The 115343-nt window shown below is 57.1% G+C and carries 100 protein-coding genes, 1 other RNA gene and 1 other annotated feature (2 of these 102 running past the window's edge); of the genes, 10 read left to right on the top strand and 91 right to left on the bottom strand.

The window, feature by feature from the left end; all coding sequences use genetic code 11:
- From MJA45_RS10810 to MJA45_RS10790, 5 genes are all read right to left on the bottom strand, one after another.
- A protein-coding gene (locus tag MJA45_RS10810; protein WP_315607263.1) for a cysteine desulfurase family protein crosses the window boundary here: on the bottom strand, positions 1-336 show its start. 807 nt of this gene lie to the left of the window's left edge; the window shows 336 of its 1143 coding nt (coding positions 1-336); the start codon lies at positions 334-336; its stop codon lies off the left edge, out of view.
- 78 nt (positions 337-414) lie between these two features.
- Positions 415-1095, bottom strand: a complete 681-nt coding sequence (locus MJA45_RS10805; protein WP_315607262.1) for a lytic transglycosylase domain-containing protein — start codon at positions 1093-1095, stop codon at positions 415-417.
- Between the two features lie 177 nt (positions 1096-1272).
- The gene (locus MJA45_RS10800; protein WP_315607261.1) at positions 1273-1683 is read right to left on the bottom strand and encodes a hypothetical protein; all 411 of its coding nucleotides are present in this window, start codon (positions 1681-1683) and stop codon (positions 1273-1275) included.
- Positions 1684-1707: 24 nt separating this feature from the next.
- The gene (locus MJA45_RS10795; protein WP_315607260.1) at positions 1708-1923 is read right to left on the bottom strand and encodes a DUF1540 domain-containing protein; all 216 of its coding nucleotides are present in this window, start codon (positions 1921-1923) and stop codon (positions 1708-1710) included.
- Between the two features lie 134 nt (positions 1924-2057).
- The gene (locus tag MJA45_RS10790) at positions 2058-2558 is read right to left on the bottom strand and encodes a YpuI family protein (protein WP_315607259.1); all 501 of its coding nucleotides are present in this window, start codon (positions 2556-2558) and stop codon (positions 2058-2060) included.
- Between the two features lie 194 nt (positions 2559-2752).
- Between MJA45_RS10790 and MJA45_RS10785 the strand changes: the two genes are divergently transcribed.
- Positions 2753-4636, top strand: a complete 1884-nt coding sequence (locus tag MJA45_RS10785; RefSeq protein ID WP_315607258.1) for a S8 family peptidase — start codon at positions 2753-2755, stop codon at positions 4634-4636.
- A gap of 99 nt (positions 4637-4735) precedes the next feature.
- Here the strand turns inward: MJA45_RS10785 and rnpB are convergent.
- The 25 genes from rnpB to MJA45_RS10660 form a co-directional block, all read right to left on the bottom strand.
- An RNA gene (gene rnpB, locus MJA45_RS10780) (RNase P RNA component class A) lies at positions 4736-5156 on the bottom strand.
- A 78-nt stretch (positions 5157-5234) separates the two neighbouring features.
- Positions 5235-6350 (bottom strand): Nif3-like dinuclear metal center hexameric protein, encoded by a 1116-nt coding sequence (locus MJA45_RS10775; RefSeq protein ID WP_315607257.1) that lies wholly within the window; start codon positions 6348-6350, stop codon positions 5235-5237.
- Entirely contained in the window at positions 6326-7084 is a 759-nt protein-coding gene (locus MJA45_RS10770) for a tRNA (adenine(22)-N(1))-methyltransferase (protein WP_315607256.1), read from the bottom strand. Before MJA45_RS10770 ends, MJA45_RS10775 begins: the two co-directional genes overlap by 25 nt.
- Before the next feature lie 2 nt (positions 7085-7086).
- Positions 7087-7911, bottom strand: a complete 825-nt coding sequence (locus tag MJA45_RS10765) for a hypothetical protein (RefSeq protein WP_315607255.1) — start codon at positions 7909-7911, stop codon at positions 7087-7089.
- 85 nt (positions 7912-7996) lie between these two features.
- Positions 7997-9133: an RNA polymerase sigma factor RpoD gene (gene rpoD / locus MJA45_RS10760; RefSeq protein ID WP_315607254.1), complete on the bottom strand. Its 1137-nt coding sequence runs from the start codon at positions 9131-9133 to the stop codon at positions 7997-7999.
- A gap of 38 nt (positions 9134-9171) precedes the next feature.
- Positions 9172-11007, bottom strand: coding sequence for a DNA primase (dnaG, locus tag MJA45_RS10755; protein ID WP_315607253.1), 1836 nt, complete (start codon positions 11005-11007; stop codon positions 9172-9174).
- Between the two features lie 40 nt (positions 11008-11047).
- A complete protein-coding gene (locus MJA45_RS10750; RefSeq protein WP_315607252.1) occupies positions 11048-11509 on the bottom strand; it encodes a YaiI/YqxD family protein in 462 nt (153 codons plus the stop codon).
- A gap of 81 nt (positions 11510-11590) precedes the next feature.
- The gene (locus MJA45_RS10745) at positions 11591-12403 is read right to left on the bottom strand and encodes a pyruvate, water dikinase regulatory protein (RefSeq protein ID WP_315607251.1); all 813 of its coding nucleotides are present in this window, start codon (positions 12401-12403) and stop codon (positions 11591-11593) included.
- A 38-nt stretch (positions 12404-12441) separates the two neighbouring features.
- Complete coding sequence (gene glyS / locus MJA45_RS10740) at positions 12442-14517, bottom strand: glycine--tRNA ligase subunit beta (protein ID WP_315607250.1); 2076 nt, start codon at positions 14515-14517, stop codon at positions 12442-12444.
- Positions 14510-15400, bottom strand: a complete 891-nt coding sequence (gene glyQ / locus MJA45_RS10735) for a glycine--tRNA ligase subunit alpha (protein ID WP_315607249.1) — start codon at positions 15398-15400, stop codon at positions 14510-14512. The genes glyS and glyQ overlap by 8 nt, the downstream gene beginning before the upstream one ends.
- A gap of 331 nt (positions 15401-15731) precedes the next feature.
- Complete coding sequence (gene recO / locus MJA45_RS10730; protein ID WP_315607248.1) at positions 15732-16478, bottom strand: DNA repair protein RecO; 747 nt, start codon at positions 16476-16478, stop codon at positions 15732-15734.
- Between the two features lie 35 nt (positions 16479-16513).
- Positions 16514-16654 carry a YqzL family protein gene (locus tag MJA45_RS10725; RefSeq protein WP_315607247.1) on the bottom strand — a complete coding sequence of 47 codons (141 nt, stop codon included), beginning with the start codon at positions 16652-16654 and terminating at the stop codon, positions 16514-16516.
- An 85-nt stretch (positions 16655-16739) separates the two neighbouring features.
- Entirely contained in the window at positions 16740-17636 is an 897-nt protein-coding gene (gene era / locus MJA45_RS10720; RefSeq protein WP_315607246.1) for a GTPase Era, read from the bottom strand.
- A 57-nt stretch (positions 17637-17693) separates the two neighbouring features.
- Complete coding sequence (gene cdd, locus MJA45_RS10715; RefSeq protein WP_315607245.1) at positions 17694-18095, bottom strand: cytidine deaminase; 402 nt, start codon at positions 18093-18095, stop codon at positions 17694-17696.
- Positions 18096-18131: 36 nt separating this feature from the next.
- Positions 18132-18827 (bottom strand): diacylglycerol kinase, encoded by a 696-nt coding sequence (locus MJA45_RS10710; protein ID WP_407083122.1) that lies wholly within the window; start codon positions 18825-18827, stop codon positions 18132-18134.
- On the bottom strand, positions 18824-19360 hold the full coding sequence (gene ybeY / locus MJA45_RS10705; RefSeq protein ID WP_315607243.1) for an rRNA maturation RNase YbeY: 537 nt from the start codon (positions 19358-19360) through the stop codon (positions 18824-18826). Before ybeY ends, MJA45_RS10710 begins: the two co-directional genes overlap by 4 nt.
- A gap of 3 nt (positions 19361-19363) precedes the next feature.
- A complete protein-coding gene (locus tag MJA45_RS10700; protein ID WP_315607242.1) occupies positions 19364-21598 on the bottom strand; it encodes an HD family phosphohydrolase in 2235 nt (744 codons plus the stop codon).
- A 17-nt stretch (positions 21599-21615) separates the two neighbouring features.
- A complete protein-coding gene (locus tag MJA45_RS10695) occupies positions 21616-22587 on the bottom strand; it encodes a PhoH family protein (RefSeq protein WP_315607241.1) in 972 nt (323 codons plus the stop codon).
- A gap of 96 nt (positions 22588-22683) precedes the next feature.
- Positions 22684-23844 carry a sporulation protein YqfD gene (yqfD, locus tag MJA45_RS10690; protein WP_315607240.1) on the bottom strand — a complete coding sequence of 387 codons (1161 nt, stop codon included), beginning with the start codon at positions 23842-23844 and terminating at the stop codon, positions 22684-22686.
- A 35-nt stretch (positions 23845-23879) separates the two neighbouring features.
- Positions 23880-24161: a sporulation protein YqfC gene (yqfC, locus tag MJA45_RS10685; RefSeq protein WP_315607239.1), complete on the bottom strand. Its 282-nt coding sequence runs from the start codon at positions 24159-24161 to the stop codon at positions 23880-23882.
- A 197-nt stretch (positions 24162-24358) separates the two neighbouring features.
- On the bottom strand, positions 24359-25429 hold the full coding sequence (locus MJA45_RS10680) for a Gfo/Idh/MocA family protein (RefSeq protein WP_315607238.1): 1071 nt from the start codon (positions 25427-25429) through the stop codon (positions 24359-24361).
- 70 nt (positions 25430-25499) lie between these two features.
- Positions 25500-25745, bottom strand: coding sequence for a hypothetical protein (locus tag MJA45_RS10675; RefSeq protein WP_315607237.1), 246 nt, complete (start codon positions 25743-25745; stop codon positions 25500-25502).
- 185 nt (positions 25746-25930) lie between these two features.
- Positions 25931-26374 (bottom strand): GatB/YqeY domain-containing protein, encoded by a 444-nt coding sequence (locus MJA45_RS10670; protein WP_315607236.1) that lies wholly within the window; start codon positions 26372-26374, stop codon positions 25931-25933.
- Between the two features lie 13 nt (positions 26375-26387).
- The gene (gene rpsU / locus MJA45_RS10665) at positions 26388-26561 is read right to left on the bottom strand and encodes a 30S ribosomal protein S21 (protein WP_315607235.1); all 174 of its coding nucleotides are present in this window, start codon (positions 26559-26561) and stop codon (positions 26388-26390) included.
- Positions 26562-26749: 188 nt separating this feature from the next.
- The gene (locus MJA45_RS10660; protein WP_315607234.1) at positions 26750-27088 is read right to left on the bottom strand and encodes a histidine triad nucleotide-binding protein; all 339 of its coding nucleotides are present in this window, start codon (positions 27086-27088) and stop codon (positions 26750-26752) included.
- A 222-nt stretch (positions 27089-27310) separates the two neighbouring features.
- On the opposite strand from MJA45_RS10660, the gene MJA45_RS10655 reads away from it, so the two are divergent.
- Together MJA45_RS10655 and MJA45_RS10650 are read left to right on the top strand one after the other, a co-directional pair.
- Positions 27311-29206 (top strand): FAD-dependent oxidoreductase, encoded by a 1896-nt coding sequence (locus MJA45_RS10655; RefSeq protein WP_315607233.1) that lies wholly within the window; start codon positions 27311-27313, stop codon positions 29204-29206.
- A gap of 203 nt (positions 29207-29409) precedes the next feature.
- Positions 29410-31227, top strand: coding sequence for a putative bifunctional diguanylate cyclase/phosphodiesterase (locus MJA45_RS10650; RefSeq protein WP_315607232.1), 1818 nt, complete (start codon positions 29410-29412; stop codon positions 31225-31227).
- A 118-nt stretch (positions 31228-31345) separates the two neighbouring features.
- On the opposite strand, the gene MJA45_RS10645 is transcribed toward MJA45_RS10650, so the two are convergent.
- From MJA45_RS10645 to MJA45_RS10625, 5 genes are all read right to left on the bottom strand, one after another.
- Positions 31346-34798 carry an AAA family ATPase gene (locus MJA45_RS10645; protein ID WP_315607231.1) on the bottom strand — a complete coding sequence of 1151 codons (3453 nt, stop codon included), beginning with the start codon at positions 34796-34798 and terminating at the stop codon, positions 31346-31348.
- A complete protein-coding gene (locus MJA45_RS10640) occupies positions 34795-35985 on the bottom strand; it encodes an exonuclease SbcCD subunit D (RefSeq protein WP_315607230.1) in 1191 nt (396 codons plus the stop codon). The genes MJA45_RS10645 and MJA45_RS10640 overlap by 4 nt, the downstream gene beginning before the upstream one ends.
- Positions 35986-36166: 181 nt before the next feature.
- Positions 36167-40129: a helicase-exonuclease AddAB subunit AddA gene (gene addA, locus MJA45_RS10635; RefSeq protein WP_315607229.1), complete on the bottom strand. Its 3963-nt coding sequence runs from the start codon at positions 40127-40129 to the stop codon at positions 36167-36169.
- Positions 40126-43773, bottom strand: coding sequence for a helicase-exonuclease AddAB subunit AddB (gene addB / locus MJA45_RS10630; RefSeq protein WP_315607228.1), 3648 nt, complete (start codon positions 43771-43773; stop codon positions 40126-40128). The genes addA and addB overlap by 4 nt, the downstream gene beginning before the upstream one ends.
- A gap of 218 nt (positions 43774-43991) precedes the next feature.
- Positions 43992-45374, bottom strand: a complete 1383-nt coding sequence (locus MJA45_RS10625; protein WP_315607991.1) for a class I SAM-dependent rRNA methyltransferase — start codon at positions 45372-45374, stop codon at positions 43992-43994.
- Positions 45375-45609: 235 nt separating this feature from the next.
- On the opposite strand from MJA45_RS10625, the gene MJA45_RS10620 reads away from it, so the two are divergent.
- Positions 45610-46557: a Na/Pi cotransporter family protein gene (locus MJA45_RS10620; protein ID WP_315607227.1), complete on the top strand. Its 948-nt coding sequence runs from the start codon at positions 45610-45612 to the stop codon at positions 46555-46557.
- Here the strand turns inward: MJA45_RS10620 and deoC are convergent, their stop codons facing one another.
- From deoC to gpr, 25 genes are all read right to left on the bottom strand, one after another.
- A complete protein-coding gene (gene deoC / locus MJA45_RS10615) occupies positions 46558-47232 on the bottom strand; it encodes a deoxyribose-phosphate aldolase (RefSeq protein ID WP_315607226.1) in 675 nt (224 codons plus the stop codon).
- 1 nt (position 47233) lies between these two features.
- Positions 47234-47674 carry an NUDIX hydrolase gene (locus MJA45_RS10610; RefSeq protein WP_315607225.1) on the bottom strand — a complete coding sequence of 147 codons (441 nt, stop codon included), beginning with the start codon at positions 47672-47674 and terminating at the stop codon, positions 47234-47236.
- A 132-nt stretch (positions 47675-47806) separates the two neighbouring features.
- Positions 47807-49147 (bottom strand): tRNA (N(6)-L-threonylcarbamoyladenosine(37)-C(2))-methylthiotransferase MtaB, encoded by a 1341-nt coding sequence (gene mtaB, locus MJA45_RS10605; protein WP_315607224.1) that lies wholly within the window; start codon positions 49145-49147, stop codon positions 47807-47809.
- Between the two features lie 5 nt (positions 49148-49152).
- Complete coding sequence (locus MJA45_RS10600) at positions 49153-49917, bottom strand: 16S rRNA (uracil(1498)-N(3))-methyltransferase (protein ID WP_315607990.1); 765 nt, start codon at positions 49915-49917, stop codon at positions 49153-49155.
- Positions 49918-50163: 246 nt separating this feature from the next.
- Positions 50164-54336 (bottom strand): lamin tail domain-containing protein, encoded by a 4173-nt coding sequence (locus MJA45_RS10595; RefSeq protein WP_315607223.1) that lies wholly within the window; start codon positions 54334-54336, stop codon positions 50164-50166.
- A 382-nt stretch (positions 54337-54718) separates the two neighbouring features.
- The gene (locus tag MJA45_RS10590; RefSeq protein ID WP_315607222.1) at positions 54719-55420 is read right to left on the bottom strand and encodes a site-2 protease family protein; all 702 of its coding nucleotides are present in this window, start codon (positions 55418-55420) and stop codon (positions 54719-54721) included.
- A complete protein-coding gene (gene prmA, locus MJA45_RS10585) occupies positions 55413-56399 on the bottom strand; it encodes a 50S ribosomal protein L11 methyltransferase (RefSeq protein ID WP_315607221.1) in 987 nt (328 codons plus the stop codon). The genes MJA45_RS10590 and prmA overlap by 8 nt, the downstream gene beginning before the upstream one ends.
- Positions 56400-56689: 290 nt before the next feature.
- A complete protein-coding gene (locus MJA45_RS10580; protein WP_315607220.1) occupies positions 56690-57061 on the bottom strand; it encodes a hypothetical protein in 372 nt (123 codons plus the stop codon).
- Between the two features lies 1 nt (position 57062).
- Positions 57063-57209, bottom strand: coding sequence for a YfhD family protein (locus tag MJA45_RS10575; protein WP_315607219.1), 147 nt, complete (start codon positions 57207-57209; stop codon positions 57063-57065).
- A gap of 140 nt (positions 57210-57349) precedes the next feature.
- On the bottom strand, positions 57350-58468 hold the full coding sequence (gene dnaJ / locus MJA45_RS10570) for a molecular chaperone DnaJ (RefSeq protein WP_315607218.1): 1119 nt from the start codon (positions 58466-58468) through the stop codon (positions 57350-57352).
- 115 nt (positions 58469-58583) lie between these two features.
- Positions 58584-60425: a molecular chaperone DnaK gene (gene dnaK, locus MJA45_RS10565; protein WP_315607217.1), complete on the bottom strand. Its 1842-nt coding sequence runs from the start codon at positions 60423-60425 to the stop codon at positions 58584-58586.
- A 74-nt stretch (positions 60426-60499) separates the two neighbouring features.
- Positions 60500-61099, bottom strand: a complete 600-nt coding sequence (grpE, locus tag MJA45_RS10560; protein ID WP_407083121.1) for a nucleotide exchange factor GrpE — start codon at positions 61097-61099, stop codon at positions 60500-60502.
- Between the two features lie 68 nt (positions 61100-61167).
- Positions 61168-62709 (bottom strand): TCP-1/cpn60 chaperonin family protein, encoded by a 1542-nt coding sequence (locus MJA45_RS10555; protein ID WP_315607216.1) that lies wholly within the window; start codon positions 62707-62709, stop codon positions 61168-61170.
- Positions 62710-62745: 36 nt separating this feature from the next.
- On the bottom strand, positions 62746-63771 hold the full coding sequence (hrcA, locus tag MJA45_RS10550; protein ID WP_315607215.1) for a heat-inducible transcriptional repressor HrcA: 1026 nt from the start codon (positions 63769-63771) through the stop codon (positions 62746-62748).
- A gap of 143 nt (positions 63772-63914) precedes the next feature.
- Positions 63915-64376, bottom strand: a complete 462-nt coding sequence (locus MJA45_RS10545) for an N-acetyltransferase (RefSeq protein WP_315607988.1) — start codon at positions 64374-64376, stop codon at positions 63915-63917.
- A gap of 122 nt (positions 64377-64498) precedes the next feature.
- Positions 64499-65656, bottom strand: a complete 1158-nt coding sequence (gene hemW / locus MJA45_RS10540) for a radical SAM family heme chaperone HemW (protein WP_315607214.1) — start codon at positions 65654-65656, stop codon at positions 64499-64501.
- An 81-nt stretch (positions 65657-65737) separates the two neighbouring features.
- Positions 65738-67552, bottom strand: a complete 1815-nt coding sequence (gene lepA, locus MJA45_RS10535; RefSeq protein WP_315607213.1) for a translation elongation factor 4 — start codon at positions 67550-67552, stop codon at positions 65738-65740.
- A gap of 76 nt (positions 67553-67628) precedes the next feature.
- On the bottom strand, positions 67629-68033 hold the full coding sequence (locus MJA45_RS10530; protein ID WP_315607212.1) for a hypothetical protein: 405 nt from the start codon (positions 68031-68033) through the stop codon (positions 67629-67631).
- 13 nt (positions 68034-68046) lie between these two features.
- Complete coding sequence (spoIIP, locus tag MJA45_RS10525; protein WP_315607211.1) at positions 68047-69279, bottom strand: stage II sporulation protein P; 1233 nt, start codon at positions 69277-69279, stop codon at positions 68047-68049.
- A gap of 166 nt (positions 69280-69445) precedes the next feature.
- Positions 69446-70195 (bottom strand): HAD family hydrolase, encoded by a 750-nt coding sequence (locus MJA45_RS10520; protein ID WP_315607210.1) that lies wholly within the window; start codon positions 70193-70195, stop codon positions 69446-69448.
- 144 nt (positions 70196-70339) lie between these two features.
- A complete protein-coding gene (locus MJA45_RS10515; protein WP_315607209.1) occupies positions 70340-71329 on the bottom strand; it encodes a YhcN/YlaJ family sporulation lipoprotein in 990 nt (329 codons plus the stop codon).
- A gap of 56 nt (positions 71330-71385) precedes the next feature.
- Positions 71386-72456 (bottom strand): asparaginase, encoded by a 1071-nt coding sequence (locus MJA45_RS10510; RefSeq protein WP_315607208.1) that lies wholly within the window; start codon positions 72454-72456, stop codon positions 71386-71388.
- Positions 72457-72553: 97 nt separating this feature from the next.
- Complete coding sequence (cphA, locus tag MJA45_RS10505; protein WP_315607207.1) at positions 72554-75181, bottom strand: cyanophycin synthetase; 2628 nt, start codon at positions 75179-75181, stop codon at positions 72554-72556.
- Positions 75178-75996 carry a cyanophycinase gene (locus MJA45_RS10500; RefSeq protein WP_315607206.1) on the bottom strand — a complete coding sequence of 273 codons (819 nt, stop codon included), beginning with the start codon at positions 75994-75996 and terminating at the stop codon, positions 75178-75180. Before MJA45_RS10500 ends, cphA begins: the two co-directional genes overlap by 4 nt.
- A 173-nt stretch (positions 75997-76169) precedes the next feature.
- A complete protein-coding gene (gene gpr / locus MJA45_RS10495; protein WP_315607205.1) occupies positions 76170-77180 on the bottom strand; it encodes a GPR endopeptidase in 1011 nt (336 codons plus the stop codon).
- 158 nt (positions 77181-77338) lie between these two features.
- Here gpr and rpsT point away from each other — a divergent pair, with 158 nt between their 5' ends.
- The gene (rpsT, locus tag MJA45_RS10490; RefSeq protein WP_315607204.1) at positions 77339-77611 is read left to right on the top strand and encodes a 30S ribosomal protein S20; all 273 of its coding nucleotides are present in this window, start codon (positions 77339-77341) and stop codon (positions 77609-77611) included.
- Positions 77612-77784: 173 nt separating this feature from the next.
- Here the strand turns inward: rpsT and holA are convergent, their stop codons facing one another.
- The 7 genes from holA to MJA45_RS10455 form a co-directional block, all read right to left on the bottom strand.
- Complete coding sequence (holA, locus tag MJA45_RS10485; protein WP_315607203.1) at positions 77785-78771, bottom strand: DNA polymerase III subunit delta; 987 nt, start codon at positions 78769-78771, stop codon at positions 77785-77787.
- A gap of 309 nt (positions 78772-79080) precedes the next feature.
- Positions 79081-80241 (bottom strand): anti-sigma factor family protein, encoded by a 1161-nt coding sequence (locus tag MJA45_RS10480; RefSeq protein ID WP_315607202.1) that lies wholly within the window; start codon positions 80239-80241, stop codon positions 79081-79083.
- Positions 80238-80786: an RNA polymerase sigma factor gene (locus tag MJA45_RS10475; RefSeq protein WP_315607201.1), complete on the bottom strand. Its 549-nt coding sequence runs from the start codon at positions 80784-80786 to the stop codon at positions 80238-80240. Before MJA45_RS10475 ends, MJA45_RS10480 begins: the two co-directional genes overlap by 4 nt.
- Before the next feature lie 201 nt (positions 80787-80987).
- Positions 80988-83537: a DNA internalization-related competence protein ComEC/Rec2 gene (locus MJA45_RS10470; RefSeq protein ID WP_315607200.1), complete on the bottom strand. Its 2550-nt coding sequence runs from the start codon at positions 83535-83537 to the stop codon at positions 80988-80990.
- Positions 83538-83653: 116 nt separating this feature from the next.
- Entirely contained in the window at positions 83654-84166 is a 513-nt protein-coding gene (locus tag MJA45_RS10465; RefSeq protein ID WP_315607199.1) for a deoxycytidylate deaminase, read from the bottom strand.
- A gap of 1 nt (position 84167) precedes the next feature.
- Complete coding sequence (locus tag MJA45_RS10460; protein ID WP_315607198.1) at positions 84168-85460, bottom strand: homocysteine synthase; 1293 nt, start codon at positions 85458-85460, stop codon at positions 84168-84170.
- Positions 85461-85572: 112 nt separating this feature from the next.
- Positions 85573-86244 carry a ComEA family DNA-binding protein gene (locus tag MJA45_RS10455; protein WP_315607197.1) on the bottom strand — a complete coding sequence of 224 codons (672 nt, stop codon included), beginning with the start codon at positions 86242-86244 and terminating at the stop codon, positions 85573-85575.
- 287 nt (positions 86245-86531) lie between these two features.
- Between MJA45_RS10455 and comER the strand changes: the two genes are divergently transcribed.
- Complete coding sequence (gene comER, locus MJA45_RS10450) at positions 86532-87362, top strand: late competence protein ComER (RefSeq protein WP_315607196.1); 831 nt, start codon at positions 86532-86534, stop codon at positions 87360-87362.
- Between the two features lie 84 nt (positions 87363-87446).
- Here the strand turns inward: comER and leuS are convergent, their stop codons facing one another.
- From leuS to MJA45_RS10365, 17 genes are all read right to left on the bottom strand, one after another.
- The gene (gene leuS / locus MJA45_RS10445) at positions 87447-89897 is read right to left on the bottom strand and encodes a leucine--tRNA ligase (RefSeq protein WP_315607195.1); all 2451 of its coding nucleotides are present in this window, start codon (positions 89895-89897) and stop codon (positions 87447-87449) included.
- A 61-nt stretch (positions 89898-89958) separates the two neighbouring features.
- Positions 89959-90218: a binding site (T-box leader), on the bottom strand.
- A gap of 48 nt (positions 90219-90266) precedes the next feature.
- The gene (locus MJA45_RS10440) at positions 90267-91028 is read right to left on the bottom strand and encodes a class I SAM-dependent DNA methyltransferase (RefSeq protein WP_315607194.1); all 762 of its coding nucleotides are present in this window, start codon (positions 91026-91028) and stop codon (positions 90267-90269) included.
- A gap of 13 nt (positions 91029-91041) precedes the next feature.
- Positions 91042-91965 carry a CvfB family protein gene (locus tag MJA45_RS10435; protein WP_315607193.1) on the bottom strand — a complete coding sequence of 308 codons (924 nt, stop codon included), beginning with the start codon at positions 91963-91965 and terminating at the stop codon, positions 91042-91044.
- Positions 91962-92303: a ribosome silencing factor gene (gene rsfS, locus MJA45_RS10430; RefSeq protein ID WP_315607192.1), complete on the bottom strand. Its 342-nt coding sequence runs from the start codon at positions 92301-92303 to the stop codon at positions 91962-91964. The genes MJA45_RS10435 and rsfS overlap by 4 nt, the downstream gene beginning before the upstream one ends.
- The gene (gene yqeK, locus MJA45_RS10425; RefSeq protein ID WP_315607191.1) at positions 92300-92884 is read right to left on the bottom strand and encodes a bis(5'-nucleosyl)-tetraphosphatase (symmetrical) YqeK; all 585 of its coding nucleotides are present in this window, start codon (positions 92882-92884) and stop codon (positions 92300-92302) included. The genes rsfS and yqeK overlap by 4 nt, the downstream gene beginning before the upstream one ends.
- Positions 92874-93461 (bottom strand): nicotinate-nucleotide adenylyltransferase, encoded by a 588-nt coding sequence (locus MJA45_RS10420; protein ID WP_315607190.1) that lies wholly within the window; start codon positions 93459-93461, stop codon positions 92874-92876. The genes yqeK and MJA45_RS10420 overlap by 11 nt, the downstream gene beginning before the upstream one ends.
- A 13-nt stretch (positions 93462-93474) precedes the next feature.
- Positions 93475-93765 carry a ribosome assembly RNA-binding protein YhbY gene (gene yhbY, locus MJA45_RS10415; protein ID WP_315607189.1) on the bottom strand — a complete coding sequence of 97 codons (291 nt, stop codon included), beginning with the start codon at positions 93763-93765 and terminating at the stop codon, positions 93475-93477.
- A gap of 41 nt (positions 93766-93806) precedes the next feature.
- Positions 93807-94655: a shikimate dehydrogenase gene (locus tag MJA45_RS10410; protein WP_315607188.1), complete on the bottom strand. Its 849-nt coding sequence runs from the start codon at positions 94653-94655 to the stop codon at positions 93807-93809.
- Between the two features lie 41 nt (positions 94656-94696).
- Positions 94697-95815 (bottom strand): ribosome biogenesis GTPase YqeH, encoded by a 1119-nt coding sequence (gene yqeH, locus MJA45_RS10405; protein WP_315607187.1) that lies wholly within the window; start codon positions 95813-95815, stop codon positions 94697-94699.
- 90 nt (positions 95816-95905) lie between these two features.
- Positions 95906-96403: a YqeG family HAD IIIA-type phosphatase gene (locus tag MJA45_RS10400; RefSeq protein ID WP_315607186.1), complete on the bottom strand. Its 498-nt coding sequence runs from the start codon at positions 96401-96403 to the stop codon at positions 95906-95908.
- Positions 96404-96564: 161 nt separating this feature from the next.
- On the bottom strand, positions 96565-98796 hold the full coding sequence (locus MJA45_RS10395) for a DUF4129 domain-containing transglutaminase family protein (RefSeq protein WP_315607185.1): 2232 nt from the start codon (positions 98794-98796) through the stop codon (positions 96565-96567).
- The gene (locus MJA45_RS10390) at positions 98796-100034 is read right to left on the bottom strand and encodes a DUF58 domain-containing protein (protein WP_315607184.1); all 1239 of its coding nucleotides are present in this window, start codon (positions 100032-100034) and stop codon (positions 98796-98798) included. The genes MJA45_RS10395 and MJA45_RS10390 overlap by 1 nt, the downstream gene beginning before the upstream one ends.
- 4 nt (positions 100035-100038) lie before the next feature.
- Complete coding sequence (locus MJA45_RS10385) at positions 100039-100998, bottom strand: AAA family ATPase (RefSeq protein ID WP_315607183.1); 960 nt, start codon at positions 100996-100998, stop codon at positions 100039-100041.
- A gap of 304 nt (positions 100999-101302) precedes the next feature.
- Positions 101303-101653, bottom strand: a complete 351-nt coding sequence (gene spoVAE / locus MJA45_RS10380) for a stage V sporulation protein AE (protein ID WP_315607987.1) — start codon at positions 101651-101653, stop codon at positions 101303-101305.
- A 15-nt stretch (positions 101654-101668) separates the two neighbouring features.
- The gene (gene spoVAD, locus MJA45_RS10375; RefSeq protein WP_315607182.1) at positions 101669-102685 is read right to left on the bottom strand and encodes a stage V sporulation protein AD; all 1017 of its coding nucleotides are present in this window, start codon (positions 102683-102685) and stop codon (positions 101669-101671) included.
- Between the two features lies 1 nt (position 102686).
- Complete coding sequence (gene spoVAC, locus MJA45_RS10370) at positions 102687-103160, bottom strand: stage V sporulation protein AC (RefSeq protein ID WP_315607181.1); 474 nt, start codon at positions 103158-103160, stop codon at positions 102687-102689.
- A 23-nt stretch (positions 103161-103183) separates the two neighbouring features.
- Positions 103184-104044: a DUF421 domain-containing protein gene (locus MJA45_RS10365; RefSeq protein ID WP_315607180.1), complete on the bottom strand. Its 861-nt coding sequence runs from the start codon at positions 104042-104044 to the stop codon at positions 103184-103186.
- A 135-nt stretch (positions 104045-104179) separates the two neighbouring features.
- Between MJA45_RS10365 and MJA45_RS10360 the strand changes: the two genes are divergently transcribed.
- The gene (locus tag MJA45_RS10360) at positions 104180-104386 is read left to right on the top strand and encodes a DUF1657 domain-containing protein (RefSeq protein ID WP_315607179.1); all 207 of its coding nucleotides are present in this window, start codon (positions 104180-104182) and stop codon (positions 104384-104386) included.
- Between the two features lie 332 nt (positions 104387-104718).
- Here the strand turns inward: MJA45_RS10360 and MJA45_RS10355 are convergent, their stop codons facing one another.
- Positions 104719-104892, bottom strand: a complete 174-nt coding sequence (locus tag MJA45_RS10355; protein ID WP_315607178.1) for a hypothetical protein — start codon at positions 104890-104892, stop codon at positions 104719-104721.
- Positions 104893-105068: 176 nt separating this feature from the next.
- Between MJA45_RS10355 and MJA45_RS10350 the strand changes: the two genes are divergently transcribed.
- A complete protein-coding gene (locus tag MJA45_RS10350; RefSeq protein ID WP_315607177.1) occupies positions 105069-105878 on the top strand; it encodes a glycerophosphodiester phosphodiesterase in 810 nt (269 codons plus the stop codon).
- Between the two features lie 64 nt (positions 105879-105942).
- Here the strand turns inward: MJA45_RS10350 and MJA45_RS10345 are convergent, their stop codons facing one another.
- From MJA45_RS10345 to MJA45_RS10330, 4 genes are all read right to left on the bottom strand, one after another.
- Entirely contained in the window at positions 105943-106662 is a 720-nt protein-coding gene (locus tag MJA45_RS10345) for a FadR/GntR family transcriptional regulator (protein ID WP_315607176.1), read from the bottom strand.
- Between the two features lie 68 nt (positions 106663-106730).
- Positions 106731-107453, bottom strand: coding sequence for a LutC/YkgG family protein (locus MJA45_RS10340; protein ID WP_315607175.1), 723 nt, complete (start codon positions 107451-107453; stop codon positions 106731-106733).
- Positions 107446-108972, bottom strand: a complete 1527-nt coding sequence (locus MJA45_RS10335) for a LutB/LldF family L-lactate oxidation iron-sulfur protein (RefSeq protein ID WP_315607174.1) — start codon at positions 108970-108972, stop codon at positions 107446-107448. Before MJA45_RS10335 ends, MJA45_RS10340 begins: the two co-directional genes overlap by 8 nt.
- Positions 108953-109699, bottom strand: coding sequence for a (Fe-S)-binding protein (locus tag MJA45_RS10330; RefSeq protein ID WP_315607173.1), 747 nt, complete (start codon positions 109697-109699; stop codon positions 108953-108955). The genes MJA45_RS10335 and MJA45_RS10330 overlap by 20 nt, the downstream gene beginning before the upstream one ends.
- A 313-nt stretch (positions 109700-110012) precedes the next feature.
- On the opposite strand from MJA45_RS10330, the gene MJA45_RS10325 reads away from it, so the two are divergent.
- Positions 110013-110795 (top strand): SDR family NAD(P)-dependent oxidoreductase, encoded by a 783-nt coding sequence (locus MJA45_RS10325; protein ID WP_315607172.1) that lies wholly within the window; start codon positions 110013-110015, stop codon positions 110793-110795.
- Between the two features lie 229 nt (positions 110796-111024).
- Positions 111025-114057, top strand: a complete 3033-nt coding sequence (locus tag MJA45_RS10320) for a glycoside hydrolase family 2 TIM barrel-domain containing protein (RefSeq protein ID WP_315607171.1) — start codon at positions 111025-111027, stop codon at positions 114055-114057.
- A 141-nt stretch (positions 114058-114198) separates the two neighbouring features.
- Here MJA45_RS10320 and MJA45_RS10315 read toward each other — a convergent pair whose 3' ends face one another.
- Positions 114199-115131, bottom strand: coding sequence for a DMT family transporter (locus MJA45_RS10315; RefSeq protein WP_315607170.1), 933 nt, complete (start codon positions 115129-115131; stop codon positions 114199-114201).
- A gap of 66 nt (positions 115132-115197) precedes the next feature.
- Positions 115198-115343, bottom strand: partial view of a DJ-1/PfpI family protein gene (locus tag MJA45_RS10310; protein WP_315607169.1) — the end only. It continues 511 nt past the right edge of the window; the window shows 146 of its 657 coding nt (coding positions 512-657); the start codon falls outside the window, past its right edge; its stop codon occupies positions 115198-115200.

Below are 115343 nucleotides of genomic sequence, written 5' to 3'. Positions count from 1 at the left end.
GCCGAGGCTTTCCAGCTGCTTGAAGCTTTCATAAACGGAAGCATGCTCGATCCCGCTTGTAATCAGATGCTTGCCTCTTTCCCGGTATTGCAGCGCAGCGCCTTTGACAGCCAGGTTGTTGCTCTCCGTTCCGCCGGAAGTAAACACAATCTCGCCCGGCCGGCAATGAAGGGCCTCGGCGATAACTTCACGGGCTTTGGTTACGAGCCTTTCCGCCTCCAATCCCAAATGATGAAGAGAGGAAGGATTGCCGTAATGCTTTCTCATTACGTCGGCTATTGTATTCGCCACCTCTTCATGAAGAGGTGTGGTGGCGCAGTAATCCAAATACAGCATAAGTATACTCCCTTGTACGAGAATCGGGCACATAAAAAGAAAAAAAGACCATCGAGTGATCTTTCCTCTCCCTGCTTATTATACTTGATACTTGCCCTTTAAATCCAATACCCGATTGACATAATGCTGCGTTTCCCTAGGCAGGCTTCCGAAATTGGCCCTCAGCTCCGCATCATTCGTAATGCCCAGACGGTCGATCCTTCCGGGTCCGGCATTGTAAGCGGCTAAGGCGGTTCCTTCATTTCCGTTATATTTCTTAAGAAGAGAAGCGAGAAAACGCGTCCCCCCGTCAATATTCTGGCGCGGATCAAAAGAATCCGTTACCCCGAGGCCCCGGGCCGTACCGTCCATCAGCTGCATCAATCCTTTGGCTCCGGCAGACGAAACCGAATCGGCCTGGAAGGAAGATTCCTGGTCGATGACCGCCTTAATGAGAGGCGTGGCTACCCCGTATTTCGCTCCCGCTTCCTCGATAAGCTCATTGTAGGCGGAAGGGGTGCTTTTTTGGTAAGGGGGAAGGCCTGGCTTTAGCAGGGACGGAACGGAACCCGCCGTTTTACCTGTTTCGGCACCCGTCAGAACGGAATAATTCGGGATAGGGGCCGGGCCTGCCGGCATCGGCTCGACCGATGAAGTCTGCAACAGAAGCTGAAGCATACCGGCAAAACCAGCATCTCCGTCAGAAGGGATCTCGCTAGCCGTAGAGCCGGAAGCCCAGTCCATTCGGCTCGTCATCTGCAGCTGCAGCAGTTGTTTCATGATACGCGGATCTATGCTCATGGTTGTCCTCATTTCCTTTGATACCAAAAAGTATATCACGGTCGCCTATAATCTTCCATATCTTTTTGTTGGATGATGTCGAAAAGTTATGAATTATGGGCCGTAAGCCATGCTCTTTAGAACCAAAAGAAAAAAGCAAGCCGGAATGGCCTGCTTTTAAGCATAATACGGAACAAGCATCCAGTAGCTGATCATGGAAACCCCGCCAATGATCATTGCCCAGACGGAACGCTTCCGGGCCCCGCTCGCGTAGGCGATCGCCCCGAACGCCACAGCTGCGATTCCCAGTACGGACGGAATCACGAACAACGAAGCCAGCGCCGTCACAAGCGCCACCCACGACATGGTGACAGCAGCGCGCCCCGCTTCGCGGTCGGTCGTGATTCTTTCCCACCAGCTCCGATCCTCCCGGGCGGAAGTCACGGGAACCTGCCGACGGTTGAACGCGGGAGGAAGGATTTCCGCTGCAAATTCGACATCTTCCTCTTGTTCCCTCTCCCGGTCCCCCAACGTTCTTCGGCCCATTGGATCATCTTGAGAGGCCAAGCCCATCCTGTGCTTTTCCATCCAAAAAGGCCTCCTTGAGCATGGTTACTTTTTCTTCGGTTCGAAGGTGTGGCAGCAGGTGACCGAAGCGGAGGATGCATGATCCTGGTGGTCGGTATCAAAAGATTCTCCGGCAAATTCCTCGTTGTACTGGGCTTTGGAATGCTTGTCAATATCAATCATGATGGCATCGGCCTTGCAGTTGTTTCCTTCTCCCCAGTACGTGCAATTGGCTACGCTGCATTTGACATACGGCTTCATTCTCATCACCTCCCGTCTACAGGTTTCCCTTAATCCCGTGACGGATGCCTGACACATTCCTCCTCCGCTGCCTTTCCCCCTGCTGGGCAAAAAGAAAAAGACGCCTGCTCGGCGTCTTCGGTTTGGCTTATGGATTAAACCTTCTCGCCCTGCATGCGGCGTTGGGTGATGTAGTCGGTCTCGTAGTAGGACAGATCTTCGCGGAGCTCTTCGAAAATTTTGGAAAGCTCGATGGTCAAATCGCGAACCTCGCGGGTAGGCTTCTTGCGGAAGCGGATGGCATCCTGCCCGGTATAGGCGTAGCGTCCGTCTTCGGAATAACACTCGTTCTTAGGATAGAAGAAGCTGTTAACGCAGTTGTGGTACACATCGTAAAGCACCTTCTCGGAATACTCCACATTAAAATTAGGCCTCCGGAGGCTAACCCCAAGCTTCTCGTAAGCCACCTCGCAGAAAACAAGAAGATGACGGGAATCCGACAGATAGCCGCGGTAAAATTCGTCCATAGCCTGATCATTCTCCGAGTTAAGCTGGGAGAGGGACTGGTTGTTAAGGAATTGTTCTAGCTTGCCAATCGCATCCTTCAGTTTCGTTCGGGTGGACTCGCACAAATTTTTTACGTTATAAATAGCCATAAGTAAGACCCTCCTAGGCGGTAGCAATAGTTTCTTTCACAGAGCAGACTATACTGTAATCCTAACATAAATTAAACACAAAAGTAATACGTGAATACAACGATTTCCAAGGCTTCGCCCCTGCATAAAATGCACATGGGTTCCCCAACCTACCCTTAAGAATGAAATAACCAGCCGGTTGGAGGGATAGCAGCATGAAAAAATTCGCATGGTCGGCCATCTTCCTGGCCTTTCTCGGCTTGCTCGTCATACCGCTTGCCACCCGCAACAAAAGACCTGTGCCGCAGCCCGCGCCAAAGCCGCTAAGCGCTGTTCAGGAAATTAAATCCAAGCAGCAGGTTATCGACCGCGACGTCAGCATGACGGACGAGCTGTGCCGCAACCAGTGTACCCTGGACTTCCAGCAGACCGTCGGCCGCATCGCCGCGGAGCCCGACCGTTCCCCGCTCCTCAGCATGAAGGAGATGAAAGCCGCCCATCCCCATATGCAGCAGCTGATCTGGTCGTCCAACCATAGAGAGCTTCGCCAGGGGATCACCGAAGGATCTCTGCCCCCAGCCCTGACTGCCAAAATTCAGCCCTACTTGGATACCGCCAAGAAAACGGCGTCGCAGGGAACCATCTACCGCTCCGAGCCGATCCGACACGACCAGGGCGTTTATTTTGTATTGGGCGTTCCTTCCCAGGATCATAAAGCCGCTTTGGTGGGGGTCATCAAGGAAGACCTGCTCTCCCAGGTGCAGGCCCAGCAGGCCAAAAATTTAAGAACCGTCCCCTATCCGCCCGACAACAACTGGAAGGTCGAAACGGTTCAGCCCCACACGCTGAAGGATAAAGTAGTCCGCCAGCCGGAAGACAATCAGGGAACAAGCCACTACTACAAGAACGAAATCGTCGTCAAATTCAAAACCCCGCCGAGCGACGTGCAGCTGAAGCAGATCCAAGGCGAAATCAAATCCGCCCCCGCCAAAAATCTGGGTTACACGTATGTGTTCGCTACGGACGGCATGGATGCCAAGCAGCTGATGGGCTACTTCCAGAAATGGAATGTCGATTATGCGGAGCCCCACTACCTTTACCTGACGAACGAAGCCGACGGGGACAACCTGGCGGACACGACGGCCGCCCCCAACGATTCCCTTTACTCCAAATACCAATGGAACCTCCCCCTGATCGATACCGAGCGCGGCTGGCAGATCGACAAAGGGAATAAGGACGTCATCGTCGCGGTCGTCGATACCGGAGTGGATGTCAACCACCAGGATTTACAGGGGCGCCTTCTGCCCGGCTATAACGTATTTGACCCGAACACCCCTCCACAGGATGATGTAGGACATGGCACGCATGTAGCCGGCGTCATCTCGGCCCTCGTGAACAACAGCCGGGGAGTGGCCGGCATGACCTGGTACAATCCCGTTATGCCGGTCAAGGTACTCGACAGCTCCGGTGCCGGGAATACGTACAACGTGGCCCAGGGAATCATCTGGGCGGCCGATCACGGCGCCAAGGTTATCAACATGAGCCTCGGCAACTACGCCGATGCGAACTTCCTGCATGATGCCGTGAAATATGCGTACGACAAGGATGTCGTCCTCGTTGCGGCAAGCGGCAATGACAACACCGGCCAGCCCGGTTACCCGGCCGCTTACCCGGAAGTGTTCGCCGTCGCCGCCGTGGATGCGAACCAGCGCAAGGCCAGCTTCTCGAACTACGGCGATTACATCGACGTCGCGGCGCCGGGCGTTAACATCGCCAGCACCTACATGCACAACCAGTACGCCGCTCTATCGGGCACCTCGATGGCAAGCCCGCATGTTTCCGCTTTGGCCGGCCTCATCCGGTCCGTGAATCCGGGGCTTAAGAATACCCAAGTCATGGATATTCTCAGGAATTCGTCCATCGACATCGGCGATAAGGGCAAGGACCCTTACTTCGGGTACGGCCAGATTGACGTGGTCAATGCTCTCAAAATGGCCCGTCAAGGGACGAACGCCGTCGTAAACACCAACATTCCCGCCGCAGCTCCTCGTCCCGCGGAACGAAACGCCCTTCAGCGTCTGCTTGACTGGCTTTTCTAGCCGATCAAACAAAAAACCGTCCCCTGCCGTCTCTGCCTCATGCAGAGCCGTTCAGGTGACGGTTGTTTCTTTGTATACCGGTTCATCCGATAAGGGATAATGAGAAGTTTGCCGTAAGCCGGGTTCTGTACTTCCAGTGGTCCGAACGGGCTATGCGCCCTCCCACCGTTGAAGCGACAATCATCTATCTAGGCCGCACATTGCTGTACGGCTCAAGCGACCAACCCGGACGCGCCTCGGGCTAAGGCTGTGCATCGGGTGCACTGCGTCCCATTAGGTCTTGCTCCAAGTGGGGTTTACCAGGAAAGATGTCACCAAATTTCCTCGTGGTCTCTTACACCACGGTTCCACCCTTGCCTGTGCGCTTATCGGAAGATAAACGCCATCGGCGGTCCATTTCTGTGGCACTATCCTTCAGCTCGCGCTGACTGGACGTTATCCAGCACCCTGCCCTGTGGAGCCCGGACTTTCCTCTCGCGCATGGGACAAGCCCAGCGCCAGCGATTGTCTGTCAAACTTCCCAATCTCAAATGCTAGTATACAAGGAATCCCGATGAAAAACAACCTGCAATGCCTGCCATCCCTGCCATGGAGGAACTTAGACGAAATGGAAAACTTCCGTGTTCACCTCGGAAGCGACCGCCAGCGTGCCGTATTTCTTCTCCCGCAGCTCACCGGCCAAATAGTCGGCGACCTTCGCCTTCATGATCTTCTCTACATTATGGCCCGGATCGAGAAGGCACAAGCCCGCGGCAAGCGCATCCTGCGCCGTATGATAATCGATATCCCCCGTAACGAGGACATCCGCTCCGGCAAAAAGAGCATGGCGCGTATACCGCGCTCCGGAGCCTCCCAGAACGGCCACCTTCTTGATCTGCTTATGGGGATCTCCCACGAGGCGCAGAGCCGGAACGTCGAAAGCCTGTTTGACCTTCTCCGCGAGCTGAGCCAAGGTGACCGGCTCTTGCAGCTTCCCTACGCGGCCGAGCCCGAAGGTTCTGCCTTTAAGATCCATGCTGTACAGATCATAGGCCACTTCTTCATAAGGATGAGCCTTGAGCATGGCCTGGATCACCCGGCGTTCCACGCTTTCCGGAACAATGGTTTCGAACCGGATTTCTTGGGCTTCCTCCCTTTTGCCCGGCTGGCCTATATAAGGATTTGTCCCCTCTCCCGGCAGGAAGGTTCCCGTTCCTTCGATGTTGAAGCTGCATTCCTGGTAAGCCCCGATGGAACCGGCTCCTGCCTGAAAAACGGCACGGCGCACTGCTTCGTGGTGACTGACCGGCACGAAGACGACCAGCTTCTTAAGCTTGTCCGTGTGCAGCTCCTCCAGAGGACTCAAGCCGGTCAGCCCCAAAGCGTCGGCCATCATGTCGTTGATCCCGCCCTCCGCAACATCCAGGTTCGTATGGGAGATGTACACGGCGATATCGTTCTTAATGAGCTTCTCATAGAGCCGCCCGGCCGGGGTATCGGTCTGGATGCTCTTGAGCGCCCGGAAGATGACAGCGTGGTGGGCGATGATGAGATTGGCTCCCACGGCCAGGGCTTCGTCCACGACCTCATCGGTTACATCCAGAGCCACCAGCACCTTCTGAATGTCCTTCTGCAGAGTGCCTATTTGAAGGCCGATCCGGTCCTCCGGCACCGCGTAATGCTTAGGAGCGAGCGTCTCCATCATCCCAATTACCGTTTGTCCCTTGGCAAGCATCGAATGACCTCCTTGATCTCCGCCACTTCCTTCTGAAGCAAGTCCCGCTTAAGCCGGGAGGCGTCCAGTTCCGAGCCCTCCAGCTGCCGGCTGATTTTTCCCAGCTTTTCCACTTCCATAAGCCATTTGCGCTCGAACACGGCGGACCCTTCCTCGATCAGATAAGGTCCCATGGCGAGCAGGCGCTCAGCGCTTAGGGAAACGCCGCGGACGGACCGGGGCTTGTAGAGCTTTTCATTCTCTTCTAACGGAACTGGGGTTCTACCCGCCGTCAGAATTTCATAGATTTTGCCGTCCTCCTCGAGGATTTGCTCGGCTTCCAGCTTCCATCCCTGCTCCACCAGAAAGCGGCGGACGGCTTCCTCCCCCACGTTCGGCTGAAGGATAAGCCGGGAAACGCCCTCCAGCTTATTCAGCCCCTCTGTGAGAATGCTCACGATCAAGCTCCCGCCCATTCCGGCGATGGTGATCGCATCCGCCTCCCCCGGCTCCAGAACCGCCAGGCCGTTTCCTTTGCGGACCTCAATGCGGGCGGAAAGTCCGGCCGCTTTCACTTGCTGGACTGCCGCTTGATAAGGACCTTGGTTCACCTCACCGGCAATCACGGCAGGCGCTACTCCCTTCTGCACCAGATAGACGGGCAGAAGCGCATGGTCGGAGCCGATATCGGCCACCCGCTGACCGGGTAGAACTTGACCGGCAATGGTTTGTAATCGTTTGGAAAGATTAATCATCGTTAAGCAACCCACTCTGTCCATTTTTTTCGTAAGGCAAACAAGCCGATTCCGGCCAACACCAGCTTAGCAAAGAAAGCGAGCTGAAGCCAGTCCTTGGGAACCTCCGTCGCAGCCAGGCCATGGGCCTCCGGCATGAACCAGAGAAGGAACCCGACCAGCAGCAGAACCGATCCGATTTCCTTGCTGCGGAAATGAAACAGCCAGCCGAGCCAGGCCAGAACCAGGCATACGGGAAGCCAGCTCATCTCCAGTCCTGCCATATCAAGATCGGGGAAGCTTTTCTCCAGGAACCACCCGTACAGCAAGGCGAGCCCCACCCAGCCGCAGAAATGAAAGAGCCCGCGCCCCGCGAGGAGCCCCGTCAGCATCCACAGAAAGCTGCACGCGGCCAGAAAAGCGATGACCGCCCAGTCCGGAGCATGGGCCTTTTGGAGAAAGTAAACCCCGCCTGCCAAGAGGGAGACCGCTCCCCCGCCCAATAAAAGACTCGATAGCAGCGGCTTCCGGTCGCGGTATCGAAAGCCCGCCGTGTACAGAATCAGAACCAGCACAGCCAGAACGGCCATTTGCAATGCCGGGGGAAAAGAGTTAAAATGAAAACCAATCAAGCAAAAAAGCCCAATACTTCCGAATATTAGGAGCCAGTGGCGTCCACGGCTTTGGCGGATCCCGGCTTGCGCGGCCTCTCTCATGGATCGGGGCTGCCCGCTGTCCTCTTCGCGATACAAATTAAGCAGAAAGTCGCAGTACTGCTCCGGAAGCAGACGGCTTCTGCGCCAGCGTTCGATTTCTTCCACTATCGTTTGTTTCTTATCCGGATTCATACGTTCCCCCCGGTTTCCCTATCCGTCCTTGGCTTTGTATGGTGAAAAAAATGACCTTTCGGCTAGCAAAAGGTCATCGTTCGTTCTATTCGAGGAAATCCTTCAAACGTTTGCTGCGGCTCGGATGACGAAGCTTCCGCAGGGCCTTGGCTTCGATCTGGCGAATCCGCTCCCGGGTAACCCCGAACACCTTGCCGACTTCTTCCAGTGTGCGGGTCCGTCCATCGTCAAGTCCAAAACGAAGACGAAGCACGTTCTCCTCCCGCTCGGTCAGCGTATCGAGGACATCCTCCAGCTGTTCCTTAAGCAGCTCGTAAGCCGCGGCATCCGCCGGCGCAAGAGCCTCCTGATCCTCGATAAAATCCCCCAGATGCGAATCGTCTTCTTCCCCGATCGGCGTTTCCAACGAAACCGGCTCCTGGGCAATCTTCATGATCTCCCGCACCTTATCCGTGCTTAGATCCATCTCTTTGGCGATTTCCTCCGGCGTAGGTTCGCGCCCCAGCTCTTGAAGCAGCTGGCGGGATACGCGGATCAATTTGTTGATGGTCTCCACCATGTGGACGGGAATCCGGATCGTTCTCGCCTGGTCGGCGATAGCGCGCGTGATGGCCTGCCGAATCCACCAAGTGGCGTAGGTACTAAATTTGAACCCTTTGATATGGTCAAATTTCTCGACGGCCTTGATCAACCCCATGTTTCCTTCCTGGATCAGGTCGAGAAACAGCATGCCCCGCCCTACATAGCGCTTCGCGATGCTGACGACGAGACGAAGGTTCGCTTCGGCCAAACGACGCTTCGCTTCCTCGTCCCCGTTCTCGATCCGCTTCGCCAAATCGATCTCATCTTCGGCGGAAAGCAAGGGAACCCGTCCGATCTCCTTAAGATACATCCGAACGGGGTCATTGATCTTGATTCCGGGAGGAAGAGACAAGTCATCATCAAAGTTAAACTCGTCGTTCTCCTGGTCCTCCCGTTCTCCTCTATCCCGGCCCATCGGCAATTCGTCTTCTTCCGTTTCGTTGCCTACCTCGATGCCAAGCTCCGAGAGCTGCTCGAAGAATTCATCGATTTGCTCGGGATCCTGATCGAAGGGGGCCAGTCTCTCCATAATGTCTTTGTACGACAACGAGAGACGCTTTTTGCCCAGCTCGATCAACTGTTCTTTTACCTGCTCTACCGATTGTTCTGTCTCTAGTCCGGTATGCTGCTCGTTAGCCATTTAAAGCTCCCTCCTCCCGGAATGTCACGCTTTTTCCACTACAGGGCTTTCAGCTGTCTCTCCAGGGTTAAAATCTCACTTGCCATCTGTGCCGCCAAAGCGATTTCACCTGCACGCTCGGCCCGAATCATTTCTTCTTTTTTATGCTTTATGGCTTCCAGCTGCGGATGCTTCTTGATTTCCCGGATATAATCGTCGATCACCTGGGGGTTCGTCCCCTGAACGGTATCCGTCATCAGAATCTGTCCGGCTGCGCTTTCCAGGCGCTCGTCCTGCAGCGCAGCCAAATACCGGCTTGCATCAGGCTCATTCCCCTGGGCATAAAAAGCGTATAAATAAGCAGCCAGTGCTGCGTGAGTTTCTATATTGAACTGCTCTCCAAGCTGCTGCCGGACGTGCTCCGCCACCTCCCGGTCATGCATCATGACCGCAAGCAGCTGAATTTCGGCGGTGTGGTAACGCGGCAGGAGCGACGGCTTCTTCTCCCTGCCCTTCCCATTATTCATTACATTATTCCACGATTTGTCTTTATTATCCCTGATGTCCCGTTTATTTAGATATTCCTGCCTATACGTATTCAACTGCTGATTAATCGTCTCGAATTCGTACTCCTGGAATTCACGGGCAAGCTCTTTGACATACTGCTCCCTCTCCAGCGGAGAGTTGACTTCGGCAATGATTTTGACCGCCGTTTCGATATAAGTCCGGATCCCTGTCTCATTGTTGAGGTTGAAATTCCTCCTGGCGTACCGGATCTTGTATTGAACGGAAGTCAGCGCCCCCTCAATAATTTCCTTGCGAAATCGGCTTGCGCCATAGCGTCCGATATATTCGTCCGGATCCATCCCGTCGGGAAGAAGGGCGATTCCGGCCGGTATTCCGGCTTTGTTCAGAATGCCGATGCTTTTGTACGCCGCATTCTGGCCGGCCTGGTCTCCGTCATAGCAGACGATGACCTGATCGGCATGACGCCGGATAAAATCGGCATGATCCTCGGTAAGCGAGGTTCCCATGGTGGCCACACCGTTCTCAATTCCCGCTCCCCAAGCCTTCAAGGTATCCATATACCCTTCGAACAAGACCACCTGTCCGCTTTTGCGGATGGCCGGGCGGGCCCGGTGATAATTAAACAGGCTGCGGCTCTTGTTGAACAGAATGGTTTCGGGACTGTTCAAATACTTTGGCTGTCCCTCTCCCATCAGCCTTCCTCCGAAGGCAATGACTCTTCCTTTGGGATCGTGAATGGGAAAAATCACGCGGTCGCGAAATTTATCCAGGTAACCGGTCCCGTCCGATTTTGCGGAGATTAAGCCGCCTTTCTCCATTAGAGGAAGAGGGTATTCCCTCTTCTCCAGCAGCTGAACCAGCCTGTCCCACATGGTCGGCGCGTATCCGAGCTGAAACTGCTCGATCCATTTGTCCGTCACGCCCCGGGACCGCAAATACTCCAAGGCCGGCTTTCCCTGCTCCGTGTTAAGGAGAATGTGATGATACAGCTTGGCGGTAAATTCATAAGCCTGGTACAGGATGCTCTTCTCCTGCTGGTCCTTGCTCTTCGCTTCGTCCGGGACCTCCCACTCATAGTCGAGCTGGGCTTCCTCGGCCAGCTGCATAACCGCCTCTGGAAAAGTATACCCTTCGATTTCCATGACGAAACGGATCAGGTTGCCGCTCGCCTTGCAGCCGAAGCAGTAATAGAGCTGATTGCCGGGATTGACCGAAAAGGAGGGGGATTTCTCCGAATGGAACGGACAAAGCCCTGTCATTCGCTGTCCCTGCTTGGTTAAATGTACATATTTGCCCACCACATCGACAATGTCGTGATGCTTGAGGACCCCCTCAATCACTTCATCCGGAATGCGTCCGTAACTCATTACAACCACCTACATCCCAATCGACATGTATAGTATTCGATTATACCTGCAAATTTTCCTGCAAGACTTTCAAAACTTTTGTCAAAGTTTGTTGAAATCTTTGACGATCCTCATCCGTAAAGGGCCTAGGACCCTTCGTATGCTTGCCTCCGCGCCGTTTCTTCGCCTGCTCATGGCGGTTCTCGAGAAGAAAATTGATGGTCCGGTCCGTATAAACCTGCCCCCGGTTGGAAAGCACCACCGCCTGCTTGGCCAATCCGATGGTGGCGAGACCAAAATCCTGGGTAACGAGGATATCTCCCTTCCCGATCCGGTTCGCGATATACAGATCCACCGATTGGTCGGAGCGGTCCACCTGGATGACCTTTACCCCTTCGGCGGGAGCAAGGCGGTGATCAAAGGAGGCCACCATCCATACCTCAATCCCGAAGGCAGACGCCGTTCGGACGATTTCCGGTTTGACGGGACAAGCGTCCGCATCGACGATAACCTTGTTAGTCACGCAACCACCGTTTTCCGCTTGGATTAGCTACCGTATTACTATATACGCCCCGGCCCGGAAAAATCCTTCTTTCTTGTAAGTTCATAAAGGCCGGAACATGTTTTGGATCAGGCTGGCCGTTTCCTCGACCGCTCTCGTCGAAACGTCGATAACCTCACAGCCGAGACGCTTCATGATCTGATCCGAATAGGCCAGCTCCTGCTCGATCCTTTCGGTCTTGGCATAATTCGCCGTGCTCGCGAGTCCAAGCGCCTTCAGTCTTTCCATGCGGATTCCGCCAAGCTTGTCCGTATTTATTTTGAGCCCGACTATCTTGTTGCGGGATACGGCAAAAAGCTCTGCCGGCGGCTTAAGCTCTGGCACCAGCGGTACGTTGGCCACTTTGTAGCCTTTATGGGCCAGGTACATAGACAACGGGGTCTTGGAAGTACGGGAAACGCCGACCAGCACGATGTCCGCCTTCAATACGCCGCTTGAATCGCGGCCGTCGTCGTATTTGACGGCAAACTCAATCGCTTCCACCCGTTTGAAGTAATCCTCATTCAGGGCATGGATCATGCCGGGCTCGTGACGTGACTTCTGCTGAAGTACATTCTCCAGGCTCTGGATAATGGGACCTAAGAGATCGATACAGGTTACCTGATGCAGGGCGGCCTGCTCCAGCAAGTAATCCCTCAGCTCCGGAATGACCAGGGTGAAGACGATCACGGCGTTGATGCTCTTCGCCGCTCTGACCGTCTGGTCGATTCCCATCCGGTCCTGGATGTAGGGAGTCCGCCGGATCATTACCGGCACGGGAGAGAACTGGACAGCCGCCGCTTTGGCCACCAGTTCCCCCGTCTCTCCTGCCGAGTCGGAAACCACAAAAAGGGTTGGCGTTATGCTCACATCCATCATACCTCGGCTCCTCTCATCAATTCAGCCGGAATGGATTACCAGACCAGCTTGGAGAAATCGGCAAACTGCCGGAAATCGGCGGAAATCAAGGCAAGTAGTCCCAAACGGTTGGTTTTTACCCGCTCATCTTCCGCCATAACCATAACCGCATCGAAGAAGCCGGTGATCGGCTGCTCCAAAGTCGCCAAAACCTCAAGAGCCTGATCCTCGTTCCCTTCCTCGAACGCCCGAACATAGTCCGCATGAGCCCTCTGGTAAGCTTTGAAGAGAGCTCCTTCGGCGGGATCCGTGAACAGCGCCGGATCCACGTCGGCGGATTCCGCTTTGGCGGCAAGGTTGTTGACCCGGCTGAAGGATTCGACCGCCGTCTTGAAGCCGGCGTTGGCCGCTTGGGCCGTCAGGGCTTCCGCCCGGCGGACCACCGACGCAATATCATCCATGCTCGACGCCATGACGGCCTCGGCAATATCGTAGCGAACTTGACGCTCCGACAGGACGTTTTTGACCCGCAGAGCGAAGAAGTCGTATAAATTAATACGAATTTCCTGCTCGGAACGTTTCAACAAACCGGCCTTTTGGTGGACATCCAGCGCGATTTCGAACAATTTCGACAAGGGGCAGGAGAACTTCTTTTCAAGCAGAATTTGAACAATTCCTGCTGCCTGCCGGCGCAGGGCATACGGGTCTTGAGAGCCGGTCGGAATGATGCCGATGGAGAAGCAGCCGACAATGGTATCGATTTTGTCCGCTATGGAAACGACCGCACCGGCCAACCCGGACGGAACCGCGTCTCCCGAGAAGCGTGGCTGGTAATGCTCGAAAACCGCCCGGGCCACTTCTTCTCTTTCTCCTGCTTTACGCGCATAGTCCTCTCCCATCACCCCTTGAAGCTCCGGGAACTCGTAAACCATCTGCGAGACCAGATCGAATTTGGCGATAGCCGCGGTCCGCTCAACATTCGCCTTGTCGAGATCCGTCACCTTCAGCCACTCGGCAAGTGACAGCGAAATGTCGCGGATCCGGCGTACTTTATCTCCGATCGTCCCAAGCTCCTCGTGGAAGACAATGGACTCGAGCCGGGAGAGGGCGCTGTCGATGGACATCTTCTGATCTTCCTCATAGAAGAAGCGGGCATCCGATAGTCTCGCGCGGAGAACCTTCTCGTTTCCTCTCGCCACAAGCTCCAGGGATTCGGCGTTTCCGTTGCGGACCGTGACGAAATGAGGCAGCAGCCTGCCTTCGCTGTCCAGCACCGGGAAGTATCTCTGGTGCTCGCGCATGGAAGTAATGAGAACCTCCTTCGGAATGTGCAGGAAGTCGGGATTGAAGGAACCGAACAGAGCGGTCGGATACTCCACCAGGAAGAGAACCTCTTCCAGAAGATCGTCTTTAATCGGAATGCTCCAGCCCTTCTCGGCCGCTAGACGGTTGATTTGATCGAGAATAAGAGCCTGTCTTTCTTCTACATCGGCATAAACGAATTGCTCCTTGAGCGCCTCAACGTAGTCTCCGGCCGATGACAGCTCCACTTCGCCGCCCAGGAACCGGTGCCCATGGGTAACGCGTCCGGACGAAACGCCCGCAATCTCAAACGGAACCACCTGTTCCCCGAACAGCGCCGCCATCCAGCGGATAGGACGCACGAACCGCAGCTCCTGGCTTCCCCAGCGCATGTTCTTCGGGAAGGTCATCGAGGTGATGATCGGTGCAAGCCCGCTCTCCAGAAGCGCTGCCGTCTCTCCTCCGATGCTGCTTTTGGCCGCATGGACATATTCCACTCCGCCGAGCTCCTTGAAGTACAGCTCCGCCGGGTCAACCCCTTGGCTGCGGGCAAAGCCGAGAGCGGCCTTGCTCCATTCTCCCTTGTCATCCAACGCGATTTTGCGGGAGGGGCCTTTCGCTTCCTCGTGCCGGTCCTCCTGTTTCTCGGCAAGTCCTCGTACCAGAACGGCGATCCGACGGGGAGTGCCGTACGATTGCAGCGCTTCATACGGAATATGGGATTCCGTCAGCCACTTGCCCACCTTGTCGGCCAGCTGCTCCATCGCCCCGCGGACAAAACGGGAAGGAATTTCCTCCATGCCGAGTTCAAGCAACAAATCTTTAGCCATGGTCGACCACTCCTTTCTTGTTCAGCATCGGGAAGCCGAGACGCTCTCGCTCCTCCAGGTAGGTGGCCGCGCACAACCGGGCCAGATTCCTCACGCGGGTAATGTATCCCGTCCGTTCCGTTACGCTGATCGCCCCGCGCGCATCCAGCAGGTTAAAGGTGTGGGAGCACTTGAGCACATAATCGTAGCCCGGGAACACCAGCTTCTGCTCCAGTGCTCTCTTCGCCTCTTCCTCGTACATGCCGAACAAAGTGAAGAGCATCTTGGCGTCGCTTACCTCAAAGGTATATTTCGAATGCTCGTACTCGGGCTGCAAAAACACATCCCCATAGGTCACGCCGTCTACCCACTCCAGGTCAAACACGTTTTCTTTATCCTGGATATAGGAGATCAAACGCTCCAGTCCGTACGTAATTTCCACGGCGACCGGATTCGCGTCAATGCCGCCGACCTGCTGGAAATACGTAAACTGGGTAATTTCCATGCCGTCAAGCCAAACCTCCCAGCCGAGGCCCCAGGCGCCGAGGGTCGGGGCTTCCCAGTTATCCTCGACGAAGCGGATATCATGCTTAAGCGGATCGATGCCGAGCCGGGCCAAACTTTCCAGGTACAGCTCCTGGATGTTGTCCGGAGACGGCTTGATGATCACCTGGAACTGGTGATGCTGGTACAGCCGGTTCGGGTTCTCCCCGTAGCGTCCGTCAGCCGGACGGCGGGACGGTTCCACATAGGCCACGTTCCACGGCTCCGGTCCGATGCTTCGCAAGAAGGTCATCGGGCTCATCGTGCCCGCCCCTTTCTCCGTGTCATAAGGCTGGACAAGGATGCAGTTTTGTTCCGCCCAGAACTGCTGGAGCGTCAAAATTACCTGTTGAAAATTCATTCTTTCCTTTCTCCCTTCCATAATGGAGTGACTCCAAACCGCAAGAAAGCTCCCGTCTCTATGCCGGACGGGGCCGGACATAGGGACGAGAGCTGATGCACCCGCGGTTCCACCCTATTTGGTCAGGAGAGTCATCGTCGTCCCGACCCGCTTTTTGGTTCTCGCCGATACTCCGGAATGCCTTTCCTGCAATCGGAGGGTGACCGGGCTTACACTTTTCCCGGATCGCTGGACACCCTGGCCGATGAGTACTCTTTCCTTCACCGTATCACTATTAGAATGAAAATATACTACCAAACCGGGCGGTCCGTGTCAAACGGCACCCGCCCGGCTAGAAATTATACTTTTCCATTTGCTCCAGAAAGCTGCGGGACTTCCACTTGACCCCCATATGAACATCCATAAAAGATCGCATGGCCGCCTTAAGCTGGGCTTTCGTCTCAGCCTTGACTTCAACCGAACCAATTCTTCTCAGGTCCATCCGCTGAAAAAGCCGAAGAAGCTTCAGGGTACCGGGGGCCAGGACAAGAGCTCCCGGGTCCTTCAACCGGCAGCGGGGACAGAGAACGCCGCCTTGCATGACGCTAAGCGCCATCTGCCCTTCGTCGCTTCCGCAGGAAACGCATTCGTCCAGCTGCGGCAAATAACCGGCCAGAGCCAGCATTTTCATCTCCATGATGTGAATGACGATATCCGCGTCCTTGTCTTCCTCGATGGCCGACAAGCCGGCCTTCAACTGCTCGAAGAGCATGCCGTTCGGTTCCTGATCCGGGACCAGCCGGTCTACCATCTCTACCAGATAGGAGGAGTAGGCAGCCTTGTGAAGATCCTCACGCAGAGCATGGTGGGACTCGATCAGGTCCCCCTGGTTCAAGGTCCCCATCCCGCTGCCTTGGAAAAAGACGAATTCCCCATATGTAAACAGCTGCGTTACCGCCGTATGGCGGCTTTTGGCTTTTTTCGCCCCCCGGGCCATCAGGCTGATTTTGCCCGCTTCTCTCGTGTAGAGGGTAACGATTTTGTGGCCTTCTCCGTAATCCGTGCTGCGAATCACAATTCCTTCCGTTCGCTTCAGCATCGCTCGGCTCCCATCTCCCATGATGTTCCGCCTGATTATTGGGCGATTTCGTTCTCCTCTTCCAAGACGGGTTCCATCTCGTCCGGCTCGACCGTCGTCTCGTCCGACTGCTTGTACTGCATATAGGCATCTATGCTTCCGGTATTAGAGAAATATTGCCAGAAAAAGTCTCTCATCGAATCCATCCTCTCCTTCAAGACTGATGATTGTATTAGGATGATACCGAGAGGCAGCGCTTATCCAAGCAATTATTGGGAGGAACTATTCCTCGCGGAACCCGAGATCGCGAAGGACCCTCTCCTGGTTCCTCCAATCCTTCTTCACCTTTACCCATAGCTCCAGGAAGGTTTTGGACCCGAGGAGGGCTTCAATGTCATACCGGGCTTTTTGGCCGATTTCTTTGAGCAGAGCACCTCTTTTGCCGATAATGATCCCCTTCTGGGAGTCCCGCTCTACGAAAATGACCGCTCCGATATGCACGACGCCGTTCGGCTCGACCTTCATCTGCTCAATGGTGACGGCGATGGAATGGGGGATTTCCTCCCGGGTCAGGTGAAGGATCTTCTCCCGGATCAGCTCCGCGCAGACGAACTGCTCCGGATGATCGGTCACCTGGTCCTCAGGGTAATACTGCGGCCCTTCTTCGAGGTATTTGCCGATCTGCTCCAGAAGCGTATTCACGTTGCTGCCGTTAATCGCCGAAATCGGAACGATCTCCGCGAACGGATACAAATCCTTGTAGGCCGCAATCACCGGTAGCAGCTCCTCCGGCTGGACTTTGTCAATCTTGTTAAGTCCCAGAATAACAGGAGTCTGCACCTTCTTCAGCTGCTCAATGATGTACCGGTCGCCGCCTCCGAGGCCATCCGCCACATCGACAAGGAACAGCACGGCATCGACTTCCCGCAGCGTGCTTTCGGCCACCTTCATCATATAATCCCCGAGCTTAGACTGGGGCTTATGGATTCCCGGCGTATCCAAAAAGACGATCTGCATACTGTCCGTCGTGTACACTCCGTGAATTTTATTCCGCGTCGTTTGGGGCTTGTCCGACATGATGGCCACTTTCTGGCCCACCACCTGGTTGAGCAGCGTGGATTTCCCCACATTCGGTCTTCCGATAATCGAGACGAAGCCCGATTTGTAAGCTTTTTGCATGAGTAACCTCCAAGAATCATCCTGATTAGTATTTACCCCGTCATCCCGCCCTCTTAATCACTCGGGGAGCATAAAAGCCCCGGGAAGCAAGGCCTCCACCGTCGTCTCCTGAATATCCCCCTTAAGGTTAGTCAGGTAAACGGGCATATCGGGCTGGCACAGCTCAGCCATAACCTGGCGGCAGATTCCGCAAGGGGTAATGGGACCCGGGGTGTCCCCGATAACGGCAATCGCTTTAAAAGACCGGGGGGCATGACCATCGGCGATGGCCCGGAATAAGGCGGTCCGTTCGGCGCAGTTGGTAGGCCCATAGGCCGCATTCTCCACGTTGCAGCCGTGATGAATTCCCCCGTCAGCATCCACTAGCGCGGCTCCTACTTGGAAACGGGAGTAAGGCACATAAGCCTTCTCCCTGGCGTCACGCGCTTCCTGAATCCATCGATCCATATCCTTCTTCATCTGTTCCCAACTCCTTGTTTTCCGCTAAAGTATAGGCTAAACGGCATTTAAGGCATAGGCCAAACCGGTAATGAGGGTACCGGTAACTGCTCCGGTGAGAAGAGCGGCAAGAGACCGGTTACGACGGCGATATAAATGAATAAGAAATAAAAAGGCCAGGCTGTAACTGAGCAGTACAGCCAGGGTCTGCATGACCACAAGGGACAGCAGGGTGGACAAAGAAAACGCCACCGCCGTCCATAGACTGGGACGCAGCCAGCGGTGCCGGGAGAAGCGTGTCTCCACCACGATCACCGTCAGGAAAACAAGCGCCAGGTAAAGCCAAATCGAAGCGGGAGAAACCTCCGTCCGATTGTCCATGGACTGGGTAAGCCAGCGGTCCACCGGCTCGTAGAAGACGATCATTCCGACCGCGACGGCAAAAACCGCCGTCACCAAAACGGCGGCCGCGGCTACGTCTTTTGCTATTTTGGCCAGGGGATGGCGTTCCGGCATGGCCAGGTCGACGGCACTTTCCACAGCCGTGTTGATCAGCTCCGCCACAATAACCAGGGTAATCGCGAGCAGAATAAACAGGATCTCCAGTTTAGACAGCTTAAAGAACACAGCCGAAATGAGCGTCACAAACGAAACAAAGAAATGAAACTTCATGTTAGGCTGTGTCGTCAAGGCATATTTTATGCCTTCATAAGCATAGCGGAGGCTCCGCCAGAACCGGGCTCCGGGCTTCACCGGGTAAGCCCCGCTTCCTGCAGTACGGCCTCCTGCTTGGCGATCATCTCCCGTTCGTCTTCTTCGGTCTCATGGTCGTATCCGATGAGGTGAAGAAAACCGTGAACGAAGAGGAACCCGATCTCCCGTTCCAGGGAATGTCCGTATTCCTCGCTTTGAGCCTGGGCTCGTTCCAGTGAAATGACAATGTCTCCAAGGGGCTCTTCGTCTTCGAAGGCTTCTCCGCTGTCTTCCCCTTCCTCCGCCCCGTCGAGGTCCTCGACCTCTTCCAGGTCGTCGTAGTTGATGTCCGGCTCGTCTTCGCCCGGCTCGTGCTGAGGAAAAGACAATACATCGGTCGGCCGGTCGATGCCGCGGTATTCCTTGTTAAGGCGGTGTATTCCCTCATCGTCGGTCAAGGTAAGGGCGACCTCTCCGTCTTCGACCCCCTCCTGCTTTCCGGCGAGGGCAAGCAGGCTGCGAAGCTGGTCAATCATCTCGTCGGTCACGGGAATGCGTTCCTGTTCATTGTTCCAATACAGATGTAAGGCCATGGATCAGGCTCCTCCTGCAGATTCATTTTTTGGGGGCAGCTCACTCGGGTATTCGATCCGGGAATGAAAGATCCCGAGGAGGGTTTCTTTTAATGCTTTTCCTATCGTATCCAATTCTTTAATCGTCAAATCACATTCATCAAACTGTCCGTCATCAAGCCGGTCCTTGATGATTTTCCGGACCATGGTATCGATCTGCTCGATGGTTGGATGGCGCAGAGATCGAACGGCCGCTTCCACGCAGTCCGCGATTCCGACGATAGCGGTCTCCTTGCACTGGGCTTTCGGACCCGGGTAACGGTAATCCTCTTCCTTGATGGGATGCGTGGGATGGTCCCCCTGCTGCTTCTTCGCCTTATGGTAGAAGTATTTAAGCAGGGTCGTTCCATGATGCTGCTCCGCAATATCCCGAATGGCCTTCGGCACGTTGTGCTCCTTCAGCATTTCCACGCCGTCCCGCGGGTGAGCGGTAATGATGGACGTGCTTAGCCCCGGGTCGATATCGTCGTGGGGGTTCTCCATGTTCATCTGGTTTTCGATAAAATAGGAGGGCCGCTTCGTTTTGCCGATATCGTGGTAGTAGGCCCCCACTCGGCTCAGAAGGCCGTCAGCTCCGATCGCTTCCGCCGCCGCTTCCGCCAGATTGCCTACCATGACGCTGTGGTGATACGTGCCTGGCGTTTCGGTTAACAGCTTCCGCAGAAGCGGAAGGTTCGGATTCGACAGCTCCACCAGCTTAAGCGGCGAAAGAATGCCGAATACCGTTTCAAAAAACGGCATCAGCCCCATGACGAGAATCGCCGTCACCACCCCGTTGGCCAGGGCGAACAACAGGGCGAACCCTATGTTGGAATAATGATTCTCCAATAGATTGAGAGAAATAATGGAGACACAGCCGAAAATCGAGATCAGCACTCCCGCCCGTAAGATGGTGGAACGCTGGCTGGCCTTATGAAGAGAAAAAATAGCCGTATAGCACATGACCAGCGCAACGAATCCAAAGCGGAAATCGAAGATCCGGTCCAAATCCGCATTAAAGATAATGCTCGCGAGGATACTGAACAGGAACGAGGAAACCACCGCCAGCGGGACATCGAGCAGGATGACGATCAGCATCGTTCCGATGGCCGCGGGGGCCAGATAGCCAACATGAGGATACTCCAGGTTTTGCCCGAGGGCTACGATTCTCATGCAAAGCACATTAATGACATAAATAATGACGAGCATCACCAGCTGCACGTTGTTGCCGTTAATGGGCAGCCGGCTTTGGCGGATATACATGTAGAGAACCAGCACCAGCAGGAAAACAAATAGCAGAAGGCCAAGCGGGGGAAGAACGTTCCCTTGGGTTTTGAGCAAGTTCTCCTTCTCTAACCGCTGGTACAGAGCCTCTGTGACCATTTCTCCCTTATTAAGCAGAATATCATTCTTGTTGGTATAGATGGTTTTGGTATTCTCTCTCGCCTGGGCCTTCGCCTCTTCCGTTCCCTTGCTGTCAAAGAACTTGTTCGGTGTCAACGAGAAACGGGCGATCTCCTGAACGAGCTCGCGCGTTGTATTCTTCGTTAGGGTCGAGGAGTTGACCAGTTCCGTCACCTTGGCTCGAACGGTCTGGGCATCCACAATCTGATCGTTCATCAACCTCGCCACGATCTCCTTCGTAACCGGTTCCATGGCGGCAAGGTCTTCCTTGGTCAAACGGTTAAGCTTGAAGTAGCTTTCCTCCGGAAACTTGTACTGCTGCTCCATCAGCTGCTTCTGAATCTCGGCAAGCAAGGTTTCGTTGTACGGCTGACCCCCTCTCGCCAGGGAAGACAGCAATTCGTCCACGAAATCCTGACTCACCCGGGGGAAGACGGAGCGGTAATAGCTGACCTTCTCCTCAGATTTCATTTCCTGGTCGTTGATGGCCAGCTCCAGCTTGTCGTAAAGAACCGAAATCAGCTGCTCGTTCTTGATCGGGACGATTCGATAAACCGGCGTCACCCGTTGAGCGGCCTCTTCCTTCGCCTTCTGGGTCTCCACCGAATTCTCGATCTGCTTCGGGGCCACGATGGTGACTCCGCTTATCGTGTTGGGACGTATATCATAGGTTTTCGGTACCAGCCGGTCCGCTGTGCTGAAATAAAAAAGCATCGCCATGGAGACAAACAAAAAAAAGCGGATCACAGCGCTTTGCTTCCATCCGGCTTCCCAATAATGGGATTTCCCCGATTTCAACTCTTCGTTTCGGCTCATGAACCCAGCCCTTCCTTCTATCCGTGCTTTTCCTGGTCAACGTTGTAGGCAGTGATGATTTTCTGTACCAAAGAATGGCGGACGACGTCCTGCTCCGAAAAGTAGATAAAACCGATTTCCTGGATATCCCGAAGAATACGTTCCGACTCCACCAAGCCGGATTTTTTGCCTCTCGGAAGGTCGATCTGGGAAATGTCGCCCGTGATGACCATCTTCGAGCCGAATCCCAGGCGGGTCAGAAACATCTTCATCTGTTCCGGAGTGGTGTTCTGGGCTTCATCCAAAATAATGAACGAATCGTCTAATGTTCGGCCGCGCATGTAGGCAAGAGGAGCGATTTCAATCAGTCCCCTCTCGAGGGACTTGGCGACCTGCTCCGGACCTAGAACATCATTAAGTGCATCATACAACGGCCTCAGATAGGGGTCAACTTTTTCCTGCAGGTCACCAGGCAGAAAGCCGAGGCTTTCCCCTGCTTCAACGGCAGGCCGCGTAAGGACGATCCTCTTGACCCGCCCCTCCTTCAGAGCCGTAACGGCGAGAACGACCGCCAGGTAAGTTTTACCGGTTCCCGCAGGACCGATCCCGAAGACGATATCGCTTGCCTTGATTCGGTTAATGTACTGCTTCTGTCCGATCGTTTTGACACGGATGGGCTTTCCTTTGTGCGTCGTGGCAATCTCGCCCTTGAACAGTTCCAGCAGCTGGTCGGCTTTCATCTGCTTGGCCAGCTCCAAGGCGTAGGTGATATCGCGCTCGGACAAAGTGTAATTGTTACGGATCAGCTCGAGGAGAACCTCAAACAGCTGCTGAAGGGACTGGACTTCCTTGGAAGCTCCCTGAATAACGAGCTCTTCTTCACGAGAGTACAGCTTGGCTTCCGTCTGCTGTTCGATAAGGTGAAGGAATTTATCTTGAGGACCGAAGAGGGAAAGCCCTTCGGCGATATTTTTGAGGGGGATTCGTACAGTCTCCTGGTTTGCAGTCAAATGGCCTCATTCTCCTTGTCTGGGGTAGCTATTAGTATACGTCCAAGTGTATATGATATGTATCCCCTGTGCAAGGAGGGGGACTTCCCAGACGGCCTAGCCCCCTGTCAAAGCCTGTTCCTCCGCGATCGGCTCCTCCACCTCGATATGAAGCTTTAAATGCAGAGATCCATCGGCCTCTTTCTGTTCCAGTACTTTGGCGCTTGTGACCGAAGCGTCCTTCCCCGCTCCCCGCAGGAGTTCCTCCTTGGCCCGCTCTATTCCGAGCGCGCGCGCATCGGCCGGACTCAGGACGGTCTCCGTCTCCATCACCTGCCGGACCTTCTCCTTCAGCCAGCCGACTGGGAGGACCCAATTCCTTATCTGGAGGAGCTTTCGTTCTCCTGTCGCCCGGGAAGGACCGAAATCCTTATGGCCGTATCCCGTCACCTGAAACGCCCGGCTTCCCGCCACAAGATAAAACCGGTCGTAGGATTCTCCTGTATAAGTGTAATGCTTCTGAACAAGCGGAACCTGGACATCCGATAGATACCAGACGAGTCCCATCACTTTGCCCGCAGCCGGAACCGTCTGACGGAACTGGTCGTTTCCGATAACGCCCGAAATTAGGACCTCGCCTTTGTGGACATAAGTATTCGGCTGGACCATAGGCTTGCCTTTCTCGGCGTAGATTTGGGTTACGGTGGCATTCTTGGAAGCAATGAGGTTCCGCGGACTGACGAGCTCCCTCGGCTCCGGCCGGGTGGATTCTACCACCTTGATGATAACCTTCGTCCCCTGAATGTCCACCCCAACCCAGGAAGTACCGGGAAGAGCGCTGTGCAGCTCTTTGGAGAGCTTGTCCGGCTTCTTTAAACGGAATTTCCACTGGAACGAGTATAAGCCCTTGGATTCCGCCGCCTTCAGGATCTCCTCCGTCGTGATCTTCTCGTTGCCCTCGACCTGAACCCGCCAGACAAGCGAGGAAAGAAGATACAGGCCGGCCACGAAGACTACCGCTCCTCCGGCAAACAGCTTCCGGCGCCCCAGCCTGTCCAGAAAGAAAGGAAAGCCAAACCGGCCGGTCACATGGACCCGGCAGCCTGTCTCCTTCAGAAGCGGCCTCAGCCGAAAAAAATCACGGATGCTGAGCCGGGCGGTCATTTTCCCGGGTCCGGCTATCCGAATATCCCACATGATCAGCTTCTTCTTTACGGCCGCGTTAAGGAGCGCATCGGTGCGCTCTCCTCGGAATTCGACAGCCACATATCCGGTCAAGGAAGAAAGAAATGGGGTTTGCACGCGATTCACCCTTATCCGTTAATATATTTGATATCCTCGATCTGTCCTTCGACGAATACTTCCTCCGGAAGAATGGCCCTCAGGACGAGCTCCCGGCCGCGGACCTCCAGTTCTCCCTTGCTAAGCGCGAGCTTGAGCACTTCCGTTGAGAAATGAAGCACTCCCCGGTGATTCTCGATATAGAGCTGCATGTTGCCGACCATGGTCATCCTGGGCAGGTCCAGCACAACATCTTTGGGCACATCCAGAAGCGTTGTCGTTAGTTCATGGAGCGTTTTTTTTAGGCGGCGCATGCCCTCGAACCCCTCCCGTCCGGCGCCGGCCGGAAGAAATTGGCCGTTCCTTCTTTAAAGCTATGCTCCCTTCCTTCCGTTTATGAAAAGAGCCCTCCGCCGGAAACACAAAAAAGAACGGCCCGGGCTGCCGTCCCTTGCGGGATAGCCGTCCAAACCGTTCTTTCCTAGGTGCTGCCTCGATAGATAGGAGCCGACTACTCCACCCTTACCGCCTGCTTCTGGGCAAGGAGGCACAGCTCCGCCGCCTTAAAGGCATGCTTCTGGGTCATGGCGTTCTCCGTCCGGTTCAGGCAGTCCAGGATGAGCTGCCCGAAGAAAGGATATCCGACCTGTCCGCTTACGGAGAAATGCTTGTCCCCTTCCTGGTTAACCAGATACACCTGATCGCCCTGCTTGTCGCGGGCCACATCGATGTACTTGCGAAGCTCGATATAGCCGTCCGTCCCCACGATAAACGTGCGCCCGTCGCCCCATACCTTGGATCCGGCCGGGGTCAGCCAATCCACCCGGAAATAATTCGTAGCGCCATTGTCGCCGACTAGCGTAGCGTCTCCGAAATCCTCGAGCTCCGGGTAGTCCTTGTTATTATAGTTGGCCACCTTGCTGTTTAGGACCTTGGCGTCTTTGGCGCCGGAGAAAAACAGGAACTGCTCGATCTGGTGACTGCCGATATCGCACAGAATGCCGCCGTATTTCTCGTGCTCGAAAAACCAGTCCGGCCGGCCGGTGCCGAGCCGGTGCGGGCCGAAGCCGGTGACCTGAACGACACGGCCGATGGCTCCCTGCTCAATCAGCTGACCGGCAAAGATAGCGCTTTCGACATGAAGCCGCTCACTGTAGTAAACCATGTATTTGAGACCCGTCTCCTTTACCTTCCGGCGGGCCTGCTCCAGCTGCTCCAGCGTGGTAAACGGGGTCTTGTCCGTGAAGTAATCCTTCCCGTGATCCATGGCCCTGAGACCCAACGCACAGCGCTCGGAAGGTACGGCGGCGGCGGCGATCAGCTTGACCTCGGGATCGTTCAATACTTCTTCCTCCGAGGAGGCGGCGCGGACTTGGGGATACCGGCTTACGAAATCCTCCACTTTCTTAGGATCCGGATCATAGACCCACTTGATCTCGGCTCCCGCCTCAAGAAGTCCGTTCGTCATCCCGTAAATATGGCCGTGATCAAGAGCAATCGCCGCGAATTTGAATTCGCCGGGACCGCATACCCGGTTCGGTTTCCCTTGAGGAGCATAGTTCATTCCGTCGCTTGTTTGCATAAGGAACCTCCTGTTTTCTCTGGATTGTTCACGTTAACATTTTACCAGAGATGGCCGTGAAGGGAAATGATTATTTTTGCTCGGGCGTCTTCGGCAGCTCCTGGGAAGCTTGATCGCCTGGCTTCTTCGCCGAAGATTTGGAACGGCCCAACCCCCAAGGCCAGGGAGAACCGCCAAACGAAGGCATGCCGTGGTAAGTTCCTTTCGGGCTCCGGTTCCGGCGCCTTCGGGCGAGCAGCAGGGCAGCCGCAAGGACGGCAAGGATAAGCAGATCCGCCCGATGCTCCGTAACGAAGCGGGTAATCGTTTCGAGCATGGTATTTGCACCTTCTTTCTAAAGGATATACAAGCCTGTCATTGAGCCCTTAAACCAAAAAACACTCCGTTGCCGGAGTGTTTGGTTCAAATATCAGAAAGTATAAAGGATCCTTCGCCGATATTTAATCGGCAAACGATTACCGGCCGGATGACCAGTAATCCGTTTGGCCGGGGGTTGAAAAATTACTGGAGGTTCTGCTGAACCAGTTGGTTTACAAGCTTACCGTCGGCACGGCCTTTGACTTTCGGCATCAAAGCACTCATTACCTTGCCCATATCCGCTTTGGAAGAAGCACCGACTTCTTGGATAGTCTGCTGTACGATGGTTCTAACCTCTTCTTCACTTAGTTGCTCCGGAAGGTACTTGGCAATGATGGCTATTTCCGCTTTCACGGTTTCGGCCAAATCGTCACGGCCGGCTTTATCGAATTCCTGGAGGGAATCTCTGCGCTGTTTGATTTCACGACTAAGAATTTCAAGCACTTCGTTGTCATCCAAAGTTTTCCGCTGATCTATTTCTATGTTCTTGATCGCCGAACGAACCATACGGATTACGGAGAGTTTGAACTTGTCTTGACTCCTCATCGCCTGCTTCATATCCTCGTTCAATCGTTCGTTTAAGCTCATCCGATGGATCCTCCTAGAACTTGCGCTTGCGAGCTGCCTCCGACTTCAATTTCTTCTTAACGCTAGGCTTCTCATAGTGCTTGCGCTTCTTAACCTCAGCCAACACACCGTCCTTCGCAATGGAGCGCTTAAAGCGGCGAAGTGCAGCATCGATGGTTTCGTTTTTGCGTACTTTAGTTTCTGCCACGAGATTTCCCTCCCTCCGAACAGACCGTTCCAAGACGGATAATACGGTTATCAAACTTCATTATAAGTTATGTTGAATCCGAGTGTCAACCTGACTGCACGTGTCCATCAAAAATAAACACCGGTCCCTTCCTGATCCTTCCGGATGTTGGACGGTAAGCCCCGCATTCTCTCCTCGGGGAACAGGGACTAATGAGTGAGTCCCAGCTTTTTACCCCCCAGAAGATGGTAATGGATATGGAACACGACCTGCCCCGCATCCTTGCCGCAGTTGTTCACAAGACGGTAGCCGGTTTCGGCTACCCCCAGCTCCTTGGCAATGTGCTGGGCCGCCCGGTGGATGTCCCCGATCACCTTCCAGTCCTCTTCGCCGGCATCATTCATGGTGGCGATGTGCTTCTTCGGGATAATCAAGGCATGCACCGGGGCCGCCGGCTGAATGTCGTGGAACGCCATGACATGCTCGTCTTCATAAATCTTATTGGAAGGGATCTCGCCCTTCACGATTTTGCAAAAGATACAATCCATGCGTCATTCGCTCTCCTTACCGTCAATTTCTTCTATTATATCAAATTTTCCTTCCGTTTGAAAAACGCCTCCCCGGCCCAATATGCCGGTCGAGCCGGGCCTATTGAGCCGGGCCTATTAATAAGACAGCCCCCTTTTTTTAGACCGTCAGTCTAAATTCAATGGCAAATCCTCCGATCCTGCCGTATAATGAGGATGCCGACAACAGAGGGAGGGAGCTCCATGAAGCTGATGAGGTCCGCCACCCGGCGGAAGCGGGAGCTGGTCATCGAAACCGCCCTGCAGCTGTTTATCGATAAAGGGTACGAGAACGTTTCCGTGGATGACATTATCCAGTCGACCGGAACGTCCAAAGGAACGTTCTATCACTATTTCTCCAGCAAGGAGGACCTGCTGCGGGAAGCCGGCGGCAGGCAGCTCGAAACCGTCCGGCAGTGGGCGGAAACCCCGCCTTCCCGGGTTCAATCGCTCGAGGGGCATGTGAACCGGCTGTTTTTAGACTTGGCGTCTGCTATTGGACCGAACCGCAAGCTGATCCGCAGCTTCGTTACCCTTTCCCTGCAGGACAACACGTTATTCACCGGCCGGAAGGATCCTTTCCGCACCTTATACGAAAGCCTTCAGGTGTGGCTGCCCGATCCCCGCAAAGCCGAGCTTCTGGTCACCGCCTACCTCGGAACCGTGCTCATTTGGTGTGCCCAGGAAGAGGCCGATCTGGTCTCCATGGTCCGCAACAACCTGTCTCTTGTCTGGTCCGGCCTAAGGAGTCACCCGGAGCCTCCACTTCTGGAGACTTCGTATACTAAGGAGGAAACCAAAATGAAAGTTGCCGTCATCGGAGGAGGGCTTGCCGGCCTGACCGCCGCGGCCTATCTGTCCGAATCCGCGGATATTGAAGGCGTTCTGCTTGAACGCAGCCCCCATCTTGGAGGGAGAGCCTTCACTTACGAGAAGAACGGATTTACTTTGAATTACGGGGCGCATGCCATTTACGGCCTGGACCGCCACAAGCTTACGGAGATGGGGAATGAGCTGGGCCTGTCGTTCAGCAGCAAACAGGTGGATAAGCGCAAGGTCATGTACTCGAAGAATGGGCAGCTCACCCCCGCCCCGCTCGATTTCGTCAACCTGATCCGGACCGATCTGCTCAGCACGATGCAGAAGGTAAGATTCGTGGGAGAAATTACCGCCATCATCGCTCAAATCCATCAGCTCAAAAACTATGAAACTTTAGGGGATTACATTGCCCACTCCCAGGCGGATGAAGACGTTAAAGAGCTGTGGGAGCATCTCGTCTGTTCGAATTTCTTCATTTCACCGGAGGACGCCCGCAAGGTTCCGGGTCCCGTCATCAGTGAATACTACCACAATCTTTTTCTTTCGCAGCGTCCCGTCAACTATGTTCTGGGAAGCTGGGCGGTCATCACCAATCAGCTGCGGGGCAAGATTGAAACGACGGGCCGGTGGGAGATCGGCCTGCAGGAAGCGGTAGAGGAAGTTCGTTACGCAGACCGCAAATTCATCCTGCGCACGAAGCACCGGGAATTGGAATTCGATAAAGTTATCTTCGCCATGCCGGTCCAGCAGGTCATCAAGCTTCTGCGCGGCACCGCCTGGGAGCCGTTCCTCGCCCCTTACGAGAACAACACGCCGACCGAGGTCATGGTGTACGACGTGGGACTGAAGGAAGTGGTGGCGAGACCCTTCAATTACATCAGCGACATGGACAACAAAATGTTCATAAGCGACGTTTCCGCCACCGACCATACGCTGGTCCCCGAGGGCGGACAGCTCCTTCAGGGGATCGCCTACTTAAGTGACACGTTCGATTCCGAGGAAGAGCGCAAGGCTTATCTCGACCGCAAAACCGAGCAGATGGAAGGGCTATTTGACCGGTATTACCCCGGCTGGCGCGATGCGATTTCCGTCAAGAGGGTTTCCAAAAAAGCAATGGTCGCCAGCGTGAAAAACATTTCCCGTAACGAGCTGCTTCCTACCCGGGTGGAAAACGTTCCGTTCTACTTCTGCGGGGACGGATGTACCGGGAAAGGCGAACTGGCCGAGCGGGCCTTTTCGAGTGCGAGAACCGTAGCCAAGCTCATTCTCGACAAAAAATAACGAAGCAGGAAGAAAGCCGGGATGCCCATGGGCATCCCGGCTTCTTCACGTTGGCGGAAATCCTGGATCCGAGAGGCCGCTCGGCCCGTGGCAATAGGCCGAAGGATTGGAATATTTTCATAGAAAACAAAGATAAAGTAGGATATACTACATCTATCGTAAGTACCAATCTTATCCATTAACGTCTTGATTGAGGTGCCGGCATGACTAGCAAAAGCGGGAAGGTTTTTTCGCTTGGCCATCTGATTGTTCCCCTTATCCTGGTCACCCTTTCCCTCCAAGCGAAGCCCGGCCAGGCTTTCCTCCTCGGCCTGCTTGCTCTTCTGACACTGGGCTGGGCTGTATTCCTTCTGTTCCACTCCTATTATTTGAACCGGTCTTATCCCTTCGAACGAAGAAAGACCTATTTAGCTTTTATGATGATCGACTTCGCCTGGCTGACCGCCGTTTCCTGCCTTCCGGACTGGTCCGCTTCCGAAATTCGACCGGTTTGGCTGGTCCTGTTTCCGGTGGCGCTCTATGCCTTCGAAGGGGGCATGCTCCATTCCCTCGGGATGAGCCTGCTAGGAATGATCAGCCTTTACTTGTTTACGGAATACCAAGGGCTGTCGTTCTGGTCCGTGGAAGTCTTCCTGACGGCTGTAGGCATGGCGGCGCTGGTCGGGTTCATCGGATGGCGGACGGAGCGGTTGAACCGGATCGCTTACTATGACGGCCTCACGGGCCTCCCCAATCGTCTGATGATGGTGGAGAAGCTGCAGGCCGCGCTTTCCCAACGGCGCCCTTCCTCTTCCGCTGCCGTCCTTCTTCTGGATCTTGACCAATTCAAATATGTCAACGACACCATGGGTCACGACACCGGAGATGATCTCCTTAAGAGTGTGGCCCATCGGATCGGCCAGGTGCTTCCTCGTTCGGCCATGCTCGCCCGCATGGGCGGCGACGAGTTCTCCGTGTTGATGCCCTCCCCTAAGCACAGCGACGAGGCCGCTTCGGCTGCCGAGCGAATCCTGGAGGCCCTTAAGAAGTCTTTTCCCCTGAATGGAGAGGAAGTCTATATCGGAGCGAGCGTCGGTATTGCGGTCAGCCCCGATGACGGCAAGGATGCCGCGGCCCTCCTGAAGCACGCCGAAACCGCCCTGTACCGGGCCAAGGAGCAGGGGAGGAACAATTACCAGTTCTACACCCCCACGGTCCACACCAAAGGGATCAAGCGGCTGCAGATGGAGACCATGCTGAGGCACGCGCTCGAGCGAAACGAGCTGGTCGTCTATTACCAGCCCCGGCTGGATGCCCGCACCGGCAAGCTAGTATGCGTGGAGGCTCTGGTCCGCTGGAAGCATCCCCAGCTAGGCATGATCCCGCCGGATGATTTTATCCCGCTCGCAGAAGATACCGGACTTATTACCCGCATCGGCGAGACGGTGCTTAAGCAGGCGTGCAGGCAGCGTCAATTGTGGAACCGTCAGGGTGTTCCTCCTTTCCGCGTCAGCGTGAATCTCTCCCCCCGGCAGTTCAGGCAAATGGATCTTCCCGAGGTCATTCACAACATTCTCGCCGACACGGGGCTTGCTCCCGAGTATTTGGAGCTGGAGATTACGGAGAGCGCCGCCATGCAGGACGTCAATTATGCCATCCTCATGTTGAAGGTACTTAAAGAGATGGGGATGACCATTGCCATCGATGATTTCGGCACCGGGTATTCCTCGCTGAGCTACCTGAAGAGATTTCCCATCGACGTGATCAAGGTGGACCAATCGTTCATCCGCGGGATTAAAGACGATTCCGAGGATGCGGCCATTGTCCAGGCCATCATTGTGCTCGCCCATTCCTTGAACCTGGACGTGACGGCGGAAGGCGTCGAAACCTCGGAGCAGCTGGAATTTCTGAAGAACCAGCAGTGCAACGAAATTCAAGGTTATCTGATCGGCAAGCCGATGAGTGCGGAAACGCTGCGGGATTGGATCGTGCTCGAAAATACGCTTTCCGCCTCCGGTAGCGGCCGCCCTTTGTTCCATTGAGCCGAACCGGTTCAAGTCTTAAAACCTCGCGGGAGGAGCGGCCGAAGCGGTTCCCCTCCTGTTCCGAAAGCCATAAGAAAGAGCCTTGGGTTCCTTGTCCAAGGCTCTTTTGACGTTCTTACAGGCTTTCGAGGCGGATGGTACTGCCTGCCCCGGAAGGTTCGGCGGCGGTCACCACCAGCCGCCGGTGTAGCCGGGCTTTCAGCTCCGGCACATGGCTGATGACGCCAACCGTCAGCTTGTCCATATGAAGCTTTTCCAAGGCACCCACCACCGTCTCCAGGAGCTCGGGATCCAGGGTGCCGAAGCCCTCGTCAAGGAAGAAGAATTCCAGCGGGTATTGCCCGCTCAATTGAATCTGGGTGGACAAGGCCAGCGCCAGAGCAAGCGAGGTCAGGAAGGTCTCTCCCCCCGACAAGGTACTGACCGGCCGTTTGATTCCCCCGTTCGCATCATCCCGGATGATAAACCCGCCGGAAGAGTCCACTTCCAGCGCATAACGCTGGCGGGTCAGTTGACTGAGGCGCTCGGAGGCGGCCCGGCTTACCTGCATGAGCTGCTCTTCGGCGATAAACTCGACAAAAGCATTGCCGCGGAGCACCCCCTGAAGCCGGGTCAGCTGCTCAAGACGCTTCTGGCGTTCTTTTTTCTGGTCTTCGAGCTTCTTCCATTGGGCATGCTTCACCTGCAGGTCATCCCAGTCCCGTTCGGTTCTCGCCTTGGCCGCGAGGGCCTCCTCGTCTTCCCGTCGGACCGTTTGCAGCGCTTGCTCCCATTCCTTCCACTCGTCTTCGCCAAGGGTCCGCCCGGCAAGAAGACCGGTCAGCTCCTCCCTCTTGCCCTTCAGCTGCGCTTCCAGCTCGCGGTATTTCACCAGCTCTTCTTTCCACCGCTGTACCGTTTCTTCGGTCAGCCAGGCACGGCGGACCGCATCCGCATCGGCGAAGCCGCTGCGAAAAGCCGCTTCCTTCCAACGGACCTCAGCCGTCTCCCGGGCGGCAGCCGCAGATTCACAGGCCTGCTTGGCTGCCGTACAGCGATGGCTCCATTCCAATAACAGCGCCTCGCTCTTCTCGAGCTCTTCCCGGCTATTGTGCTCGGCGGACCGCAGCTGTTCAAGCTTTTCCTTCGTTTCGGCGATTTGCCGGTCCAAGGGCTGCGTACCGCCGCCGGTACGGGCCGTCAACTGTGCTTTCTTCTCAGCAGCCAGATTCTGCAGTCCCTTGCCTTCGGTCTCTAGCTGAACCTGCTCCTTCTCAAGAACAGCCGTTTCCTGCTGGAGACGCTGGATGCTCTCCACTTTTCCTTCAATGAAAGGAACACTGACCTCCAGCTTCTGCTTTAGCTCATCGGCTTGCTTGTCCCTTTCCATCAGCCGGGCCGCTTCCTGGGCAGCATCCTCCCGGGAAAGACCATCCGCTTCCCTCTGCCAGCGGCTCAGGGCCTCCTTCACCGCTTGCTCCGCTGCATTCCGCTTGACTTCAAGGGAATGCAGCACCGTCTCGGCGGCCTGGTTTCTCGCCGACAAGGCGTCGAGCTCCTTGACCAGCCGGCTGCGCTCCTCCATCCGCTGCCTCAGCTCTTTGTCCAGAGCGGGCAGCTTCGCCTCCGTTCGTTCGAGCAGCTCCTGGCATTCCCGGAAATCCGCTTCTATCCGGTCCACCGGGACGTCCGATGCCCCGACTCCGGGGGACGAAGCGCCGTCCGGCCCGGTTCCTTTCTCGAGAACGGCGGCGGATGCGGCTTCTCTGCCTGCCTCGCCGGCACCGAAAGCCTCCCCTGCCCGTTCCACGAGCTGCTCAAGACTAAACTTATGCCGGGAAAGGGAGAACAAGCTCTGCTGAAAGGAAGCGGTCAGCTTATCCAGCCTTCCGATCTCGTCCTGCACCGAAACGGAGGCTGCCGATGTCTCCCTGCCGGCTGGGGAGGGATGATGAGAGGAACCGCATACGGGACACGGTTCTCCCTCCGTCAGACCGGAGGATAACGACAGGGCTAGAGCGTTCCGTTCCTGTTCAAGACTGAGCTTCGCCAGCTTCTCCTTCCCTGCTGCCGCTTGCCGCTGCAGCAAGTGGATCCGGCTCTCCGCCTCCTGTACGCCGGCGGCGGCTTCGGAAGCGCTGAGCAGGATCGGCCCGGTCGCCCGGCTCGCCTCATCCAGGCTGGCTCCCTTCCCTGTCTCCTCTTCCTGGTAAGCCTTCAGCTGCCGGTCGGCCGCTTCCGTCTCGGCTTTCACGTCACGGAAGCCCTTTTCAAGGCTATCCAGCTCCTGCCCGAGCCGGGAAAGCTTGTGAATGCGTTCCCGGTCCGAGGCTTTAACCTCGACCAGACGGAGGGACTCCTTGATCTCCGCCTGCTTGCTCGTCGCTTTGCGGTGCAGCTCCTGCTCCTTGAGCAGCTTCTCCCCCGCCGCCTGCAGCTGGAGAGCCCGGCCCGCCCGCTCGGCCTCCAGGCTGCGTACGCGGGCCGTGAGCCGCGCCAGCTCGCTCTCCAGCTCCTGCGCCTGAGCGAGCTGCTCAAGCCGGACCTGCAGCGGCGCATCCTGCGCGGCCAGCTGCTCCTTCGCGGCGGCATGCGCGGCCCGCGCGGCCTCCTGCCGCACGCGGAGCTCCGCGAGCCGCTGCTCCAGCCCCTCGCTCTGCTCCCGGCAGGAGGCGTAATGCTGCTCCGCTGCCTCCCGCGCCTCGAGCACGGGGCGCACGCGCTCGGCCTGCTCCGCCTGCCGCAGCTCGCTCTCGCGCTGCCGGACATGCGGCTCGCGCTCGGCATGCTCGCGCAGCCGTGCGGCGAGCGCCTGCTCCTCCTGCAGCCAGGCGCGGAGCTGGCGGCGCTCCTCCCAGCCGCGCTCGGTCTCCAGCCGCCGCTCTCTCGCGTCCTTCGCAGAAGCCGCCGCCTCCTCAAGGCGGGCTTTCGCCGTTTCGAGGGCCGCTTCCGAGGCGTCGCCTAAGCCCTGCTGCTCGGCAGCCAGCTGCTTCACGGCGAGGTCCGTCTCCTTGAACCGGGTGCTCACCCGGGCGTTAAGCAGGTCGCCGTACGGCTCAAGGTGAAACAACCGCTGAAGCATCTGCCGGCGCTCCTTGCCCCCTAGCGCGAGAAATTCCGCGAATTTTCCTTGGGGCAGGACGACGGCCCGGGTGAAATCGGTCATCGACAAGCCAAGCACCTGTTGAACCTTCTGGTTCACCTCGGCCACCTTGTCGGCCATCACGACCGGCTCCTCTCCCTCATAGCGGATAAAACGGCTGACGGTGTTATTCACCGATACCTCTCCGCCCCGCTTGAACTGCCGTTCGACCTTAAACCTCAGCGGGCCGCCGGCATGGCTGAGCTCGAAGACAAAAGCGACCGACAGCGTGTTTTCGGCATGGTTCATAATGCCCTGGGTTCCGCCGCTCGCCCGCTCGACCTTGCCGTACAGGGCCAGCGTCATCGCGTCCAGGATCGAAGACTTGCCGCTTCCCGTCGGTCCGAAGATGCCGAACACGCCGGACCCGCAAAGCGCCGTAAAATCGATCTCCTGCTTCTCACGATAGCTCTGCAGCCCGGAAAGGGTTAACGATATCGGTTTCAAGCCCCCTCCTCCTTTCCGGCAGCCGCTTCCAGCTCGGCGGTTTCGTGTAGAAGCTCCATAAACAGCTGAACTAGCTCGGTGTCCGGCTGTGCCCCGCCGGTTTGCCGGGCATAGAAGCGGCGGAACATTTCGTCCATCGGAACCTGGGCTTCGCGAATCGTCTCCATCGCTTCCATCTCGGGATAGACAGGTCGGATATGGATGATTCCCGTGTGATGCCGGCGGAGCGACTGGATCTGCTCCATGCTCAAAGAATCGCCGAGATGCAGCTCCAGATCGATCCATGCCCGGTGGTCCCGTCCCTCCTCCAGCCAACGGTGGACCTCCGCGAGACCGCCCTTTGCCTTCCAATGCACGAGAGGACGCCCGCAGCTCAGGGGCAGCTCCTGCATAGCGGCCGGCTTGCCGGGCTCCACCTCCAGAATGGTGACCGACTTGGCCTGTCCGGCTTCCGAGAAGCTGTAGGCAAGAGGAGAGCCGGAATAGCGGATCAGGTCCCCCGCTTTCATCGTTTGCGGACGGTGCAGGTGGCCAAGCGCCACATACTGAGCCTTGGCGCATAACGCAGCGGTATCGACCGTGTAGGCTCCCCCCACTTGAATCGGACGCTCCGATTCGCTTTCCGCTCCGCCAAGCACGTACAAATGGCTCATGATCAAATTGACCGTATCGGACTTAAAGCCGGCACACGTCTTGGCCACGAGGTTCTTGATCCGGTCGGAGTAAGCGGTCCGCAGGCTGGCTTCATCCGCCTCATCGGCCAAAAGCTCGCTCAAACGGGATTCGGACGGATAGGGAAGAGCGAGAAGCGTCGCCTGCTCTCCGGTCCGTTCGATAGTGAGCGTCTGCAGATGGGGGATGGGCAGCCCGACAAGCGTAATACCCTGCTTCTCTGCAAGCGGCCACGAGGCGGCCAGCCGTTCCGGGTTATCATGATTGCCGGCGATGACGGCTACCTTGCGTTTTCCTCCCTCCGCGAGGCGGGAAAGTCCGTCATAGAACAGCTTCTCCGCACTCGCGGGAGGATTGACGGAATCATAGGCGTCTCCGGCCATCAAGACAAGGTCGATCTGCTCCTCGCGGACGAGGGCCACGAGCTCATCCAGAAAGGCCTCCTGCTCCTCCCCGCGGCTTCTTCCTTCCAGCGTCCGGCCCAAATGCCAATCGGCCGTATGTAAAATTCGCATGCTGTTCCTCCTAAATGCCTGGTCTTCAGTAGTATCGGCGGCTTCTGCCGGCCGCAGCTTCTATCCTATTCCTATCGAAGGAAGGAGCTCTGTCAATCACTCTTCGATCAGCGTCAAAAGCGTCACCGGGAATCCGTCGAAGACATTCGTTTCCACGCCTTACGTATACCCGTTCGAAACGTCAATCCAACGTCACAAGCTCCGCTCCATCAAAGAAATAAAGGTATTTCCGGCTGAGGGGGCGTTTCCAAATGTCTTCTACCGCCCGAGCGTACAGGGAAATCTGGGTCCGGTAGCGTTCCGCCCGGCTGCCTTCCCCTTGACGGAGGGCGTCCGTTTTGTAATCGAGAAGCACAAGACCCTCCTCATCTTCAAAAAGACAGTCGATGATCCCCTGGATCATAACTGACTCTCGGCGGATCCGCTCATCCTCATCCGGGTGAAGCTCACCTGCTTCCATCCGGTAATTAAACGGCAGCTCCCGGTGAACCTGACGGGCGCCTAGCAGCCGGGTACCGGCTTCGGTTGCGAAGAAAGCGGCAATGACGCCCGGATCGATCGCTTGAGCCTGCTCGGGAAGCAGAAGCCGGCGGGTGACCATATCCTGAACCGCTGCCTCGATATCGTCCCGGCTGAGCCCGGGCTTTAGCGGGAGAAGCTGCATGACGGCATGGTACACCGTTCCCCGCTCGGCCGCGGTCAACTTCTTCTCCTCCATAAACTTGGGCCGGCGGAAGGCCGGGACGACGGGACGACCCGTTCCCGGCAGCGATCCGGCAGTACCCGGGGGATCGTCGTCTCCGCTTAAGACGGCCTCGCGCTGTTCGCTCAGCCGTTTGAGCTCCGACACCGACGTTTTGGAGAAGAGCCGCGATGCCTGAGCATAGGGATATTCCCAGGACAGTCTTCGGTCGATCTCTCCCTTCCATCGTCCGGACAGGCCGGTTACGGGTAGGAGAAGGGTCACCGCCTCCAGCTTCACGCTGTTTTCCTGTCCGGTGGTTCCATCAGCCAGCTCCGTGACGGCGCTCAGCTTCCAGGCGGGGACGACGGTGACCGACCAGCGGGATGGCTCCTCGGCCATCCCCGCCGGAAAGCCCTCCGGCTCCCCGGCCGCCTTCCGCAGAAGGGAAGCATCCCGGTGCCGAATCAGAGCCGGACCGATCCAGTCAAGGTAGCATTTGGCCTGCGCCAGCTCATAGTCCGGAAGAACAAGTTCCTTATGTCCGAGCATTCGGGCCCAATTCGCCGCTTGGCTTTCCAGCGATTTGACGGTTCCCGTCAAATACAGCTTCTCCCGGGCACGGGTCAGGGCGACGTACAAGACCCTCATCTCCTCGGCGAGCAGCTCCATCTTCATCCTCCTGCGGATGGCGAGCGACGGAAGGGTGGGATACGAGACCCGGAGCTCCGTATCCACGAACCGCGGACCGAAGCCCAGGTCCTTATGAAGAAGGAAACCTCCGTTCAAATCCTGCCGGTTGAACATCTTCCCCGTTCCCGCTACGAATACGACGGGAAACTCCAGGCCTTTGCTCTTATGAATGGTCATGATCCGCACTACATTCTCCTGCTCGCCCAGGGCGCGGGCGGTTCCGAGATCTCCTCCCCCGTCCCTCATCCGTTCGATGAAGCGCAGGAAGCGGAACAATCCCCGGAACGAGGTGGCCTCATACTGGCGGGCCCGGTCATAGAGAGCACGAAGGTTGGCCTGCCGCTGGGAACCGCCGGGAAGGCCTCCTGTGAAATCAAAGTATCCGGTCTCCCGGTACAGCTGCCCGATCAAATCGGAGACGGGGGCCTGCCTCGCTTCCTCTCTCCAGCGGGAGAGCCGGTCCAGGAAGACGCTCAGCTTCGCGGCCAGCTCAGGTTCCGGGCTGCCGGGAAACGCCTTGACTATTCCGGCCATGGTGTCAGAACGGCCCGGGAAGCCGGCAAGTCTGTCGCCAAGCGATGCCTGTTCCGACACAGCCGCTGCCTGAAGCGTGGATGCGGCGGCTTCCGAATAGGCAAGCAGCGCCTCGTAGAAGCTTCCGTTCTTGTGCGCGGCCCGGATCCGGGCGAGCTCATCCGCCGTCAAGCCGACGATAGGAGAGCGCAGAACGCCGGCCAAGGGGATATCCTGGAACGGGTTGTCGATGATCTGCAGAAGCGACAGGATCACCCCGACCTCTGTGGCAGCGAAATAGCCTGAATTCAGCTCGGCATACACGGGAATGCCTTCCCTCTTGAACTCCTCCATGAAGACGCCCGCCCACTGCTGGGTCGCCCGCATGAGGATGACAATATCCCGGTACTCGAGCGGCCGGGACGGCTCGCCCTTTCGTCCGGCCGTGAGAAAGCGGGGGCCGGTCTCTCCCATAAGGGACCGGATTCGGGAGGCGATCAGCCTCGCTTCCAGAAGAGCCGCCTGCTCCTCTTTCTCGGCCGACTGCTCGTCAGCGGACTCGGAATCGGCTCCTCCGCTTTCTTCTCCTTCGTCAGGAGAGAAAGTCCCTTTCCCTTCATCCTGCCCGGCCTTGTCGACCAGAAGGAGCTCGACCGACAAATCCAGCTCGTTAGGCGGATAAGACGCTCCACAAACGAGCTCGGCGCTCGGGTCGTAGCGGATTTCTCCTACCTGCTCCTCCATGATCTGCCGGAAGAGGAAGTTGACCCCGTCCACCACCTCCTGACGGCTGCGGAAGTTGCGGGCCAGATCAATTCGGCGCCCTCCTCCCGTGCCGTCCGAGCCGAAGCGCTTGTATTTCTCCAGAAACAAACCCGGCTCCGCCAGCCGGAACCGGTATATGCTTTGCTTGACGTCGCCCACCATAAACCGGTTTCCCTTGCCGTCCCGGGAGATCAGCTCCACAATCGCTTCCTGAACCCGGTTCGTGTCCTGGTACTCGTCCAGAAGAATTTCAAGATAATGCTCCCGGTATTCGGCAGCCGCTTCGGAAGGGACCAGCCGGCCCGGCACCGATTCGGCTCCCGTCAGAATTTGCAGGCAGTAATGCTCCAGATCCGCGAAATCCACGAGTCCTTTTTTCCGCTTAGCGGTCTGGTAACGTTCCCCGAAGGCAAGCACCAGCTCCACCAAAGCCGTCATCAGGGGAGCGGTCTTCTCCAGCTCCTGCCGGAACTGCTCCTCCGTCCGTCCGAACAGATCCGTTTGCAGCTTGCCGAGCCTTTCCTTGACGCTATCGCGGAGGGCCTTGACTTTGTCCTGCAGGGCTTTGTCGTATTCATCCCCCTTGCACGCCTTCAGCCGTCCGAAAACCGGGTCCTGGAACGCCTGGTACATGTCTTCCCAGCTTCCGCGGGCCGCAGCGCGCCTCGCTTCGATCGCCGCAAGCTCTTCCTGCAGACTGGTCAGATAGGGAGCCGGTCCCCCCGGACCTTCGGCTATTCTAACGGCTTCCTTCAGAAGACCGGCCATTCCGTTCAGCTCCAGCCTCACATCGGAGGCCAAACTTTCCTGCCAGGCGAGGTAGCCCTGACCGGAAGCGCCAACCTCTTCCTCGTCATGCCGGCCAAAAAGCCCGGCCATTTCCTTAAGCCAATGCTCCGGATAAGGATGGCTTCGGGAGGAATCGTACAGCTGCAGGAGGAGACGGAAGAGGGCGGCATCGCTGCGCTCTCCGCTGAACCAGTCGACCAGCCGCCAGAACGGGCTGTCTTCCTCCGCCTGCTCATAGTTCTCTTCCATCAATTCTTCGAGCAGCTCCTGCCTCATGAGGGCCGTTTCGGTTTCGTTCCCGATCCGGAACCCCGGGTCGAGGCGAATGACCTGGTAATGCCGCTGGATGACCTCCAGACAGAAGGAGTGAAGAGTCGTAATGGATGCTTTGTTAAGCAGAGCCAGCTGGGAGCGGAGGTGAGCCGAATCGGGACTCTTCTCCAGAGCGGCCGACAAGGCTTCCCGGATCCGCTGCTTCATCTCGCTCGCCGCCGCCTTGGTAAACGTCGCCACCAGAAGCCGGTCCACATCCATGGGATCCGTTTCGTCGGACAGCTTACGGATGATGCGCTCGACCAGAACCGCCGTCTTGCCGGACCCCGCGGCAGCCGCCACGAGAATGTTTTCACCTGACAGGGAAATGGCATCCCACTGTTCATTCGTCCATGTTGAATCGGCCGGTTTAGGGATAACGGATGTCATCGCCAAGGTCCTCCTTTCTCTTCTCTCTCTGCCGGTGACGTTCCGGTTTCCTTGGTGCGGTCGGTATGGATTTCAAGCGTTTCCGGACCTTCCAGGGCCGAAGCCGTCTGTTCCATGGCTTCCCATATTTCCTCCCCGCTTCTCGCCCCGAACAGCCGGTATTGGTTGCCTTCTAGCTGGGCGTCGAAATGGCAGACCGGCCGGTAGGAACAGAAAGTGCAAGCCGATTTGGGACCCTGCTGGTAAGGAACAATGCCCACCTGGCCGTTCGTTATCTCCGTTCCGATCTCCCGGATGACGGAGCGTACGTATCCTCTCAGCAGGTCCCACTGCCGGGGGGAAGCGACCGAGGACACCTTGGAAAAGCTGCCGTCGGTTTTTACCGAAACCGGAATGACTTGGGAATAGCCCGTCCGGTCCTTCAATTCCCGGTCCATCAGCCGGACGATCTCCGTATCGTCCGCCACGAGTCCCTTCATCTTGAATCGTTTCCGCAGCTCCGCTTCCACGGAGTGGGCAGGCAGCCCGTTGCTCGTCTGGATGAGGGGATTGTGAACATGGAAATAGAGAACGCCCGCCGGCCGGGCTTTCTGCCCCAGCCATTGCGGCGAATGGGTAATAACGACATCCAGGTAGGTCAGCATTTGCAGAGACAGTCCGTTGAACAGATCCGTCAGGCGCAAATTCGTTTCACTCGATTTGTAATCGAGTACCCGGAGAAGAATTTCACTGCCGTGCTCGGCGCGGTCCACCCGGTCGATCCGCCCGACGATCTCCATCCGGCAGCCGTTAGGCAGCCGGAAAGCAAGAGCGGGGAGCGGCTCCCCGGGACCGAAGCCCAGCTCCAGCCCGACCGGAACGAATTCGCTCAGCTGATGGTGCCGGGCCAGCATAAGCGTGGCCTGTCCGACCGTTTCCTTCAGCTTGCGGGCGATGTAGCGGTTGCGGGAGGTGCTTAGCAGAATCTCGCTCTGCAGGCGCGGGGTCAGCTTGTCGACGATCGCAGAAGCCTTCCCCACTACTTCCTCCGGTCTCAAAACGGCCCATTCCAGCTGGTCCTGCTGCATGTCCCGGACCACATGGCTCAGCGCGGCATGAAAAAGCTGGCCGATATCGGGGGCTTGCAAACGGTAAATGCGCCGCTCCCTAAGCTTCAGCCCATGAGAAGCGAATTGGGAGAACGGACAGGAAACGTAGCGCTCCATTCGGGAAACGCTCGCCCTAAGCACATTCCCGTAAAGCAGACGGCTGGTTTCAGGAGCAAGCGGCTTCTCGCGGTTCTGGTACGTGAGGGAGGCCGCAAGGCGTTCCAGCGGGGCCTTCCACGCTTCCCGTCCCGCGAACCAGTTGTAGGCCTCCCACCACAGCTCGGAAACGGGGCGCCCGGCGGCCCCCTGCTTCAGCTGGGAATGAAGAACGGCGAGTGCCTTCTCCCGGCGGGACAGGTAGGCCATTTGCTCCTCTTCCGCACTCTCCGGATCGGGCTCCGCCAGCAGCAGCCCCTCCCCGAGCCCCGGAAACCATCTCCGGATGGACTTGATGATCTCGGAAGGAAGCAGAGACTTCCCTTCTTCATCGGCAAGAGGGTAGCTAACCCATAAATGCTCCGAGGGGGAGCAGAGAACGGAGTACACAAGCAGCTGCTCATCGAGCAGCCTGCGGCGGAGGCTGTCCGGCATATCAAGTCCCGACTCTCTCAGCTTTTCTCTTTCGGCATCTGAAAGTACAGGCGTTTCATCCGCCTTAGCCGGAAGCACGCCTTCATTGACGCCGAGCACAAAGGAGTATTTTTTCTGTGTGGAGCGGGTCCGGTCCATAGTACCGACCAGCACCTCATCCATAGACGGAGGAACCAGGCCGAGGCAGATGGCCTCCAGGCCGGTGTCCACAAGCGCGGTAAAGCCCTCGGCCGTAACCGTTTCTTCCCCAAGCAGCTCGACCAGCTGATCCATGAGGTCCATCACCCGGTCCCAAACCTGCCCGTGCTCCCTCGCCTTCTCCGGCCGGCCGGACTTAAGCGCCTCTCCGCTCCAGCCCTCCAGCTTCTCCGGAACCCGGCATTCCTCAAGAAGGGCGTAGAGAGCCTCGGTCATCGCCGAGACACGTCCGCCGGCGTTCTTGAACCGCTCCTCGAAGCGCTGGAAAACGGGAACGATCCGCTCGCGGCATGCCGTCAGCTTGTCGGCCTGCTCCTTCGTTCTTCCGGGCTCGGGAGTGATTCCGTCGTCCTCCTCCGGCACTTCCGGCTGAAGGAAGCTCCAGTTACGGTCATCCTTCCAGCGGTAGCCTTGAATGCCTCTGGCCAGGACATAATTCTCCAGCTCGTCCATTCCGTTGCGGTCGACGGCCCCGGCATCCTCCTCCCCCTCGAGAGGAAGGAGAAAGTCCGTTTTGACACAGCGGAAGACAGCCTCGTAGCGCCAATTATGCTGGATGATCTCAAGGGAGGAACGGATAAATTCCACCAGCGGGTGATGAACCACGGACCTTTTCTCATCCAGGAAATACGGAATGCCATACTCGGGGAAAACCGTTCCGATCAGCTCGCTGTAATCCCCGAGCTTCCTGACCCGGACCGATAGATCCCTCCACCTCAAGCCCTCGTCCCGGACGAGCCTCAGCATTTCCCTGGCGGCTCCTTCTACCTCGGCCCGGCGGTGAACAGCGGCATGAACGGAAACCGACGGCTTGCCCGTCTCTACCGGCCCATCCGGGTAAGTGCCTCCGCGGGAGGGATTCTTCAAGGCGTACTGCCTTTCCAGATGAGCGAGCATCGGACTGCCCGCAAAGCGGGGCGGCGCCGTTCCATCGAGAATCTCCGTTTCCGCCGGTTCCGCCCCGTGCGCATCCAGCTGCTCCTTAAGCCGGATCATCGCCCGTGCCGTAGGGTGAAAAAGATCCAGCTCGTCCGGACGTTCCCCCGCGTCATAAGGGCGGTCCAAGCATAACGTAACGGTCACCTGGCGGCAGTGCAGAGCGCACTTTACGATCACCTCAAGCTCCTGGGGCGTAAAGCCGAAGAACCCGTCCACCCAAAGCTCCGCATCACCGAGGAGGGAACAGTCCTGCATGGCGGCGGCCAGACGGGGCAGGAAGCTCTCCGTATCCAAATAAAGCCCGGCCAGCTCCGACTCATACTCCCGGTACAGCATGGACAGGTCTTCGAGCTTGTCCTTCCAGCCCGTCCCTTCCCGGTCCGCGGGCAGGTCCGACGTATGCGCCTCCCAAGCCTCCGGGGTGATGCCGCAGCGTTTCAGCTCCTTATAGAACCGGGTCATTTCCCCGATCAGGCCCATTTCCCCTTCGGCCTGCTGAAAAACCTTCCATTCTTTTCTCCGTTTATGTATAACGCGCTGCAGCAGCATCGCCTTGCCCAGATCGTCTATAGGAACGCCTGCCGTATGTCCGGTTTCCTGCATGACCCGCCACGCGAGCCTCCGAAAACTGAATACTTGTGCCCGGGTGTAGCCCTTTATCTCCGGAGATTCCAGAAGCGCTTGCTCCACCTGGAAGGTGGACTGCTCGGGAACGAGCAGAAGAAGCGGATGGCCTTCCGGACTTTCTTCGAGACGCTTTCGGATCTCCTTCAAACACAGGGTGCTTTTGCCGGTACCCGCCCGTCCCATTACGAACCGCAAACCCATGGTATTCCTCCTCATGCTGCAGCCGGGTCTACCGTTTCCCAGCTCTTTCTTTCCTGTCTGCAAACCAATTTTCCTCTATTCTATCACACTTTGGCGGGAGATAGAGATCATTTGTTCGTTACTGGAAAAAGAATCCCAAGGAATTTAGGAGAAAAGCGCATAAAAAAAGAGAGCCTCCTGGATAAGGAGGCCTTGTACTGGTGCAGACCTTGCAGCCGTTAGGCTTGCCGGCTCCGCACTTCAAAGATGGCAAATTTCAAATAATGCCCTTCGTCGACCCCCAGAATGCGGGGGTGATCCTTGCCCGCTCCGCGGAACTCGATCAGGCGGAGAATTTTCCCGGCATCGGCGGCGGCGGCATGAACGGTCTCAAGAAACAGCTCCGGCTTCATATGGTAGGAGCAGCTGGCCGTAACCAGATAGCCTCCTTCATTAACCAACTTCAAGCCGTGAAGGTTGATGTCCTTGTACCCGCGGCAGGCGCCTTCGACGGCGCTTCTCGTTTTGGCAAAGGCCGGCGGATCCAGAATGACCACATCCCACGTGCGGCCGCCCTCTTCGAGCGGCTTGGAGGTGTCCACTTTCTTCTGTCCGGCGTCCGCCCGCTCTTTCCGCTGCTCGCTTCCCTTGACCTGATCCCGTAAATATTGAAAAGCATCCGCTACCACGAACTCGACCCGGTCTAGGAAGCCGTTGCGTTCCACGTTCGCCCGGGCGCTCTCGACGGCATGCTCGGAAATGTCCAGGCACGTCACTCTCTTCGCCCCGTATTGGCAGGCATGAAGCGTAAAGCTGCCCGTATGCGAAAAACACTCGAGAACGGTCGCCCCGTCCCAAAAGGGATAGCTTACCGGCTTTCCGTTGGCGTTGACCGGAACGGTCTTCGCGATCCCGTCTTCCCCGGTTCTTTCCTCCAGCCGGATGCCGCTGCGCCCCCCCCATCCTTTCATGAGCGGTTCGATGGCGGCCCGGTTCTCCCTCTGGTCGAAGAAATAGCCCGTCTTCTGGCCTTCCCGGATATCGACCTCCAACTGAAGGCCGTTCTCCTCGATAACGACCCTCTCCGGGCACTGCCCGTACAGGGGACCTTTTCGCTGCTCCAGTCCCTCCAGTTCCCGAATGGGCACATCGCTGCGCTCGTAGATGCCGGACGGCTCAAAGACCTCCACCAACGCTTCCACGATAACATCCCGGCAGCGGTCCATTCCCAAGGTGAGAAGCTGGACGACCAGCACGTCGGAGATTTTGTCCACAATGAGTCCCGGAAGGAAATCCGCTTCCCCGTAAACCGCCCGGTAAGAGCTCTGGTTGGGAAGAAACCGGCTGCGGTGCCTCCGACAGTCCTGGAATCGGGAGACGAAAAAGGCCCGGTCCATTTCCGTGAGCGGCTGATGGTCCACAATGCGGACGATCATCTGCGAATCAGGGTTGTAATACCCCGAGGCAAGAAACTGCCCCTGGTGACTGTAGACCGGAACGACGGAGCCCGGAGCCGGGTCCCCTTCGACCCGTTCCACTTCACTGCGGTAAACCCAGGGGTGCCCGAGCTCGATCCGGCTGCGCGGATGCTTCTGTGCCCCCCATACGGCCTCGGCGTTCAGCTTGGAGCCATAGGCTCCTCCGAGCTGGGTAATCTTGCGGCTGCGTTGCAAATATACGGCTGCCAACTTTTCCACTCCTGTTCATTCTGAAGGCAGGCCGGGCATATACATGAATTGACCAAGCCCCGCCTGCCCGCTTATGGATTCATTCCGCCCGTCCCCTGCGCACTCTTAAACCGCAAGGAGCGGCGAAGCTTCTCGTTTACCATTTCATCTAAAAGGAGACAAGCTTCCCATGCTGCATGCCATCGTCCTCCCGCTCGCCGCGGGTTTCGCCATGTTTATGCTCGGCATGAAAGGAATGGAGTTCGCGCTCCACCGCTGGGCCGGCTCCCTGCTCCAAACCGTGCTGGAACGGTTTACCCAGACCCCCGCCCGCGGCCTGCTGGCCTCCACCGCCCTTACCGCCGTCCTGCAGAGCAGCACGGCGGTAACGGTCCTGACCATCGGCCTCGTGAACAGCGGGCTGCTGGCCTTCCCGCAGACGCTCGGCATCATCCTCGGCAGCAACATCGGCACGTGCATCACCACCGAGCTGCTCGGCCTCAGCCTGCAGCAGTACGGCGTGCCGCTGCTCTTCGCCGCGGCGGCCGTCTGGGCGTCCGCCGGGCTCGTGCCGGCGCGCCTCGACTGGGCGCCGCATCTGCGCGCGGGCGCGCTTGCCGCCGCCGGCTTCGCCTGTCTCCTGCTCGGCATGGACGTCATGCAGTCGATCGTCCCCGAGCTGAAAGCCCGGGGCCTTCTGGCATGGCTCGTCCAGCGCTCGCAGGAGAGCCGGCTGTGGGGCATCGCCGCAGGCGCGGCCGTGACGGCGCTGATCCACAGCAGCGCCGCCACAATCGCTATGGCGATGAGCCTGGCCGCCGCGCAGGCGATTCCGCCGGAGCTCGGCATCGCGATCGTCATCGGCGCGAACGTGGGCACGTGCGCCACGGCCGTGATCGCGAGCATCGGCGGAAGCCGCTACGGCGGCTACGTCGCGTGGTCGCATGTGCTGCTGAACCTGGGCGGAGCGCTGTTGTTCTACCCGCTTCTGCCTGCTCTAACCACGGCGACGGCCTGGTTCTCGGAATCGCCGGCCGCCCAAATCGCCCACGCCCAGACGGTGTTCAACATCGTCTGCTCCCTTGCGGCACTTCCATTATGCTACTTGCCGGTTCTCAAAAAAATCCGGCCCGCCTGATCAATACTCGCCGATGCCCTTAACGCCGCTCACAATGGCTACACCCGAGCTCGTTCCGAGCCGGGAAGCTCCCGCCTCGATCATTCTCAAAGCGGTTTCCAGGTCCTTGATGCCGCCGGACGCCTTGACGCTCATCTCCTCGGAGACCGTGTCCCGCATGAGACGAACATCCTCGATCGTCGCTTTGCCCGGGCCGAAACCCGTTGAGGTTTTCACGAAATGGGCCCCCGCCCGTTCGGCGGCCCGGCAGGCCTCGATTTTCTGCTCGTCGTTCAGGAAACCGGTCTCCAGGATGACCTTGATGACGTTCTTCCGGAAAGTCCCTTCCACCACATGGCGGATGTCCCGTTCGACTTCGTCATAGTTGCCTTCCAGCACCAGGCCGATCGGCAGAACCATATCGATTTCGTCCGCTCCGTTGGCAATGGCCAGCTGGGCTTCGAAGGCCTTGACTCCGCTGTGGTTCGCTCCTAACGGGAAGCCGACGACCGCACTGATTTTGACGCCGGAGTCTCCCAGTATTTCTTTGCAGTACGAAACCCACTGGCTGTTTACACATACGCCGTAGAAGCGGTGCTCCAGCGCTTCCTCGCAAAGCTTGCGGATGGCCTCCGAGGTGGCGTCCGGCTTAAGCAGCGTATGATCGATATAACCCGCAATCGGATTCATTTCCATCTTAGTTCTCCTCCGTGGTAAGTCCCAGTGCCCTAAAAGCCTTCTCCAGGACCGATTGATTGTTTTCATAGCCCGACTCTTTTTGCCGGTTCCACGCTTCGTGAGGCGGGAGCCATTCCACTCCGCGGATTTCCTCCAGCTGGGCCTGAAGCTCGCCACCCAGCGCCTCCACCAGGTAATAATGCACTTCCTTATCTACGTTTCCCTTCTCAGGGGAAGTATAAGGATACCGGACCGTTTCCAGATGCTGGACAATCCTACCCCGGATGCCCGTTTCTTCTACTATTTCCCGCAGGGCGGTTTCCTCAATCGTCTCTCCCGGTTCCATCTTTCCCTTTGGGAGCGTAATAACCCCATAGCGGTCTTGAATCATTTGAATTTCGAGTCCGCCTCCCGCACCGCGGTACACCACGCCGCCTGCCGATATTTCCTGGATGCCCATCTCTTTATCCCCTTCCTTACCACCTTCAAAAAGGCTTTACACCTATCGCGGTATCTCGACGTTAGACAAAAAGTCAGCCGAGACGCAAGAAGTAAAGAAAGCTCCAATTCCTTGGAGCTTTCCCACACGATTCTAAACCGCGGCGGCCGGAGCATCGTCCAGCACACGCACCAGCGTTCCCTTGCATTCGTTCACGCCGGCTTCGTCCACCTTGACCTTCACGATCCGGCCGATCAAGTCCTCGGAGCCCGGGAAGACCAGCTGGATGTAGTTGTCCGAGTACCCCATCATGAGCCCGCTGTCCGGGGCCTCCTTGTACGTACGCTCCGGAATGACTTCGAGCACCTGGCCGACAAAAGGCTTCGCGTACTCCAGCTGCATTCTCTCGGAGAGGTCGATCAGCTCATGAACGCGGCGGTTCTTGATCTCTTCGTCCACCTGGTCCTCCATGCGGGCGGCCGGGGTTCCGGTCCGCTTGGAATAAGGGAAGACGTGCATCTCGGCAAAACGCATCCGCTTCATGAATTCGTAACCGGTGCGGAACATCTCCTCCGTCTCACCGGGGAAGCCGACGATGACGTCGGTCGTAATGGCCGCATCCGGCATGATCCGGTGGATCCGCTCGATCTTCTCGCCGTACTCCGCCGTGGTGTACTTGCGGCGCATCCGTTTCAGGACTTCGTCATGACCGGCCTGAAGCGGAATGTGGAAGTGCCGGCACATTTTCTCCGACCCTTTCAGGACGTCCAGCACCTCGTCGGTAATCTGACTCGCTTCAATGGAGGAGATGCGGACGCGCTTCAGCCCGTCCACCTTATCGAGATCCCACAGCAGCTTCGCTAGGTTGTAGTTCTCCAGATCCTCTCCGTAACCGCCCGTATGAATACCGGTCAGAACGATCTCCTGGTAGCCGGCCGAGACAAGCTGCTTGGTCTGCTCGACTACACTTTCGGGCTTGCGGCTTCTTAATAGGCCGCGGGACCACGGGATGATGCAGAAGGTGCAGAAGTTGTTGCAGCCTTCTTGAATTTTGAGGAACGCCCGGGTGCGGTCGGAGAATTCCGGCACGTCCAGCTCCTCGAACTCCCGCGTCTTCATGATGTTGCGAACCGCATTGATCGGCTGGCGCTCCGCCTGAAACTGCTTGATCAACGGAATGATCTTGTGGCGGTCCTGCGTCCCGATAACGATATCGACGCCGGGAATGGCGGCGACCTCGGCCGGCGACGTTTGGGCGTAGCACCCGGTTACCGCGATGATCGCCTCCGGATTGCGCCGGATGGCACGGCGGATTACCTGCCGGCTCTTTTTATCCCCCGTGTTTGTTACGGTACAGGTATTAATCAGGTAGACGTCGGCGGTCCGCTCGAAATCCACCATCTCGTATCCTTCGTTCTTGAACAGCTGCCAGATGCCTTCCGTTTCGTAGAAGTTCACCTTGCAGCCCAATGTATGAAAAGCCACGCTGGGCATAACGATTATTCCCCCATTTCTCCGGATTCATAGAAAAGGCACGCGAGCGCCACCATAGCAGCCGTCTCGGTGCGAAGGATGCGGGCTCCCAAACCGACGGATCGGAAGCCGGCCTCTTCCGCCTGTTCCACTTCCTGTTCAGCGAAGCCGCCTTCCGGCCCTATGGCGAACAAAACGCGAAGGGCCTTCTTTCCCTCCGCTGGTTGGCCGAGCTTTCCGGCCAGCGCCTGCTTCAGCTGGAGCCCGTTCTCCTTCTCGTAACAGATCAGTGCCAAGTCGGCTTCAGCCGCCGCCTTAAGCAGTTCTTTCCACGTTCGGGTCCCGTCAACGACGGGGACCCGGCTGCGGTGGGCCTGCTCGGCGGCTTCCTTCGCGATCTTCTGCCAGCGCTCCAGCTTCTTCGCTTCCTTCTTGGCATCGTATTGGACGACGGTCCGCTCCGACAGGAAAGGCAGGAATTTGGCCGCGCCGATCTCCGTTCCTTTCTGGATGACGGTCTCCAGCTTGTCCCCTTTGGGGAGGCTTTGGGCCACCCAAACCTCAATAGCCGGCTCTCCTGCAAAAGGAAGCTCCTCCACGATAAGGGCTTGGGCCTCCGTCTTCCCCAGCTCCTGAAGCTCAGCCAGAACGACCCGGTCGCTTCCGTTGCTGCAGATGACCTTATCTCCCGGCTGCCCTCTCATCACCCGCAGGAGATGGTGGGCGTCATCCCCCGTGATCCGGACAGATTCCGGACCGAACTGTTCGGGAGGAACAAAATAACGCTGCATGCGTATGATCACTCTTTTCTGCCAAAGTTCCAACCTTCATCTTACCTTTTTTACAGCCGAAATGCTACCCCCCGTCCTGCAGGAGCGGGCGATTGTGCGGCTTTTGCCATCCTTTTACCAAGCTTATCCGGTGGAGCGCTTATTCATTCGGACCGGCCGAAGTGCACGGGCAAGAACAACCCTCTGGTAAAAAGAATGGCGCCGGAGAAATATTCCGGCGCCAGCAGGCTTTTGGTTTAATGCTGTCTATCTTTTACCCGGTCCTCCACCGTGATCACCGGAGTCCCCGAGGTGAAGGCCTCCTTTCGGCGGCGTTACCTGCACGGTCACCTGCACGGTGCCGCTGGCCGATGTACCTGTGATCGTTGCATCGCCCGGTCGGATGCCTTTCACGAGACCAGAAGCGGATACTTGGGCAACAGCCGGGTTGCTGCTCGACCAGGTGTATTCGGAGGTCACATTCTCCGCCTCCCGGCTGCCGCGCTCCGCAAGAACGATCGCTTGTGCCCGATCCCCCATGACCAATTGGCCGGGAACGCCTGTAAAGGTCCTGCTGTCGTAAGCGCGCATTTGCGCTAGATTCAACCGGAGCAAGCGGTCCATGGAATACGAAGACATGTACCTCATGTGGTTCGAGCCGGATTCGAAATTGACATACAGGTAATCCTCGCCATCCTCGTTCCGGATAAACATATTTTCAGCTGAGGTCGGAATTTGGAGCGAGCCTGTCTGGTTAACTCCATCCAGGAACCAGACGGGAACCCCGATTCCGCCGACGGACACCTCGGTATGCTTGGAAGCCGCATCCGCGACATTCGGCATCGTATGCCGGACAATCAGGTTGTAAGGCCGTCCGAAGTTGTTCGTAAGTAGCACTTCCCCGTTATGGAACGCCACACCCTGAATTTTGTCCCCGATGCTGAGCACGTAATCCGGTACTACCTTCTGGATGTTCTCTTCCAGGAAGCTTGGCGCCGCCGCCGGGATTAGATCATCCTCTCCCAGCTTGTAGCCCGCGATCCAGGAAAGGTGGGTTTCTCCGTTCCGGTCCTGAAGCGTATGGGTCGGGCTGACGGTATAAGACGGCGGATTGCTGTACTCGCCCACCCACAGCACCCCATCCTCATAAGCCGTAAACGAAGAGTTAGTGACGACCCCGAACGAATCGGCAAATTGGACGAATCCTCCGCTCTCCGCATTCAGCAAAGCTTGAATAGGCAGGCGGTACATTTTTTTACCGGAGGAGAGCCACACGTTTTCCTTGCTGACCGCCACCCCGCCGGCATGGCCGACATAGATTGAGCCGTCGGGATTTTTCAGGTGAACGTACTTCTCGAGCAAGCCCGTCTTGGCGTCTATAACGGCCAGTGTACTCGGATCACCCGAGTAATGGTAAGCCGCGCTCAGGATCCACTCCTTGCCGTTGCCCGAATAATAAGACATTCCTTGCGGAACATGTCCTTGCACAAGGCCCGGAATGACCGGTCCTTTGCCGCCGATGTCCCATGCCTCCTGGAACCGCGATTCCGTCAAGGCGTTTGCCGGGCTCGGATCCCGCTCGGTCTGGGTCATGATCGCATAGTCGGGGGTAACCGTAACCGCGGCTTTCGCCGATTCGTTCCCCGCCCGGTCGACCGTGCTAAGCTCGAATTTCACTTTTACTTTACCCGGCAGAGCCGGCATTTTGTAGGACGTGGCCGATGCGGGGAGCGTCAGCTCGTATTGGCCGTTCATATAAAGGCGGTAGCCCGCCAAATCCGCTTCCCCGTTCGGCTGCCAGCGGACGGTCGCCTCTCCGGCGCCCGGTTCGGCTGTAAAGCCGGCAGGCGCGGCTGGAGCGGTCGTATCGCTGTTTGCGGCCTGCGGCACCTGTGAAGCATCCACCATTCCCGGTGTAGCCGTCTGCTGGATTTCGGCCTGGCGCATGCCCGTTCCGCCGAACATCGGATAGGCGTAAGAGATGCCTTTTCGCTCCAGGAATTGTCCTGCCTTATAGGAAGCGGTCACGATGACGGTTCCGTCGGGTTCGACGATGTCGATGGTTCCTCCGCCGTTGGTAAGGCCGCCGGCCCCGTCCCCGAGCACAATTGACGACTCCGGCACGTACTTGTCGGTCTGGAAGCCGAAGTAGGAAAAGTTGAAGCCTTCCTTGTTCAGATAGCCGAGTCCGTTCGGACGAACCCAGAACTCCAGCGTCTGCTTCGGCCCGATGACCGTAGGCTGGCGGAACGTCCAGGACCAGTTCTTCGTTGCATCGTCGGGCTGGGTAAACCGTACCGTCTTGCCGTTCAGGTCAACAGGCACCTGACGCGGATTATACAGCTCGATGAATTCGAAGGCATCGTATACATCGCGCGCGTCAAGCGGCTCCGTATTCCACGTATCCGGTACGATCTCCGTCAAGAGCAGAGCCGGCATCGAGCTTTCTGTCGGAGTAACCGTCACCGGCTCGGTAAGGACCGACTCTCGTCCGGCCGTATCGAGTGAGCTGATCCGCACTGTGATGGGAACCTCGTTCTCCAGGCCTTCGATCACCGCTTCAGCGGCCGGCATAAGAACCTTCTTGCGTACCGTACCGTCTACATACACGTTGACATAGGCAACGTCCTGTTCGAGGGAGCTGCTCCAGGTGACCTTGACCCCTCCCACCCCTGCGGTCACCTGGACGCCGGTTGGAGCAGACGGCAATGCCGTATCCGCCGGATCGGGCGTCCGCTGAACGGGATATAGGTATCCGGGATTGGTCGGCCTACTGAAGCGCTCGATCGATTCCGTGCCGAAAGCGGGGTCCGGAATGAAGTTCGCGCTGATGCTCTCTCCGACATCCTGAGGCTGGTAGGTAGCGGAGCTGATCACCGTTTTATCCGGATCCAGGAATTGAACGCCGCGGGCCGCCGTATTGGCCATTCCTCCGTTGACGATGACGTATAGTTGGTCCTCTGTGATCGAGCTGCCGTGAGCCTGGTTGAACTCGGCAAGACCGACCTGCTGCACATTTGTGTTTTTGAACCAGATCACGAAGGGAGACCCCGGCGGAACAATCTTGTCCTCCGTAATCGGATATTTGTAAACGGTCGCACCCGCGACATAGTTCAACTGGTAGCCCTTAAGGTTAATAGGCGTCGAGGTATTGTTATACAGCTCGATGAATTCGAAAGCGTCCGTTCCGCCTGTTTTGTAATCCACGTTTTTGGTGTCGGGCGCCATCTCGGTGACCAAGAAAGAAGGAGCGGCCTGCGGAATCTGCGTAACAACCGCCGGCTGCGCGGATACAAGACCCGCCTGGTTAACGGCATAGACGGCGAAGGTGACCGGTTCTCCATTGGTCAACCCATCGGCTGTGTAGGTGGTGCCCGTCACGAGACCAGGCTTCTGCACCCCGTCCTGGTAGAGACGGTACCCCACGACGTCGCCCTCTGGAGCGGGGTCCCAGCTAAGGAGAACGGCTCCGCTGCGGGGCAGCGCCTGAAGGCCGGTCGTGTTGGACGGGAGAACCGGGATGCCCGCTATTCCGCGAAACGCGGGGGAGGCGGGCGAAACATTCCCATCCCCGTACAGAGTGGATACGGTAAACGTATAGTCTTTTCCGTTCGTCAAGCCGCTGTACGTGTAAGCAGGCTCCGTAACGGAAACGGGAGGCAAGCCTTCGCGGGAATAAATCCGGTAACCGGTCACGGCCGGATCGTTCGCCGGAGTCCAGGAGAGTGTCAGGCTGTGGTCTCCCCCGGCTGCAAGCAGGTCGGACGGCGCCAAGCCCGGCACCTCCGCCTGTAAGACGCGGCCCGGCGTAGCCTCTTTGTTGCCTCCGTTATGGACCATTGTGATTCCGGAGGCCGGCTGGCGGAACGAGATCCCTTTGTTCTCAAAGGTATCGTCGGTTCCGTTCACGAAGTAGGTCGCGGCAACCAGATCGCTGCCTTCCGGGTTGGCCAGGCTGATGGTGATGTCTTTTTGCGTCGAGCTTCCGTTATACAGTCCCGATACGTTCTGCAGAATGGTTATCCGCTCATCCGGCAGCTGTTCACTCGTCAGCTTGTAATTCGCCCGGAACTTGTCGCGGGTCAGATTCAAGCCTGAAATTGTGGAATTCTGCGTCCAGACCAGTATACTTTCACGCGGGGGAATGACGGCGTCCGCTCCCAGGACGCCTTCCCATTGGCTGGTGGTATTCGGAACCCTGCCTTTAAGCTTATAGCCGGCCAAGGAGAGCGGGGCGTCCGTTGCGTTGTACAGCTCCACGTACTCGTACCCGTCGTTGCTGCTTTCATTGGCCGTGTCCGGCACCAGCTCCGTAATCAGAACGGCCGGTATAGAAGCTTCAGCCGATGCGGAAACGATCGGCCATCCCGCAGCGGCGGTCGTGGCGACGAGCGACAGAACGACCGACTGGGCGACGGTTTTCTTCCATTTGCGTTTCATAGCCTTCCTCCTCGTAAATGATTGCGTATGTAGAGGCAACAAAAAAAGACAACAAAAAAACTCAGGTACCGCCTGCTTTCCGGAAATGGCTTGCCAAATCAATCGTTTCCGGTGCTGCAGATAGGATTCCTGGGTTCTCTCAATGTCTCCACCCATACGGTTTTCCTATGGATAACCGGTATCTTGATGAAACCGGTTACATCATTCCCCTCCATTATGTAGGTAAATCTTGCAAATTGCAATACCCAATTTAGCCGTTCGCGATAGAGAGGAGAAAGAATCACCACAGGATGACCGAAAAAAAAGCTGACGCGGGTGATTACCGTCGCCAGCTTGCCTGATTTATAACAGGACCCGAGCCCCGGGTCCCTATTCCGCTCATCTAGGAAACCAGATCGATGGTCACCGGACCGAAGATGGCCTGCAGAATGTTATGCATGACGCCGGCGAGAGGCCCCACCAGCGTGAAGATTTGCCCCAGGGTGCTGCTGTATAAGGGAGGGATAAAGAACATAAGCAGGAACAGAAAAACGACCCACTGCTCATATTGCTGCACCACAAGCCGGGTGCGCAGCGGCAGAAAATCCTGAAGAATGCGGTAGCCGTCAAGCGGCGGCAGCGGCAGCAGGTTGAACAAGAACAGAACGAGATTAAGCTGGACAAAGCGCTCCAGAAACAGCAGGGAAGCGGAATGTACACCCGGGTTCATCGATTGAAAGACTCCGAAGTACCCAAGCAGGTAGACGAGCAGGAACCCGAGAAAAGCCAGAATGAGATTAGCGAGCGGACCGGCAAAGGAGACGAGAATACCCATAAGCCGGGGCTTGCGGAAGTTGCTCCTTTTGATCAGCACGGGCTTAGCCCAGCCGAAGCCCAAAAGGAAAATAAGAATCGTCCCCAGGACATCCAGATGGACCATAGGGTTCAGCGTCACCCGGCCCATCGACCGGGGAGTCGGATCCCCGAATTTGTCCGCCACATAGGCGTGAGCAAATTCGTGAAAGGTGAACGCAATGACCAGAACAAGCAGAATAAACGGAATCTCGTCAATGGGATAGCGAAGAAGTCCGCCCAGATTATCCACCGTTCACCTGCGGCTTTCCCGCCACCAGGGCGACCCAGTCCCCATCCTGGAACCGGTCCTTCAAAGTGAAGCCCGCCTTCGTCAGCGCCTCCGTGACGACCCGCTCCTTACTTTCGATAATCCCCGACGCAATGTAGGTTCCGCCCGGCTCCAGTGCCTCGAATACGTCCTCCACGAAGAGCAGGATGATCTCGGCCAGAATGTTCGCCACGACCACCTGCACCGGCATGGTTACCCCAAGGTCCTCACCGTTTTGGCCGTTATCCCGAAGCGCCTGCAGCAGATCGCTCAAGCGTACGGTCACCTGATTCTCCAACCCGTTCAGCTTGGTATTCTCCTCGGCGCTTGAGACGGCGACCGGATCCAGATCCAGGGCGAGCACATGCTTCGCCCCGAGCTTCGCGGCGGCGATGGCCAGAATCCCGGAGCCGGTACCCACATCGATCACTTCATCACCCGGACGAACCACCTTCTCGATGGTCCGCAGACAAAGCGAGGTTGTGGCATGGGTCCCCGTTCCGAACGCCATGCCGGGATCCAGCTCGAGAATGATCTCTTCGGCAGAGGCCTCGTAATCCTCCCACGTCGGCTTGATCGTCAGCCTGTCGGTAATCCGGATAGGCTTGAAGTACTGCTTCCAGGCGGTCGCCCAATCCTCATCGTCCACATCCTTCAGCTCGTAAACGGGCTCTCCCGTGTCGATGCTGTACTCCGCCAGCTCTTGAACCGACTGCTTCAAGCTTGCCAGAACGGTGTCCATGTCCGTTCCCTCGGAGAAATATCCCTGGATGACGGCTCTTCCCTCCGGGATGTCATTAAGCGGGCGTTCGTACCATTGGCCGAGCGACGTATCCCTCTGCTTGTTAAGAGTACCCGATTCCTCTATCGAAACCCCGCCTGCCCCTAGCTCATGGATGAAATTGGAAATCATCTCGATCGCTTCCTCGGTTGTATGAACCGTTACTTCATGCCAGCGCATGCTCATCCTCCTATAGTTACCAACAAGGTAAACCCGTATTATGGCTAACGGGCATAATAGACTCATTGTACTATAGGTGCCTGCGGGGAGCAAAGGTGAGGAATGGCGTGAAAGGCCGCCTCCGTTAAGCTTTGACGGGCGGTGGACAAATCTTTACTCAAACGCTCAATCGCCGCCTTTTATCGGGTGCTGACCGTCCTGCACCGCAGCGGATTGTTCTGACCTAGACGGCAAAAAACCCAACCCGCCGGATTCCGGCAGGTTGGGTTTCGTTTAACAAGATGGAAGGCCTACACCAGGCCCCCCGCTTCTTCAATCTGCTTGAGGGCCTGTTGATGAATGCCGTCCGGGACGATGGCCGTCAGCACAATGTTTCGTCCGCTCGGCTCCCCTTCTCCTCCGTCGCTCATTCCACTGGCGCTGGGATGCGCCGCGAGCAGGATGCCCGTGCTGCGCGAGGATACGGGGGTATCCAGCGTCAGCCCGGCCAGGCTGGTCACCTCTCCCGTCAACGGATTAACCGTTCCGTCCACGGCTTCCCCCGGCGTCAGGCTGAACGTATCGACGCTGACTTCCTCGGCTCCCATCCCTTTCAGGCGATCCGCCATGGCCTGGGCCTCTTCGGGTGCGTGAAAGTAAGCCAGAATGTTCTTGGTCCCCATGTCAGCCCTCCTGTCTCTGGTCCGCGGCTTCGGCCCGTTCGGCCGCCTCCCGGTCCTCCTCGTCGGCCAGCGCCTCCGAATACTCCACGTCCTCGTTATGATCAACCGGCAGCTTGCCGGTTTCGCTTTCGCGGGATTCACGGTTCATGGTATGGTCCTCCTCAATGGGGTAATTTTGCCTTTATAGCTTTCTCCGCATCGGGCCAACTCATACAGGAGGAGCGGACGGGAACCCGAGGCTTATAAAAAAACCTGCTATCGTCGCATCGCGAGAATAGCAGGTCCGGGTTAATCGCCCAAGAATGCTTTTTTCATCCGTTCAAAAATGGATTCCTGCTGCTCATGGGTGTTTTCCCCGTTCAACTTGGAAAACTGCCGCAGCAGATCCTTCTGTTCATCCTTCAGGTTGGTCGGCGTGACCACGACGACTTTCACATGCTGGTCACCTTGCCCATACCCGCGCAGACGGGGAACCCCCTTGCCCTTCAGCCGGAAATAGGTGTCCGTCTGGGTACCCGGCGGAATCTTCAGCTTGACCTTCTCGGTCAGCGTCGGAATCTCGATCTCGTCTCCGAGAGCGGCCTGGGCAAAGGTCAGAGGAACCTCGCAATAGATGTCATCGCCCTCGCGCTCAAAGAAATCGTGAGCCTTCACGCGAATGACAATGTACAGGTCTCCCGGTGGGCCCCCCTTCGTCCCGGCTTCCCCTTCTCCCGACACCCGGAGCTGGGCTCCTTCGTCAACGCCGGCCGGAATTTTGACATGAATCTTGCGCTGGGTCTTCACTTTGCCCGCGCCATGGCACTCGCCGCATTTCTCTTTGATGATCTGACCCTGGCCGTTACAGGTCGGGCAGACGCGGCGGTTCACGATGCGGCCGAAAGCCGTATTCTGGATAACCTCCTGCTGGCCCGTGCCTTTACAGGTGCCGCACGTATCCGGCTTCGTCCCGGGCTTCGCTCCTGACCCGTGACAGCGGGAGCAGGTCTCCGTCCGCGGGATGGTGATATCCGTTTCCTTGCCGAACACGGCTTCCTTGAACTCGATGGTCATCGTGTACTGAAGGTCGTTCCCGCGCTGAGGTGCGTTAGGGTTGCGCCGCTGCCCTCCCCCGCCGAAGAACATATCGAAAATATCGCCGAAGCCTCCAAAATCGCCCGCGCCTGCGCCGCCGAAGCCGCCCTGGTTCGGATCCACATGACCGAACCGGTCATACGTGGCCCGCTTCTGGTCATCGCTCAGGACGTCGTACGCTTCCTTCGCTTCCTTGAACTTCTCTTCCGCATCCGGGGCCTTGTTGACGTCGGGATGGTACTGGCGCGCCAGCTTGCGGAACGCTTTCTTGACTTCATCCTCCGAGGCGTCCTTGCTGACTCCGAGCACCTCGTAATAATCGCGTTTACTCACCTGTTCACTCACCGCCTAAAAAAAGTCCCCTTGCTTCCTTACAAACGTAAACCCCGACAAGCGCCGGGAGCCTGACAGGCCCAGCCGGCGGGTGTTGGGGGATGATGGAAACGGCTTATTTCTTCTCTTCGTCGTTAACGACTTCGTAATCGGCGTCCACAACGTTATCCTTCGCTTTGCCGCCTTCGGCTCCGCCTTGGCCTTGAGCCGCTTGTGCCTGTTGGGCAGCCTGCTCATAGAGCTTAACGGACAAGCCTTGAACGATTTCGGAAAGCTCCTCGGCCGCTTTGTTGATGGCTTCGATGTCGTCGCCTTCGAGCGCCTTCTTCACTTTCTCTTTCGCCTCGTTCGCCTTGTCGATGTCGGCTTGGTCCACTTTGTCGCCCAGGTCCTTGATCGTCTTCTCAGTCGTATAAACGAGCTGGTCGGCGGAGTTGCGGGCCTCTACCGCTTCCTTACGCTTCCGGTCTTCGTCGGCATGCGCTTCGGCATCCTTCATCATGCGTTCCACTTCTTCGTCCGTCAAACCGCCGGAAGAAGTGATGGTGATGTTCTGGCTCTTGCCGGTGCCTTTATCCTGAGCGGATACGTTCACGATCCCGTTGGAATCGATGTTGAACGTAACCTCAATTTGCGGGATTCCGCGCGGAGCCGGAGGAATGTCACCCAGCATGAAGCGGCCCAGCGTTTTGTTGCCGGAGGCCATGGAGCGCTCCCCTTGCAGAACGTGAATTTCTACGCTCGTCTGGTTATCGGCATACGTGCTGAAAACTTGGGACTTGCTCGTCGGGATCGTCGTATTGCGCTCGATCATCTTCGTGAACACGCCGCCCGCCGTTTCGATTCCGAGGGACAATGGCGTGACGTCCAGAAGCAGAACGTCCTTCACATCCCCGGTCAGAACGCCCGCTTGAATGGCGGCGCCAAGGGCAACGACCTCGTCCGGGTTAACCCCTTTGTGAGGGTCTTTGCCGGTCAGCCTCTTGATGGCTTCCTGGACAGCCGGGATCCGGGTCGATCCGCCGACAAGAACGACTTTGTTGATGTCATTCGCTGTGAGGCCGGCATCGCTTAGCGCTTGACGGGTCGGACCGAGCGTTCTTTCCACAAGGCTTGCCGTCAATTCTTCAAACTTTGCACGGGTCAGGTTCATTTCCAAGTGCTGGGGAACGCCGTCTACCATGGTGATGAACGGAAGGGAGATGGTCGTCGTCAGAACGCCGGACAGCTCCTTCTTCGCTTTCTCGGCGGCATCCTTCAGACGCTGAACCGCGGCTTTGTCTTTGCTCAGGTCAACGCCCTGCTCTTTCTTGAACTCGGCCACCAGGTAGTCCATTACCGCTTGGTCGAAGTCATCTCCGCCCAGGTGGTTGTCCCCGCTTGTTGCCTTAACTTCGAACGTTCCGCTGTCGAGCTCGAGAATGGATACGTCAAACGTACCGCCGCCCAAGTCGTAAACGAGGATCGTTTCTTCGGCATCCTTCTCCAAGCCATAGGCCAAAGCCGCTGCCGTAGGCTCGTTCACAATGCGGAGAACTTCAAGACCGGCAATTTTACCGGCGTCTTTGGTTGCCTGGCGCTGGCTGTCGTTGAAGTAGGCCGGTACTGTGATAACGGCCTGCGTAACCGGGGAGCCCAGGTAAGCTTCGGCGTCCGCCTTCAGCTTCTGCAGAATGATAGCGGAAATTTCAGGAGCCGTGTATTCCTTGTCCTCGATCTTCTCCTTGTGGGTCGTTCCCATATGGCGCTTGATCGAGCTTACCGTACGGTCCGGGTTGGTGATCGCCTGGCGCTTCGCGCTCTCGCCTACGATGCGCTCCCCGTCCTTCTTGAAGCCTACAACGGATGGGGTGGTGCGGTTTCCTTCCGGATTGGGGATAACGACGGCTTCGCCGCCTTCCATTACGGCCACGCAGGAGTTGGTGGTCCCCAAGTCAATCCCGATAACTTTACTCATGGTATGGTTCCTCCTTCGAATAGGTGCTGTCTCGCTATAGCTCCCGTTTCCGGCGGGATTATTCTTGCCGCTTGCTACATGCTTACTTTAACCATAGCCGGACGCAGGACTTTGTCCTTCAGGACATAGCCCTTCTGTACTTCCTCGACCACGATGCCTTCTCCGTGCTCTTCGGACTCTACCTGCATGATGGCTTGATGGAAATCCGGATTGAACGGCTGTCCCACCGTTTCCATCGCCTGCAAGCCTTCGTTCTTCAGTACCTGCTCCAGCTGGCGGGCGGTCATTTCGAGTCCCTTCAAGAGAGCTTCGAAATCCTTCGTTTCCTTGGAGGAGGTTAGGGCGCGCTCGAAGTTGTCCACGATCGGCAGCAGCTGCTCGATCACCTTAGCGGAAGCGTACTTGGCGAAATCCTCTTTTTCCTGCCGGGAACGGCGACGGAAATTATCGAAATCCGCCTGCGCGCGCAGGAAGCGCTGCTGATGCTCTTCGACCTGCTTGCGAAGCTCCTCAAGCTCGGCGGCTTGAGCCGCGCTTGCGGACTGTTCTTCGGGAACGTTGTCTTCCTTCGTTTCCTTATCCAAAGCCTCGGCAGTTTGCTCCGGTGTTTCTTCCGGTTGAGGCGTGTTCTGTTCTTCTTGGGTTGGCTGGGAATCGGATGGGTTCGATTTCAACGTCTGTTCACCTCCTTAGCTAGGCTCGTCAGCCTGAATGTGTATCCCTCAGGGGCGGGAAGTCCGCATCATTCGGCCTGCGGCTCCGCCCCCTGCTTCATCTTAATGACGGTGTGTATCCGTAAAACGGCGGCGGCTACTTCCCCGGCTGCCTGAATCGCATGAATCTTCACCGGCGCCGGATCGATCACCAGCGCCTCGATCATGTCCGTGAGCCGCCCGGTATCGCAGTCGATCCCGAGCGTATCGCTCCCGGCGGCCGCTTGAGCGGCGCGCGCTTCCTCGACCTTCTCCAAAGGGTTGAAGCCGGCATTGATGACGATCTGCGCGAGCGGCTTACGCAGCGCTTGGCTGACCGCATCAAGGCCGAAGCCCTCCAACCCTTTGACGGTCTCGCGGAAGCGTTCGAGCTCCCGCGCGGCCGCGAGCTCCGCGGCGCCGCCGCCCGCGACGCAGCCGCCGCGCACCGCCGCTTGGACGGCCGAAGCGGCGTCCTTCGCGATGCGCGAGCGCTCGCCGGCGACCTCGCGCGTGCTGGCGCCGACGACGACGGTCACCGCGGGGGTGCCGGCGCCGTCGGCCAGCCGCACGCGCTCGAGCACGCCGTCGAAGGCGATGCGCCCGGCGCGGCCGAGCGACGCGGCGAGATCGCCGGCGCTCTTGCGCAGCGCGGTGCGGCGCAGCGGCTTGGCCGCGGTGAAGGCGGCGAGGCGCTGCAGGTCGCGGCGCGGGACGCGCGGCAGCAGCATGATGCCGCGGTCCGCGCAGAACTGCTCCGCCTCGGCGCCGGCTCCGCGGTCCAGCGCGATGAGCCCGACGCCGAGCTCGGCGAGCTTCTCGAGGTCGGCGAGAAACTGCTCGCGCATCGCGGCGTACGCGCGGTAGCCGGCCTCCGTGCCGAGCACCTCCTCGTCGGGCCTTTCGGCCTCGAGCGGGTCGAGCAGGAGAAGCACCCGGCTGCCTTCGACCGGTCCTTCTTCCTCCGAAAGCGGCAGCTTGTTCAGCAGAAGACCCGGCCATACTTCACTGCGCCCCCGGTCTACCGCCGTAACGGCATCCGCAAAGCGGAAGCGTTCGTCCTTAAGCTTCTCAGCTCCGAGAAGTCGGGCCGCCTGGACCACCAGGCCGGCGATGTCCTCGTGCTCCCGCCCCGCTATGTAAGCGATCCGGCTCAAGACCGGATCGTCCGGTCCTTCGACGGGACGGGACCGGCCGGCTATCGCCTCAGCGGCGAACTTGATGCCGAGCTCAAGCCCGGCCACCACCTTGGCCACGGGAACTCCTTTGACGACCTGGGCGACCCCTTCACTTACGAGGGCGCCCGCCAGTACGGTGGCCGTCGTGGTGCCATCGCCGATCAGGGCCTGCTGGGAGCGGGCCACCTGAACGAGAAGCCGGGCCGCCGGGTGCGACACGTCCATTTTCTCCAGGATGGTGACACCGTCATTCGTGATGAGCACGTCTCCCTGCTGACCGACGAGCATCGTGTCGAGCCCTTTCGGGCCGAGGGTGCCTTCAACGGCGGAGCAGATCGCCCGGACGGCTCCCGCATTGTTCAGAAGCGTCGCGTGCCGGTCTTCTCCTTCGACATTGCCCTGCTTCGTATTCATAAGGCGGGTATCCTTTCCTCGGGTGTCACGCGCCCGCTATTTGTACCAACGGCCGAGAATGTGGGTCATGTCTCGGGACAAGTGGTCCAGGAGGCTCATGACTTTCGCGTATTCCATCCGCGTGGGGCCGAGTATGCCGATCGTTCCGAGCGATTGCCCGTCGATCGAATAGCTCGCGGTGATCAAGCTGCAGTTGCTCATTGCCTCCACCTGGTTCTCGCTTCCGATCCTTACCTGTATGCCTTCCGGCAGAGAGGTAAACAGCTTGACGAGAGCCGGCGTCTCTTCGAGCAGGTCGAGAATATGCTTCACCTTGACTACGTCCTTGAATTCCGGCTGATCCAGCATTTTGGTCGTTCCGCTCAGGAAGATCCGGTGTTCTTCTTCCCCTTCAAGGACATTCTCCATGACCTTCATCAGCTCTTCGTAACCTGAAACATACCTTCCCAGCTCCGCCCCAATCTCGTTATACAGCTTGGAGCGAAGATGCAGAAGCGGGACGTTCGCCAGCCGGGCATTGAGAAGGTTGACCATTTTCTCGACTTCCGACATCGGAATGCCTTCCGGCAGCTGGACGGTCTTGTTCTCGACATGCCCGGTGCTCGTCACGATGATGGCCACCGCCGTCCGTTCGTTCAGCGGGATGATCTGGAGGTGCTTCAGCGTGGTGTTGAAGAGCTCCGGTCCCATGACGATCGACGTATAATTGGTCATCCCCGAGAGAATGGAGGCCACGTGCTGGATCACCTGTTCCATCTCCTGCATTTTCTCAGCAAAAAAAACCTTCATCATATTCAGCTCGCCGCTGGACAAGGTTCCGTATTTGAGCAGATGGTCGACGTAATACCGGTATCCCTTATGGGAAGGGATCCGTCCGGCCGACGTGTGCGGCTGCTCCAGGTACCCGAGCTCCTCCAGGTCCGCCATCTCGTTGCGGATGGTGGCCGGGCTGAACCCGACGTCCCCGCGCTTCGATATGCTGCGGGAACCGACCGGCTCGGCGGAGCGGATATAGTCGTCGACTATCGCGCTTAATATCGCCTTCTGGCGTTCCGTTAACATCTTAACCCCTCCCGAAAGCCTTCCTAATGGAAAACTGACATCGTGTACCATTGGGTCGTCTCTGCTATAGATCGTTAGCACTCTTCTTTAATGAGTGCTAAGCGATACTACAAAAATACCAAACCCAAACATTGGTTGTCAAGTCAATCCAACCGTTTGAGTACGGCAATTTCGTCGCAGCAATCCTGCTTTTTGCAATGGACGCAGTCCTTCCAGACCTTCTCCGGAAAAATCTCCTTAGGCACAACCGTGTAGCCGATTTTTTCAAAGAACGCGACCTCATAGGTCAGCGCCATCACCTTGGGAATGCCCATTTCGCGGGCTTCTCCCTCCAGGAAGGTAACCAGCTTCCGGCCGATGCCCATTCCTTTGTAGCCGTCCGTGATCCCGAGGGAGCGGATTTCCACGAGCTCCTTGCCCAGCTGGCAGAGCGATCCGCAGCCGACCATCTTACCGTCCACTTCCGCCACCACAAAAGTGTCTAATGTATATTTGAGCATTTCCTTGGAACGGGGCAGCATGATCCCTTTCTCCGCATAGCCTTGAATAATCGCTGCCAGGGTCTCCAGGTCGCCTTCTTCCGCTTTCCTGCATGTCACGGTCATGTTGATCATCTTGATCCCACCTATATAATCATGAAATAGTCATTCGAATATGACAAAGTCCACTTTTCCCATTTGGCGAAAAATGGACTTATGAATAAATATACAACAGGACGAATAAACGCTCAAGACAAAATTCCAATAAACTCCCCGAAAACTTCATTCCCGAGAAGAATTCCGCGGTCGGACAGCCGGACCCCTGACTCCGTTTCCGTCAGAAGGCCAACGGCGGCCAGCTTGTCGATTCTCTCACCGAAAACCGAACGGATGCTCTGCCCGCCAAATTGCTCGCGGAAATCGGAATCGCTCACTCCCTCCAGCATCCGAAGGCCGACCATCATGAAGTCCTCCATCGCTTCCTGGCGGCTCACTTCATTGACCTCCAGGCGGGGCAGATCCTTCCGGGTGGCATCGATGTACGGCTGCACGCCCTTCACGTTAATATGGCGGAGACCGTTCCAGTAGCCGTGGGCTCCGGCCCCGAGCCCGTAGTAGCTGCGGTTTTTCCAGTAGGTGATGTTGTGCCGGCTTTCATAGCCCGGCCGGGCGAAGTTGCTGATCTCATACTGGCCGTAGCCGGCGCCTTTCAGCCGCTCCATGATCAGGAGGAACATCTCGATCTCTTCCTCCTCCTCCGGCAGCGGCAGCTGGTTGCGTTCGTACAGCGTATGGAACAGCGTGTTCTCCTCCACCTTGAGGCTGTAGATCGAGTAATGCTTAAGATCCAGAGCGAGCGCCGCGTCGAGCGTCCGGCTCAGGATGTCCACCGTCTGCCTCGGCAGGTTGAACATCAAATCGATGGACAGGTTCGTAAAGCCGACCTTCTGGGCCGTCTCGATGCTCCGGTAGACATCATCGGTATTATGAATGCGTCCGATGGCTTCCAGCAGAGCATTGTCGAAGGACTGGACGCCGAACGACAGGCGGTTCACACCCCCCGCTCTCATGACCGACAGCTTCTCTTCATCCGTGGTACCCGGGTTGGCTTCCATGGTGATCTCTATGTCATCCGCCTGAGTCGGGAAATAGGTCCGGACCAGACGGAGAAAATGTTCCATTTGATCGGGAAGCAGAACGGTAGGTGTCCCCCCGCCGACGAAGATCGTCTTGATGGTATCGGGAGGGACGGCCCTGACAGTCCGCTCCATCTCCCGTTCAAGGCCGTCCAAATAATCCATGACCGGCTGTCCCTTCAGGACAAAGGAATTGAAATCGCAGTAGTGGCATTTGTTCGTGCAGAACGGGATGTGAATGTACACCGCTTCCGGTGATGGGGTTCCCATGGAATGACCTTCTTTCTATGCTAAAAGGCAGGAATGCTAAGATTCCTGCCGGCTTGGTTTACTTTTAATTGGTGTTGCCGATTATTCATCAAGCTTGAGGACCGCCATAAACGCTTCCTGCGGAACCTCCACGCTGCCCACCTGCTTCATGCGCTTCTTCCCTTCCTTCTGCTTCTCGAGAAGCTTCCGTTTACGGGAAATGTCTCCGCCGTAGCATTTGGCGAGGACGTTTTTGCGCATGGCCTTAACGGTCTCGCGGGCGATGACCTTCTGGCCGACGGCGGCCTGGATCGGCACCTCGAACATCTGCCGCGGGATCAGCTCGCGAAGCTTCTCGCAAATGATCCGGCCCCGGTTGTAGGCCCGGTCGCGATGAACGATGAAGGAGAGGGCATCCACCTGCTCGTTGTTCAGCAGAATGTCCATCTTAACAAGATTGGAACGCTTGTAGCCGGACAGTTCGTAATCGAAGGAGGCGTACCCTTTCGTGTTCGATTTGAGCTGGTCGAAGAAATCATAAACGATTTCGGACAGCGGCATGTCATACGTCAAGGTAACGCGGTTCGAATCCAAATATTCCATGTTCAGGAAGTCTCCGCGTTTGCCTTGGCAGAGTTCCATGATGGCTCCCACATAATCGTTCGGTACGATAATGGCGGCCTTTACATACGGCTCTTCCACATACTCGATGCGGCCGACCTCCGGGTAGTTGGAAGGATTGTCAATCTCCATCGTTTCCCCGTTGGTCAGCGTAACCTTGAAGATTACGCTTGGTGCCGTCGTAATGAGCGGAATGTTGAATTCCCGCTCGATCCGCTCCTGGATGATTTCCATATGCAGCAGCCCGAGAAATCCGCAGCGGAAGCCAAAGCCTAGGGCCGAAGAGGTCTCCGGCTCGTAGCGGAGGGATGCGTCATTGAGCTCCAGCTTTTCGAGCGCTTCGCGCAGGTCGTTGTAGTCCGAGGTTTCGATCGGGTACAGCCCGCAGAAAACCATGGGGTTAATCCGCCGGTAACCGGGAAGCGGCTCGGGAGCCATGTTCTTGGCGTCGGTGACCGTATCCCCTACCCGGGTGTCCTTTACGTTCTTGATGCCCGCCACAATAAAGCCGACATCCCCGACATTAAGCTCGTCAACGATCCCCATGCGCGGCATAAACGCCCCCACCTCAATGACCTCGAAGGTTTTGTTCGTGGCCATGAAATGAATCTTGGTGCCGGATTTGATGGAGCCGTCCATTACCCGTACATAGACGATAACGCCCTTGTAGGGATCGAAATGGGAGTCGAAGATGAGCGCCTTCAACGGCTTGTCCGGATCTCCCGTCGGAGCGGGAACCTTCTTGCACACCTGCTCCAAAATGTCCTTGATGCCGATGCCCGCCTTCGCGGAGGCCAGCACGGCCTCGCTGGCATCCAGGCCGATTACGTCTTCGACCTCCTGCTTGACGCGCTCCGGCTCGGCGCTCGGCAGGTCGATTTTGTTGATGACCGGCAGGATTTCCAGGTTATTATCCAGCGCCAGGTAAACGTTAGCCAGCGTCTGGGCTTCAATCCCTTGGGCCGCATCCACGACGAGCAGCGCCCCTTCGCAGGCCGCAAGGCTTCGGGAAACTTCATAGGTGAAGTCCACGTGTCCCGGGGTGTCGATCAGGTTCAGAATATATTCTTCGCCGTCATCGGCTTTGTACTTCAGTCTGACCGCCTGCAGTTTGATCGTGATCCCGCGCTCGCGTTCGAGGTCCATCTGATCCAGCACCTGCTCCTGCATTTCCCGGGAGGTCAGCGCCCCCGTGAATTCCAGGATCCGGTCCGCCAAAGTCGACTTGCCGTGATCTATATGGGCGATGATCGAGAAGTTTCTGATTTTGCTTTGTCTCTCCCGAATGTCCGTCATTCCTTACCTCCGCAATTCACAATAAGAGTAATTATAGCAGGTAGCGGAGGCGGCATCAATGAGCGCTTGCCGCGGACTACTCCAGAAGGACATTGAAGACCGAAACGAACCAGCCGAATACGGCAGCGGCCGTCCGGCGGAGAGCATCCCCGATCTTATTGTTCAGCCGGTTGAGGAACGAATCGTTATCGGCTTCTTCGTCACCGGATATGGAGGCCATAGCCGGAACGGCAGCCGGCTGCTTCCCCGCCGCCGGGGCGGTTGCCTGGGAGGCCGGAGCCGGTTTGGAGGCAGGCGTCTTGGGGGTTGCCGTCGGCTGCGGAATTTCCTTGGGCGCCGGGGTATGCACGGGAATCCGAACCCCGCTATGGACGGCCGCGGGCCCCGGGTCCTTCCCCTTGGCCGCCATATCCACCCCGAAGAAGATTCCGAAGCCCAGCAGCAGCGAGAAGATCACGAGCTTGGCGGTAAAATGTTTCATGCTCTTCTCCTCTCTAGCTTTTGCTCTTGGCATCGGCCGCCGGAGCATTTACTTTCTCGGCGTCCCAGTACAGGTCCGCGATCACCTTGGCCATCACGTCGGCCGTCCGGTAACACTCCTCGAGCGTGTTGTAGGGGCCCCCAATTTCGATCAGCACGCTGTTCGGGGAAAGGGACTGGTTGTATTCGGCATTGCCGTCCCGGGCGGTCTTGCCCCAGATGCCTTTGGACAGTCCGGGCATCGTCTGCTCGAGCTTCTCCTGAATTTGGGAGGCGAAATGCTCGTTCTTTTCCCAGTTCGGGTTCTTCTGGCCGATGATGAAGAAGACTTGGGCGTAATCCTGGCCGTTGATCGTCGTCGTCGTCTTTTTGCGGTCCTCCGAATCCCGGTGGAGATCGAAGACGAATTTAATATCCGGATTAGCGGCAAAGGCCTCTTTCACGGTTTTTCCCGAATATTTGTAGGAATAAGCAAAAGAAAAGTCCTTTTCGATAGCCGTATAGTCCTGGTTGTAGCTGACCGCCCCTACTCCGAGTTCCTCGAGCTTGTCCGCAAGGCGCTTCCCTACCTGGGTAATGTTGACCTTGGCGTCGTAGGCGCTGTTCGGGTCCTTGATCCCGAGCTCCGGAAGGAACGACTCGCGGTTGTGCGAGTGATAGATCATGACCACCTTCTTGCCGTCCGTCGATTTCTTGGGAGGAGCCGGGGTAGCGGTCGGGCTGGGCTGAGGAGTGGGCGATGGGCTCGGCTGAGTACTGGCCGCTCCCCCGTCCCCGCTCGAATTGGGATCCTTCTGAATGGGAGGCGGATAATCCTGCGGGCCTCCGTCCGGATCGGTGCCGCTTGTTTTGCGAAGCAGGTAGGGAGCTTCCCCGGCAAGCCCCGGAACCTCGTGGGCAAGCATCGTTTTGGGATCGCGGGGGTTAATGTCGGTCATCACCCGGAACACGAAGCGCAGAATATTGGTCTGCGAGAAGGTCGATTGAATGCGGTCTTCCTGTACATGGGGCACCTCCAGCCCGATGATATCCATAAAAAAATCGCTGGACAGCGAAGCGGCTATTCCTTTCATAGAGGAAGCGGGAGAACTCTTCCATCTCGCATTCCCGTAGCCGGCCAGACCGAGAAGAACAAATAAGAGAAAGGTGCTAGTGGAAAGAATAAGAAACGTTTTACCCAGCACCCCCATATTCTGAACGAACTTGCGGATTCGGCTCAAATCCAAAGTAAAGGCGGTCCACTTCATCGTTTGATTCCTCCGTTCCTCGATTGCCGTCTAATAATCTATCTAATAGCAATCTATGAGCCGGCCGGATTCGATAGAACCTCCTTTCTAGTAAAAGAAAATGCAAAAAAAACCGGAAGGGCATAATTCCCCTCCGGTTATCGGCGTCTGCCGGAAGCGGCCTCGGTCAGCCGGTCTTCCGCTTCTCTTCCACGTATCCTTTTATCGTTTCCCGCACGTCGGTAAGCGCCGGGACGGTATAGAACGCACCTTGCGGCTTGACGTTGATTTCCATCATGTTATACTGCCATTCGGTCATGGCCGGAATGTAGATAGCATGAATGCCGGTTTCCAGCGCCGGAATAATATCCGTCCGGATCGAATTTCCTATCATCCACGTTTTGGACCGGTCGAAGCCATGGTCCGTGAGGATCCGCTCAAGGGAGGCGGTCGTTTTGTGCTGGCGGATAAAGATCCGGTTCCCGAAAAATGTCTCCAGCTTGAAGGCTTCGACTTTACGCTGCTGGATGGCGGCCACCCCGCCGGTATATAAATACAGCGTATGGCCATCCGCCTGAAGCTCCTCCAGCGTCTCTACCATATAGGGATAGGGCTCCACCTCGGCCTCATAGACCGATTTGCCGATCTGGAGCAGCCATTTCTTCTCTTCCTCGTTCTGGGAGCGGCCCGTCATCTTGGCAAAGTGCTCATACGTTTCGACAAGAGACTGGGGAAAATGGTCCTCGGTGAACCCGAATTGGCTCACGCCAATGGTATCGATTTCGAGCTGCTTGTCCTCGAATTCTTTCGGATCGATCCGGTAGGAAGCGAACCAGGTGGTCATCTGGTCCTTAAACTGCTCCAGCACCAGATCGAAATATTTGTTGCAGTGAATCAGGGTGTCGTCCATATCGAATAGGATTAACTGCCTCTCCATGGGCGCTCCTCCTTCTTTCCAAGATTAGGTTTCATCTATACTAGCAAATTCTATTCCAAAAAACAAAAGAAGTTCGGACAGGCTGTTCCGTTATTTCCTGATAAAAAGAGGACGGCCGGCAGCCGCCCTACTTCGGATATCCGGTTACTGCTCCCTGACGACTCCCGACTTGGTCCTCAACTCCCCATTGGAAGGACCGATAAGGTTGCCCGCCGATCCGCTGCTCGTGCTTCCTCCGTAGGCACCGGTCCCCGAGGTAGCCGGGAATAGCCGGGAAGCCAACGCATTGAAAATTTCCACCTGCCCGTTCAGCCCCCGGATGCTCACCTCCGGTGTCGTGTAACGGGTCAGCTCCCGGAAGAACTCGGGATTGGCCGTTACGAACACATGCTGAAGGTGGGGACTGCTTAACGAATGCACCTTCTTCACGATCCGTTCCCGGATGGCATCCGGCAATCCGCTGTGATTCATTCGGGGTCCTTGATTGTAATAATCGTAGGAATTCCCCACGATTCCGCTTAAGGTATCGTGTCTCGCATCCAGTCCGCTGGGGGCGCCTCCGCTGCCCTCCGCTTGTCCGGCCGGCACCAGGCTTTTGGCCGCCTCCTCCTCCAGCTGGACCGCTACATAAACGGAGGTATCCGTCACAACCGCGTGGGCTGCTTTAACCTCGGGCATTTCGGCAATCTTGCCGGAGAGGTAAGGACTCAGCTCCATGCGGGTGTTGCGGTGCATAAGCCGGGGATCCATCCCGGTCGGGTTCTTTTCGGAGCCGTTCTGCTCCGCAGCCCCGAAGCGGTTGGTCGTCCCGGGGGAATACCCGCCCTGATACCCATCGTTGGTCGGATTGGCTCCCCCGGTCCCCAATGGGGAAATGCCTTTGTTGCTGGTACCTCCCATGCCGGTGGAATTGCGGCTTTCGGAACCGCTGCCGACCCCGTTGCCCGCCATGTTCCCTGTTCCGTCCTTGTCTCGGATCATTGTCGTGCCCTTATAATAATGGCTCCTTACTCCGTTTTCCGGCGTGTATCGGCTTCCGCCGTCATTCGCCGTCCCGTTGGGCGTATCGTCGCAGCCGGCTGCCGCAAGCAGAAGCAGCCCGGCCGCGGCGGAGCGCCAAAATCCAATTTTCATGAGTGCAGCCTCCTTTGGGGTTGATGCTCCCCTTAGGATGGGCTGCCTCCCTTAAATTATTCGGCGGCCCGAATCCGCTTCTCCCCAGCGGGCTGAAGCTTAAGGACCGGCTCGATGGCTCCGATGGGTTCCTCGCGGTGGTTGGTCATTTGCGGCTTGTGATAGCCTTCAAGCTTGTCCCGCTCTTCCTCCGTAAGCACTCCAAGCTGGGTGAGAATTTCGACGGCTGCCGGATAAGCCGCCCGGGTTCCCCCGTCATCGATATCGAAGGCTATACCGATTCCTTGATCCAGTAAACCGATGCAGTAAGCCCCTTCCGCTCCTACCTTGCAGATCATTCTCCCTTGAGCGAGGCTAATCATGTCCGTGTCGAATTCCTTGGCCCCTCCGATCATAGAAGGGTAGCGGGTCATAGCCGAGATGATTCGCGGGATAACCGCCCGATATTCGTCCGTTTCCACGGAGGAAGGATCACTTAACCGGGCATAAGCCAATGCCAGCCGGGACAACGGCATTGCATAAGTAGGAAGCCCGCAACCATCCGTCCCGGCAATGAGATCCTCCGGGTCCATCCCGGAGAGCTCGGCCAGGATGCTGGCAATCCATTTCTGAAGTGGATGATCCGGATGGTAATAGGTGCCGAGGTCCCATCCTTTGTGTAGGCAGACCGCCAGCATGCCGGTATGCTTGCCCGAACAGTTGTTATGCAGGGGAGAAGGCTCTTTGCCTTCCCGGATCAGTCGGTTAGCTGTTTCTTTGTTGTAAGGGGGGTGGATCCCGCACTGGAGAGCCTCTGAGTCCAAATCCAGCTTTTTCAATATTTCCTTAATGGTTGCCGTGTGCATATCCTGTCCATCGTGGGAACCGCAGCAAATGGCGATTTCCTTATCCGTAAAGCCGAACCGCTCGGCGGCGCCGGATGCCAGAAGGGGAATGGCTTGAATCGGCTTGATGGTGGAACGGGAAAAATAAACATGCTCCGGATCACTGATGTGGTAAAGCAGGGTCCCCCGGCTGTCCATGACGGCTGCCGATCCTTTGTGAAGGCTTTCGCATTGATTGCCTCGTTTGACGATTGCCAAGCTTTCTCCCATTCCCAACGCCCCGCTTTCCGTATAATTGGCCATGCCTAAACAAACCTCTCCGCTGCCTACAGCAGGATGCATTTCCCCGTTCTATAAAAAGATCCGGGCCTTAACGGCCCGAACCTCTTATTCCCTATCCTTAATCGACCTTCTTGAGACGGCCCGGATTGCGGTTCATTTCCTTCAGAAAGTCCTCAAAGTTCCGGAACGAGTCATGAAGCATCAGGAGGATGTCACCCGGCATAGACATTTGCCAGGCTTGATGAAAGGCTTTCTTCTCGTCCAGCACCTGCTTGATTCGTTCCCCGGTCAAGCCGCCGCGGTGAGCCCCCTGGGTCAGCAGAGCCGCTGCCTCTTCGGGCGGACGGCCTCTTAAGTCATGGTCTTCCTTCACAATGAAATAATCCGATTCCCGTCCAATGACCGTCCCCATCTCCACAATCGCCTTATCCGGACGGTCTCCGGCAGCGGAGGCAACGGTGATCACCCTTTTCTTCTCCATCCCTTTGATGGTGGTGAACATGGCTTCTACTCCCGCTACATTATGGGCGTAATCCGCCACCAGAATCCGCCCGTCCTTCTCCAGGACATTGAACCTTCCCCGGTTCTGTTTAAGAGACGGGAAGAAGGTAATGACCTGGTTGCGGAGCTCGGCCAGCGTTTTGCCGAGCGCGTGGGCGGCCGCGAGTCCGGCCATAACATTGGCGATGTTATGAAGGGCCAGCCCCTTGATCGTCAGGGGAATGTGAGCGGCAGGCAGGAAGCGGACGGCCTCGCCGTTACGGGCGCAAACGATCCACCCCTCGTCCAGGTACCAGGCCTCTCCGCCTGATTTCACGGCCTCCCGCACAACGGCGTTATCCGCCCGGAGAGAGAAATAGACCACGCGGCCGTTCGTGTGCTCCGCCATTTGCAGGCAATGCTCATCATCGGCATTGAGAATGCAGGTTCCTTCCGGCAGGACCACCTCGGCAACAAGCTGCTTCAGCTTGCGCAGGTCATCCATCGTTTCGACGCCGTCCAGGCCGAGATGATCCTCGGATACGTTGGTAACGATCCCCACATCACAATAGCGGAAAGCGAGACCTTCCCGAAGCATGCCTCCGCGTGCCGTTTCCAGCACGGCCAGATCCACCTCGGGATGGGTCAAGATGCGGCGTGCGCTGCCCGGGCCGCTGCAATCCCCGGTATCCAGCACCTGATCGTCCACCCATACCCCGTCCGAATTCGTCAGCCCGATCCGGCGGCCCTCCTTCTTTAACAGATGAGCCACAAGACGGGAAGTAGTGGTTTTCCCATTCGTTCCCGTCACCGCGACAACCGGAATCGTTGCCTCCTCCCGGGAAGGGAACAGATAATCCATGATCGCTCCGCCCACATCCCGGCTCTTGCCTTCGGATGGATAATGATGCATGCGTATGCCCGGCGCTGCATTCACCTCGAGGATAACCGCTTTGTCCGGATTGAAAGGAACCGTCACATCGGGACTGATGATATCGATTCCCGCAATATCCAGCCCCACGGCACCGGCCGCTCGAATCGCCATGGAGCGATAATCGGCGTGCACGGTATCCGTGACATCGATCGCCTTGCCGCCTGTCGACAAGTTGGCATTGCCGAGAACCTCGATTTCTTCCCCTTTCCTTGGAACGGCTTCCAGGCTCAGCCCGTTTTTGGCCAGGTAACATTCCGTTCTCTCGTCAAGCGGGATTCGCGTCATCGGCTTCTCGTGGCATTCTCCCCGCAGGGGATTAAGGTTCTCCTCTTCAATCAGCTCACGAATCGTCTTCTTTCCATCCCCGGTGACCCGCGGAGGAATCCGGAGGCTCGCCGCGACCAACTCGCCTCCTACCACCACAAACCGGTAATCTTCCCCGGCGAAGTATCTCTCCACAATATAATCCCTGCCTTCCTCTCCTACCTGAGTGAAGGCCGAATGAAGCTGCTCCGGAGACTGGATATTCGTAACGACTCCTTGCCCCTGGCGCCCGTTCAGCGGCTTTATCACGAGAGGAAAACCAAGCGATTCGGCTGTACGCGGCAGCTCCCGGGAAGAACGGACCACCGTGCCCTCGGGAACCGGCAGTCCCGCGTCCTCGAGGAGCCGCTTCGTCATCTCTTTGTCGCAGGAGTTCTCGACCGCCAAATAGGAGGTTTGGCTGGAGACGGTCGCTTGGACATATTTTTGTCGGGAGCCGGTTCCGAGACGGAGGAAGCTGTCCTTGCCGACGCGCTCCACCGGAATTTTGCGTGCCTTCGCCGCTTCGAAAATGGCCTCTGTGCTCGGCCCAAGCTTGTTGGCGTAATAAAGCTCTGCTGTCTTGGTTACATAAGGAGCGGCGTCCAGGTCTTCCTTCCCCTCGAGGAGCCCCTCCACCAGCTCATAGGCCGCATGAAAGGCATGAAGACCGGATTCCTTCTCCTTGTAATCGAAGGTAACGAAATAAATCCCTTTCCGTTCACTCGTGACCGTCTTCCCCCGCTTAACCGGAATGCCGGCCAAGTGCTGGATCTCGAGAGCCATGTGCTCCAGGATATGACCCATCCAGGTCCCTTCCCGCAGCCTTTCCACCAAACCGCCCGGGTAGCCCAAGGAACAAGTATGCGTTTTCAGAGTAGGCATGATGTGAAGCAGGCGGTCGACAAATCCGGGCAGAAGATGAGAGGGCTTGTCCTCCAGCTCCTCCAAATCGAGCTCTACCCAAATCGTGGGACGAAAGCTGTACAGGTTAGGGCCAGTCCAGAACTTGATCCGATTGATTTTCATTCTTGTTCTCTCCCTTGTGTGATCATGAGTTCGCGTTTCTGCAGGTCAAAGCGGTATCCCCCTGCTAAGGAATGAAGCCGAACACCAGAAATGGTAATGTCCTTGTTCTCGTGCGGGATGGCGACATCCACATAGGTTAGCTTTTTGCCGTCGAAGATGGTCACCGTGTGTTCCCCAAGCACTTCAAAAAAGCTTCCTTCCTCCTGAACCCAAATGGCGGTGTTCTCGTCGACCCCTACCCCGATGATTTGGGGGTTATGGGCAATGGCGTTCATCAGCCGGGTAAACCGGGCTCGCTGGGAGAAATGCTGATCGATGATCACATCCTCCAGAAAGCCAAACCCCGCTCCCATCTCTACGATCAGCTGCCCGCCTCCGCCGGGGACGCTGGACGACATGATCATCTGTCGACTCATGACGGCCGCTCCGGCGCTAGTCCCTCCTATAACGAGACCTTTCCGCCAAACCTTCTGAAGAGCCGAATAGAAGGCCGTTCCTCCGAGAATGCTGGTCAGTCTAACCTGGTCTCCACCTGTGATGTAGAGACTGGCCAGCTGCTCCAGCTGCTCTTCTAAACGATCTTCCTCCGCCTCTTCTCTTGTTCCTATATGAAAACAGACCGTTCCTGGGGCTCCAATGTCCTCAAAGACCCGGCTGTATTCCTCTCCTGTTTCCTCGGGATAATTCGTGGCCGTCGTCAGAATGCCGATGGGGCCAGGTCTGGCGCGGCTAATCTCCACAAACTTCGCGAGAACCGGCATGGCCCCCGTTTTGTCCTCATTGCCTCCGACAATGAATAGATCTCCTCTGCTCATCGCTGTCGACCTCTTTCTCTCTGCTCTAGCCCCGGTGGGACGGGGTCAAGTCTGTAACTGATTTACCCAAAGCGAGAGAGTCAGAAACAAAGGGAAGCCTGGCAACAGGCGGGAAAGAAGGAAGGAAGGTTCCTAAAAAGGAAAAAACCGGGCGAAGGCCCGGCCGGCTGCATTCAGTGCGTATATGCCGCCACATTGTTCATGTCCACCGCTTCATGGAGAGCCGCATTCAAGCCGCTTGCGATGATGTTGGCGATATCCTCGATGAACTGATCGATTTCTTTCGGGGTTACCAACAGATCGTGCCCGACCGGATTCAACACTTCCTTGACAAGCTGCAGCCGGTCATTCTCCTCCAGCCCATCCAGCAGGCCGAAAATTTTGTCCGTCCGGTCCGTCTCCTGCTTGAAATGCTCGATCATCAGGTCGATGCAGTTGTTGACAATGGTTGAGGCATAAACGACGGTCGGCACCCCGATCGCGATAACGGGAACACCCAAAATTTCCTTCGTCAGTCCTTTGCGCTTATTGCCGATGCCCGAGCCGGGATGAATGCCCGTATCCGCCACCTGAATGGTTGTGTTGACGCGGTCTATTGAACGAGAAGCCAGCGCATCGATCGCTATGACCAGATCAGGCTTGGAGCGGTCGACGATTCCCTGCACGATCTCGCTGCTCTCGATACCGGTGGTCCCCAACACCCCGGGAGCTACCGCGCTGACCTGACGATAGCCCGGGCTGACGTGATCCGGCATCAACTGAAAGAAGTGCCTGGTGACCATGATGTTCTCCACCACGATCGGCCCCAGGGCGTCGGCCGTCACATTCCAGTTGCCGAGTCCGATGATCAGCACCTTGGCATCTTTTCCGATTCCGATCTTCTTCAGGAAGTCAGCGAATTTCTGAGCAAAGAGAGTCGCCACCTGATCCTGCAGGTCCGAATCCTTATTTCGCAGCCCAAGCACCTCGAAGGTGATGTAGTGACCCGGCAGCTTCCCGATCGACTGGGCGGCTTCCCGGTTCTGGACTTCCATGAACGTCACTTTGACCCCCCCGTCCTCCTGCGTTTCCGTCAAGACGCCGGGAACGGCCCCGCCCATTCGTTTGGCCGCGATTTCATTGGCTTCCAGAGCCAAATCCGTGCTTCCCGCATAGACGAGTCCCTCTTCTTTTTCCGTTTCCATCGGTGCTGCCCCCTTCCTCATTTAGTTGTATTGTGCTGGGAAAAGGGATCCCTTATACGCCCTATTTACGCTATTGCTTTTTCCTATATGCCATGATAGAATATGAAAAGTTGTCAACCATCGATTGGAATGGTTTTTTGAATTAGGAGGTGAACGCAATGCCTAACATCAAATCCGCTATTAAACGTGTGAAAACAAGCGAAAAGCGCCGTCTTCGCAATGCTTCCCAGAAGTCCGCACTCCGTACGGCTGTTAAGACTTTTGAGAACGCTGCTGATGGCAATAACGTGGATAACGCGAAAGCAGCTTTGGTTAACGCAACCAAAAAGCTGGATAAAGCCGTAACAAAAGGCTTGATCCATAAAAATACCGCTAACCGCAAAAAGTCCCGTTTGGCTAAGAGATTGAACGCTCTTTCCGCCCAAGCTTAATAACGCCCAAACAAAAGCCCATCCGCTTCTTCGAAGCCGATGGGCTTTTTTTGGTGCGCAAGGACAGCCGCTAGCCGCTCCTTCCCCCAGGAGCGGCTGAGCGCCCTTGGCCGCCGCCTGCCGGCTGACCGCCCCGCCGCTCTACGCAAGACCCCTTCCCGCAATGCCCGGCATTAGCGGCCGATCTCCAGCATGGCGAGCTCCAGGCCGAGCACCTTGTCGATGCCCCCGCTCTTGATCTGGAAATCCAGATCGGCCAGCTTCGACAGGATCTGGGCCAGGCGGGCGCTGCTGTAGCGGCGGCCCTGGTCGGCCGCGATCTTTACCGGAAACGGGTGAAGGCCGATCTGTCCCGCGATTTGCTGGTGCGAATAGCCTTGAGCGGACAACTCCTTGACCTGAAGAATAATCCGGAACTGCCTCGCCATCAGCATGACGATCTTGATCGGCTCCTCCTTCTGCTTAAGCAGCTCGTACAGGATGGCGAAGGCCCGCTCCATCCGCAGCTGTACGATATCCTCGATCAGCAGAAAGATGTTCTGTTCGGTGCTTCTCACGACCAGCTGGTCGACGAGCTCCGCCGTCACTACTCCGCCAGCTCCCGTATACAGAGACAGCTTCTCCATTTCCGCCGCCAGCACTTCCATTTGCCCCCCGCAGTAGAGGAGAAACGGCTCAAGCGCTCCGGGGGCGAACCGGAATTGAAGCTTCTCCGCCCTCCGCTCCACCCATTTGGCCAACTCCTCCGCCGAAAGAGCGGAGAACGAATGAAGCCACTTGTTCTCCTTCAGCTGCTTGACGATCTTCTTCCGTTCATCCAGCTTGTCCGCTTCCACGGTGAAAACCAGCACCGAATACTCCGCGGGTGATTTCAGATACGCCGCAAAGCGATCCACCTTGTGCTCGATCTTGCCGCTTTCTTTCGCTCCCGTCAGGAAAACGGCGTTGCTGGCAAGAATGACCTTACGGGGCACGAAGAAGGGTGCCGTTTCCGCATCCTCCAGAACCGCCTCCAGGGGAGTTTCCGCCAGGTCATAGCGGCTGACGCCGAACTCTCTCTGCTCCGGCTCAACCAGCTCGTTCAGCAGCTGCCCGATGTATTCATTCCTTAAATATTTCTCAGGCCCGAAACAAACGTTAACGGGATTTACTTTAACCATTGTGTGCCCACCTCGTCCCTTATCATACTAGACCCGGAGGAGCCTATCAATCCTTGTTCCTCCCCTACCCCTAAGGCAGGAGGGGACGATTCGGCCAGACCAAGCCGCCATCTGCGCCATAAGGAAGCCGAAGGGAGCCGGAAAGCAGCACAAAGGGGAACCGCCAGGATTCCATGCCCGGACGATCCCCCTTATATAAACACCCGGCGGAAAGCTCTAGAAACTTTCCTTCTGGGCGGACAGCCGTCGCCAGTACCGGTTTCTGCTATTACTATACGCCGCCCAACGGGCTTTGGTGCACGCCTTTTCTTACTTGCGGAATTCCTTTTTGAGCGAGAGATCCACCAGATATTGGATTTTGCTGCCATCCGGTTTAAGGATTTCGTACGTCAGCTGGGTGTCTCCTACCCAGTACAGCAGATGCACCTTGGCCCCTCCGCCCCACTGGGAGTCGGAGATGAACACGGTCTCCCCGTTGCTTCCCCGCACCACAACGGTTTGGTTCTCCACCGCGGCCTTATACTTATTCGACGGGGCGGCTAGCACCGTGTTCTCCTCTCCCGTGTTGGAAGCGGCCCCCGAACCGGCTTCACCGGTCTTCCCCCCCGAAGGAATCAGAGGACCTTGCGGGGTGAAGGATACGACGTTGTCGGGATTGGCTTTCCCCGGTTCCACCAGGGCTCCCGGCGAAGGGGACAAGCTAGTGGATGGCGAAGGGGACGCGGCTAAAGAAGGCCGCTCTCCTCCGCCGGCGAGTGCACTTCCATTCCCCTTGTTCTTGTCGCCAAGAACGACGCTGCCGCTCCCCTTGCCGGGAGTGGCCTTGGGTGCCGTAGAGGCCTGCAGCTTGCGGGTGGCGTCCGCTGTCAGGGTGGGAGAAGGCTCCGCCGTTAACCCCGCGGCAGGGGATGGGGTCGCTTGCGCAAGGGACTTGCTGGCTTCCTCCGATTTACCATCGGCTTTGGGTTCGTTCCCGGCCGAATATTGATCCATGGCTGAACCAGCCAAGGTCCGCTGCTGGCTAGCGGCCGGAGTCGACGCCTCCCCGCGATACCCGCCGGCCATGTTGGAGGCGGCCGTGCTGTTCTTATCGTTCCGTCCGATATTCCCTCCATTGAAGACCACCAAGCCGAGCACGGCCGCCGCCGCAGCCACTCCCGTCCCGATTTTCCAGGAAAATCCCTTCCCGATTCTGCGTCCCGCAGGCACCGGTATGACATCCGAGGAAGCGCTCTGCTCCCTCAAGCCGTCCGCTTCCGCAAGGCGAGGCAGAATGGAATCCACAATGCTGAACGGAGGGATGACGGCAGGCAGCTGCTCGAGCTCATCGGAAATACGCTGCAAACGCTCAAATACGGCCGCACATTCGGGGCATTGTCTAATGTGCTTAAGGAGGGTACGCTGTTCTGCGATCGTCAGATCTTGATCCAGATCCCGTTGCATCAGTTCCATCACCTCTTGGCAGCTCATCCCCGAACACCACCCTTCTGATAATCTTGAAGTAAGGATTGCAATTGCTGTCTCGCCCGGAACAAATACGATTTGACCGTGTTGATGGGCAGATCCAGTGATTCGGCAATCTCGTTGTAGGAGAAATCCTGCAGGTAACGCAGAACCACCACCGTCCGGTGATGGGGAGGAAGCTTATCTATGGCATCGTGAATGTCCTTCGCGACATAGGCGGCCAGTACCTCTTCTTCCACTAAGAGGCCGGTGGCAAACACCATTTCGTGCTCTTCGATCGAAACGGTTGGTTTGGTCTTGCGGAATTTATCAATGCAGATGTTCGTCACAATCCGCTGGACCCAAGTCTTGAACAATGCTTTCTCTTCATAAGAGTCAATCTTGCGGTATATGCGGATCAGGGCTTCCTGGGATGCGTCCAGCGCATCCTGCTCGTTGCCCAATATATAATAAGCCGTCCGGTAAACGTGAGACTCTATCTCTCGCAATAAAGCTATCAGAGCGTCGCGATCGCCCGATTGGGCAGCTTTGATTAATTCAAGCGCTACCACAGGGTTCCCCCTTCCTGCACACTTATAGACGGACCTATGTCTAATAATGTTGCACCATGGCGCCATGATAATAGAATTTGGCCGTTTTTTTATGTAAAATCACACACACTACCTGTTACTATATCAAAAATCTGGATGCCGGTATATACAGGCACTTCTAGTAATTTACATAACTTGCTCCAAAAGGGAGCCCCGTCCCCTTTACCGCTCCAGCTTGGTGACAATCTCCAGCGGGCCGCCCCGGTTCGCAATGGTCATCCGGATTTCGCCCTGCCGGTCGGTCCGGTAAACGGAGGCTCCCGTGGAGATAAGCCGTTCGACCACCTGGGGGGAGGGATGGCCATAAGTATTGGTCTTGCCGACCGAAATGACCGTCTGCGCCGGCTTCCAGAACTCCAGCCATTCCGGCGTGGAGGAGGTTTTGCTGCCATGGTGGGCTATTTTCAGAACATCGATAGGCTGCAGGCTCTCCGGCCGGATGCCGGCTGCGTCCAGCCTGGTTAAGAGCTCGGCTTCTCCATCCTTCTCCATGTCCCCGCTGAACAGAAACCGTTTTTGGTACATGTCCATCAGAAAAACAAGGGAGCTATCATTCTGGTGCTCCTCTTCCCTTATTTTCGTCTCCCCTTCGGAAAGCGGATATAGAAAAACAAGGCTGGTTTCGCCATCCGGGTCAAACCGCGTTCCTTCACCGGCGGCAAACAGCGGGATGCCACGATCCTGAGCGGTTTGCAGCAGCTTTCGCAGGGTCGCGTTGTTCTTCACGGTGCCATTAAAAAAGATCCGTTTCACCGGGATCTGTTCGAGAACGGCTTGAAGGCCGCCTATATGATCCTGATCGCCATGAGTAATGATCAATGCATCCAGCTTGTGAATTCCCCTCTTCTTAAGAAGAGGAACCAGCAGTTTGCGGCCCACTTCGTAAGGATCCTGCCGGTTCTTCCAATTCTCTCCCGCCTTGCGGAAGCTGACCGTACCTCCCCCGTCCACAAGCAGGTTGCGGTCCCCGGGCGTATGAATCCAGATCGCGTCCCCCTGGCCCACGTCGATAAAATTCACCGTAGCTTCCCTGTTCCATTTATCGGGAGAATACCCGTAAATCATAAGAAGCACGAAAAGAGCGGCCGACGCCGCCAAAATGCCCCGATGACCGTACCAGGGCATCTTCACGGCCAGATGAACCCCTTCTCCAGCAGGAGGAGTCAAGGCTTTGCGGCGTGCCGCTACGCCGAGCAGCATCAGTCCGCCCAGTCCGTAATAGGCGGCAACCCAAGCTTCGCTTGGCGAGGGCCAGATGAGATGAAAGGAAGCCCAGCCGTCCAGGCCTTCCACGATCCGGAAGGACAACCGGTTGATCCAAACCGTCGGCCAGGCCAGAAGCTGGCCGAGCCGCTCGGAAATCAGCCCGATCAGGAGCGCGGCTGAGCCCGCCGGGGTTACCACGAAGCTGATCAAGGGAACGAGCAGCAGATTGGCAAACCAGGAAATAAGCGAAAATTGATTGAAATAGTAAACCGATAGCGGAAACGAAGCGGCTTGGGCGACGAAAGTCACGGCCAGTGTTCCGGTTACCGTCGGACCGGCTGCCGGAAGAAGGCGCGAGAACGGGGCCACCCCGAGAATAAGGCCGATGGTCACAAGAAAGGACAGCTGAAAGCCTACATCGAGGAGGTAATAAGGCTTCCACAAGAGCATCAGCCAGCCGACCAGGCACACGAGATGGAGGCCGTCCTTGAGCCAGCCCTTACGTGCTGCGTACAAGGCTATCATGGCCATCCCTCCCGCCCGGATAACCGAAGGCGAAGCCCCGGTCAGCAGGATGTAGAAAGGGAGCAGCGACAGGACGATCAGGAGGCTTGTCTCCCGGGTCACCCGGGTCCTGGCGAGCATCCACAGCAGCACCGCGACGAATACGGCGACATGAAGCCCGGAGATGGCCAGGATGTGAGTAAGGCCGAGCTGGGAGAACTGCTGGAAGGACTCCGGATCCAGATCGGACCGGAGACCGACCAGCAGGCCCTTCATGTACCCCGCTTGCTCCGCAGGAAAGATAGCATCGAGCCGGGTGCCCAGATGATCCCGGAGCCGGTCGTTCCAGCTGAGCAGAACGGGCCAGGACAAGGGCTGGGCGGGGAGGCGATGGAGCTGCTCCGTTCCCTTGGCGGAAACCAGCCAGTGGATCCCCTGAAGCCTCAAGTAGCGGCGGTAATCGAAGCCGCCGAAATTTCTTGCCCCTTCCGGGGCTTTGATCGTGCCTTCCAGCTCGATTCGGTCTCCCCTCCGCAAAGCCAAAGCGGCGGCCTGCTCTTCCGGCTTCAGCAGCTTGACCGACACCTGAAACTTTTCCTTGCCGTCCAACCGGCTCTCTTTGGAGAAGGAAGCTCCGTCTTCCCCCTGTACCTCCTCCGCCAGAAGGAGAAAGGACGCTTTGTCCCCGTCTACCGTTACCGGGGAAACGAGCGTCCCGCGCATAACGGCGCTTCCTTCCTCCGCCGGCCCGGCCTCCCCAACGGGCAGCTCCAAGCGTGTGACATGGCGACCGTCACTCCATTGGTAGTAAGCGGCGGCCATAAGAAAAAGCAGGACAAAAAGCGCAGGCCTTCTCCCCGGCAGGGCCAGCAGGTGCAGCGCCGCCGTAAGCGCGGCTGCCCCCAGCACAGCCGGCAGGGGCAGGGTCAAGCCGGGCAGCCAAATGGCCGCCGTATAGCCGGCGGTCCAGACCCATGCTCCTGAAACTACCGTAGGTTTCATAAAGGTAACTCCTTCTCGGGTTTATCTCCTGCACGGACAGGAAGGAACCGTCTATCGGACAAAAACAAAGAACCTCTTACGCGTAAACGCATAAGAGGTTCTTCCTCATCCTACGATTAATTGATGATTTCCGTCAGTGTATTGGGCGGGGGCTCATAGGAGGGGATGGGCCGGAAAATAATGCCCCGCGTCTGCATCAAAAGCGATACCTTCTCGCTGTCCTTCGGATAGGGACGATGGTAGACAATCTCCTTGACCCCGCTGTTCGCGAGCATGTTGGCGCAGGTCCAGCAGGGCTGATCGGTTACATAGACCGAGGAGCCCTCCCGGTCGATCCGGTCGGTAAACAGCAGGAGGTTCTGCTCCGCATGAATGGTGCGGATGCATCGCTGTTTCTTAATGACGGACTCCTGGCCGTTCTCGATCCGGACCTCGTAATCCTCGGCCAGCATGCAGCCGGCCTCGTAGCAGTCCGGCACCCCCATGGGCGCCCCGTTATAAGCCGTCCCCAGCAGCTTCTTCCCCTGTACCAGCACGGCACCGACATGCCGGCGGAGGCACTGGGAACGAGTGGACGCCATATAGGCGATATCCATGAAATAAGTATCCCAGTCTTTGCGGCGGGACATATCAGTTCTGGCTCGCTTTGATGGCTTGATCAAGATCGAACAGAATGTCGTCGATTCCTTCCGTTCCGATGGACAAACGAATCATCCCCGGGGATACGCCGGCTGCCTTCTGCTCCTCTTCGTTAAGCTGCTGATGCGTCGTGCTGGCCGGGTGAATGATAAGAGACTTGGAGTCGCCCACGTTGGCCAAGTGCGAGAACAGCTTGACGGAATTAATTACCTTGCGGCCGGCTTCCAGTCCGCCTTTGATCCCGAAAGTTAGGATGGCTCCCTGTCCTTTCGGAAGATATTTAAGAGCCAGGTCATACGACGGATGGCTTTTGAGTCCGGCATAGCTGACCCATTCCACGCCCTCGTGGGCTTCGAGGAATTGAGCGACCTGCAGCGCGTTCGAGCTGTGGCGTTCCATCCGCAGATGAAGGGTTTCCAGTCCCTGAAGCAGCAGGAACGAGTTGAACGGGGAAATCGCCGCTCCCATATCGCGAAGGAGCTGAACGCGGGCTTTGATTATGTAAGCGATGGGTCCTACCGCATCCGTAAACACCACGCCGTGGTAGCTTGGGTCCGGCTGGGTCAGGCCGGGGAATTTGTCGTTCTGTTTCCAGTCGAAGGTCCCCCCGTCCACAATGACGCCGCCAATGGAGGTCCCGTGGCCGCCGATGAATTTCGTGGCGGAATGAACGACGATGTCGGCTCCATGCTCAATCGGGCGAAGCAGGTAGGGACTTGGGAACGTGTTGTCCACGATCAGGGGAACCCCGTTCTCATGGGCGATGGACGCCACAGCGGCAATATCCAGAACATCCCCCTTCGGATTGCCGATCGTTTCGGCATAGACGGCTTTCGTTTTTTCCGTAATGGCACGGCGGAAATTCTCCGGATCGCTTGGATCGACGAAAATAACCTTGATTCCAAGCTTAGGCAGCGTGGTGGAGAACAGGTTGTAGGTTCCGCCATACAGGCTGGCAGCCGATACGATTTCATCGCCGGCCCCAGCAATATTTAGAATCGAATAAGTAATAGCCGCTTGTCCGGAAGCCGTAGCGAGCGCAGCAGGGGCTCCTTCCAGGGCGGCGATTCTTTTCTCGAAAACATCCGTTGTCGGGTTCATTAATCGAGTGTAAATGTTGCCGAATTCCTTCAAGGCGAACAGGTTGGCGGCATGATCGGTATCGCGGAAGCCGTAGGAAGTCGTCTGGTAAAGCGGAACCGCCCGGGAGAAAGTAGCCGGATCAATTTCCTGCCCGGCATGCACGGCCAGGGTTTCGGGGGAAAGCTTGCGTTCTTCTGCCATAAGTTTATCGATAACCTCCTAGTTATTATTTCCTATTAATTCTCTCATATTTGTATGAAATTGAAAAGCAAACAGGATCACGAACGGTTGTCTTTTAAAGCCGCTCGTCTCCTCAAGGTCCTTCTACCGAAATCCGATCCTTGAACGATTCATAGGTTTTCGGACCGATGCCCTTTACCTTCGTAATGTCTTCGGGCTTCTTGAATCCTCCGCTTCCTTCCCGGTAAGCGATGATAGCCTTCGCTTTGCTTTCGCCGATTCCCGGCAGGTCCATGAGCTTCTGAAGCGAAGCCGTGTTCAGGTTGATCTTCCCGGCTCCGGCTTTGGTCCCTTCCTTGCCGGCGGAAGAAGGAGCCGTCACCGTGCCGGCGCCCGGCTCAGCAGCCCGGCCAGCCGGAGAAGGAGAGGAAGCCGCGGTCGGAGCCCCCTCCCCTTCTCCGGCCGCTTGCGCGGTCCCCTGCGTCCGTCCAGCCGGCACCTCCCCTTCGGATGGCCGCTTCGGTTGGGCAGCAGGAGCCGATGCGGGAGAAGGGGCCGGACTCGGGGAAACAGACGCCCCGTTCGCGCCGGCAGGACTTTTCCCTTCCCCTGCTCCCGGCTTGTCCGTCCCTTGGCTTCCCGGCTTCTGATCCAGCCACTCCTCAATCTGGCCGTTCACCGGTGCGAGGAGTGCCTGATCCGCCCGGTCAAAAGCATGGCGGACCCCCAGCCAGACTCCTGCTGCTGCTATCGGCAGCAGCAGCCAAACGAATACTTTTCCGTACTGACGCATAAACAATCCCATCGTTTCTCTGCTCCTTTCCTGAATCGGCCCAAAAAAGGGCCAAAAAAAACCGCCTCTGCCACGAATCCGTGGACAAAGGCGGTTCTTCCGCTCCAAGTATGCTGTTGCCCTTACTATACGCCAGGAGCCGTGAGAAATCAAGTTCCTTCCTCCCAGGCATGAAACCGCCCTAACCGTCATATAGTTAGAGGAGTTTTTTACCGGCAAGGACGGGAGCCTTTCTCTAGCGTCAGCAGAGAAAGTCCCGCTTTCCGTTCTTCTAATCCAGGCCATGGGAGGGAAAGTTAATGAAAACGGGCTTTATCGGCACCGGAAGCATGGGGTCTATCCTTATTGAAGCCTTCATCCAATCGGGAGCCCTTCAACCGGAAGAAATTACGGCCTCCAACCGCAACCCTTCTAAACCGGAAAAGCTGGCGGAGCGGTATCCCGGACTCCGGGCGGTCCTTACGAACCGGGAGGTCGCCGAAGCGTGCCGGCTTCTTTTTGTCTGTGTGAAGCCGTCCGAATTCAAGCGGGTGCTTCCCGAAATCGCCCCTTATCTCGACCCGAATCACCTCGTCGTCTCCATCACGAGCCCTGTCTTGATCCGGCACTTGGAAGACCAGCTGCCCTGCAAGGTGGCCAAAATCATTCCGAGCATCACCAACTACGTTCTGAGCGGGGCCGCCCTGTGCATCTACAGCGACCGCCTGCAGCCGGAGGATAAACTCCTGCTCGACCGTTTGGCCGGGTGTATCTCCCGCCCCATTGAGGTAGAGGAAAGTTTTACCCGGGTGACCTCGGATATCTCCAGCTGCGGCCCCGCTTTCATGGCGTTTCTTCTGCAAAGATTTGTCGACGCGGCGGTGGAAGAGACCGGCATTCCCCGGGAAGAAGCCACCCGCCTCGCCAGCGAGATGCTGCTTGGAACCGGCATGCTCCTGACCGCCGGCGGCTTTACTCCGGATGAGCTGCAGAAGCGCGTGGCCGTTCCCGGCGGCATTACAGCCGAAGGACTTCGTCTCATGGACCGCGAGGTGAAGGATCTCTTTAATCAGCTGATCCGGATCACCCACGCCAAGTACAGGGAAGATGTGGATAAGGTAGAAGCCGCCTTCCCGAATAAGAAAACCTGAAGCGGGACCGCCCGGAAGGACGGTCCCGCTATACTGCGCCCTTACGGGCGGTTCCTCTTCCTTAGCGGCCGAGGCTGGCTTTCGTTAGTTGGCCACGATGTTGACAAGCTTGCCTTTGACCGCGATGACTTTCCGGACGGTTTTGCCGGCAATGGCTTCCTTCACCTTCTCCAGACCTTGGGCAAGCTCCTGCATGGCGGCCTGCTCCAGATCGTTCGCGACCATAGCGCGGTCGACGATCTTGCCGTTCACCTGAACGACGATCTCGACTTCATTCTCCACCGTCCAGGCTTCCTCATAAGAAGGCCACTCGGCGTAGGTAATGCTCTCGGAATGGCCGAGAAGCGACCACAGCTCTTCCGCGAGATGCGGTGCGATCGGCGACAGCATCTGGACAAACTGCTCCAAGGCGGCCTTGGGCAGCTTCTCGGTTTTGTAAGCTTCGTTGACGAAAATCATCATTTGGCTGATGGCCGTGTTGAACCGGAGGGCTTCGTAATCCTCCGTTATTTTTTTGATCGTTTTGTGCCAGGTGCGTTTGAACGCATCGGTCGTCTCCGCGTCGTTCTCCGTCAGCTTGCCCGTCAGGGTGCCGTCCTCGTTTAGGAACAGCCTCCAGACCCGGTTCAGGAACCGGTAGCTTCCTTCCACCCCGCTGTCATTCCAAGGCTTCGTCGCCTCCAGCGGCCCCATGAACATTTCGTACAGGCGGAGCGTATCCGCGCCATATTGGTTCACGATGTCATCCGGGTTGATGACATTGCCCCGGGACTTGCTCATCTTCTCGTTGTTCTCCCCCAGGATCATTCCCTGGTTGACGAGCTTATGGAAAGGCTCCTTGGTCGCCACTACGCCCAGATCATACAGAACCTTGTGCCAGAAGCGGGCATAGAGCAGGTGAAGTACCGCATGCTCGGCCCCTCCGATATAGAGGTCGACCGGAAGCCATTTCTTCTGAAGCTCGGGCGAACAGATTTCCTGGTCGTTCCGCGGATCGATGAACCTCAAGTAATACCAGCAGCTTCCCGCCCACTGCGGCATGGTGTTCGTTTCCCGGCGGGCCTTAAGCCCGGTTTCCGGATCCACGGTATTCACCCATTCCTCGTCGTTGGCCAGTGGAGACTCTCCGGTTCCGGAGGGACGGATTTCGTCCATCTCCGGAAGCTGGAGCGGCAGCTGGTCCACCGGCACCGTCTTCATGCTGCCATCCTCAAGATGCAGAATCGGGATCGGCTCGCCCCAATAACGCTGACGGCTGAACAGCCAGTCGCGGAGCCGGTACGTAACCTTCCCTTTCCCTTTGCCCTCGGCTTCCAGCCATTCGATCATGGCGGCGATGGCCTTCTCGTTGGCCAATCCGTTCAGGAAGCCGGAGTTCACATGCTCGCCGTCCCCCGAATAGGCTTCCGTATCGAGATTGCCGCCCGCCACCACTTCCACGATCGGCAGGTGGAACGCTTTAGCGAATTCGTAGTCCCGCTGGTCGTGGCCGGGAACCGCCATAATGGCCCCGGTGCCGTAGCCGGCCAGCACGTAGTCCGCAATCCAGACCGGAACCTTCTCACCGTTGACTGGATTGACGGCATACGCCCCGGTGAAGACCCCTGTCTTTTCCTTGGCCAGATCCGTCCGTTCCAGGTCGCTCTTGCGGGCCGCCTTCTCCCGGTACTGTTCCACGCTTTCCTGCTGCTCCGGCGTGGTAATCCGGCCGACGAATTCATGCTCCGGCGCAATGACGCAGTAAGTCGCACCGAAAAGCGTATCCGGGCGGGTGGTGAAGACGGTGAGGTTGACGCCCTCATGTCCGTCGATCGCAAATTGAACCTCGGCGCCCTTGGACTTTCCGATCCAGTTGCGCTGCATGTCCTTGATGCTCTCGGACCAGTCGAGCTCCTCCAGATCCTCGAGAAGCCTTTCCGCGTACTCCGTAATCCTCAGAATCCATTGACGCATCGGCTTGCGTATGACGGGATGCCCGCCGCGTTCGCTCTTGCCGTCAATGACTTCCTCGTTCGCGAGCACGGTGCCGAGTGCCGGACACCAGTTGACGGGCACTTCATCGACATAAGCCAATCCTTTGTTATACAGCTGGATGAAGATCCACTGCGTCCATTTGTAATACTCCGGGTCCGTCGTGCTGATCTCCCGGTCCCAATCATAGGAGAAACCGAGGGACTTGATCTGACGCCGGAACGTATCGATGTTCTTCGCCGTGAAGTCTCTAGGGTCGTTCCCCGTGTCCAGCGCGTACTGCTCCGCGGGAAGACCGAAAGCGTCCCACCCCATCGGATGCAAAACGTTGTAGCCTCTCATCCGCTTAAAGCGGGAAACGATGTCCGTTGCCGTGTAACCTTCCGGATGGCCAACATGCAGCCCGGCTCCGGACGGATAAGGGAACATATCGAGTGCGTAGAACTTCGGTTTGTCCGAGTCCTCCAGCACCTTAAACGTTTTGTGTTCATCCCAATATTTTTGCCATTTCGGCTCCAGCTTCTGGGGATTGTACCCTGGATGGGCATTGCCTTCCTGTGTCATGGCTTATTCCTCCTTGTACTATTAACAGCGCAATAAAAAAACCTGCCGTCCCGGCCCTAAGGCCAGGGACGAGAGGTTTGAATTCCCGTGGTACCACCCTGGTTGACCCTTCCTCCCGAGGAGGGAAAGATCCACTCGTAAACCCTGTAACGCGGGCAGCGGTCCGGTTAGCACCATAAGGCATCCGGCCATCGGATGCAGCAGGCTTCACCATCCGGCTCCAAGGCGAGTTCATTCTCGGTCATCTGCCGGCTTCCACCTTCCCCCGGCTCTCTGTATAAGACGCACGCGAAAACTACTAGTCCTCTTCACAGCCATAAAGTATGTACCAAATTATATGAAACAAGGAGCGGCTCTGTCAAGTCACCGTTATCCCTTTCGGGCAACGAAGAACGCCCGCTCCGTCTCTTCATCCGCTTCCCGCCATTCAAAATCGCCGTAAAGCCGTACATCCCGGAAACCGGCCTCCCGGAGCTGATCCTTGACCCAAGGCAGCGGGTAAGCCCGCTGAACGTGATGCTCCTCGAACCGGAGAAACCGGTCCCCCCCCTCTTCCTTAACGAAGAAAGTCAGATCGTGTTCAATTTGGCACAGCTGTTCGTCAAACCCGCATGTCCAGATGTAGGCGATATCCTCCTCGTCCAGAAGAAAAGGCTGCGACCGGTAATACTCCCCCAATAGACGGGGAGTATGCATATCGAAAACAAAGAGTCCACCCAGAGCAAGCCCTTCATACGTCCGCCGGAAAGTTTCCGTCAAATCCGCTTCCTCGGTCAAGTAATTCAGCGAATCGCAAAGGGAAATGACTCCATCCACACGGTCCGGAAGCTCCCATTCCCGCATATCCTGCTGAAGAAAATGGACGCTTCCCTTCCCGGCTTTCCCAACAACCGCTTCTTCGCTTTTGTTCCTTGCCACCGCCAGCATGTGGTCGGACAAGTCGATGCCGGTTACCTCCAGGCCTTTCCGGGCCAGGGGAATGGCAATGCTCCCCGTCCCGCACCCCAAATCGACGACGGAGGACGGGCGCCCGAACCTTTCCCAGCATTGGTCCAGAAACGAAAGCCAGCGGGGATAAGGCATATCCTCCATCAGCCGGTCGTAGTAATAGGCGAATCGCCCGTAAGCCATACCCCACTCATCCTTACTCGTTATCTGAGGCTCCGGCTGGTGCTGCCGGCCCCGAATCCTTATCCGTCTGCAGGTACGTCCAGTTTTCCTTCTGCACGATAAGGCCCTCTTTCATGAGCTTGCCCATGGCCCGTTTAAAAGCCGATTTGCTTATCCCGAACCGCTGCATAATGATATCTGCCGGCGTTTGGTCCGAGAAGGGCATCGCCCCGTTCGGCCGTTCCTTCAGATAAGCGAGAAGCTTATCCGCATCCTCGACCCGGCCGACTTCCTTCAACGGCTTAAGGGAAAGATTGACGCGTCCGTCCTCCCGGACCTTCATGACCCGAACCTGTACCGTTTCCCCGACGCGAAGCATCCGGGTCCGCTCGGAAGCATGGATCATGCCGATTACCCCAAAGCCGAGGATCCCTCCTTCACATATCACGAAGGTGCCCATTTGAAGAGGCTTGTAGACGCGGGCTTCCACCCATTGGTTCAACCAGGAGGTCGGAGCATGGAAGGTGAGGGGAGCGAGCTCTTCCTCTCCTGCCAGCTTGGCCATCAGCCGGCCCTGCCGGTCGTGCGCCATCGTTACGTATACCTTGTCTCCTACCTGAGGACGAAGCTCCTTCAGCTCCGGCTGTTCCTTGAAGGGAAGGAGCAGCTGCCGGCCGAGCCCCATATCGAGAAAGGTCCCAAACCGGTGGTGGATATCGGCCACTTCCAGCAAGCCCACCTGACCGAGCTCCATCAGCGGCTTTTTCATGGTTGCGGCCAACCGGTCTTCGGTGTCGAAATACAGAAAGACCTCCACGTCCTCCCCCACCTGAACGGGCCCGGTCGTTTCCGTATAATGAAGAAGAACCTCACGAACGCCGTCCGTGACGAAATATCCGTACGGCTTTGTTTCTTTGGTCACCTTGAGGGTTACGGTCGTTCCCGCCTGAAGCGTCATACCTTCTCGACCACTTTGGCATCCGACCACAGACGCTCGATGTTGTAATATTCCCTGTCGTCCCGGTGGAACACGTGGGCCACTACATCACCCAGGTCGATCAGCACCCAGCGGGCGGTGTCCATTCCTTCCAGCCCTCTTACCCGGAAGCCGTGCTGCTCGGCCTTTTTCTTGATTTCCGTCGCGATAGCCTGTACCTGGGTCTCCGAATTCCCGTGACAAATCACGAAATAATCCGAAACGAGCGAGATACCCTCCAGGTTCAAGGCAACCACGTTCATCGCTTTCTTATCGTCCGCCGCGTCCAGTACAAGCGTAAGCAGATCTTGGTTGGTCATCTTTTCTTCCCCTCCCGTTCCCTGACCTCATCGATAAGCGAATTACGCGCCATGAGCGTCATGGGAAAGACTTTTTCTCCTTTGGATAACAAATAATGAATGGTGGAGTCAAATCCGGCTATGAGTGCTTTTTCCATGCTGGTCTCGGCCAGCCGGCGGAGGTTCGCCACTTCCGGGTAATCCCGGTTAGGCTCAATATAATCGGCCAGGCATATGATTTTATCAAGCTGGGACATGCCGACACGACCTGACGTATGATAACGGATCGCATCCAGCACCTCTTCATCGTCGATCCCGAATTCCTCCGCTACGACGAATGCCCCCACAGGTGCATGCCATAGCGGTTTTTCGTAGGAAAGCAGCTCCTCCGGCAGGCGGTTGTCGACAATAACTTGGCGCTGCTTCTCCACCGGCCAGTATTTGCAGTAATCATGCAGCAGCGCAGCTAGATCGGCCTTCTCCGGATCCCCCCCGAACCGGTGGGCCAGCTCAACCGCCGATTCCATTACGCCCAGCGTATGCTGCCAGCGCTTAGCGGGCATCTGCTTCCGTACCGCCTCCATCATCTGTTCACGCTTCATATAAACCGTTCCCCTCGATATAATCCCTAACCGGTTCCGTTACGACGTAACGAATGGATTGTCCTCCCGCTCTTCGGGCCCGGATGTCCGTTGAGGAAATCTCCATTAACGGCATCGGCACCAGCAGGACCGAGCGCCGGATTTCATCCGGAAGCTCCTCCAGCTTGATCACGTAACCCGGCCGCTCCAGACCGATAAAAGTGACCTGCCGCGCCAGCTCCCCGATCCGGTACCACTTCGGCAAGTACATAACCATATCCCCGCCTATGATGTAAAAGAATTGATGATCGGGATAAGTCTTCCGAAGCTCGGTTATGGTATCGATCGTATAAGAGGTTCCTCCCCGCCGGAGCTCAAAATCCACTGCCTGGAACGCCGCGTGGGACTTCGTTGCCCTAACGACCATCTCCCACCGGGCTTCCGCATCGGCCTTAGGGGCATGAGCTTTATGAGGGGGAACGTGAGCCGGCATAAACCATACCTCGTCCAGTCCCGCTTGCTCCCTTGCCCGTTCGGCCGCGAGAAGATGCCCCAGGTGGATGGGGTCGAAGGTCCCTCCCATGATCCCAACCTTCATCCCTATCCCTCCGTTATGGAAGCTCGATCGTTTTATGATCCTTCGATTCCTTATACAGAATAACGATTTTGCCGATGAGCTGAACCAGCTCGGCTCCCGCACCCTCGGCCAATTCACGGGCCACTTCGTCCCGGTCGTCCGGAACGGTATTCAGGATCGTGACCTTAATCAGCTCCCGCACCTCCAGCGCTTCCTGGATATGCCGGATGAGATGGTCGTTCACCCCGCCTTTGCCTACCTGGAAGATGGGATTCAGATGGTGCGCCTGGGAGCGCAAGTATCTTTTTTGTTTACCGGTTAACATAGTTTTACCCTCAATTCTGCATGTTAAAATCGTTAATGTTTTCAATTGCTGCTAAAAGACTGCTCCACGGCCTCGCGCATAGCCGCCGCCGGGGCCGGAAGCCCGGTCCAATATTCGAAGGCATACGCCCCCTGGTAGATGAACATCCCCAAGCCGCCGTGAACCTGGGCTCCCCTCGCTTTGGCTTCCCTAAGGAGCCGTGTTTCCCTTGGATTGTAGACGATGTCGCTTACAATCATACCGGGGCGGAGCAGGGAGGAGTCCAGCGGGGTTTCCTCCACGTTCGGGTGCATCCCCATCTGCGTCGTATTGATGACCAGGTCGGCGGCTTCCACTGCATCCTTGGCTTGGTCGAGTCCTATGCCTTCGGTCGACGTGTAAGCCCCCATCGCCCGGGCAAGCTCCACCGCCCTTCCCGGCGTCCGGTTGGCCAGCGTGACCTTGGCCGCCCCTTCCTTGGCAAGCGCATAAACGAGTCCGCGCGCCGCGCCGCCGGCTCCCAGCAGAACGACTTTGGCGCCGGCCAGCTTCACGCCGGTTTCCTCTTTAAGGGAACGCACGTACCCGATCCCGTCCGTATTGTAGCCGGTCAGAACGCCATGGTCGTTCACGATGGTGTTTACCGCCCCTATAGCCTTCGCCCCATCGTCGAGGTGATCCAGGTAATCCATGACTTCCACCTTATGAGGGATCGTCACGTTCACCCCGCGGAAGCCGAGCGCCCGGATTCCGGCCACGGCATCCTTCAGAGTCCCCGGGCGAATATGAAAGGCGGCGTACGCCGCGTTCAAGTCCGCCTCGGCAAAGGCGCGGTTCAGCATGAGCGGGGATTTCGAATGGGCGATCGGATCTCCGAACACCCCGTACATCACTGTTTGTGTATCCAACATGCGGGAACTCTCCGTTCCTCTCATGCGGTTTCCCTCCCCCGTTAAATTAAGGAATCCCGTACGGCCACCTTCACCCCGCGCGGGGCATGCACCTCGAGCTCCGCTCCCTCTTCGCTGTTGAGCTTAATCCAGCCCAATCCGGAGATGAGAACATCCACCATGCGGCCTTTGCGCACATGGATCGGATGCTTCGTAAATGAAGGAAGCTTATCCAGATCTTGCTCAGCTGGCGGCTGAAGCAGCTTCCCCTTGTGCTCTACATAGAGCTCGTCCGCCTTCTCCAGCTTGGTGCGGTGAATGTTGATGCTGTTCGAGACATAGCACGTAAACGACTGCCGCGGCCCCTTCACAAAATCAAACCGGGCCAAGCTGCCGAAGTACAGCGTCTGGCGTTCGTTCAGCTGATAGATCATCGGGTTCACCGGCTTCCCCGGTAACAAGGCGTTAAGGTCGCGCCGCTCAACGAGCTCGGTCAGCCTGTGCTTGTATACGATCCCCGGGGTATCGATAATGTCACTTCCGTCATCAATCGGGATATGCACCAGATTCAAAGTCGTACCCGGGTATTGGGAAACCGTCAGCTCCGCCTCCAAGTCGCTGTAATCCCGGATCAGGCGGTTGATGAGGGTGGACTTCCCTACATTCGTGGCTCCGACCACATACACGTTTCGGCCGTCCCGATGCTGATCCAGCTTCTCCAGCAAGCGTTCGAAGCCGATATTCTTCTTGGCGCTTACGAGAACAATGTCCGCTACCTTCAAGCCGTTTTCCTTCGCCTGCTTCTGCACCCAATTCAATAATTTGTTAAGGTTGGTCACCTTCGGAAGAAGATCAATTTTGTTTACCACCAGGAGCACGGGATTCGTCCCGATAAAGCGCTGAAGTCCACTGATGAGAGTCCCTTCAAAATCGAAAAGATCCACAATATGCAGCACCAGGCTCCGGGTATGGCCGATCTCTCCCAAGATCTTCAGGAAGTCATCCTGCTGAAGGGCGATGCTAGACATCTCGTTGTAATGCTTAATCCGGTAGCAGCGTTGGCAGACGACCGGTGTCTTCTCAAGGGCCTGAGGGGGAATATAGCCCAACCGGGATGGTTCTTCCGTCTGCAATTCCACCCCGCAGCCCTCGCAATGCTTATGATCGATATCGCGGCTCATGAATATCCTCCTGCTTGTCGTATGGGAGCTAAGCGGTATAAGCCCCCTAATAGTAGAATAGCCGGGAAGGCATCCCGGCTACTCGCGGATTCAAGGTTTTTTCATAAAGGTTAAGGCAATCTTCTCCAGCCTCCGGTTCACCTTGGTAAAAAAACCTTCGTCCAAAAGAGAAATCGGCTGGACCAATATCGTATGAAGCCCCATCCGGTTGCCCCCCAGCACATCGGTCAGCATCTGATCCCCGATGACGGCCACCGCCTCCGCCGGGAGGTTCATCATCGTAAGGGCGCGGCGGAAGGCCGCGTTCGAAGGTTTCTTGGCGCTAAAAATGAACGGAATGCCCAGAGGGTCGGCAAACTTGCTGACCCGGGCATGCCTGTTGTTGGAGACGATGACCACCTTAAATCCCAGTTGCTGCACATGCTTGAGCCATTCGATCAGCTCCGGTGTGGCAAGAGGAACTTTGGCCCCGACCAGCGTATTGTCCAGATCGGTAATAATCCCTTTAACTCCGTTCTTCCACAGCTCCGGAAGAAGAATATCATAAATGGAGTTTACCTGCTGGCTGGGAATTAAATTGTTAAGCAAGTCTTTCACCCCAAAATTTCCCGAATAGATATTCAAAACTATACCACACTTGGCCTTTTTCGTGCAAAAGGTGTTCCAAATTCCCTAAACAAAAGCCGGCCGCCTGTCCTTGAAGCCCTTCATCCGGGCTTCAGCATGGGACAGACACGGCCGGCTCTGGACTACAGCTCTTCCTTGAGCCGCTTGAACAGCGTCGATGCCCTTCCCATTTCCTCCGGGGTAATCGGCCTCGAGCTGTATTTCGCTTTCTCGAACAAGGCGAGCAGCTGCTCCAGGTCCTTGGACAGCCACGCATCCTTATTCATCCAGCGGCTGAGCGTCTCTCGTGCGGTTTCGTGTTCATGAACGGTAAAGCCTTTGCGCCTCTTGCTTCTCATCAGCTTGTTGTATTCCTGAATGAGCTGATGGTTCAAGCTCGCCGGCTGGCGGTAGCGGGCTACCAAACCGGAAGCCCCCCGCTTGAACCAGAACCAGACGCCGATGCCGGCTGCGGCTGCAATGGCCAGGATAAGCAGAACCGTCGTCACCGGGAAAGAGCCGCCGGCTTCTTCCGCCGGAGCCGGGGCAGCAGGTGCGGGATCGGTTTCCGGCACCGGGGAAACCTCCGGCTGGTTGGGAAGCTGCACCGCCGGTACGGCGAAGCCGGAAGTCGGCTCGAAGGGAATCCAGCCCCAGCCGCTGAAGTAAACCTCCACCCAGGAATGGGCGTCGGAATTGCGTACCGTGTAGGTGCCGGCCCCGTCCGTGGAAAGGGAAAGATTATCCGGTCCGCCGTTCTGTCTCAGCTCCTCCAGCTCATCAACCGGAGAGGAGCCGGTGGAATAGCCTTTGACCCAGCGGGCCGGTATGCCGAGACTCCGGGTAAGCACCGCCATAGCGGTGGAATAGTAGTCGCAGTACCCTTCCTTCGTTTCGAACAGGAAGCGGTCGACAAAATCGCTGCTTTCCGATTTCTGCTCCCTTGGCTGGTTGGTATACCGGTAATTGAACTGAAGGTAACGCTCCAGCGTCTTCACTTTGTCATAGGGGGTCGGGGCATCCTTCGTGATCTCCTTGGCCAGCTGGCGGACCCGATCGGGTAGGGAATTCGGCAGCTGCAAGTATTCCTCCATAGCCGAACGGTTCGGCAAATCGGCGGGCACCGTTCTCAAGCCCGCTTCGTCGATGACCGGCATGTAGGAGATCACGGTGTACGTCTTCGGATACGTCTTGCCTGTACGGCTCTCGGCCCAGCGGAGCTCTTGGGATTTCGGAGACCAGCGGAGCCGGTCGAACCCGGCGTTTTCTTCCCCGAGCGCCTCCACTTTGGCGATGGACAAGGCTCCAAACAGAACGGGGTACGATTCTTCATCGGACAAGGTGATGGTTTGTTTGACCTCAACCGTTTGAGCCTGGCTGTCAGGAAGGCGAGGGTCCTTCCGGAGCTCGCTGTCCAGGCTCAGCTCCTGTTGCACGGCCCCTTGTTTCTCGGCTTGGCTCTTCTCCCAGCCCTTCCCATTGTAGAGTGCTCTCGTTTCGCCTCTCCAATAGCTGCGGTGCGTGGTTTCCACGGTCATGACTTCCGAATAGTCAAAATCAAAGCCCCCGCCCAGCGTGCGGTCATTCCGGCTGTACCCGGAGGTGGAATTGCCTTTGGGCAGCGGAAGATCCACGCCGGGGCTTCCTTTGCCGCCGACCGTGATCGCTTCCCCTTTCCAGTTTTTCCAAAGGGTATAAGGATCTTTCAGCACATTCCCGACATTGGGGGCCAGCATGCCCAGCCCTACCGTACAGGTAAGAAGCAGCACGATAGGCGCGGTGATGGTGACCGGGTAATCGGCGAAATAAGCCCATCCCGCCGGATTTTTTTCCTTCAGGCCGGCGAAATGCCGGATGACGAGGAGGAACAGGCCGCACAAAATCATAAGCGCCGCTTCATCCCAGAGGATCACCTGGCTGAAGGAATCCCGGATGGCGATCGCGGTAAGGCACAGCACGATCATCACGTAGATGCGCACCTTAGACTTGACCCACCACAGGGCGGCCAAATAGAGAAACCAGGCTCCCAGGCTGAACCAGGCCAGCGGGTAAAAGGGCAGAAAGTTGTTGTAAATCCACTCTCCGATCGTCTTGGCCGCAATCGGAGTATAGCCGACAAACCAAACATTTAGTAATAAAATCAGCAGCAATTGAAGAATCCGGGGAACGCCCCGGCTCCGTCCGGGCATCCATTCCGTCAAGAGGACGGCAAGCAAAGTCAACCGGATCAGGGAAACCGTTGCCGGAAGCAGCCCCCCCTCCTCCTCCGCAAACCACATGACGAATTGATATAGGAAAAACCCGGTGAAGAAAACGGTCAGCCGGCGCTGCCAGTCATATAGCAATAGGGACTTCCATCCTCGGGCACTCTCCATTAACCTCTCCCTCCTAATGCTGCCGGCAGTTCCGTTAAAGCGCCGACGGCATAGCCATGGCTTCCCTTGGAATGAAGCAGCTGAATCCACGCCTGGGGATCGTGCGCGGCATCGGCCCCCACGAGAATGTGGCACGGATTCATCTGCCTCTGACGAATCCAGCCGATGGCCGACAGGGAAGAATCGCTGCGGTTCGGGGAAATCACCACGACGAAGGTTCCCGGAACGAACATCTTGGCCCGGTCGTTCAGAACATGCAGGAGGGAGTGGGAGCCGTCCGCTTCCGCTTCCGTCAGGTGGTTCAGAATGCGGCTGTACTGCAGGCCGCTTTTCTTAGGCTCGAAATAAGCCGATTCCCGGCCGACCGAAAGAAGTCCGATCGCCATGCCGTTCTTTCTTCCGTACTCCATCAGGGAAGCCGCCGTCGATACGGCGAGCTCGAACGTTTCGTCCTCCTCGTAATGCATGCGTTCCCTGTCCAGGACGACAATCGTTTTGGGGAGCGACTCCCGTTCGAATTCCTTGGATTTCCACGTCCCCGTCCGGGCGGTCGCATTCCAATGAATCCGGGAAAGCCGGTCGCCGTACGTGTACTCCCTCACGCCGTTGATTTGGGTCGTTTCCCGCAGCGCCCGGGTGGTCGTCGACTGGCTCTGCATGCCCTTCAGCATTTGATGCAGCTGCCTCCACTCGGTGATCGGCACCGTCTGCGGGAGCACCCGGAAGCCGAGCGGAAGATCCAGCGGCCCCCGGTGCTCGAATACGCCGAAAATATCCTCCGTGGAGCACTCCGACCTTTCGAACCGGTAGAAGCCGCGGCGAAGCGGCTGGGTCCGGTATTCCACTCTTCCCCTTCGATTCCAATCCGGAATAAAAGACGACTCGAACACCGTCTCCCCTTTGTTCCGGTGGGTAAGCCGGTCGCGGACAAAAACGTAAGGCACCGGCCACATGCCGGGGATATGAAGATCGATTTGAATGTCGAGGGACGTTCCCGCCTCCAGCGTCTCGTCCTGGCCGAGGTTGGCTAGCCGGCGGGAGCCGGTTACCCGGGAGATGCCGCTGTACCTGCCGAGCAGAATGTAAACCGTGAGGACCGTTACCACCACGAACGTCATGGAGGCCAGCTTCCCGCCTTGGAAGAGCAGAAAGAACAGGCTGAAAAGAAAGCAGGCCAGAACGGCCCAGAATCGCTTGGAGACCTTCGGTTGTTCGGACTTGGTGTATAGGTAACTCATGGCGTCACTTCTCCAGTCTTACAGGCACCCTGACCTGCTCGAAAACGGACCGGAGAACGGAAGCGACGGTGGTCCCCTCCAGCCTGGCCTCGGCTTGAAGAATGATGCGGTGGCCCAGCACGTAAGGAGCGAGGGCTTTCAGGTCATCCGGGATGACATAATCCCTTCCGTTCAGGAAGGCGTAGGCTTTGGCCGCCTGGACAAGCGACAACGTGGCCCTCGGGCTTGCCCCGAGGTAAATAGCGGGGTGTTCGCGGGTGTTCCGGACAAGCGACACCGCGTAGTGACCTACCGCGTCGTCCAGGTGAATGGCACCTACCTTGGCCTGCATGGCGACGATCTCCTCGACCGAAGCCACGGCCTCGAGAGATTCGACCGGATGGGCCTTGCTTTGGGAAACGACCATCCGGTATTCCGTCTGCTCATCGGGATACCCGAGGCTGAATTTAAGCATGAACCGGTCCAGCTGGGCTTCCGGAAGGACGTAGGTTCCTTCGAAGTCGATCGGATTCTGCGTGGCGAGAAGCAGGAAAGGCTTTGGAAGCTCGTACGCTTCCCCGTCAACCGTCACATGCCTTTCCTCCATAGCCTCCAGCAGGGCCGACTGGGTTTTGGTGGTGGCCCGGTTGATTTCATCGGTTAGCAGTATATTGGTCATCACCGGCCCCGGCCGGAAAATAAACTCTTCCTGTTTAGGATGATAGATAGAAACGCCCGTTATATCGGTGGGCAGCAAATCCGGATTGCACTGAATCCGGCGGAATTGGCCGCGGATGGATTTAGCAAGCGCTTTAATGAGCACCGTTTTCCCGGTTCCGGGAACATCTTCGAGAAGCACATGTCCGCCTGCAAGCAGAGCGGTCAGAAGCAGAAGGATTTCCTCGCTTTTGCCGAGAATGCAAGCCTCGAGATTGCTCTTGAGCCGGTTAACTAGCTGAATGTCCTGGTCCCATTGTCCTTCCATTTAGGCTCTCCTCTCCGTCTGTAACAAAAATCCCCCATTAGAACCTTGTCAAACCTTATTCTTGCTTATCTCTCTATAATCCAGTTTACAAGATTTCTCAAAATAAAGACAACGGTACGGCATCTAAAATTGTTTGTAAATTCATACATTTCCAAAAGTTTTCGGAAAATGTCGAATCGTGTTCGCCTTTTCTCCTTCTTTAGCTCCTTGTTTACTTGGTCATGAGCATGCCAAAAAGAACCGACATCCCCAACCGGGACGCCGGCCCTCGTATGAATGAATTTCCCGCATGGGCAGCCGATGATCAGCCCTTAGGCCGGGCAATCAGCGCGGCCAGGAAGGAGAAGATGATGGCGGCCGACACACCGGCGCTCGTCACGGTAAAAATACCGCTCAGAATTCCGATCCAGCCGTGCTCGTCAAACTCCTTCTGCGCTCCGTGGGCCAGGGCGTTGCCGAAGCTCGTGATCGGCACCGTGGCTCCCGCACCCGCAAACCGGATGAAAGGATCATACCAGCCCAGCCCTTCCACCACGGCCCCCAGCACAACGAGCAGGCTCATGGTATGAGCCGGGGTGAGCTTGAAAACATCCATCAGCAGCTGGCCGACTACGCAAATGGCTCCTCCGATAATAAAGGCCCATACAAACGGCATGACAGCGGTCATGGCTCAGCCCTCCTTTCCCTGTTCGATAGCAACAGCATGGGCGATGCAGGGAATGCTTTCTCCCTGTTGGAACGAGAGGGGAGACAGCAGCGCTCCCGTCGCCACGACGAGAATCCTCTTCAGTTCGCCGCTCTGTACCCGCTTGATCAGATGCCCGTAGGTGACGGCGGCCGAGCAGCCGCAGCCGCTTCCTCCCGCCTGCACCTGCTGCTTGGTCCGGTCGTAGATCATCAGGCCGCAGTCGGTAAAGGTCGTCTGGTCCATAGGGATGCCGTGCCGCACAAACAGCTCGTTCGCAATGTCCAGCCCGACGGAGGCGAGATCACCGGTGACGATCATGTCATAATGCCCGGGCTCGATCCCGAAATCCCGGAAATGCGCCTCGATCGTATCCACCGCCGCCGGAGCCATCGCCGCCCCCATGTTAAAAGGGTCCTTGATGCCCATGTCCACCACCCGGCCGATCGTCGCCTTGGTGACTACCGGTCCCGTCCCATTCGAACTGATCACGGATGCCCCGGCTCCCGTGACCGTAAATTGGGCCGTCGGGGGCTTCTGCGATCCGTATTCCGTCGGGTAGCGGAACTGCTTCTCCGCCGTGCAGTTGTGGCTGCACGTTCCCGCCATCGCATGCTTGGCGGAGCCCGAGTTTACCAGCATGGAAGCAAGGGCAAGGCTCTCCATGGACGTGGAGCAGGCTCCGAAAACGCCGATGTAGGGAATGCCGAGGGTCCGGACGGCGAAGGTGTTGCTGATGATCTGGTTCATCAGATCGCCGCCGACGTAGAAGTGAATGTCTTCCTTCGTCAGCCCCGATTTCTCGATAGCCAGCTTCCCCGCTTCCTCCAGAAGCATCTTCTCGGCTTTCTCCCAGCTTTTCTGCTCGAGCAGCGTGTCGCCGTGAACCCGGTCGAACTCTGGGGCCAGCGGCCCTTTTCCTTCCTCCGGGCCTACCACGGCTGCCGCGCCGATAATCACCGGCCGGTTGTCGAATCGCCAGCTTTGATGCCCTTGCAGCATGTCAATGCCCCCCCGCGTTGGCAATCCCGTGCAGGATCCCGATAAAGAAAGCCGCTACCGTACCGTAAATGATGACGGAGCCCGCCAGCTTGAACATGTTCCCGCCGACTCCGAGGACGAGACCTTCACTCCGGTGCTCAAGCGCAGCCGAACAAAGCGAATTGGCGAAGCCCGTAACGGGAACCCCCGTCCCGGCTCCCGCCCATTGGGCGATTTTGTCATAGACGCCGAGGCTTGTCAGAATGACGGATAACAGGATCAGGCAGGCCACCGTCGGGTCCCCCGCCGTTTTCTCCGTAAACCCGACTTTCTTGAACAGCTCCATCAGGCACTCGCCGATGAGGCAGACCACCCCTCCTACAAGAAAAGCTCTCAGGCAGTTGGCGAAGACGGGGCGCGGCGGCTCCTTTTCCTTGGCAAGCTTCTGGTACTCCTGCTGGGTAGGAGTCAGGTTCTTCTTCTTGTTGTCAGCCATTCTACCCATTCCTCCTTTGGTTGCTATCGTTGAAGAAGCGGAGTCAGGTGCTCCACATTCCTGGTCAGCTGCATCGCTCCATCGGCATAAATCCTTTTGGACTCCCCGTTGCTCGTCGACAGGGCGTACAGCTCCAGATCGGCCTGGCATTTCTTGAGCGTAGCGAGCAGAAGCTGCTTCGTCTGCGGCTTCGGAACCTTGATCATGTCATCAAAGGTATCGATAAAGAGCTCACCGTATTGATCGGCCTGGCCGAGAAAGACGTTCTCCACCGCCACTCCGGCTTTCTCCAGCTCCGTCAGCAGCCATCCCCGGCTGAACCCGAGAGTGGACAGAGGCTCGTCCAGAATGATTCCGTCCATGATAACCGTTTGGGGTTCCGACTCCGGGGCTACGGTTATGCCAAGGTGTTTGGGCGTTAGGGGCTGATTTTCTTTCTTAAGGAGCACGTTGATGTCACCCGAGGGCTCCATGACCGCAAACTCCACCTCGGCCACCTGGAACACATTCTTTTTGCGCAGCTCTTCGAGAAGCTCGTCGCCCGAGAGCCTTTCCTTCTTCAGGTTGTCCTCGAGCACCTTGCCCTTCTGAATCAGTATCCGGGACTTTCCTTCCATCCAATTGCGGAACGACCGGCTCTTTAAGGTCACCATCTCCACGAGCAGAGCGGAGAGAAACCACACCAGAAGGGCCGTCACGCCAAGGAAGTAGTGCGCTTCGATATCCGTCGAGATAAAGCCCGCCAATTCCCCGAGGGTAATCCCCACCACGTATTCAAAAAAGGTCAGCTGGGAAATCTGTTTTTTACCCAGAATCCGGGTCAGAACGAACAGCATCACCACCGCCCCGAGGGAACGGAGGGCGATCACAGACCAATCAGGCATATACCGGCTCCTTTCTAATGGAGATCGGTATCATTATTTGTCAAAATTGTCTGGCTTATAAATGTACATGGTTTCCTTTTTTCCTGGGGAAAGTAATGCTTGTTATTCCACCAACCAACAAAGGAGACTAACCCAATGACAGTCGCTTCCCAAGTCAAAACCACTCTCGCTTCGCTGAAAAGCGCTCAAGCCAGCCTGGAAACCTTCGCCCTGAGCACCCAGAACCAAGATGCCAAAAACCTCTTCACCCAGGCCGCCCAATCCACCCAGCAGATTATCGACCAGGTGTCCACCCGTGTTCAGCAGCTCGAGAACGAGGAGCCCCAATACAAAGGCTTCTAAGCTCGAGAACACGGCATCCCCAAAAAAACCGGCCTCTGCTTAACGCAGAGACCGGTTTACTCTTTAACGGGTTTATCAGACGAGCAGGGCCACCACAATGGCCAGCAGGACGAACAGGACAAGAACAACCAGGGCAATCACAGATTTTCTCATGGGCACGGCTCCTGTCTTAAGCTTTCACTGTTCTTATATCTCCTCCCATCCTATTCATTCTCCCGGAAGAAAGCCATGGTCATTGGCCCAGAGTGTTCGAATTAACCCGAAGACCCGGCCGGACCCTCACAAAAAAAGACCTGACGCCTATGCGTACAGGTCTTCTTGCGCATCCGCCTTTATCCGTGCTGCCGGCGGCGCCACTGGCCGAAACGGCCTTCGAACGTTTTCCAGTCGCGGAGATCGACCTGCTCGCCCCGTTTGGTCTGGTCCTGGATGAACTTTTCGAGCTCTTTTAATTCCGATGCTATGGCAGAATTTCTTTTGGATTTGTAATGAATATTTAATATCATTTTTAAGCCCCTCTTGATTATAATAGAATTGTTACACCCTCTATGAATATAACCGCTGAAGGAGCTGTTGAATCCGGAAAATTTTTTTATAATAAAAAAAGGATAAAGCGCTTTCATGTCAAATATACTATATTAGGTCTTAAGTACCCCCATCTTACATCACAGGAGAATGCCCCATGAGAAAGATCCTTCTGGTTTTCGCCGTCCTGTCCACCTTGAGCTTTACCTCGTCTCCCACTTCCTTAACCACTTATGCCGAGAACCACAGCCTGATCACCGCTCACCGGGGAAGCTCCGGAACCGCTCCGGAGAATACGCTTGGCGCTTTTCGTCAAGCCATCGAGGACGGGGCCGGCTATGCCGAGCTGGACGTGCAGGAAACGAAGGACGGAGTTCTCGTGGTCATGCATGACTATAATGTCCGCCGGACAACTGGCATCAACAAGCCGATCTGGGATATCCGCTATAAAGAACTCCGCCGGGCCAGCGCCGGCGCCTGGTTCGGGGCTTCCTACCGGAACGAGAAGGTCCCTACTCTCGAAGAAGTCCTTGTCACGGCCAAGGGTCGATTGAAGCTCAACATCGAGCTCAAAAACAACGGACACGGGGTCCGGCTGGCCGAACAAACCGTCGACCTTATCGAAAAACATCATTTCACCGACCACTGCACCGTTACGTCGTTCGATGCCGAGCTGCTCCGCAGGGTGAAGCAGGGCAACGGCTCCATCAAGACGGGGCTGATCGTGGGAGAAAAGCCTAAGGACCTCGAAGGCCTCTTCCGGAGTTCCGATTACGAGGTCATCAGCGCCGCTTACCCTCTCGTCAACAAGGAATTCATGCTCCTCGCCGCCAAGTACCACAAGGAAGTGTATGTCTGGACCGTCAACAACGAGCAGGATATGGCGCGGATGATGGATCTCGGAGTTTCGAGCATTATCACGAATTATCCCGAGAGGCTGATGGGCCTCATGAAAAAGAAAATTTAAACCGTGTTAAACGGCCGCTATGCAGGAAGGCTGACCGCCCTGTTCCGATTCGACGGACAGACGGTCAGCCTTTTTGCAAATACTTCATTAATATGCCTTCGACATGATGCAGGTGCTCTTTCATTCTGTCCTGGGCGGCGTCGGGATGGCCGGAGCGGATGGCTTCAAAGATCGCGAGGTGCTCCCGGTACAGCCGCTCCGATACCGATGCATTGGAATAAAGCTCGATCCGGCGTGTTTCACGAATGGCCAGCTCCATCCGGGAAGAGATGGTGTCGAAGATCCCTTCCATAATGCCATTGTGAGTGGAGCGGGCGAGAGCCGAATGAAAAAGCAGATCCGTGCGCTCCCCCGTTTCTTCGTCTCCGATATGAGCCGCCATCTCCTCCAAAATCCGGGCGAAGCTCTCCAGATCGGGGACGCTGCGCTTAAGGGCCGCCAGCCCGGCATTCGAAACCTCGAGCGATTTTCTCGCTTCGAGCAGCTCCAAGAGCTCGTCGCGGTTGGTGATCAGCTGGTGAAGGCCGGGAATGTCCACTTTGTCGGCTCCAGGCAGCCGGCTTACGGTAGAGGGCCCCCCCTGCCGGATCTCGATCAGGCCCATGGCCTTTAACGCGCTGAGGGCTTCCCTCATGGTCGATCTGCCCACTCCGAAGCGCTCCGACAGCTCCTTCGTAGAGGGCAGCCGGTCGCCGGGCTGAAGCTTCCCTTCCACGATCAGATTCTGGAGTTGTTCCGTTATATGTTCGTAATGGTTCTTTTTGGACAGCTTCGCTATTTCCATGGGGGTCTCCTGTCAGCCGTCTGGACGGCGCCTTCTATCCCATTATTATACCATACCCGCAGGGAGACTTACCCCACCAGCAGGGCATAGACGATTCCCGGCCCATGCACGCCGATGGTCAAATCATTCTCGATATCGGCGGAACGGCTCGGTCCGGAAATAAAATGGATGCCCGCCGGGAATTGCTCCCTGGGCTTCCCGTCGAATTCCGCCAGCACCTGGCCGAGCCGGGTCCGCAGACGGGAGACGGGGATAATCGCGATCATAATGGTAGGCAGCAGGCTGACTGAACGGCCTTTCTGCGCGGAGGAGGTCACCACCAGGGAGCCTGTGTACGCCGCGGCGAAGTCGACGGCGACGAGACCGATGTCCGCCCCCGCGGCCATCGGCAGCAGCTGTTCCTTCGGCTCCCTTCCCCACACTGTCCATTCGACGTCAGGCAGCGCCTCTTCGAGGCCCAGATTCTCCAGCTCCTCCTGGTCCTGGCGGATGAGGTGCCGGGCTTTGGTCTCCTCTACGCGCTCGACGATAAATTGCTGGACCGCCTCCCCATCCGGCAGGCGGAAGGCATGCCCCCCCGCCTTGCGCCAATTCTCCATAAACAAGGCGATGCGCTCTTCTTCGCTGAGCTCAAAGCCGTGCCAGAAGGAAGGCGCTCCCTTGAACGGATGCTGCGGCTTCTCCGCAAGCGGCTTGCGTCCCAAGCGGCCGGCGATATGCGATATGAATTCCTTCTGACGCTCTCTCGACTTCTCCTCGAGCCCCGCGAGAAACGGATTCGGATTAGCCATGTTGCTTCCCTCCCTGTACACGGTCCTCTATAGCCTGCTTCATCCTTTGCTCCATCCGCTGCTTTACGCCGGGATCCAGCCCCCGCAGCTCCGCTGTGACATCCTGATCCAGCGATTTCCACGATTCGCGGAAAGACTTCGGCGGCAGACTCGGCGTATGCCGGTGGGCGTTCCAGCCGGCCAGCGGGCCGATTCGGGCTTTGATCACCCCGTCGCGGACCACCACGCCCTGTCCGAGACGCCCCAGCTTCAAGACGCGGCTAAGCCGCTTATGGCTGCCCATGACGTAGGCGAAGCCCTTCATCCCGATGTTCTCGTCCCATGCCTTTTTGCCGCGTTCGACTTTGCGGTGACGCAAATAGACCAGCATGTCGTGGAGCGGGATTTTGACCGGACAAGCCTCGTAGCAGGCCCCGCACAACGAGGAGGCATTGGCGATATCGTCCCATTCGGCGACGTTCTTGTTGAGGGCGGGAGTAAGCACCGCTCCGATCGGACCACTGTAGGTGCCTCCGTAAGCGTGACCCCCGATATGCCGGTAAACGGGACAGGCGTTCAAGCAGGCACCGCACCGGATGCAGTTCAGGAGCTCCTGGAATTCCGGGTCACCAAGTTGAAGGGAACGTCCGTTGTCGACAATGACGATATGCATCTCCTCGGGACCGTCTCCGTCGGCTTCCCGCCTCGGCCCCGTAATCCCGGACATATAGACTGTCAGCTTCTGGCCCGTAGCGGACCGGGGAAGAAGCGTCGCCATCACCTCCAGGTCATCCCAAGTGGGGATAATCCGTTCCATCCCCATCAAGGTGATCTGCGTCTTCGGAACCGTACTGACCATCCGGGCATTTCCTTCGTTCTCGAACAAGACGATCGAGCCGCTTTCGGCGATCGCGAAGTTGCACCCGGTCATGCCGACTTCGGCCTCGAGAAACTTCTCCCTCAGCTTCCGCCGGACGAAGCCGGCCAGAATGGACGTTTCCGGAGGGAGGGTTTCTCCCGCCTCCTTCGACAGAAGCTCGGCGATCTGGTAGCGGTTTTTGTGAATGGCCGGAATGATAATGTGGGAAGGCGTTTCGCCCGCCAATTGGATAATATATTCCCCGAGATCGGTCTCCACGGATTCGATGCCAAGCTCTTCAAGCGCATGATTGATATGAAGCTCCTCGGATACCATCGATTTCGACTTGACGACCGATCGGGCCTGGGCATGCTGGGCGATCTTCATCGTAACGGCAACCGCTTCCTCCGCCGTCGCGGCAAAATGGACGTGAATCCCGTTGGCCCGGGCATTCTCAATGAATTGGTTGAGGTAGTAATCCAGGTGGGCAATCGTATGCAGCCGGATCTGCCGCCCTCTTTCCCGCCATTCCTCCCAATTCCCATGCTCGGCCGATGCCGACTTCTTACCGTTGCGAAGCCGTTCGGTCGTAAACTTGACCGCGTTGACAAGAAATTCGTCGTTCAGAGCGATCTGCGCCCTTTCCTTGACCGTTCCCTGCTTAGCCTGCACTGCGCTCACCGGCCTTCACCCCCTCATACAGCAGCTCCGCCAGATGCATCACCCGGACGGGCCTTCCGCGGTAGCGCAAATTTCCCGATATGTTGATCAGACAGCCCATGTCGAGGCCCACCAGCACTTCTGCCTCCGTTTCGAGCACGTGGTCCGTTTTCTCGGTCACCATCGCTCCGGAAATATCGCACATCTTCACGGCGAAGGTTCCCCCGAACCCGCAGCAATCCTCCGCGTAAGGAAGAGGAATGAGCTCCATGTCCTTCACGTTGTTCATCAAGACCGCGGGTTCACTGCGAATGCCGAGCAGGCGGGAGCCGTGACAGGACGGATGATAGGTGACCTTGTGGGGAAAGACGGCTCCCACATCCTCCACACCGAGCACATCCACCAGAAACTGGGTGAATTCATAGGTTTTCGATGCCAGCTCCTGGGCTTTGGCCAGCTGAACGGGATCGTTCTCGAACAGCTTCGGGTAATAATGATGAATCATTCCCGTGCACGAGCCGGATGGCGAGATGACGAAATCGCTGTCCTCAAACGCTTTCAGGATGGTCCGGGCCGAGGCTTGGGCTTCTTCCCAGTAGCCGCTGTTGAAGGCCGGCTGGCCGCAGCAGGTCTGGACCTCCGGAAAATGCAGCTGCACCCCGTACCGGGCAAGCAGCTTAACCATGGCCTCCCCCACCCGGGGATAGACGGCGTCGCTTAAACAAGTAATAAACAATGATACCTTCAAAAGGTTCTCCCCCTCCTGACTTATCCGTTCCACCATGCCAAACAAGTTATCAGCTTATCAGACAAGTTGAATTAAAAATAAGGCCGCGGACTGACGTTCCTGCGGTTTCCTTTTATTCTACTCCATAAAGGCAGAGGGAACAATAGTCTTATGACGAAGGATTAAAACCAAAAGAATCAAGTGCAGGGCTCGATTCAGCTTCTCCCGGCAGGAGGCCTCTTCCTTCTTGCGCCGGATTGACTTGCGCCGTTTCCCCATGCTACGTTAAAGCCGATACATAAAGTCGGATTAACCCTAAGGAGGATTAGTAGCTATGGATTTAGGTTTACAGGATAAAGCCGCTTTGGTGACCGGCGGAAGCCGGGGGATTGGCTTGGAAACGGCCGCTCAGCTTGCATCCGAGGGGGCTCGCGTAGCGATCTGCGCCCGCAACACGACGGACCTGGAGAAGGCTGCCTCTCTTATCAAGGAAAGAACCGGCCGTGAGGTGGTAACGATCCGGGCGGACGTCACCGTTCCGGAAGAATGCCTACACGCGGTTAAGCAGGCGGCGGAAGCGTTCGGCCGCCTGGATATTCTTATCAACAATGCCGGCACATCGGCCGCCAAGCCGTTTGAAGAAGTCGAGGACGAAAGCTGGGGCTATGACCTCGATCTGAAGCTGCACGCCGCTATCCGGTTCTCCCGTGCGGCCCTTCCTTACTTCCGTGAAAGCGGCGGAGGAGCCATTGTGAACATCACCACCTCCGCTGCCAAAACGCCGCCTGCCTCTTCCCTTCCGACTACGGTCAGCCGGGCGGCCGGACTCGCCCTCACGAAGGCGATGAGCCGCGATTTGGCTGCTGATGGGATCCGCGTCAACACCGTCTGCATCGGGATGATCCGCAGCGACCAGATCGAGAAGAAATGGCAACGGACGGCTCCGGAGCTGACATGGGACGAGTTTGCTTCTTCTCCCGAGCACGGCATCCCACTTGGCCGCATCGGACGGACGGATGAAGCGGCGAAGGTCATCACCTTCCTCGTTTCGGAAGCGGCTTCCTATGTAACCGGAACGTCCGTCAATGTGGACGGCGGAAAAGGGCCCGCTCTTTAAGCCGTCTTTTTGCAGGACCTTGTCGGCGATCGATAAGGGAAGTTTAGAAAAAGGCACCCGCCGGTGTCTTTTTCTTTTTGGATCGGAGAAGCGGTTCCTGTTGCGGTATCCTATATCCTTCTCTCCTGAATATCGTTATATCCAGCCGAGAATTGTATTATGGCAGAGGCTGTGCGGTTTCTTATACAATCGAAACATAGTTATATTCCATTAGCAAGGAGCGATCCACATGCCATCATTCCCCAAGTATTGGGAAGATTTAACGGTGCTTCAGGTTAACCGCGAGAAGCCGCGGTCGTCGTACATTCCCTATGCCGACTCCGGGTCGGCCCGCTCCCGGAAACGCGGCCGTTCTCCCTATTATCGGACCCTGAACGGAAGCTGGAAGTTTCAATACCGGGAAAGCGTCAAGGAAGTGACGGAAGCTTTCTTCGCCGAGAACGCCGACGTCAGCGGCTGGGACGATCTGATCGTGCCTTCGTGCTGGCAGACCAACGGTTATGATCAGCTGCACTATACCAATGTCAACTATCCGATTCCCTGCGATCCCCCTTATGTACCGGACCGCAATCCCGCCGGCTTGTATGTAAGAGATTTTGAGGTTTCCGAACGGTGGCAGGACAAAGAGCCTTATGTCGTGTTTGAAGGGGTGAATTCCTGCTTCTATCTGTGGGTCAACGGGCAGTTCGTCGGCTACAGCCAGGGAAGCCGGGTTCCGGCTGAATTCAACCTTGCCCCATATCTCCGGAGCGGCCGCAACCGCATGGCGGTCCTCGTCCTGAAGTGGTGCGATGGAACATATTTGGAGGACCAGGATTTGTGGAGATTCTCGGGGATCTTCCGCGATGTCTATCTTCTTGCCCGGGACAAGGCCCACGTCCGCGATGTCTTCAACCGGCAGATCCTTTCGGCCGATTACCGAGAAGCGGTGCTGGCAAGCGAGATCGAGACGACGGGACCTGTCGGGGTAACCGCGCGGCTGACGGACCCGGACGGAAAGGTGATCGCTGAAGCTTCCGCTGAGATTAACGGGCAAGGCACTCTCGAGCTCAAGGTCTCCCAGCCCGTTCTCTGGAATGCGGAGAATCCCTATCTTTACCGGCTGGAGATCTCGGGCGGCAGCGAGGTTCTGGAATTTGCAACCGGGTTCCGCCATGTGGAGATCGCATCAGGGGTCTTCCGTGTCAACGGCCGTCCCGTCAAGCTGAAGGGGGTTAACCGTCACGATTCCCACCCGGTGCTCGGACAAACCATTCCGCTGCGCCACATGCTGCAGGATCTCCTGCTAATGAAGCGCCACAATATCAACACCGTCCGCACCTCCCATTATCCGAACGATCCGCGCTTCCTCGAGTTATGCGATGAGCTCGGCTTCTATGTGGTCGATGAAGCGGATCTGGAGTGCCACGGAATCGGATCCGCGGACAGCTGGAAGGAAGGCGCCTTCCATGTCCTTTCCCGCCTGCCCGAATGGAAAGAGGCCTTTGTGGAACGCGCTTCCCGGATGGTGGAGCGGGACAAGAACCACGCCTCCATCGTCATCTGGTCCATGGGCAATGAATCCGGCTACGACGCCAACCATATCGCCATGGCCGAATGGACGAGACAGCGCGATTCCTCCCGTCCGGTCCATTACGAAGGAGCCGCTCCCCATTATAAGGGAAGCACGGACGTCGATAGCTTGGACATGGAGAGCCGGATGTACGCCTCCGTTCAGGATATCGAGCAGTACGCCCAGAACGAGGCGAACACCAAGCCGCTGTTCTTATGCGAATACAGCCACGCCATGGGCAACGGCCCCGGCGACCTGAAGGATTATTGGGATGTCATTTACCGCTACCCCAAATTGATGGGCGGCTGCGTATGGGAATGGATCGACCACGGCATCGCCGCCGAAACGGCGGATGGCCGGGCCTTTTATGCCTATGGAGGAGACTTCGGGGATAAGCCGAATGACGGCAATTTCTGCATCGACGGTCTGGTCACGCCGGATCGCATCCCGCATACCGGCCTTCTGGAATTGAAGAAGGTGATCGCTCCCGTTCGGCTTGACGCGGATAATCTGTCGGAAGGTACGGTAAGGATCACGAACCTTTACGACTTTACCGATCTGTCCGGCGTTACCCTGCTCTGGAAGGTGGAGGACGACGGCGGGAAGACGATTCAGCAAGGGGAAATCCGGAACCTGGAAGTGACTCCCCAATCCACCGGTACGATCAGCATCCCCTATGAGTTGACGAGCGGGCTAAGCGGACGTGCCATTCTGACCTTATCTATCCGCACCAAGCAGGAAACCCTGTGGGCGGACGCCGGCTACGAGCTGACCTTCGAGCAGTTTGAGCTTCCCGTGACCCCGGCCGGAACAGGCGAGGCCACGGCCTCCCTGCCGGCGCTCCGTATACGGGAAGAAGGCCACCGGCTGATCCTCGAAGGCTTCGATTTCCGTCATGTGTTCGACCGGTACGACGGAACCTTCACGGAGATAACCAAGCATGGAGTTTCCCTGATCAGCGCTCCGGCCAAATTCAACATCTGGAGGGCGCCTACGGATAACGACCGGAACATCCGCAAGGAATGGGAGACGAACGGATTCGACCGGGCGGTTCAGAAGGTTTACCAGGTGGAATGGAGCCGGGTGGACGAGTCCCGTGCCCGCATTGTCGTTTCCTACTCGCTTGGGGGCTATATCCGATACCCTGTTCTGCATGGGGAAGCGGAATGGACGGTCGACGGCTCGGGCGAGATTCAGCTCCGGACTCATGTGAAGGTCCGCGAAGGCCTTCCTTTCCTCCCCCGCTTCGGTCTTCAGCTCTCCATGCCGAAAGGGACGGAGGAAGTGGAGTATTTCGGGTTAGGTCCTCATGAATCCTATATCGACAAGCGGCAGAGCGTGAAGCGGGGGCATTACGTCCAGCGGGTGGACGAGATGTTCGAGAATTACATCATGCCGCAGGAAAACGGCTCCCGCTATGGAACCGAATGGGCGGCGGTCACGAACGAGCTCGGAATGGGCCTCCGGTTCACCGGACACTCTCCTCACTTCTCCTTCCATGCCGCCCATTACACGCCGGAGGACCTGACGGCCGCCTCCCATAACCATGAGCTCGTACCACGCAAGGAAACCATCGTCAGCCTGGATTACAAAATGAGCGGCGTCGGCTCCAATTCCTGCGGTCCGGCTCTCTTGGAGCCATACCGTCTGGATGAGAAGGAATTCGAGTTCCGGCTTACCCTTCGTCCGGTTTTTAAAGAAGACGAATAACCGAATGTCTGGTTTGCCACAAATTATTAACAAAAAGCGACACAAAAAAGGTGCTCTCCTGCCTGACGGCAGAGGGCACCTTTTTGTTCCGGTTAACAAGAAAGGGAAGCATTCCGGCTCCTATCCCCTTAGCTCCTTCCGTCAGCATCCGGCTCCACCGGATTCGCCTGCCGCGACCGTCCGCTGCTTTGATCCGGCGGCCGGCTTGCCTTTGCGGTTCACCAGCCCGATGCTGGCGACGATCAGGACCAATCCCAGGATCAGATTAAGGGTGAAGCGCTCGTGCAGAAACAGCGTCCCGCTTCCAACGGCGATCAGGGGAACCAGGAAGGTAAACGAGGCCACCTTGCTGGCATCACCGGAATTCACTAGATGAAAGTAAACCGCCCAGGAGGCGGAGATGCCGATCACAATGCCAAACACGAGCCCGGCCTCGTAAGGCAGGTTCCACGTAATGGATGACCACCGTTCGGTCACCGAGCCCGCCGCCGTCAGAACCGCCCCGCCGATGAGGAATTGTAGGGCGACCAGCCACATCGAATCCACGCGGCCGCTGGTCTTTTTGACATAGACCGTACCGATCGCCCACCCGGCTCCGGTAATCAGCGCCAAAGCGATGCCGAGCCCCGCAACCGGCCCGTGAAGTCCTTCCAGCGAAACGGCCGTCACCCCAAGAAACCCGAGAACGAGACCGGCCACCTTCAGCAGGCTCATCGGTTCCTCCAGCCAGAGCCAGGCCAGCAGGCCGACCAGAACCGGCTGCAGATAGACCAAGACCGAGAAGAGCCCCGAGGGAACGAGCCTCAAGCCATAGGTTTGCAGCCCGTAATAGAGAATGACATTAAAGAGAGACGAAACCACATAAATGGGCCAACGGCTCTTCCACCGGATTTGACTGCGCCTCGGCCACAGAAAGACCGCCAAGAGCAGTCCCCCGAACAGGGTCCGCATACCGGAAAACAGCAGAGGCGGGGTGTAAGCCAAAGCGATTTTATAGATCGGCCAGGAGATCCCCCACGCCAGAACCAGAAACGTAAGAAGACCGGCCGTTTGAAGCCGGGACCGGTTTATCATAAGGCTATCCGTAACTCCTTCACTTGCAGATTAGAAGGATTATGATACGCCTCTTTCGGCGGTTTATCAACTCGTTTGAGGGTCCTGCGACGGGCCTGGCTCGGCCATCGACTCGAGGAGAAGATAGTAATGGGTCACTTCACCGGTCCGGTAATAATCGTACCAGGCCGCTAACGTCTTTTCGGAGAAAACCCCCAGAGCCTCCAGCACTT

It is taken from the genome of Paenibacillus aurantius (assembly GCF_032268605.1).
In the GTDB taxonomy this organism is placed as follows: Bacteria; Bacillota; Bacilli; order Paenibacillales; family NBRC-103111; genus Paenibacillus_AO; species Paenibacillus_AO aurantius.
Note: the sequence above shows the minus strand (reverse complement) of the source record. Positions and strands in the feature narration are given on the sequence as shown.

Coding starts and splice junctions, on each gene's coding strand:
- MJA45_RS10805 (WP_315607262.1), bottom strand. CDS start 1,095: ATGAAACAACTGCTGCAGCTGCAGATGACGAGCCGAATGGACTGGGCT.
- spoVAD (WP_315607182.1), bottom strand. CDS start 102,685: ATGCTGCAAGGGCATCAAAGCTGGCGATTCGACAACCGGCCGGTGATT.
- MJA45_RS10725 (WP_315607247.1), bottom strand. CDS start 16,654: ATGAGAGACTTTTTCTGGCAATATTTCTCTAATACCGGAAGCATAGAT.
- addB (WP_315607228.1), bottom strand. CDS start 43,773: ATGGGTTTGCGGTTCGTAATGGGACGGGCGGGTACCGGCAAAAGCACC.
- glyS (WP_315607250.1), bottom strand. CDS start 14,517: ATGGCTAAAGATTTGTTGCTTGAACTCGGCATGGAGGAAATTCCTTCC.
- rsfS (WP_315607192.1), bottom strand. CDS start 92,303: ATGACCAACCAAGATCTGCTTACGCTTGTACTGGACGCGGCGGACGAT.
- comER (WP_315607196.1), top strand. CDS start 86,532: ATGAAAACGGGCTTTATCGGCACCGGAAGCATGGGGTCTATCCTTATT.
- MJA45_RS10340 (WP_315607175.1), bottom strand. CDS start 107,453: ATGGCTAATCCGAATCCGTTTCTCGCGGGGCTCGAGGAGAAGTCGAGA.
- MJA45_RS10640 (WP_315607230.1), bottom strand. CDS start 35,985: ATGCGAATTTTACATACGGCCGATTGGCATTTGGGCCGGACGCTGGAA.
- deoC (WP_315607226.1), bottom strand. CDS start 47,232: ATGGAAATGAATCCGATTGCGGGTTATATCGATCATACGCTGCTTAAG.
- MJA45_RS10480 (WP_315607202.1), bottom strand. CDS start 80,241: ATGAGCTGCCAAGAGGTGATGGAACTGATGCAACGGGATCTGGATCAA.
- MJA45_RS10785 (WP_315607258.1), top strand. CDS start 2,753: ATGAAAAAATTCGCATGGTCGGCCATCTTCCTGGCCTTTCTCGGCTTG.
- MJA45_RS10530 (WP_315607212.1), bottom strand. CDS start 68,033: ATGAAACATTTTACCGCCAAGCTCGTGATCTTCTCGCTGCTGCTGGGC.
- yqeK (WP_315607191.1), bottom strand. CDS start 92,884: ATGAAGCGTGAACAGATGATGGAGGCGGTACGGAAGCAGATGCCCGCT.
- MJA45_RS10500 (WP_315607206.1), bottom strand. CDS start 75,996: ATGAGCAGAGGAGATCTATTCATTGTCGGAGGCAATGAGGACAAAACG.
- MJA45_RS10650 (WP_315607232.1), top strand. CDS start 29,410: ATGACTAGCAAAAGCGGGAAGGTTTTTTCGCTTGGCCATCTGATTGTT.
- hemW (WP_315607214.1), bottom strand. CDS start 65,656: ATGGGAACCCCATCACCGGAAGCGGTGTACATTCACATCCCGTTCTGC.
- MJA45_RS10580 (WP_315607220.1), bottom strand. CDS start 57,061: ATGGGGACCAAGAACATTCTGGCTTACTTTCACGCACCCGAAGAGGCC.
- dnaG (WP_315607253.1), bottom strand. CDS start 11,007: ATGAGTTACGGACGCATTCCGGATGAAGTGATTGAGGGGGTCCTCAAG.
- yhbY (WP_315607189.1), bottom strand. CDS start 93,765: ATGTTAACCGGTAAACAAAAAAGATACTTGCGCTCCCAGGCGCACCAT.
- yqfC (WP_315607239.1), bottom strand. CDS start 24,161: ATGCGCCGCCTAAAAAAAACGCTCCATGAACTAACGACAACGCTTCTG.
- MJA45_RS10315 (WP_315607170.1), bottom strand. CDS start 115,131: ATGATAAACCGGTCCCGGCTTCAAACGGCCGGTCTTCTTACGTTTCTG.
- MJA45_RS10345 (WP_315607176.1), bottom strand. CDS start 106,662: ATGGAAATAGCGAAGCTGTCCAAAAAGAACCATTACGAACATATAACG.
- MJA45_RS10765 (WP_315607255.1), bottom strand. CDS start 7,911: ATGAATCCGGATAAGAAACAAACGATAGTGGAAGAAATCGAACGCTGG.
- MJA45_RS10595 (WP_315607223.1), bottom strand. CDS start 54,336: ATGAAACGCAAATGGAAGAAAACCGTCGCCCAGTCGGTCGTTCTGTCG.
- MJA45_RS10610 (WP_315607225.1), bottom strand. CDS start 47,674: ATGGGCATCCAGGAAATATCGGCAGGCGGCGTGGTGTACCGCGGTGCG.
- MJA45_RS10545 (WP_315607988.1), bottom strand. CDS start 64,376: ATGACCGTGACATGCAGGAAAGCGGAAGAAGGCGACCTGGAGACCCTG.
- gpr (WP_315607205.1), bottom strand. CDS start 77,180: ATGGAAACGGAAAAAGAAGAGGGACTCGTCTATGCGGGAAGCACGGAT.
- leuS (WP_315607195.1), bottom strand. CDS start 89,897: ATGACACAGGAAGGCAATGCCCATCCAGGGTACAATCCCCAGAAGCTG.
- MJA45_RS10620 (WP_315607227.1), top strand. CDS start 45,610: ATGCTGCATGCCATCGTCCTCCCGCTCGCCGCGGGTTTCGCCATGTTT.
- rpoD (WP_315607254.1), bottom strand. CDS start 9,133: ATGGCTAACGAGCAGCATACCGGACTAGAGACAGAACAATCGGTAGAG.
- spoVAE (WP_315607987.1), bottom strand. CDS start 101,653: ATGCCGTTTGTATGGGCCTTTATTATCGGAGGAGCCATTTGCGTAGTC.
- MJA45_RS10395 (WP_315607185.1), bottom strand. CDS start 98,796: ATGGAGAGTGCCCGAGGATGGAAGTCCCTATTGCTATATGACTGGCAG.
- prmA (WP_315607221.1), bottom strand. CDS start 56,399: ATGCGCTGGCATGAAGTAACGGTTCATACAACCGAGGAAGCGATCGAG.
- lepA (WP_315607213.1), bottom strand. CDS start 67,552: ATGACGGACATTCGGGAGAGACAAAGCAAAATCAGAAACTTCTCGATC.
- addA (WP_315607229.1), bottom strand. CDS start 40,129: ATGACATCCGTTATCCCTAAACCGGCCGATTCAACATGGACGAATGAA.
- MJA45_RS10410 (WP_315607188.1), bottom strand. CDS start 94,655: ATGTTGGATACACAAACAGTGATGTACGGGGTGTTCGGAGATCCGATC.
- MJA45_RS10420 (WP_315607190.1), bottom strand. CDS start 93,461: ATGAAGGTTGGGATCATGGGAGGGACCTTCGACCCCATCCACCTGGGG.
- MJA45_RS10655 (WP_315607233.1), top strand. CDS start 27,311: ATGAAGCTGATGAGGTCCGCCACCCGGCGGAAGCGGGAGCTGGTCATC.
- MJA45_RS10365 (WP_315607180.1), bottom strand. CDS start 104,044: ATGCCTGATTGGTCTGTGATCGCCCTCCGTTCCCTCGGGGCGGTGGTG.
- MJA45_RS10660 (WP_315607234.1), bottom strand. CDS start 27,088: ATGGATTGTATCTTTTGCAAAATCGTGAAGGGCGAGATCCCTTCCAAT.
- MJA45_RS10800 (WP_315607261.1), bottom strand. CDS start 1,683: ATGGAAAAGCACAGGATGGGCTTGGCCTCTCAAGATGATCCAATGGGC.
- MJA45_RS10390 (WP_315607184.1), bottom strand. CDS start 100,034: ATGAGTTACCTATACACCAAGTCCGAACAACCGAAGGTCTCCAAGCGA.
- MJA45_RS10510 (WP_315607208.1), bottom strand. CDS start 72,456: ATGGCCAATTATACGGAAAGCGGGGCGTTGGGAATGGGAGAAAGCTTG.
- MJA45_RS10575 (WP_315607219.1), bottom strand. CDS start 57,209: ATGAACCGTGAATCCCGCGAAAGCGAAACCGGCAAGCTGCCGGTTGAT.
- MJA45_RS10350 (WP_315607177.1), top strand. CDS start 105,069: ATGAGAAAGATCCTTCTGGTTTTCGCCGTCCTGTCCACCTTGAGCTTT.
- mtaB (WP_315607224.1), bottom strand. CDS start 49,147: ATGCCCAGCGTGGCTTTTCATACATTGGGCTGCAAGGTGAACTTCTAC.
- MJA45_RS10555 (WP_315607216.1), bottom strand. CDS start 62,709: ATGAATACGAAGCAGGGCAATGTCGAAGGAGAAGACCGGCACGCGACG.
- MJA45_RS10320 (WP_315607171.1), top strand. CDS start 111,025: ATGCCATCATTCCCCAAGTATTGGGAAGATTTAACGGTGCTTCAGGTT.
- holA (WP_315607203.1), bottom strand. CDS start 78,771: ATGGTTAAAGTAAATCCCGTTAACGTTTGTTTCGGGCCTGAGAAATAT.
- MJA45_RS10460 (WP_315607198.1), bottom strand. CDS start 85,460: ATGGCAGAAGAACGCAAGCTTTCCCCCGAAACCCTGGCCGTGCATGCC.
- glyQ (WP_315607249.1), bottom strand. CDS start 15,400: ATGAATTTTCAACAGGTAATTTTGACGCTCCAGCAGTTCTGGGCGGAA.
- MJA45_RS10670 (WP_315607236.1), bottom strand. CDS start 26,374: ATGAGCTTAAACGAACGATTGAACGAGGATATGAAGCAGGCGATGAGG.
- era (WP_315607246.1), bottom strand. CDS start 17,636: ATGCAAAAAGCTTACAAATCGGGCTTCGTCTCGATTATCGGAAGACCG.
- MJA45_RS10455 (WP_315607197.1), bottom strand. CDS start 86,244: ATGGGATTGTTTATGCGTCAGTACGGAAAAGTATTCGTTTGGCTGCTG.
- MJA45_RS10385 (WP_315607183.1), bottom strand. CDS start 100,998: ATGGAAGGACAATGGGACCAGGACATTCAGCTAGTTAACCGGCTCAAG.
- MJA45_RS10600 (WP_315607990.1), bottom strand. CDS start 49,917: ATGCAGCGTTATTTTGTTCCTCCCGAACAGTTCGGTCCGGAATCTGTC.
- MJA45_RS10465 (WP_315607199.1), bottom strand. CDS start 84,166: ATGTCCCGCCGCAAAGACTGGGATACTTATTTCATGGATATCGCCTAT.
- MJA45_RS10520 (WP_315607210.1), bottom strand. CDS start 70,195: ATGGAGAGGCAGTTAATCCTATTCGATATGGACGACACCCTGATTCAC.
- MJA45_RS10745 (WP_315607251.1), bottom strand. CDS start 12,403: ATGGATGTGAGCATAACGCCAACCCTTTTTGTGGTTTCCGACTCGGCA.
- MJA45_RS10325 (WP_315607172.1), top strand. CDS start 110,013: ATGGATTTAGGTTTACAGGATAAAGCCGCTTTGGTGACCGGCGGAAGC.
- MJA45_RS10440 (WP_315607194.1), bottom strand. CDS start 91,028: ATGGCTTACGGGCGATTCGCCTATTACTACGACCGGCTGATGGAGGAT.
- MJA45_RS10435 (WP_315607193.1), bottom strand. CDS start 91,965: ATGACGCTTCAGGCGGGAACGACCGTAACCCTCAAGGTGACCAAAGAA.
- MJA45_RS10775 (WP_315607257.1), bottom strand. CDS start 6,350: ATGCTTGCCAAGGGACAAACGGTAATTGGGATGATGGAGACGCTCGCT.
- MJA45_RS10770 (WP_315607256.1), bottom strand. CDS start 7,084: ATGATTAATCTTTCCAAACGATTACAAACCATTGCCGGTCAAGTTCTA.
- MJA45_RS10470 (WP_315607200.1), bottom strand. CDS start 83,537: ATGAAACCTACGGTAGTTTCAGGAGCATGGGTCTGGACCGCCGGCTAT.
- spoIIP (WP_315607211.1), bottom strand. CDS start 69,279: ATGAAGTGGACCGCCTTTACTTTGGATTTGAGCCGAATCCGCAAGTTC.
- MJA45_RS10360 (WP_315607179.1), top strand. CDS start 104,180: ATGACAGTCGCTTCCCAAGTCAAAACCACTCTCGCTTCGCTGAAAAGC.
- dnaK (WP_315607217.1), bottom strand. CDS start 60,425: ATGAGTAAAGTTATCGGGATTGACTTGGGGACCACCAACTCCTGCGTG.
- spoVAC (WP_315607181.1), bottom strand. CDS start 103,160: ATGGCTGACAACAAGAAGAAGAACCTGACTCCTACCCAGCAGGAGTAC.
- rpsT (WP_315607204.1), top strand. CDS start 77,339: ATGCCTAACATCAAATCCGCTATTAAACGTGTGAAAACAAGCGAAAAG.
- MJA45_RS10790 (WP_315607259.1), bottom strand. CDS start 2,558: ATGGCTATTTATAACGTAAAAAATTTGTGCGAGTCCACCCGAACGAAA.
- cphA (WP_315607207.1), bottom strand. CDS start 75,181: ATGAAAATCAATCGGATCAAGTTCTGGACTGGCCCTAACCTGTACAGC.
- MJA45_RS10680 (WP_315607238.1), bottom strand. CDS start 25,429: ATGCAAACAAGCGACGGAATGAACTATGCTCCTCAAGGGAAACCGAAC.
- MJA45_RS10795 (WP_315607260.1), bottom strand. CDS start 1,923: ATGAAGCCGTATGTCAAATGCAGCGTAGCCAATTGCACGTACTGGGGA.
- yqeH (WP_315607187.1), bottom strand. CDS start 95,815: ATGAGCCGCGATATCGATCATAAGCATTGCGAGGGCTGCGGGGTGGAA.
- cdd (WP_315607245.1), bottom strand. CDS start 18,095: ATGAAGAAGGATATGGATCGATGGATTCAGGAAGCGCGTGACGCCAGG.
- MJA45_RS10675 (WP_315607237.1), bottom strand. CDS start 25,745: ATGCTCGAAACGATTACCCGCTTCGTTACGGAGCATCGGGCGGATCTG.
- ybeY (WP_315607243.1), bottom strand. CDS start 19,360: ATGGCCTTACATCTGTATTGGAACAATGAACAGGAACGCATTCCCGTG.
- MJA45_RS10700 (WP_315607242.1), bottom strand. CDS start 21,598: ATGAGCCGAAACGAAGAGTTGAAATCGGGGAAATCCCATTATTGGGAA.
- MJA45_RS10515 (WP_315607209.1), bottom strand. CDS start 71,329: ATGAAAATTGGATTTTGGCGCTCCGCCGCGGCCGGGCTGCTTCTGCTT.
- recO (WP_315607248.1), bottom strand. CDS start 16,478: ATGCTGAAGCGAACGGAAGGAATTGTGATTCGCAGCACGGATTACGGA.
- MJA45_RS10355 (WP_315607178.1), bottom strand. CDS start 104,892: ATGATATTAAATATTCATTACAAATCCAAAAGAAATTCTGCCATAGCA.
- hrcA (WP_315607215.1), bottom strand. CDS start 63,771: ATGTTAACGGAACGCCAGAAGGCGATATTAAGCGCGATAGTCGACGAC.